The following is a 109,236-nucleotide window of genomic DNA, read 5'->3' on the forward strand; positions in this document are numbered from 1 at the left end:
TATATCTGGGGCGTGACCGCCGGAATCATCCGGGCGATGTATGAAAGGCTCTACTCGTGAGTGACAGGACGATCGACGCCGACTGGCTGCGCGGCGAGGCGCTCCAGGGAATTCTTTCCGCGCTGTCGGAGGGCGGCGAGGAGGCCCGCGTTGTCGGGGGCGCGGTGCGCAATCACCTGCTGGGACAGGAGATCGGCGACATCGACATCGCGACGACGTGCCTGCCCGAGGAGACCGTGCGTCGCGCCGAGGCCGCAGGCTACAGGACGGTGCCATCCGGCATCGAGCACGGGACCGTCATCATCGTCGCCGACCACCGCGGCTACGAGACGACGACGCTGCGCCAGGACGTGGAGACCGACGGGCGGCGCGCGAAGGTGCAATTCGGCCGCGACTGGGAGGCGGACGCAAGGCGGCGCGACTTCACCGTCAACGCGCTGTATTGCGAGGCCGACGGGCGGATCGTCGATCCCGTCGGCGGGCTGGCCGACATCGAGACGCGGACCATACGGTTCATAGGCGATCCGGAACACAGGATCCGCGAGGACTATCTGCGCATATTGCGGTTCTTCCGCTTCTTCGCCTGGTATGGCGACGGGCGGCCGGACGCCAAGGGGTTGCTGGCCTGCGCGCGGCTGAAGGACGGGCTGGCCGGGTTGTCGGCGGAACGGGTGTGGGCCGAGATGCGCCGCCTGCTGGAAGCGCCGGATCCGGGCAGGGCGCTCCTGTGGATGCGGCAGACCGGCGTGCTGTCGGCAGTGCTGCCGGAATCCGAGAAATGGGGCATCGACGCCATCGCGCCGCTGGTGGCTGCGGAAAAGGCTTTCCGCTGGCCGCCCCGGGCCATGCTCAGGCTGGCTGCGATGATCCCCCGCACCGAGGAACACGCGCGGGCCGTCGCAGGGCGCTGGAAACTGTCGAATGCGGAACGCGACAGGCTGATCGACTGGGCACAGGCCCCGGAGGTGACGGCGGAGACGAGCGAGGCCGCACTGGCGAAACTGCTCTACCGGTCGAAATCGCACGCGGTCGCCGACCGGCTCCGGCTGGCGCTTGCATCCGCCCGGGCAAAGGCGGAGAGCAATCCCGAATGGCTCGAGACCGTGGCCGCCCTCGTCCGGCTGGTGCGTTTCGCGGAGGAATGGAAGCGGCCCAAATTTCCCCTCACGGGCGCGGACATGATCGCAGCCGGACACCGGAGCGGCCCGGCGGTGGGCGAGACCCTGCGCGCGCTCGAGGAGAGCTGGATCGACAGCGGCTTCACGCTGACGCGCGAGGCGCTGCTCGAAAGGATTCCCGACCCGGCGAAATCAGGATGAGGCCTTGTCCGCCTCGCAGATGCGGGCCTTGATCTGCTCGACCATGCTAGGCCGGATCGTCGTCTCCTGGTGCGCGACGCGCATGTGTTCCGACGCGCGGCGAACGATCTCGGCTTCGTCGTCTGCATGGGTTTTCCAGCTGCAGCCGGGAACAAAACATTCGTACTGTTTCATGGTGTCAAACCCTCCGTTGCCGATGACCGGATCATCGCCCGGAAAGTTGACCTCAATGTGCCGGGCCGGCGCATTGACGCATGTCAAGGCCACTTAACGGCCGGTGGCATGGAGGAGAGTATGGAATCGACATTGCCTCCGGTCTTCAGGCCGAAAAGCGTGCCGCGGTCGTAGAGCAGGTTGAATTCCACGTAGCGGCCGCGCCGCACGAGCTGTTCCTCGCGCTCGGCGTCCGACCAGGGCGTGTTGAAGTTCCGGCGCACGAGGTGCGGATAGACGATCATGAAGGCGCGGCCGACATCCTTGGTGAAGGCAAAATCGGCATCCCAGCCGCCGGCCTCGTCCGACGAATGCTGCCAGTCGTAGAAGATACCGCCGATGCCGCGCGGCTCGTTGCGGTGCGGCAGGAAGAAATAGTCGTCGCACCATTTCCTGTATTTCGCGTAGTCGGCGACCGGATGCTTGGAGCAAACCAGTTCCATGGACTTGTGGAAGGAAACCGCGTCCGGATCCTCCTGTGTGCGCCGGCTGTCGAGAACCGGGGTGAGGTCGGCGCCGCCGCCGAACCACCAGCTGGTGGTGACCACCATGCGGGTGTTCATGTGGACGGCCGGCACGTTGGGGTTCTGCGGGTGGGCGATCAGCGAGATGCCCGAGGCCCAGAAGCGCGGATCCTCCTCGGCGCCGGGAATGCTGGACCGGAATTCCGGCGAGAACTCGCCATAGACGGTCGAGGTGTGGACGCCGACCTTCTCGAACACGCGGCCGTAGAGCATCGACATGACGCCGCCGCCGCCCTTGCCGCCGTCGCGCTGCCAGGGCGTGCGCTCGAACCGACCGGGCGCATAGTCGGCGAAGGGGCCGGTGACGTCGTCCTCCAGCTTCTCGAAGGCGGCGCAGATCTGGTCGCGCAACGTCTCGAACCACCGACTCGCGGCGGCTTTCTTGTCCTCGATGTCCGGCGGCAGACCGGCGGGCAGGTTCGGGCGCTGTTGCATGACGGCAAATTTCTCCGGCAAAAAGACGGTGTTAACTAGCGGTTAACGCTTCGCGCGCGGGATTCCAAGCCCGTCCTGCGTCATCCACGGCCCGATTGACACGGCGAGTGCACGATCTAAACTCGTCCGCACTGCGGGGGTAAAGAATCATGCTTCCACCCAAGCCGCCACGGTCGACCGTCGGTCGACAGCTCCAGAAGAGCCGCCAGATCGCGAAATTGCGAACCGACAGCTTCGTGCGCGAAACCTACCGGCTCGAGCGGCGGGACGCGCGCAGGAAGGCGCGCGAGTGGTTCGACCGCTATCCAAAAGCCGCCTACTGGACCCAGGTGGAAAGCTGGCGGGTCCTCGACGGCGACGTTATCGAGTTCACCATGCGGCGATTGCCCACAGCCGACTGAAAGTTCTTCCATGCCCTTTGAAACGCCTGTTTGCCGGCGCGTCGCGACGCGCGAGGAAATGGATGCCTGTTTCGCGATCCGCGAAACGGTGTTCATCGCGGAGCAGAATGTCGATCCGGCCATCGAGCGCGACGGGCTGGACGAGCAGTGCATCCATTACATCGCGGAGAGCGGCGGTCTGCCGGTGGCAACGGCGCGGGCGCGCTTTCTCGGCGACAAGATCAAGATCGAGCGCGTCGCCGTGCTGAAAGAGGCGCGGGGCACCGGGACGGGGGCGGCGCTGATGCGTTTCCTGATGGTCGATCTCGCCGCGGACGAGGGGGCGGCGGGACGGAACTTCTTCCTGTCCAGCCAGAGCCCGGCGATCCGGTTCTACGAGCGGCTGGGCTTTTCCGTCTGCTCGGAGGAATACATGGAAGCCGGCATCCCGCATCGCGACATGCGGGCGGAGATCTCGGACTAGCCGCCCGGCGCGCCCATGGGGTCGTCGCGAAGCCGAACCGCGGGGATCACATCGAGTTCGGCAGGAACAGCACCAGTCCGGGCAGCAGGATCAGGATCGCCAGCCGCAGGAGGTCGGTCACCACGAAGGGCAGGACGCCGCGGAAAATGCTGCCGAGGCTGACATCGCGCGCAATCGTGTTGATGACGAAGACATTCATGCCGATCGGCGGCGTGATCAGCCCCAGTTCCACCGTCATCACGATGATGACGCCGAACCAGATCGGGTCGAAACCAAGCTCCAAAATGACCGGAAAGACGATGGGCACCATCAGGATGATCATCGCCATCGCGTCAAGGAAGCATCCCATCACGATGAACAGGCCCATGATGAGGAACAGGGTACCGTAGCTGCCGAAACCGAGATCGATCAGGAACTTCGTCAGGTTCTGCGGTACCTGGGTGACGGCGAGGAAGTAGCCGAACAGGATTGCCCCGATGAGGATGGTGTAGATCGCAACGGAAGTCCTGAGCGCCTCGACGAGGCTGTCGAGCAGCGAGACCAGGCCGAGCCGCCGGCGTGCCAGCCCGATCAGCGCGGTCAACACGGCGCCGACGGCGGCTGCCTCGGTCGCGGTGGCGATGCCGAAATAAATCGTCACGATAACCGCCACGAAGAGCAGGGCAACGGCCCAGACGCCGCGCAACGCCGAAAACGCCTCGCGCAGGCTGAAGGGCGCGCCGGCCGGAAGCTTCGAGCCGAACCACAGCCGAACCGTCGCCATGTACATGAGGACGGCGAGAATGCCGGGAACGATGCCGGCGATGAACAGCGTGCCGATATCCTGCTCGGTGATGTAGCCGTAGACGGCGAGCACCACCGACGGAGGAATGAGGATGCCCAGCGTCCCGCCGGCGGCGATCACGCCGGTCGCGACCTCGTCGCGGTAGCCGGCGCGCTTCATTTCCGGATAGGCTATGTCGGTCATGGTGGCGGCGGTTGCCACGGAGGAGCCGCAAATCGCCGAAAAGCCGGCGCAGGCGCCGACGGTGGCGATGCCCAGCCCGCCCCTGAAGGAGCCCAGCGTGGCGTCGGCGGCCCTGAACAGTTCCCGGCTCATGCCCGAGCGCGTGGCCAGCACACCCATCAGGATGAAGAACGGAATCAGCGTCAGGTTGAAGTCGGTCACGGTGCGAATCGGCGAGGTTGCCAGCAGGTTGAGCGCCGGCGTCCAGCCGACGACCATGCCGAAACCGCCGACGCCGACAATGCCCATCGCGATGCCGATCGGCACGCGTATCAGCATGAGAAGAAACAGCACGACGAAACCGCCTGCCGCGATCAGGTCTCGCTCACTCATTCGGCGTGTCCTCGGGCGGGAGTGCATCGAAGGATTCGAGATCCTCGCGGTGACGCCAGATGCGCCAGATGCGGATCGATGTCATTGCAAGCGCGGCGACCAGGCCCAGCACGATGGCGCCGAGAAACGGCCAGTGCGGCAGGCGAAGATCCATCGTCACCTCGCCGCCGGGAAACTGCGCCAGTACCCGTTCGCCGATCTTCCAGACCAGACCGGCGGTGAACAGCAGCAGCACCGTCCATGCGGCCAGGTCCATCCAGCGCCGCAACTCCGGGCGGACGGCATGGGCAAGCAGGTCCACCTTGATATGGCTGCCGCGGTAGGCAACGGAGGCAAAGCCCCAGATGATGGCGACCGCGAGTGTCAGCCGCGATATGTCGAAGGCATCGGGCAGGGGGGCGGCGAAGAGATAACGGCCGATTGCCGAGACGAAAATGACTACCGTCACAAGTCCGAGCATGACGGCCGCGATCCGTTCGATCCACAGTGCCGCACGGCCGGGCGGCTTCGGGCGCCTTGTTTGCATGATACCACAGTCCCCGTTGCGGTGAGGGAGGGGCTGTCGCCCCTCCCAACCCATGCTTACTGGTAGAGCGTGCCGTTTGCCTCGAAGGAGGAAAGCAGCCCCTCGAGCACGGCCTCCGGATCGTAGCCCGCAGCCTTCGCGTCGGCCTTCCAGGCGTCGAGCGTCGGCTTGGCGGCTTCGCGCCACATCGCCACTTCTTCCTCGCTCGGCGTGTAGACGGTGTGTTCCGGGTCATTCATGATCTCTTCCCGGACGCCGGTGTCGTATTCCGTCCAGCCGGCGGAGAAGCGCTTGGACCAATCCGGCGTGCAGTGATCGTCGATCACCTTGCGCTGGTCGTCGCTCATTCCCTCGTAGCGGGCCTTGTTGAAGAGCAGGACCTGCGCCGAGAGATAGAGCGGCATGTCGTTGTGGAACTTGGTTTCCTCGCCGATGGAGAAAATCTTCATCGCCTCGTAGGGGAAGGTCACCGCATCGGCGTTGCCGCGGGCGAGCGCCTCGCGCGCCTCGGGTGCTGCAACCTGCACCGACGAGCCGCCGAGCGAGTTGACGAAACGCGCCATGGTCGAATGGGCAGGGCGCACGCTCAGGCCCTTCACGTCTGCCGGGACCTTGATCTCGGTCTTGCCGTGAAACCGTCCCGGCTCATGCGGATTGACCAGGCAGAAATAGACGTCGCTCATCTCCTTGTCCGCGTAGTCGAGATACCACTCGTGGATGGCTTTCGACGCGTTGAGGCCATCCTTGGCGAGGAACGGAACGCCGATGAGTTCGAATATCGGGAAGCGACCGGCGGTGTAGCCGGGATTGACATATCCGATATCGGCGATGCCGTCCCGGGTCATGTCGTAGTGGTCGGGTGCGGCGCCGAGCTGCTGGGCCGGGAACACCTCGAAGGTGATCGATCCGCCGGAAGCCTCGGTGATGGATTCCATCCACTCCTTCATGCCGGTTTGCGGCACGGCGTGCTGCGGGGGCAGCCAGTGCGCCAGGCGCAGCGTGACGTCCTGCGCTTGTGCCGCGCTCGTGCCGAGAGCCAGAGCAGCCAGAATGCACAGCGATCTTTTCATTTTTCACTCCTCCCTAGGATTATCCGGGTAGCCGGATATGGCATTTGTATACATATTCCGCCCTTTGCAAAGGGGGCATCCCGATAAAGGGCTTGCAGGAGATCGTGCCGCGAAGGGATAATCTCCAGCGATTGCTCCGGCAGATGCAGCCCATGACGCGGTTCGCGGATTTCACCGGGTATCGGAGACAACAGCCCGGCCCAAGCCACATCGCGGCGTCAGCATCGCTGAGCGTCGCATCGTTTTGGGCCAGCATCAACGACCAATCACAATCGACCGCATCGGAACAGCCATGACAAACATCCTGCCGGAACCGAAACTCGAACATGTATGCGATCTCACCGTCGAGCTCGATCCGATCCGTGAAATGGGCGCGGGACGCGCCGGCAAACGCCGCATCATCCCGATTGTCGGCGGAACGGTTCGCGGGCCGCTGCTGAACGGCCGCATTCTCGATCTCGGTGCCGACTGGCAGACCATCTTCGCCGACGGACTCGCCGAACTCGATACACGCTATGCCGTCGAAACCGACGACGGCGCGACGATCGAGATCATAAACTACGGCTATCGGCACGGTCCGCCGGAGGTGATCGCGGCGATCGCAAGGGGCGAGGCGGTTGACGCGGGAGCCTACTACATGCGGACCCATGCGCGCCTAGAGACGGGCGATCCGCGCTACGAATGGGTCAACCGGACCTTGTTCGTCGGATCGGGGGCCCGGTTCGCGGAGAAGGTGGTCGTCAGCCTGTTTGCGATCCGTTGACCGCATGAGCCGGTCGTTGCCGCGGGAACCTAGCGCCAGGCGAGCTGCCGCATGGCCTCTCCGGCGACCATGGCCACGGACATCGCGAGGTTGATCGAGCGGGCGCCTTCGGCCATCGGGATCGCAAGGCGCGCATCCGCAGCCTCGTGGACATGGTCCGGCACGCCGGCACTCTCGCGGCCGAACAGCAGGATGTCGTCAGCCGCGAAGTCATGGGCGACATAGGGCATGTCGGCCTTCGTCGTCAGGAGGACGAGACGTTTCCGCTCCGCCGCCCGCCAGGCATCGAATTCGGTCCAGTTCACGTGCCGGTGCAGGACCGCCATTTCCAGGTAGTCCATGCCGGCACGCTTCAGGGCGCGGTCGGAGAGATCGAAGCCCTCCGGTCCGATGACATGCACCGCCGCGCCGAGGCAGGCAGCGAGACGCAGGATCGTGCCGGTATTGCCGGGAATGTCGGGCTGGAAGAGGGCAATATGGATCGTCGGGGCAATGGTCATCGGGTGTCGGTTTCTGGCAGGAGAGATCGACTGTGGCCATTCGGCACTAGTCCTGACGGCCCGGTCGGTATAAGAAGCCATCGTCAACCGCAAGCCAAGGAGGCGACAATGGATATCATTTGCATTCCGATGCGCGTCGCGCTCCCCGCGGGAAAATTGCTGCGCCTCCGGGCCAACAGCGCCTCCCGCGCCTGATCAGCCAGCGGTTCGAATACAGCCAAGAGATTTCGTCGTGACCGCCGGTTTTGGTTTCACCAGAACGGATTTCGGTCATGACCCATTGCTCTGAGCTTCCTGTTTCCGCCTCCGCACATACGGCCTTGCCGGATGTGCGAACGCCACGCCCTTTTGCGCTTCGCGGCGCGCCATCCTCTCGCCGATCCCGAATCGGACACCATATTGCCCCCCAAGAGGTCCGCCATGTTCTCGTGGTTTGAAAAACGCATCGATCCCTTTCCCGCCGAGCCGCCGGAGCAGCCGCCGGCGACCCTGCTTGCGTTCTGCTGGCACTACACCAAGGGAATCTGGCCGTGGCTGGCGGTGACGTCGGTGCTGATCGCCCTGATTTCGGGACTGCAGGTCACCCTGTTCGGCTTCCTGGGCAATGTCGTCGACTGGCTGGCCAATGCCGACCGGGCGACGTTCCTGCGCGACGAGGGCTGGACGCTGGCAGGCATGGGCGCAGTGATCCTTGTCCTGCTGCCGGGGCTGAGCCTCCTGCACACGATGGTCATGCACCAGACAATCTTCGGAAACTATCCGATGATCATCCGCTGGAAGGCACATCGTTACCTGCTCGGCCAGAGCTTCGCCTTCTACCAGGACGAGTTCGCCGGGCGCGTCGCGACCAAGATGATGCAGGCGGCGCTCGGCGTGCGCGAGAGTGTGGTCAAGATCCTCGACGTCTTCATCTATGTCTCGGTCTATTTTGCGGGCACGCTGATCCTCGTCGGCTCGCTCGACCTGTGGATGATGCTGCCCTTCGTCGTCTGGCTGGTCTTCTATGTCGGCCTGCTGCGCTACTTCCTGCCGAAGATGCGGAAGATTTCCGAGGTGCAGTCGAACGCGCGCTCGACCATGACCGGCCGCGTCGTCGACAGCTACACCAACATCATGACGGTGAAGCTGTTTGCCCATTCCGGCCGCGAGGAAATCTATGCGCGCGAGGCGATGGACGACTTCCTGCAGACCGTGCATCCGCAGATGCGCTACGTCACCATGCTGAACACCGGTCTCGACATGTCGAACTCGCTGCTGCTGTTCGCCGTCGGCGCGGTCGGTATTGCCTCGTGGCTTGCCGGGGCGGCCTCGGTCGGCGCGCTTGCCGTCGGTGTCGGCCTCGTGCTTCGGCTGGAAGGCATGTCCCACTGGGTGATGTGGGAACTGGCCGGACTGTTCGAGAATATCGGCATGGCCGAGGACGGAATGGGCACCATCGCGCAGCCGCGCGCCGTGCAGGACAAGCCGGACGCGAAAGTGCTGACCGTCAGCGAAGGGCGGATCGAGTTCGATCACATACGCTTCCACTACGGCAAGGATGACGGCGTGATCGAGGATCTGAGCCTGGCGGTGGCGCCGGGCGAGAAGGTCGGCCTCGTCGGCCGTTCGGGTGCCGGCAAGTCGACGCTGATGAACCTGCTGCTGCGGCTTTACGACCTGGAGGGCGGGCAAATCCTGATCGACGGCCAGAACATCGCCGACGTGACGCAGGACTCGCTGCGCTCGCAGATCGGCGTCGTCACGCAGGACACCTCGCTGTTGCACCGCTCGGTGCGCGACAACATCGCCTATGGCAAGCCGGATGCGACCGAAGAGGAGATCATCGCGGCCGCAAAGAGGGCCAATGCGCATGACTACATCGTCGACCTGGTCGATATGCAGGGGCGCACCGGCTATGATGCGCATGTCGGCGAGCGCGGCGTGAAGCTGTCCGGCGGCCAGCGCCAGCGTATCGCGATCGCGCGCGTGTTCCTCAAGAATGCCCCGATCCTGGTGCTGGACGAGGCGACATCGGCACTGGACTCGGAGGTCGAGTCGGCGATCCAGGAGAACCTGTACGCGCTGATGGAAGGCAAGACGGTGATCGCCATAGCGCACCGGCTTTCCACCATTTCCAGCCTGGACCGACTGGTGGTGCTCGACAAGGGCAGGATCGTGGAGGAAGGAACGCATGAGGAACTGGCGCAGTCGGACGGCCTCTATGCCCAGTTGTGGGCACGTCAGTCCGGCGGTTTCATCGACACCGGGGAGACGGTAGCCGCAGAATGAGCAGACGCTTCAAGCCGGGCCAGGAACCGGAATCGCGATTTCGCAACATGGACCACCCGGTGTGGAACCGGGTGGAACGCTTCGTCGACCCGTTCCACGACACCGGGCGGGAATTGCTGCCGCAGACCGCATGGGGTTTCATACTCTATTTTGCCAACCAGGCGCGCTGGCCCTTCATCGTACTGCTTGTCGTCGGCGGGCTGGTCGGCGGCGTGGACGCGGCGCTCTACTGGTCGGTCGGCTGGCTGATCGACATTCTCGACAACTCCTCGCCGGAGACGTTGTGGCGCGATCACTGGCACCAGCTGGTCGGTCTCGCGTTTCTGCTGCTGGTGGTGCGGGCGGTGGTGATGATTGGGGCGGCGATCATCGAGCAGCAGGTCATCGTGCCGCGCTTCTACACGATGATCCGCTGGCAGGCCTTCCGCCGCGTGATCCAGCAGCCCTATGCCTTCTACCAGAACGATTTCGCCGGGCGCATAGCCACAAAGATCATGCAGGCGGGCGAATCGACGGGCGACTTCATCGTCACCTCGCTGCAGGCGCTGTGGTCGTTTCTGACCTTCGTTATCCTGGCCGGGACGATCCTGACGACGCTGGACTGGCGCATGGGCGTCGTGGTGGCTACGTGGGGCTGCGGCTATGTGGCGATCATCCGCTTCCTGCTGCCGCGGCTGCGCAGGGCAGGACGCGAGAATGCCAACGAGCGCGCCGTTCTCAACGGGCGCATGGTGGACATCTTCACCAACATCCTCTCGGTGAAGCTGTTCGACAGCGGCCAACGCGAACATGGCGGCATCCGCCAGGCGCTGACGAACTACCTGAGCGCGGTCACGCACCTGACGCGGATGATCACGACCGTGCGCGCTTCCGTCGCCCTGCTCAACGGCATCCTGATGACGGCCGTGGGCACGCTGGCCGTGCTGTCCTGGATGGACGGGGCGATTTCGACCGGCTCCATCGCGGCGACTATGGGGCTCATCTTCCGCCTCAACCAGATGTCGGGCTGGATGATGTTCAACATCAACGGCCTGATCCGGGCATATTCGACCGTTCAGGATGCCACCGAGACGATCTCCGTCGTGCCGGCGATCCGCGACAAGCCCGGCGCGATCGAGATGCCGAGATCGTCCGGCCACATCCGTTTCGACAAGGTCGTGTTCCATTACGGCAAGGAGCATGGCGGGCTCTTCGACGGCCTCGACGTGGAGATCCGGCCCGGCGAGAAGGTCGGACTGGTCGGACCATCGGGCGCGGGCAAGTCCACCTTCGTCAACCTGCTCCTGCGGCTGTTCGACGTCGAGGGCGGGCGCATCCTGCTCGACGGCCACGACATCCGCGACGTGACCCAGGCATCGTTGCGCGACCAGTTCGGGGTTGTCAGCCAGGAGCCGTCGCTGATGCACCGCTCGCTGCGCGACAACATCGCCTATGGCCGCCCGGGCGCGACGGAAGAGCAGGTGATCGAGGCCGCGAGGCAGGCGCATGCCCACGATTTCATAGTCGGCGTGGAGGACCAGAAGCGACGGCGCGGATACGACGCCCATGTAGGCGAGCGCGGCATCAAGCTTTCCGGCGGCCAGCGCCAGCGCGTCGCGATTGCCCGCGTCATGCTGAAGGATGCGCCGATCCTGATCCTCGACGAGGCGACCTCCGCTCTCGACTCCGACATCGAGGCGGCGATCCAGGAAAACCTGCAGACGCTCATGGCCGGCAAGACGGTGGTGGCCATCGCGCACAGGCTTTCGACCATCGCCGCGATGGATCGGCTGATCGTGATGGAGAATGGCCGGATCGTCGAGACGGGCACACATGCGGAGCTGATCAAGAAACAGGACGGGCTCTATGCCCGGTTGTGGGCACGGCAGTCCGGCGGTTTCATCGCGCTGGGCGAGGCGGCGGAATAAATCCGGGGATGCTCTGCGACAGATCGCCGCGCCGGGCCGGGAACATTCAACGGTCTAGGCTGGACAAGCGCCGGCATCCGAAATAATGGATCGCGGGGACGCGGCTACGGCCAACGGCGATTCATGCGCTCGCCGACCGTTTGCCGTCACAGTGACTGTACCTGAAAGGAAGGCTCCTGTGAGCGAAGAAGCAATCACCTCCGACGAACCGACGCGCCGCGATTTCATCTATATCGCCACAGGCATGCTCGGCGTTGTCGGCGCGGCCGGCCTGGCCTGGCCCTTCATCGACCAGATGCGTCCGGACGCCGCTGTCCGTGCCGCCGGCGAGCCGGTCGAGATCGACATTTCCAGCATCGAGCCCGGCGGCGTGATCATCGTGACCTGGCGCGGGAAACCCTATTTCGTCCGTCGCCTGACCGAGGACGAGATCGCCGCCGCAGGCGAACTCGGCGAAGGTGACATGAAGGACTGGCAGCCGGCCGATGAGCGCATCGACTCCGTCGAGGGCGCCGACGATGCCGGCTGGATCGTCGTTTCGGCCAACTGCACCCACCTGGGCTGCATTCCCAAGACCGTTGAGAATGCGCCGGAAGGCTGGGCCTGCCCGTGCCACGGCTCGGTGTTCGACATGACCGGTCGAATCCTGCGCGGTCCGGCCGCGATCAACCTGCCTCGTCCGCCGCACGTGTTCGCCAACGAGACAACCCTAATCATCGGCACCGATACCGCAGAGGCCTGAGCATGAGCAAAATGGAACACCACGGCACCTACACGCCGACCTCCGGAATCGGCAAATGGATCGACGCGCGCATGCCGCTGCCGCGGCTGATGTACGATTCATTCGTCGCCTATCCGGTGCCGCGCAACCTGAACTACGCCTACACCTTCGGCGGCATCCTCACCTTGATGCTCGTCGCCCAGATCCTGACGGGCGTCGTTCTGGCCATGCATTACGTCTCTTCCACGGAACTCGCCTTCGGCGCCGTGGAAAGCATCATGCGCGACGTGAATTCCGGCTGGCTGCTGCGCTACATGCACGCCAACGGCGCGTCCTTCTTCTTCATCGCGGTCTACCTGCATATCTTCCGCGGCATGTATTACGGCTCCTACAAGGCGCCGCGCGAGCTGCTGTGGATCCTCGGCTGCATCATCTACCTGCTCATGATGGCCACCGGCTTCATGGGTTACGTGCTTCCCTGGGGGCAGATGTCATACTGGGGCGCCCAGGTGATCACCGGCTTCTTCACCGCTTTCCCGCTGGTCGGCGAGTGGATCCAGCAGTTCCTGCTGGGCGGCTATGCCGTCGGCGAGCCGACGCTGAACCGGTTCTTCTCGCTGCACTACCTGCTGCCCTTCATGATCGCGGGCGTCGTTGTCCTGCACGTCTGGGCGCTGCACGTGACCGGCCAGACGAACCCGACCGGCATCGAGGTGAAGTCGAAGACCGACACGGTGGCCTTCACGCCCTACGCGACCATCAAGGACGCGTTCGCGATGATGGTGTTCTTCCTCGTCTTCGCCTACTTCATCTTCTACATCCCGAACTATCTCGGCCATCCGGACAACTACACCGAGGCCAACCCGCTGGTGACGCCGGCCCATATCGTGCCCGAATGGTACTTCCTGCCGTTCTACGCGATCCTGCGCGCCATCACCTTCAACATCGGCCCGATCGACTCCAAGCTCGGCGGCGTGCTCGCCATGTTCGGCTCGATCGCGGTGCTGTTCGTGATGCCCTGGCTGGATACATCGAAGGTCCGCTCGGCGGTCTACCGTCCCTGGTACAAGCTGTTCTTCTGGATCTTCGTCGCGAACGCGATCCTGCTCGGCTGGCTCGGCTCCAAGCCGGCGGAAGGCGTCTACACGACGCTGGCACAGATCGGAACGGCCTACTACTTTGCCTTCTTCCTCATCATCCTGCCGCTTCTCGGCCTGATCGAGAAACCGCGCCGGATGCCGAACTCGATCACCGAGGCGGTCCTGGAGAAGAACGGGGCGCAGCAGGTGGCCGGCACCGCGGCGGCTTCGCCGGAAACAAGGGGTTGAGGCGTTACGCCCAAACACACGGGAAACAAACAATGAGAAACATCATTGCCAAGATCGGTGCCGCGGCCCTCGCCCTGACGCTCGCCGTGCCGGCGGCGTCCGCCGCGGAGGAAGAGGCGGAACACACGGTCCACTATCCGATCAACAAGCCGGTCGAGCAGGACTGGAGCTTCGCCGGGCCGTTCGGCACCTATGACAAGGCGCAGCTGCAACGCGGCCTGAAAGTCTACGTGAACGTGTGCTCAGCCTGCCATTCGCTGAAGCGCGTGGCCTTTCGCAACCTCGAGGACCTCGGCTACTCGGAAGAGCAGATCAAGGCATTCGCGGCCAACTACGAGGTCGAGGACGGCCCGAACCAGGACGGCGACATGTTCACCCGTCCGGCGATCGCTTCGGATTACTTCCCGAGCCCCTACGAGAACGCGAACCAGGCGGCAGCCTCCAACAACGGCGCGGTGCCGCCGGACCTGTCGCTGATCGCCAAGGCGCGCGGCGTCGAACGCGGCTTCCCGCAGTTCATCTTCGACATCTTCACCCAGTACGCGGAAGGCGGCCCCGATTACATCTACTCGCTGCTGACCGGCTACACGGATGACGTTCCGGACCATATCGAGGTCCAGGACGGGCTCTACTACAACCCGTATTTCGCCAATGGCGCGGCACTCGCGATGGCGCCGCCGCTCTATGGCGACGACGTCGAATTCGACGACGGCACCCCCGCCACCATCGAGCAGGAGGCGCGCGACGTTGCCGCCTTCCTGATGTGGGCTGCGGAGCCGCACCTCGTCGAGCGCAAGGAAATGGGCTTCCGGGTCATGATCTTCCTGGTGCTGTTCTCGGCATTGCTCTACATCGCCAAGAAGCAGGTGTGGTCGCGCGTCGAGCACTGACCCGCACCGAGAATACCCAACGAACACTGAAAGGGCGCGTCGGCGCCCTTTTCTTTTGAAGCGCGCGGGGACATGATCCGCGGCGTTTGCTGTACGGCAAGGAAAACACTGATGACATTGCGCGAAAACCTAGAAGCCGCGATCCGCACGATCCCCGACTATCCGAAACCGGGCGTCATGTTCCGCGACATAACCACGCTGCTCGGCGACGCGCGCGCCTTCCGGCGCTCGATCGACGAGCTGGTGCATCCCTATGCCGGCACCAAGATCGACAAGATCGCCGGCGTGGAGGCGCGCGGCTTCATCCTCGGCGGGGCCATGTCCCACCAGCTGTCCGCCGGCTTCGTGCCGATCCGCAAGAAGGGCAAGCTGCCGCACGAGACGGTACGCATCGCCTACAGCCTGGAATATGGCGTCGACGAGATGGAGATGCACAAGGACGCGGTGAAGAAGGGCGAGCGGGTCATCCTGGTCGACGATCTCATCGCCACCGGCGGCACCGCGGAGGGGGCCGTGAGGCTGCTGCACCAGATGGGCGCGGAGGTGGTCGCCGCCTGCTTCGTCATCGACCTGCCGGATCTCGGCGGCCGGAAGAAGATCGAGGCTCTCGGCGTCCCGGTGCGCACGCTCGTAGAATTCCCGGGCGACTGACGGACCGTGCCGATGAGCTGGATCCTTTCCATTATCGGCCCGAGCGACATGGCGGCCCTGGCCTTCTTCGTTTGCGCCTGGCTCATGTTCGAGGCGGTGGTCGACTATTCGCCGCTACGGTTCCGCAGCCTCTCCGGCCTGATGGCCGAGCGCCGCCGCGAATGGATGCTGACGCTCGCTGACCGCGACCTGCGCATGATCGACACGGGCATCGTGGCCGGGCTGCAGCAGGGATCGGCCTATTTCGGCTCGGCATCGATTCTTGCCATCGGCGGCTGTTTCGCGCTGTTCGGTTCCACGGACGCGGTGCTGCAGATCTATCGCGACATCCCGTTCATCGAGCCGGTGCCGCGCGGCGCCTACGAGCTCAAGGTGTTCGGCCTGACGACGATCTGCGTCTACGGATTCTTCAAGTTCGGCTGGGCCTACCGGCTGTTCAACTACTGCTCGATCCTGATCGGAGGTGTGAGCCACACGCAGGACGCGCCCCCGGAGGAACGCCGGGCCGCGGCATTGCGGGCCGCCGAGATGAACATCGTCGCCAGCCGGCACTTCACCGCCGGCATGCGGGCCATCTTCTTCTCGCTGGCCTATATCGGCTGGTTCGTCGGACCCTGGGTGCTGATCGGCTCCACGGTATTCGTGGTCCTCGTGCTGGCGAGGCGGCAGTTCTTCTCGCGGGCGCGCAGTATCCTGATCGCGTGATGGCGGGCAACAGGGGAGGAGCGGCGTATTGACCTCGTGGATTGCCGGTACACCCTATGCGAACGTCCTCGACGCGTCTGCCCGAATGGCGCTGGAGCCGCTGAAACCGCAACTGATCCGCGAGGGCACGGTGCTGTTCCGCCCGGGCGACATGCCGGCGGGTTTCGTGCTCACCGTGTCGGGCAGGGTCAATGTCTATCTCAACAGCCGCACCGGTCGCGAATTGCTGCTCTACTCGATAGAGCCGGGCGAGACCTGCGTACAGACGACGCTCGGGATGCTGGGCGCGCAGCCCTATAGCGGCGAGGCGATCGCCGAGACCGACGTCGTCGCGGTGACCGTGCCGCCCGCGATATTCGACCGGTTGCTGACAGGCTCCGAAACCTTCCGGCGTTTCGTATTCAGGGCCTTTGCCGACAGGCTGGGCGAGATGACCCATCTGCTCGAGATGGTCGCCTTTGTGAAGGTGGAGCGGCGGCTGGCGCAGTGGCTGCTTGCACAGGCCGGCGAGGACGGTGCCGTGAGGGCGACGCACGCGGAAATCGCCTCGGCCATCGGCTCGGCGCGGGAAGTCGTCTCGCGCCGGCTGGAGGCGCTTGCCGGGCGCGGCATCGTCAGGCTGGAGCGCGGCGTCGTACGGATAGAGTCGGCAAGAGGCCTGCGGCAGATAGCCGGGGAGGAGGCCACCTGAGAATCCTTATCCTTGTGTGACATGGTCACCGACAACGGCGTCGAAATGCTGTTTGATGCCGCCATCGACCGAAACCAATGAGGAAAGGAACGGACATGTTCAAGACCAATGAAGGCATGATCGACAGGGCGATCCGGGTCATCGTCGGCTTGGTGCTTCTTGCCGCCTTCTTCATGTATCCGGATGCGTCATGGCGCTACTGGACGCTGGTCGGCATCATTCCACTGGTGACGGGGCTCGTCGGGACGTGCCCGGTCTACTCGGTCTTCGGCATCTCCACCTGTCCGACCAGGAAAGCCTGACCCGGAATCGAAAAAGGCGGCGAAACTCGCCGCCTTTCCATTCGCGTGCGGTCGGCGTCAGACGTTGAACTTGAACAGCATCACGTCGCCGTCCTGGACGATGTATTCCTTGCCCTCGTCGCGCGCCTTGCCGGCCTCCTTGGCTGCAACCTCGCCGCCCAGCGTGACGAAGTCGTCATAGGCGATGGTCTGGGCACGGATGAAGCCCTTCTCGAAATCGGTGTGGATTTCTCCGGCCGCCTGAGGCGCCTTGGCGCCCTTCTTCACGGTCCATGCCCGTGTCTCCTTCGGGCCGGCGGTGAAGAAGGTGATGAGGTCGAGCAGGCGGTAGCCCTCGCGGATCAGCCGGTCGAGGCCCGGTTCCTCCAGCCCCATGGCTTCCAGGTACTCCTCGGCCTCGGCATCTTCCAGCTGGGCCAGTTCGGCCTCGATTGCCGCCGAGATGACGACGGTGCGTGCGCCCTGTTCTGCCGCCATCTTCTCGACAGCCTGCGAATGGGCATTGCCGGTCGCCGCGTCGCCCTCGGCGACGTTGCAGACATAGAGGACCGGCTTGGAGGTCAGCAGGTTCAGGCTCTTCAGGATGGCAAGATCCTCGGTCGCGATGCCATCGAGCATCAGGCGGACGGGCTTCGAATCCTGCAGCAGGGCAAGGGCCTGCTCCATGACCGGGAGGATGGTCACGGCTTCCTTGTCCTTGCCGGTGGCGCGCTTGCGGATCTGCACGATGCGGCGCTCGAGGCTCTCGAGATCAGCCAGCATCAGCTCGGTCTCGACGGTCTCTGCATCCGAAACGGGATCGATGCGTCCCTCGACATGGGTGATGTCGTCATCCTCGAAGCAGCGCAGAACGTGGACAATGGCATCGACCTCGCGGATGTTGGCGAGGAACTGGTTGCCGAGGCCCTCGCCCTTCGAGGCGCCGCGCACGAGGCCGGCAATGTCGACGAAATTGATGCGGGTCGGGATGATCTCCTTGGAGCCGGCCGCCGCGGCGATTTTCGCCAGGCGCGGATCGGGCACCGCGACCTCGCCGGTGTTCGGCTCGATGGTGCAGAAGGGGTAGTTCGCCGCCTGCGCGGCCGCGGTCTTTGTCAGCGCGTTGAAGAGCGTCGACTTGCCGACATTGGGCAGGCCGACGATGCCGCATTTGAAACCCATCAGGTCAGTCCTTCTTTCCGAATAGCTTGTTCAGCATGTCCGCCATGGGGCCGGTCGGCTTGACCTCCGGGGCATGTTGGCGCGCCTGGCGAACATGGCTCTGTTTCTTCGCGCCGGCGGGCTTCGCCGGTGCCGGTTTTTTCCTAGCGGTCGCCATGTCCGTTTCCCCCATCGCAAGCGCGATCCTGTTCATGAACCCCGAGTCGTCTCCCTTGACCAGCAACTCGGCATTGTCCGCGATCTCCGTCAGCAGGCGATCGATCCAGCCCCGGTCGGCCTTCGCGAAATCGCCAAGGACATGGGCGTGCACGCGCTCCTTGGCGCCGGGATGCCCGATGCCGATGCGGACGCGCCGGTAGTCCTTGCCGCAATGGGCGTCGATCGACTTGATGCCGTTGTGGCCACCGGAACCTCCGCCGGTCTTGATGCGCAGCTTTCCGGGCGGCAGGTCGAGCTCGTCATAGAGGACAATCAGCGAATCCGGTCCGAGCTTGTAGAAGCGCAACGCCTCGCCGACGGCCTGCCCGGAATTGTTCATGAAGGTCTGGGGCTTGATGACCAGAACCTTCTCCCCGCCGATGCGCCCCTCGGCAATCTCGGCGTTGAACTTCTTCTGCCAGGGACCGAAAGACGAATGGCGGCGAACGATCTCGTCCGCCGCCATGAAGCCGATATTGTGCCGGTTGTTGGCATATTTGGTGCCGGGATTGCCGAGGCCAGCGACAATGAGCATGGCAATAACCCCACAATCTGTGCAACCGGCAGGCCGGGATTACTCCTCGGCGGTGACTGCTTCCTCTTCCGTCTCGACGACTTCTTCCGCCTCTTCCTTGGCGCCGCCACCCGGCGCGGAGATCGTGGCGATGGTGAAGTCGCGATCGGTGATGGTCGGCACTACGCCCTTCGGCAGCTCGATGCGCGAGATCTTGAGCGCGTCGCCGAGCTCGGCGTCGGCCAAGTCCAGCTCGAAGTAGTCCGGGATCGCGTCGGCTGGGCAGTGAACCTCGACCTCGTGGCGGACGACGTTGAGCGTGCCGCCCTTCTTGAGGCCCGGGCAGGTCTCTTCGTTGAGGAAGTGGACCGGGATGTTCACCGTCACTTCGGTCTTTGCCGAGACGCGCAGGAAATCGACATGCATGACGATGTCCTTGACCGGGTCGAGGTCGTAGGCCTTCGGCAGAACGCGGTGCTTCTTGCCGTCCAGCTCGATCTCCGCAACCGTGGTCATGAAGCCGCCGGCATGGATGCGCTTGGTCACTTCGTTGAGCGGAAGCGTGATGGAAAGCGGGGGCTTGTTGTCACCATAGATGACAGCGGGAATGTTGCCGTTGCGGCGAATAGCCCGGGCGGACCCCTTACCGACCCGTTCGCGCGCCTCGGCCTTGAGCACGTATGTCTCGCTCATGGCATTTCCTTTCGAGGACGTAATATGGAGTGTTTTACTGTTTCCAGAAAAACCAAAGCCGGTCGCCCGGCCTTGCCGCGCTGCCTCCAAGGGTGTCTGCGCGGATGCGCGTGCCTATAGCGCACCGGGCACGTCGGTGCAAGTTTCCACGGGAGAAGATAGTGCGGGAAGGCGAAGGGCGTTAAAAGACAGGCGAAGCCGGGGCCGCGCCCCCGTTTTCCGCGAATGACCTTTCCGGATAGGGGGCGGGTCGGCGCCAGACCGATCAGTCGAAAAGGGAGGAGACGGACTGCTCGTGCGAGGTGCGGGCAATGGCCTCGCCGATCAGGTCGGTGATCGAAAGCACGCGGATATTGGGCGCGGATTCGACGGCCGCCGTCGGCTGGATGGAGTCGGTGATGACCAGCTCGGTCAGCTTGGAATCCATGATGCGGTTGACCGCGCCGCCGGATAGCACGCCATGCGTGATGTAGGCGGTCACGCTGTTCGCGCCCTTTTCCAGCAGGGCCTCGGCGGCGTTGCACAGCGTTCCGCCGGAATCGATGATGTCGTCGATCAGAAAGCAATCCTTGCCCTTGATCTCGCCGATCACGTTCATCACCTCGGATTCGCCGGGCTTCTCGCGTCGCTTGTCGACAATGGCCAGCAGGGTGTCGTTGAGCCGCTTGGACAGGGCGCGGGCGCGCACCACGCCGCCGACATCGGGGGACACGACGATCACGCTCGACAGATCCTTGTAGCGGGCGCGGATGTCGCGCGCCATGACAGGAACGGCGTAGAGGTTGTCGGTCGGAATGTCGAAGAAGCCCTGGATCTGGCCGGCATGGAGGTCGAGCGTGAGCACGCGGTCGGCGCCGGCACGGGTGATCAGGTTGGCGACCAGCTTGGCCGAGATCGGCGTGCGGCCGGAGGTGCGCCGGTCCTGGCGGGCATAGCCGAAATAGGGGATCACGGCCGTGATGCGTCGCGCCGAGGAGCGGCGGAACGCATCGATCATGATGAGCAGTTCCATCAGGTGATCGTTGGCCGGGTAGGAGGTCGACTGGAGAATGAAAACATCCTCGCCGCGGACATTTTCCTGGATCTCGACGAAGATTTCCTCGTCAGCGAATCGGCGGACGCTTGCCCGTCCGACACTCACTCCCAGATACTTGGCAACGGATTCCGCGAGTTGGCGATTGGAATTGCCAGCGAAGAGTTTCATTGCGCCCTGCCGGTGCGTGCTGTGGATAACTGGCGCGGGTTTTACAGCCCCCACCACTCATTGCAAGGCGCAAAGCCGGTTTCACACCCGATTCTTCACACCACGGGTCATGCCCCGCTTTTCAGCCATGCCGTATAGGCGAGCATGAAGCTGTCGGCAATCGCCTCCATTGTCGCAGGCGGCACGGATGCCCAAGGGTCCGGCGTCGCGCCGGGGACGGTCTCCTGACCCTGTATCCGGTGCACGCGCTGCCCGCTCGGGGTGATGACGTCCCATACATGGACGACGGTGGTCGATCCGCTCTCCGTGAAGGCGGAGAAGTAGCCCTTGATCTCATGGGTGTAGCCGCCGGCTTCGGCGGGAACGAGACGGACGCCGCTGGCGCTGCCCACGCTGCCCAGGCGCTTCGACAGCGGTTCCACCTTGTCCACGGAGACTCCCACCACCGGTGCGAAATAGACGCGGGCGATCTCGGGAGCGTCGGTAGGCGTATTCGCGGCGGTTACCGCGCCCTGCGCCGCCGCATCGCCCGCGATCGCGGGAAAGCGGGCCTCGGCCGCGGCCTCGTCCGGGTCCTGCGGCTGGCCGATGCCGAGTCCGCTGTCGGTGCCGGTGCATGCGGAGACGAGAAGAAGCGCACACGCCAGGCTGGCGAGCCGAAGCATTGTTCCCGTCATCCAGCCGTCATCCCCATTTCCGTCATGCAGCCGCCATACCCGTACCTGTCATGCAGCAGTCATCCCCGTTCGCGTCATGCAGCAGTCATCCCGCTGTTGTTGTTGTGATGGTGGAGCGCCCAAACCCTTACCTCAACCCACAATCAAATCAAGGCCGTGACGCGACAGGCATTCGGGCTCGCCGTCCGTCGTCAGATAGGTCTGGCCCAAGGTCATTGCAGTGCCGCTATCGGAATCGGCAATGATCATGTGTGCGAACAGCGTCATGTTCGGTTCCACGGGTTCTTCATTGCCGGCGTGGAACATGGGCATGTCCATCCAGCAGGGCGTGAAATGGGCGCCGAGCGAATAGCCGCAGGCATTCAGGCGATGGCGCGTCAGATCGGCTTCGGCCATTGCCCGTGCATGGGCATCGAACACGTCGCCGAAGGTATAGCCGGGGCGCATCACGGTCTCGCAGGCGGCGAGCGCGGCTTTTGCGGCCTCGTAAAGCTCCAGGTGACGCGACGATGGCTTGCCGGTCAGCACGGTACGCATCATTGCGGCATGGTAGCGGCGATAGGCACCTGCCCATTCGAGCGTCAGCTGGTCGTTCTTCCCGAGCGTGCGGCGTCCGGACTTGTACCTGCAAAGCAGAGCATCCTCACCCGAACCGATGATGAATTCGTTGCCTGCATAGTCGCCACCACCTTCGAGGATGGCTCCCTGCATGGCGGCGAGGATCCTGCTTTCGTCCGTGCCGGCCCTGATCAGCGGAATCGCCGCGTCGAGGGCGTCATCCGCCAGTTCCGCGGCCTTCCTGGCACAGGCGATCTCTGCCGGCGACTTGATCGACCGCAGTCGCGGAACGATCGCCGAGGCATCCTCCAGTTCCGCGAAGGTGCTCAGGGCGGTATCCACGCGCCGCCCGTTGGCGGCCGTCAGGCCGTGGGTTTCGTATTCGATGCCGATGCGCTTTCCGAGCAGGTCGCGGTCGGAAAGGAGTTCCTTCAGGTCGCGCGCCGGGTTGGCTCCGGCGCGGTCCTCCCAGATCACGATCGTTTCAACGTTGGAAGTATGTCGCGCCTGGCGCAGGTCTGCCGATCGCGTCAACAATGCGATTTCGCCGTTTGCCTCGACGATCATGCACTGGAAGAAACAGAAGCCGAAGGTATCGTAGCCGGTGAGCCAGTACATGCTCTCCTGCGCGAAGAGAAGCATGGCATCCAGCCTCGCATCCTTCATTTCCGCTAGCAGGCGCGCCTTGCGCTCCTCGAACTCGCTGGCTTCGAAATGCAGGGCCATGAATGGTCTCCTCGTCCAGTACGAAAAAGGCAGATCAGTCGGACAGCACGATTGCGGACACCTGTCGTCCGTAGTCGGGCTCGCCGCGATGGGTGGTGCGCCGGTAGGAATAGAACAAGGCCTCGTCAGCGTAGGTGCAGTGACCGGTATGGCTTGCGCCGATACCGGCGGCGGCGAGTCGGGAGAGGATATAGGCCGGGAGGTCGAACAGGAAGTGGCCGTCACGCCGCGACGGACGGAAGAAACGGGCATTCCCGGATTCGGACGCGCAGAAACGGGCCTCGAATTCCGGGCCGACCTCGTAGTTGTCCGGGCCGATCGTGGGACCCAGTACCGCGTGGATGCTCTCGCGCCGCGCGCCTGCGGAAATCATGGCTTCCACGGTGTTTTCCAGGATACCCGATACCGCACCCTTCCAGCCGGAATGTGCGGCCGCGACGACGCCATTCTCCGGGTCTGCAAAAAGGACGGGGCCGCAGTCGGCGGTCAGCACGCCGATCAAAACGCCGGGCGTCGCCGTGACGAGGGCGTCGGCCTTCGGGCGGTTCGTTTCTTCCAACGGGCGGTCGATCACGACGGCACAGTCCGAATGGACCTGGTGCGGCGTCGATATGGCGCCGTCCGGTCGGCCCAGCCAGGAAGCGATCCGTGCTCGGTTTTCGCGCACCCTTTCCGGTTCGTCCGCGGATCCCAGACCCGCGTTCAGCCCGGCATAGATACCGGTAGAGACACCGCCCTCGCGGGTGAAGAAACCATGCCGGACGTTGCCCATGCCGGACAACGCTTGCGATCGGATCGGGCGCAGGATGTCCTGCGGGTTATAGGTCATGTTCTGCATCTGCTCCGCCGGTACGGCACCCTGTTGCAGTGCGTCGATCCTGTCAACATGGCTGCTTCTGGGCATTCAGCGAAAGGGGGGCAGCGCCATCGGCTTGCCTGTCAGGCAGAGCACCTTGAACAGTTCGCCCATGCCCTTCTCTCCCACGCCGGCGAGACGCTCGGCGGCCATCCGGATATCCTGTCGGGATGCTTCGTCCTTTCCGCGTCCCAGCGCGCCGGCTCGCTCGGCGAGGCCCAGGGAGAGCAGGAACTCGCCTTGGGAAATCACGGGAAGGGGATGTGCTCCTGCGGCGCGGGCTGCGCTGGCCAGGGACTCGAAATCCACGTGGCTGGTCAGGTCGGCGGAGCCCGGCTGGTCGAATACGGAGACGTAGCGGTGAGCGCGCACGGCCTGCAGCGTGTCCGCATAGCCGGATCGTGCATGGCCGTAGTCGATCAGCAGTGCCGCGCCGCCGGATTCCGCGAGGCGCACGCCGAGCCGTGCGGCGATTGCTTCGCGGGCCGGAGCATATTCGAAGATCGCGCCTTCCGCCTGGTCGTCCGCGCGGGGCGGCAGGAGGGATGGATCTCCGAGCGGCGGGCCGGCGAAGAAGCGGAGCGCGCCGTCGTCGCCGATGCCGACATGGCGCTCGCACCAGCCACGGGCCGTCTTCACGAACTGCCGGACAGGCACGGCATCGAACAACTCGTTGGCGACAAACAGCAGCGGTCCTTCCGGCAGGCCGTCGATATCCTGCGTCCATGTGCATTCGAGCGGCGCGTCGGCCAATGTTTCGCGCTGAACGGATGCGAGGCGGTCGCTCGTCTCGACTAGATGGACCCGGGCAGCCGACAGGAATGCGGGGTCGATCGCGGCCGTGCGCAGGATGTCGCGCATGAGCGTTCCGCGTCCGGGGCCCATCTCGGCCAGGACGAAGGGCGCCGGGCGGCCGAGCTGCCGCCATGTATGGACGAGCCAGGCTCCGACGATCTCGCCGAACATCTGGCTGATTTCCGGTGCGGTGATGAAGTCCCCGTCCACACCGAACGGTTCGCGGGTGGTGTAGTATCCGCCGTCGGGATCGAACAGGCACAGGGCCATGTAGTCGGAGACCGGCAGCGGACCTGCCGCCTTGATCAGGCGCCTTATCTTCTCTTCGACGATGCCGGTCATTCTTCGGTAGCGGGAGAAAGCCGGGCAGAGAGGGCAAGGGCGATGCCGAGGATCACCATCGGCAGCGACAGGATCATGCCCATGGTCATCCAGCCGCCAAGGAGATAGCCGAGATGCTGGTCGGGTTCGCGGAAGAACTCCACGAAGATGCGCGCCGCGCCGTAGCCGCCGATGAAAACACCGGTCACAAAACGCGGGTAACGCAGCTTCAGCCGGCCATGGGTGCAGAAGCGCAATACAAGCCACAGGACGATACCCTCCAGCGCGGCCTCGTATAGCTGGCTCGGATGGCGCGGAAAGGGACCGGCGCCGGGAAAGGCCACGGCCCATGGTACGTCGGCGATGCGGCCCCAGAGTTCGCCATTGATGAAGTTGGCAATGCGGCCAAAGAACAGGCCGATCGGTACGACGGCGGAGACGATGTCGATCAGGCTCCACATCGGAATGCCGCGTTTCCGTGCGAAGGCGATCATGGCGATGGCCATGCCGACCAGGCCACCGTGAAAGGACATGCCGCCGTGCCAGGTGGCAAGGATCGCCGCGGGATCGGAGAGATAGTAGGCGAGGTCGTAGAACAGCACGTAGCCGAGCCGTCCGCCGACGACGATGGCGATGGTCGCCCACAACAGGAAGTCGTCGAGGTCGGCGGCGGTGACAGGCGCGGCGCGTCCACCCCACAGTCGTTCATTGCGCACCAGCCGGCGGGTATAGAGCCAGCCGAGCACGATGCCTACTATGTAGGCCAGCGAATACCAGCGGATGGCAAGCGGCCCGACCTGGAAGATGACCGGGTCGATGTCCGGGAACGGAATTGCCAGAAGCGGCGCGCTGAAGGGCGTCATGTTCGTCCTCTTGATTTCCCGCATCCCGACCGTCCTCGCGGCGTTTCAGCGGCTTCCGTCTTGCAATGATCGGGACACGGCAATACCTAGTGTCTTGAACACAGGAGCAGCCGCCATGACAACAGGGCCCAACAAGATTCTGGACGATTTCGCCCGCCTGATGACCGACATGGCGGGTACGGCGCAGGGCGTGCGCCGGGAAGCCGAAGCGGCCTTTCAGCACCAGATCGAAAAGCTCCTGGCCGGCATGGATCTCGTGAAGCGAGACGAGTTCGAAGCCGTGCGCGAAATGGCAGTCCGGGCGCGCGAGGAAAACGATGCGCTTTCGAAGCGGGTCGCCGAGCTGGAAGAGAAGCTCGAAAAGGCTTCCGACAAGTAACCGCAGAACGCATTTCACAGAAAGTTCACAGCTTCTTTTCGGCGAATCAAAGGGCCGAAAAAGCAAGCGTTAAGAGTCGCTTACCTAGTGCGGAGCGGCTCCCCGCCCGCATGTCCTCGCATCGTTATCCGGCGCTTTTTCATTTCAGGGGCTTTTCCGCGTCTCATGGATCAATAGACTGAAATTATTGAGTGATTCGATTTTTTGCGAATGAAAGTTTAGCGCAGCCGCGTCAGTCCGTTGCAGCACTCGTTCGCCTTCATCGTAACCGTGTCGCGTACATCAACCCGGTTTTGAAAGCGCTGCCCTCAGGGGCTGAGAAAACGGAGCAGACCAGGCAATGAGCCTAATTGAGCTTGACTATTATCGTGCCGCGCATCCCGTCGACGTCATCGAGCAGGTCGCCCATATCAACGATTGGAACTTCGAGCGGACCGGTGACGACGAGATCGCCGTCGCCGTGCAGGGGCATTGGACCAACTACCACGTGTCTTACGCGTGGATGGAGGATTTCGAGTCGCTGCACTTCGCCTGCGGCTTTGACGTGAAGGTGCACGACAGCCGTTTCGCCGAACTGATGCGGCTGATTTCGCTCATCAACGAGCAATTGCTGATGGGCCATTTCGATCTGTGGGAGCAGGAAGGCGCGGTGATGTTCCGCCACTCCCTGCTGCTCGCCGGCGGCGCGGAGCCGACGGAGGCGCAGGTCGAGGTGATGCTGTCCAGTGCCATCGAGACATGCGAATCCTACTACCAGGCTTTCCAGTACGTGCTGTGGTCTGGCGCCACCGCCAAGGAGGCGCTGGAAAGCACCATGTTCGAGACCATGGGCGAAGCATAGGGAACGCGCGATGGCAGATGAATCCGGGGGCGTCGCGCCCGAGATCAGCTTCGACGATTTCCTGCGGGTCGATATCCGTACCGGCACGATCATCGAGGCGGAGGCGTTTCCGGAGGCGCGCAAGCCGGCGATCAGGATGAAAATCGACTTCGGGCCGGAAATCGGCGTGAAAAAGTCTTCGGCGCAAATCACCGTGCACTATAGACCGGAGGAACTGGTGGGCCGGCAGGTGATGGCCGTGGTCAATTTCCCGCCGCGCCAGATCGGGCCCATGCGCTCCGAGGTGCTGACGCTGGGCTTCGAAGACGAGGAGGGCGCGATTGTCCTTGCTGCCGTGGACAGGCCCGTCCCGAACGGGCGGCGCCTGCTCTAGACCGGCAGGCGCAATTCCGCCCGGAGGCCGCCCATCGGGCTGTCCTCAAGAGTGACGTCCCCACCGTGGCTGCGCGCGATGTCGCGGGCGATAGCAAGCCCCAGTCCGGTGCCGCTTTCGTCCAGATTGCGGGCCTCGTCCAGCCTGTAGAAGGGCCGGAACACGTCCTCTCGCTGTTCAGGCGGGATGCCGGGGCCGTCATCGTCCACGGTCAGCGTCAGCCAGCCCTTGGCGTTGCGCGCGACGATCTCGACACGGTCGGCATAGCGGAACGCGTTGGAGGTGAGATTGGTAACGAGGCGCCGGAAGGCGCCGGGTCTCACCACGATGTCGGACCGGCCTATGAGGCTTGTCCGTACCTTCTTGCCTGCCAGCCTTCCGTCCGCCCGGATCTGGTCCAGCAATTCGTCAAGATCGAGCTCCCCTGTCTCCTCCTTTGCATCGCCGCGCGCGAAGGAAAGATAACCCTCGAGCATCGACTGCATGTCGGACACATCCTTTTCCATCGCCTCGCTCAGCGCCTTGTCCTTCGACAGGGCAAGCTGGAGCTTGAAGCGGGTGAGGATGGTGCGCAGGTCGTGACTGACGCCGCTCAGCATGGCCGTGCGCTGCTCGATCTGCTTTTCGATTCGCTCGCGCATCTGGATGAAGGCAAGGCCGGCGCGCCGGACCTCGATGGCGCCGCGGGGCCGGAAATCGGGCGGGAGCGGTCGGCCCTTGCCGAAACTTTCGGCCGCTTCGGCAAGCTTCTGGATCGGGCGAATCTGATTGCGCAGGAACAGGATCGCGATGAACAGCAGGACCAGAGAGGTGCCGACCATCCACAGGAGGAAGATGTGGGTGTTGGATGCATAGGCCTGGCTGCGCCGTGCGATTACACGAAGCACCTTGCCTTCGAGCTGGATGCGAATCTCCACCAGGCTGGAATTGCCGACGGTATCGATCCAGAACGGGCGGCCGATCTGTTTCGTGATCTCCTCCGACAGGATGCGGTCGAGGATCGAGAAAAACGGTTTCGGCGCGGGGGCGGGAAGGGGATCGGGCGGCAGGACCGCGACGTTGAGGGCAAGCCGTTCACGCGCCATCCGGATCACTTCCTCGTACTCCGGATCCTGGGGATAGGTCTCGATGACATCAATGATGGCGGCGATGTCGCGCGTTACCGCCGTCGAGAGGCGCTGTGTGACGGTCTGCCAGTGACGCTCCATGAACACGAAGGCGATGACCGACTGGAGCAGCACCATCGGCGCGATGATGATGATGAGCGAGCGTGCATAAAGGCCGCGCGGCATGAACTGCGAGAAGCGCCCGAGTATCCGGCGCAGCACCAGATTTGCCGCGCGCAACATGGCACGCAAGCGTTTCCACCAGGGACGCCGGGTTGCCCGTTTCGCCCGATTTTCCCGGATATCTGCCGTGGCCATCCTGCCCGCCTGCCGCCCGCCCGGGGCGCCGTTCCGCGCCCGTTCGCTATTCAATGGACAGACGGTAGCCTATTCCCCGCACGGTTTGAAGGTAACGCGGGTTGGCCGGATCTGCCTCGATCTTGCGGCGCAGTCGGTTGATCTGGACGTCGATCGTGCGTTCGCCGATGCCGGACTTTTCGGCGAACATTTCATGGCGCGGTATCGTCTCGCCGGCATTCTCGGCGAAGCGAACCATGATCTCCTGCTCGCGGTCGGTCAGATGCACGGGTTCGCCGTTGCGCTTGAGTTCGCGCCGCGCGATCACGAAAGTGTAGGGGCCGAACACGATCTGCTCGATCTTCGGCTGGGCTGGCGCCGCGCCGCGCTTGACGATATTGCCCACGCGCAGCAGCAGTTCCCGGGGATCGAACGGTTTCGGAAGATAGTCGTCCGCGCCGGCTTCCAGCCCCTCTATGCGCTGCTCGGTTTCCGAGCGGGCGGTCAGCATGAGGATCGGCACATCGCGCTGGCTGGCGCGCAGGCTGCGCGCGAGCGATACGCCGTTCTCGCCCGGCATCATCACGTCGAGGACCAGCAAATCGAATTCGAGGCCTTCGATCTTGCGGCGTGCCTCCTCGGCGGTCGCTGCGCCGGTAACGCGGTAACCGTTGGTGCCGAGATATTCGGACAAGAGGGTGCGGATGCGCGTATCGTCGTCGACGATCAGTATGTGCGGCGCGTCATCCGCAATCACGGTTTCGGTGGCGGCTTCGCTTGTTTCGCTCATCGATCCTCACCCGGTTCCGTTTCGCCGTTTCCACCGGCATTGAGCATCGAAATCTGCTGCCGGGATTCGTCGGTCATCATGGCGAACAGGAACCTTGCAATATCCTCCTCCGCGCAGCCCGTTTGCTGCAATGCAGACACTATGCGGCGAGACTGTGGCTCGCGCAGGTCGCGGATGAGCGTCTGTCCGCTCTCCGTCAGGTAGAGCTCGCGCTGGCGCCGGTCGACCGGGCCCGGCTTCTGGCAGACATATCCGCCGTCCACAAGCTGCTTGAGAACGCGCGCGAGGCTCTGCTTGGTGATCTTCAGCAGGTCAAGCAGCTCGGCGACGGTCAGTCCTGGCTTGCGATCGATGAAATGGAGAACGCGGTGATGCGCGCGGCCGAAGCCGAATTGCGCGAGGATGGTGTCGGGATCGCCGGTGAAATCGCGATAGGCGAAAAACAGGTGCTCGATCAACGTGGACGCGGGAAGAGCTTCGGTTTTGTTGTTCATCAAACGGGCTGGTTCCATGGGGGGAGGACTACCGGATTTTATGTCAGGTATGTTGACATATTTTGGCACTTTAAGTAATTTCCATCAAGGGTCAGGCCCGCGCTACGCAGCATTCTTAAAGATACCGGTCCGCTAAATTCCTGGTTGTTGCGCCGCTTCGGGTACATACTGCTCCTCACAAAAATACAGCGACAAGACAATATCACGGCGGAAGAACGGAGTTTCCAACATGGCTGAAGTCCCATTCGATCAGCTAGATGGCCATATATGGATGAATGGCGAGTTCGTGCCGTGGAAGGATGCGAAGGTTCACGTGCTGACCCACGGTCTGCATTATGCGAGCGCGGTTTTCGAGGGTGAACGTGCCTATGGCGGCGAAATCTTCAAGCTGACCGAACATACGGAACGCCTGCACGAGTCGGCCGACATTCTCGGATTCAAGATACCCTATTCCGTCGGAGAGATCGACGCGGCCTGCATGGAGCTCCTTCACAAGCAGGGTTTCGCGGATGCCTATGTGCGCCCCATTGCCTGGCGCGGCTCCGAGATGATGGGCGTTTCGGCGCAGAAGAACCGCATCAACCTCGCCATCGCGATCTGGCAGTGGCCGAGCTACTTCGACCCGGAGCAGCGGATGAAGGGTATCCGCCTCGATCTGGCCGCGTATCGCCGACCCGATCCGCGTACCGCGCCGTCCAAATCCAAGGCGGCGGGGCTTTACATGATCTGCACGCTGTCGAAACACGCTGCCGAGGCCAAGGGCTATGCCGATGCGCTTATGCTCGACTGGCGTGGCAGGGTCGCCGAGGCGACGGGCGCCAATGTGTTCTTTGTCAAGGACGGCGTCATCCACACGCCGACGCCGGACTGTTTCCTCGACGGCATTACCCGGCGCACGGTTATCGAACTGGCGGGAAAGCGCGGCTACGAGGTGGTGGAACGGACGATCATGCCGGAGGAAATGGAAGGCTTCGAACAGTGCTTCCTGACCGGCACGGCGGCAGAGGTGACACCGGTATCCGAGGTCGGTCCATACAGTTTCGAGGTTGGCGATATCACCCGGACCTTGATGGACGATTACACGGCCACCGTATATCCGGCACGAGCAGCCGCAGCGGAATAATCGCCCGGGCAACGGTCTGGCGCGCATGCCAAGACTTGGCAATTCGAACCCGTGAAGAGAATCGTGTAGGTTCCTTACGTTGCGGCATCCTGTTCGGGGATAGTCCGCGGCGACAACACAGGCGGGAGAAAAGCCATGGAAGCACTGATTCCAATCATCATTCAGGCCATTTCGGGTGCCGTGGGAGGAGGAGTCGTCGGGAAGTTCGTACAGTCCGCGGCGATGAACATGCTGCCGAAAATTCTGGCCGGCGTTGTCGGCGGAGTCGGCGGCGGAACGGCGATTGGCGGAATCATTGCCGGACTCCTGGGCGGCAATCCCGCAGGCGGCATGGATATCGGCAACATTCTCGGTGACGTGATCGGCGGCGCTGCCGGCGGCGGAGTCCTGACCGGGATTGTCGGCGCGATCATGGCCAAGCGGTGATTTCGTGAAGGAATGAAATGACATTTCGGGGCGGCTCCTGTTTGTCCGCCCCGATACTACAAGCCTTGCGGTGACGGTGGATAAGCTGGCAGGAAGCATGCCGACGATCCGACAAACGCAAGGGGAGCCTCATGGCCGCCAAGCTCAACGCGCTCATCATCCCGGTCACCGCATTCCAGCAGAACTGCACGGTTCTCTTCGACACCGAGTCGAAGCACGGCGTGGTGGTCGATCCCGGCGGTGACATCGACCACATACAAGAGGCACTGGAGAAAAACGGCATTGTCGTCGACGCCATTTGGTTGACGCATGGCCATATCGACCATGCCGGCGGCGCGATGGAACTCAAGGAGACGCTCGGGGTCGAGATCATCGGGCCGCACGAGGCCGACAAGATGCTGCTCGACGGCCTCGAAGACCAGGCACGCATGTTCGGCCTTCCCGCGGGAACGGTTCGCAACGCGGCGCCCGACCGCTGGCTGGAAGAAGGCGATGTCCTGTCCTTCGCGGGGCACGAATTCGAGGTGCTGCACTGTCCCGGGCATGCGCCCGGCCATGTCGTCTTCTACAACCGGGCAGCGGGCTTCGCCCATGTCGGCGACGTGCTGTTTCGCGGCTCTATCGGACGCACCGACCTGCCCGGCGGGGACCACGCGGCACTCATTGCCTCGATCAAGGAGAAGCTGCTTCCGCTCGGCGACAATATCGGCTTCATCTGCGGCCACGGACCAGGCGGTCAGCTCGGCGAGGAGCGCAGGACAAATCCGTTCCTGGTACAGGCCTCGGCTTGATGGCGCCGGCGGCGGTTCGTTCTCCCGGGGCAAGATCCCCGCACGGCGGACCGTCCGGGGATTCACGGCAAGCTGCCTGAACCCTATTTCGGCACACAGAAATGATCGAGGCCGTCATAGCCGCGATAGGTGCCGGTCTGCGGATTGAAGGACCGGTAGCGGGCGTCGCACCAGCGATACCATTCCGGCGACCAGGGTTGCAGACGGCTCTCATAGGTAATCACGCGCGGCCCGGAGGGCGCAGGCGGATATGCATTCGGCGCGGTCCGGTACTCTCGAACCGGCCGATTGGCGCTGGACAGTGCACCGGCGATGATCGCGACGCCCGCCAGGCCGAGGATGGCCGCTGCCGCCGCTTCGCCACCGTCCAGGTGGCGGTCGACGTGCGAATGACGCGGACCGGGCGCCGGTGCGACACGCCCGGTGCAGAAGCGCCGGCCATCGCGCCGGAAGCAGTCGCTGCCGCGGTGGAAGTTGCGGGCGCCATCGTGGCGTTTCCAGCCATCGGCGGCGGCCGGTGACGCGGCCAGCGGCGACATGGCGGTCGCGGTGACGGCACACGCGGCAACGAGGGATTTCAGCGCGGATGACGCAAACAGCTTGCTCATGACGTTTCTCCAATCGCGTCTTGTTCGGCAAAGGGACGGCTGCGCCGCCCGAACGCGTGGGAGCAAACTAGGAAGGCCAAGCTGAACGCAGCCTGAACGGCCAATCACACCGTCTTTCATGCGTTCACGCATGTGCGCGGACAAGAAAAAGGCGCGCGGCAATTGCGGCCGCGCGCCTACATGTCCAATCGGCAGCAGCGTCGCCGCCGCAGATCATTCCTACTCGGCGATGGCGAGGTTTACCGCTTTCGGTCCCTTGCCGCGACGGTCCGGCTCGGTCTCGAACGAGACCTTCTGGTTCTCCATCAGGCCGTCGAGGCCGGACGCCTGCAGGGCGGAGATGTGGACGAAGATGTCCGCGCCGCCGTCATCCGGCTTGATGAAGCCGAAGCCCTTGTCGGTGTTGAAGAATTTAACCGTACCAGTCTGTGACATATTTCCGGATCCTTTTCCGTGTCGATGCGCGGCCGCCCCATTCTGCCGCATGATTTTCCACGAGCACCATCGCGCGCGGAGAGGCAGGCAGTTCTCGAATGCAAGGAAAGGAACCAGTTCTCGCGCCGTTTCGGTGAACGACGCCCGGCTTGTTTTCTCACGTGCCGGTGCGCGGTATTTCCGACTTCCAATTCGTTCGCAAATTGCCCGAACGGGAAAAATAACTGCTCTAGCCAAGTCAAAATGTAAAGAAAAACTTTTTTGAAACCCGCGCGAAACTTTCTGTGCCAGAAGAAAATGCGACATTCCTGCCGCGTGACAGTGCTCGACATGCGGCATAGGGTTGTTGCGGAAAGGGAGATCGCGATGAAGGCATTGACGGGCAGGCGGATCGCGGCGCTGGGGATCGCCCTGGCGATGGCGCCGGCACTCGCAGCCTGCGAGAGGACCATCTCGCCGCCGCCGGCCAATTCCGCCTTCTGCCCCGAAGTCTACCAGCCTGTCTGCGCCCGTACGCCGAGCGGCCGGCGAACCTTCCCCAATGCCTGCACCGCCGAGACCGAGGGCTTTCGCGCCTACGCGCCGGGCGAGTGCCAGCCTGGAGGGTCCGAACGCATATGCCCGATGATCCTGGCGCCGGTCTGCGCGGAACGGGCCGGACAGCTCGCGACCTATCCGAACGACTGCACGGCCGCCTCCCAGGGCGCGCGGGTGGTCCGGCAGGGTCCGTGCTGACCATAATGGCGCCCGACAACAGATGGAGAAACGCATGATCCGGACGCTCATATTCGCCGCTCTCGCCATGCTGGCGGGCCTTACCGCAACCGGCCAGGCCGACGACCTGAAGGTCGGCATCGCCCGCGACATGCCGAGCGTCACGGTGGACACGCCGGACGGGCCGCGGGAGATCCGCCGCATCCAGGACGAGACGCACGAGATCACCGGGGAATTCGCGCGGACGTCGCGCGCCTGCCCGCCCTTCTGCATCCAGCCGATGAGCCCGGCGGAGGGAGTGACGACGATCGGCGAGCTGGAGCTGATCGAGATGCTCAAGGACCCGGACGCGCTGGTGGTCGACAGCCGCACGGTCGACTGGTTCCGGGGCGGCTCGATTCCCGGCGCGATCAACCTGCCATACACCGAGGTCGGCGACCGGCTCACGGAGCTGGGTTGCGAACCGGATTTCGACGGCTGGGACTGCGAGAACGCCAGGCGGGTGGCGCTGTTCTGCAACGGGCTGTGGTGCGGCCAGTCGCCGACGGCCATCCGCGCCATGATCGCCGCGGGCTACCCGGCGGACCGCATCTTCTACTATCGCGGCGGCATGCAGAGCTGGCGGGTGCTGGGCCTGACGGTGACCGGCGAATAGCTCGCGCGGCGCGGCCGGGGAGCGGTCCCCGTCTCACCTGAGCACCAGGACCCAGGCCAGCATGGCGCCGAGGCCGAGCGCGAAGCCGCCCGCGCAGCCCGCCGCCGCCCCGGCAAGGCGATGGCCGCGCCGCAGCCACGCGCCGAGCGGTGCGCCGACGACCGCGCCGGGCGCCCCGGCGATCAGCGCCAGCAGGAAGAGATCGAAACCGGACAGGATGCCGATGTCCGACATGGCGTCATCCCCCTTTCGCCGCCGCGGCCGCCTTCGCCGCGCCTGCCTGCCGCCCGTTCACCGGACCAGCTCCAGGACCCGCCGGCGGATCGGGCCGCCGGGCGCCATCTCGGACGCCTCGAAGGCGGCGTTCCTCTCCCGGTAGCGGGCATAGGCCGCCTTGAGCGGCGCCTGGATCGCCTCGCGGATCGCCGTGCAGCCGGGATCGTTCTCCTGCCGGAAGCCGACCGTGGCGTCGTATATCTCCCGCGCCATCTCCTCGACGTAGCGGCCGTGCACCTCCTCGTGGGAGCGGATGGCGGCGGCGAAGCGCGCCCAGCGGGCGGCGGTCTCCGGCGGCAGGGGGCCGGACGGCTCCGGCAGGGTGTAGGTGACGGTGAGGAAGGGCCGGGCGGCGGCGAGCACGCAATCCCTGCCGTCGCGCACGTAATCGCGGCCCCATCTGAGGTCGAAATCGGTGCGCGCGATGGCCCGCCTGCCGCCGACCAGCGGGCCGCCGCCGCCGATGGCGGCATAGAGCGCCGCCCCCGTCTCGCCGGAGACCGGGTAGGTCTTCACCACGACGCGGGCGCGGATCTCCGCCGCCGCGGCCGGCGCGGCGAGAAGCAGGAGGGCGATGGCGGGGAGACTGGGCAGGGCGCGCATGCGGGCTTCCGGCGTGGCTGTTTGCATCGGCCCAGACTAGCGGGCCTCGCGCCGGGGCGAAAGACGCGTCGCCCCGTCGCACGCCGCGCCCACGAATTCCCACCCTGTGCCGCTTTCCGTGATAGGGTGCGGGCCGTGCGCGCAATCTTGTGCGCCCGTTTTCAGAGATTGGACATTCCATGCAGATTCCCGAATGGGTGAAACCCGCAGCCACCGGCGCGGCGGGGGGCGCGGTCGCGCTCGCGATCGTCGGCTTCGGCTTCGCCGGCTGGGTGACCGGCGGCACGGCGCAGGAGATGAGCAGCAAGGCGGCGGACGAGGCCAGCGTGAAGGTGATCGCGGCGATCTGCATCAACCAGTTCGCCGCCGGCCCGAACGCCAAGGTGGAACTGGCCCGGCTGAAGGAAGCCAAGGCCTGGGAGCGTGACGATTTCATCGAGGCCGGCGGCTGGTCGACCGTCGCCGGGGTCGAGAACGGCACCCGCAAGGTGGCGGACGAATGCGCCCGGCAACTGGCCGCGATGGACGAACTGCCGGTCATGATGCCCAAGGTCCCGACCGCCGACAACGGCTGACGGACACGCGAACCGACAGGGGCCGTCCGGCAATCGCCGGGCGGCCTTTTTCGTGGGCGCGCGCGGGATCGGCCCCGCGCCCCCGCTCGCGAGGCCGGGTTCTCGGGCGCGAATTGCCTTCCGCCGCTCACGACGTGTTCCAGGCGTCGAGGGCCAGCGCGTGGCATTCCCTGAGCACCTCCCCGATCTCGGTCCTGGGCCGCCTTCGCCAGCCCGGCGGCAGGCCAGGACGGAACGGGCGGAAACGCCAGGGGGAGGGCCGCCGCACCGCGTCGGGCGAAAGGCCCTCGATCTTCCCGGCGTCCGCCAGTTGCATGCGCTCGATGGCGTGGCCGAAGCGCGCCTTCCAGCGGGCGAGGCGGGCGGCCTGGCCGTCGAGATCGTCCAGCGCCAGGGCCAGGGCACGGATGCGTCGGGAAATCGCGCGGGCGTCCACCAGCTCGTCGGGGTCGAGGCCCGGGGCGGGCCAGTCTTCGTCGCCCTCGTATTCGAGGAAGACGTGGCCGAAAGGGCCGTCCAGCCCGGTGACGTCGAAGAGAAAGGGCGCGTAGCGCTTCCACGGGTCGAACAGCGCGAATGACGGCCGGTCGCGGTACAGGTCCAAAAGTTCGGCGTCGGTGGGGTCGGCGTCCGGCCGCGTTTCCGGCCCGCCCGCGGGCGCGGTGCCCGGATGCCCGTCCGGGCCATCGTCGCGGAGGACGACCGTGAGCGGGTTGTTCTTCGATTCCGGCGGGGTCGCGGCATTCAGGGAACGGGGCCTCGGGGCATCCCCGGTCCCCGGATCGGTGCCGGGGATGGCCGGGAGCTGCTTGCCGTGCGGTTCCGCCCTGCGCGTGACGACCGTCACCAGCTTGCAGGCGGCCATGGCGACCAGGCGGCGGGCGGCGAATTCGGCGGGGCGCAGGACAGACAGGATGCGGGTGCGAAGCCCGCGGGGCAGGAAGACCAGCGAGCGGCCCGTCCTGATCCCCGCGAGGACGAAAAGCCGCGCGACGATCCTCAACAACTCGTCCAGGTTCCGCTCCACCGCTCGTTCCCAGTCGAACTTCATCGCCTTCTCCGTCAAGACGTCACGGGGATTATCGGCCAGGTGGCGGGGCGGTGGATTACATTTTCATTTTGAAAGCGTTTCGGGCCGGTTCTCCGGCCTGGAATGAATGAAGCATCAGGGCGGCCACCCTGATGCTTCGGGCTGCAGGCGGGACAGTGGTGGATGGGCCTCTTGCGACGGCCGTAACTTATCTTATCCCCCTGCAGCATCCATTCCGGCCATCCGAACGGTAGAGAGGCCTTTGCGGCCGCATGTAATCCAGGACGAACGGACAACCGCCATGACAATGTGCAATTCCAATCCTCTCGGCAAGCCAGAAGCCGAACACACCATTATCGCCTTCGATGTCGCCAAGGAGACCCTCGCCATCCATGTGCTGCCCGACGACAGCGCCCATGCGATCGCAAACAGGCCGGCGGCTGTACGCGCCTTCCTGCGGCGCGCTGCCGTCAAGGCAAGGACGCCTGTGCTCGTCGTCTGCGAGGCGACTGGCGGCTACGAGCGCCATGTCGTCGATGCGGCGCACGCTCTCGGCCTCGCGCTGCATCGCGCCCATGGCCAGCGCACCCGCCTGTTCGCCCTCTATCGCGGCCTGGCGGCCAAGACCGACCCGCTCGACGCGCGCATGCTGGCGCTTTACGGCCGCGATACGCCGGACCTGCGCCTGCATGCTCCCGACGATCCCGACCAGACCACCTTGCGCGCCCTGCGCAAGCGTCGCGACGACCTGGCGATGATGATTGGCATGGAACAGCGCCGGCTTCACCATGCCGGCTACAAGCGCATCGAACGATCGATCACGCGCCATATCACGGCCATGCGGAAGGAGCTCGCCGAGCTCGACGCCGAGATTGAGACGCTGATCGAGACGTCTCCCCAGCTTGCCCGCAAGGCCGCCCTCATCCGCTCCATCAAGGGGGTCGGGCCGATGACCGCCCAAGCCTGTCTCGCCTACATGCCGGAACTGGGAACGCTCACCAAGGGGCAGGCCGCGAGCCTGGCCGGCCTCGCCCCCGTAGCGCGCGATTCCGGCAAGCTGTCCGCCCCGCGCCGTATCAGCGCCGGCCGGAAAACCCTGCGCTCATGCCTCTACATGGCTGCCGTCGTCGCAGCCTCGCACAATCCGGTCTTCAAACAATATGCCGCCGAAATGCGCCAGCGCGGCAAGCCTGCAAAGGTCATCATCACCGCCATCATGAGACGCCTCGTCGTCATCATCAACGCCATCCTAAAGGAGGGCAAACCATGCCGACAAAGCATCCCTGCTTGACAACCAGAGACGGTAGATAAGTTTGGGCGGGAGTGGGGGGGATAAGGGGTGTGGGTTATAAAACGGGGGGGCACCCTACGACGGTCCTCCTCGTTCCTTGGATAGTACTCGGGTTTAATCCGATGGCCATGGATGACGAATGGTAGGATGGTCTTAACGGCTGACCGCCAGCATCGGGCGAAATCGGTCCTTCTAGGTGCAGCAATAGTGAAATGCCGGCGAAGGCCCCGGTTACCCTGGAGACGCGAAGTTTGCGGAGCGTTTCGATGATCTCGATGCATAGATGCGAAGCTTAACTAAGAAGGGCAAATAAGTAATGACGCACCGTAGCTTATGGGGAGGCTGGATAGCTGTGAACCTAGGCTTTATGTTTGCGTTGTCTGATGAGAATGCTAAGAGGCCGGGGCTTTGCAAGTCCGTTCAAAGCGATTTGTAATTATGTCTCGGTTCTGCAATATCTAATCAGGCGAGTTTTTATCCAGTAGGTTGAAGAGGGTAAAAATGGAACTAGATGAAGCAATATCACAGATCAAATTTGGAAACTGTGTACTTTTTACAGGTTCTGGTTTCTCGTTAGGTGCTAAAAGTATTTCTGGTGGAGATATTCTAAATGTATCGGGTTTAATAGAGCGCTTTCTTGATATTTCTGGTGTTGATGAAAATAGGAGTGAATATGATTTAGAAACGGCTGCACAAGTCGCGTGTGGTGCCGATAAACAAAGAGTATTTAGTGAACTAATGCACTCTATGCGGTGTAGAGAGGTATCTTATGACCATCGTCACATCGCTCGCATTAATTGGAGACGAGTTTATACATCGAACTATGATAATGTTTTTGAGGTAGCATCTACATCTGAAAGAAAGGTGTACAGAAGCTTTACCGTCCTTGATCGAGCGCATTCCCCCGAGCCGGGCGGTAATGAAGTAGTCCATATTCATGGATATATTGAAAGACTCAGTTCCGATAATTTCGATCAGGAGTTCTACCTGACTGATGATCAATCAAGGAATATCAGGTTTATTAATAGTTCATGGAACCGAAAGTTTCTTGATGATCTAACGTTTTCGGATGCTGTGTTCTTTATAGGATTTTCGAATAGTGATTTTCATATACGGAAGCTTTTGGATAGTGTTACAAATCTCAAAAATAAGATATTCTTTATTGTTCAACAAAATCCGAGTAGGCCGTCTATTATAAGACTTCAGCCGTATGGCGAGGTTTGTCCGATAGGGTTGACGGAATTTGCTAATCGGGTCGCGTCAATACGACCGCAACGCCGATCTGCCGATAGTCTTGTGCACGACTGCTTTCGTAAGAAGGTCTATGAGCGTGTAAATAGCGAAGATCATGCCTCTCGAGAACAGGTTCAGCAAGAGGTCATGCTGGGGACTATTGATGAGGCGTTTTTTACGAAATCTATATTATACGATAAAAATCGCGGTGTTTATATTGATAGAGTATCCAGAAGGTTTTCCGATGTGCTTAATTTAAACCCAAAATGTATTGTTTTCTATTCAGATATTGGTAATGGAAAGACCGTCATCGCAAATCACTTTTGTTCTCTGTATCAAGGTCGGTATGCGAATGTTTTTGAGTACAATGGAAGAAGCTATTCGACAAGCGATGTTAGAAGATTTTGCGAATCCGTTGAGTCCTCAATCTTCTTAATTGAGAATGTTTCAAAGAATATAAATCTTCTTCGGATTATATCTGATACAAATAATGGTCATATTATCGTGGCTACAGATAGAACAAAGCGCTTAGAAATTGATTGGCACAACGTAAGAGACGCAGTACCGTCAGCTATCAAATTCGATGTAAATATACTTACATCTAATGAGATGGAACTAATGGTCGATTTTCTAGACTCAAATATCCTATGGGGTGATTATACAAATTTGTCATCAAAGCAACAAAAAGTGGACTTCATTCGTAACAGGTGTGGGGCAGAGATTCGAGGTATCCTTTTTGCTCTATTTGATGGGGGATCGGTCAGAAATAGGGTGGATACATTATTCTCTGAATTAGACTCCCTGCCAAAAGATTATCGTGATCTGTTGATAATCGTCTGTGTGCTGAATTTTGCGTACACAAGAAACAATCTTGATGGATATCTTTATGAATATGAGGATCTATTGGACCTGCGAGTCAGCCTGTCGGACTTTTCGGAGAAAATCAATAATAGCTCTATAGGTGAACTTCTAGATCGCGATAGAGGCTGTTTTAAGTTCAAATCTTCTGTATTTGCAAAATATATGCTAAACTCGAAGGTTGACATTTCTTATGTTCTTGATCTTGTGTATAGAGCGCTGCTGAATCTTGAGCGTACCTATCGTCATGATGACGTATACTTTTATCGAGATATGTCTAAAGCGTTGATGCAATACAATTTGTACCGGGAGATATATACTAGGAACAGTGCCAAGGATGGGCGGCTAAAGATTGCCAAAAAGCTTTTTGAAAAAGAAATACATAGCTTTTATGATAGGTGCCGGCACTTAAAGATCGCTCATAATGACCCTTTGTTTGTCATTCAAATATCGATGGCGCAACTGGATGGTGAGCATTTTGAAGAGTGCGAGCGTTTGATTGAATCTGCCGAAGCAATGTGTGACAGCAACTATGATCGTTATCAAATCGAAACTCATAAGGCTGAGGTTATCGCCAAGCGATCGCTTGTTCGCGGGATCAGTCCTGGGCTCGTGTCTGAGCTAGAGGCTTTTTCATTGTTAAAGTCCGTTGTGGAGCGGCGGAACGAAAGATATCACCCCTTTGGCGTTATGGATGTTCTGTTGCACGTATTTGACAAGAATATAAATGCGATAATGGTAGGCGACGATTGTGATAAGGCTGCAGAAATGATGGTATCAATGATAGACCTTACGAATAGATTCCCTAACGAGTTATCGGAGCGATATCATATAATTCGTATTGTCAATCGTCATGCGAATGGAATACTGAAGAAAATTGGGTATGAGTTATAAAAGGGCGAATTCCGCCCTTTCAATAGCCTGTTCGCGCTGCACGCATCGCAAATGCAGGAAATGGCCAAGGCGGGACCGCTACCTGCGCGTTCGTCGCCCGAAACGATTCACCGGGTCGTCGGCTTGCCGCTGGGGCGGCAACCGGCTCCTCATCCTCCGCATGGGGGGATAGGGCCGCTACCGCCCCGGCTTCCCTGTCTTGCCCGGCCTGCGCTTCCGCGCGCGTTCGTCGGCCGGGTCTTCATATGAACCTGCGCCGATCTTGCCGCGCTTGACGGGCTTGGCGTCCGAACCCAGCGGCTTCTCCGTCCGGCCCACCGTCCTCTCGTCCAGGGTGTTCTTGCGGAACAGCGACTTGCCCAGCGGCTTGGCCATGTCCGTACCCGGTCCCATGTCATCGAGGCCCGGTTTCCTGAAACCGGATTTGACCGGCTTGCCCTGCGCGGCACGCTTGCGTGATTCCCTGGTGTTCTCCACCCCGGTGTCGCGGGCCAGGGCGTCATCCATGACGGCCAGTTCTGTCTCGCGCAGGCGCCTGATCTCGTCCCTGAGCCGGGCGGCGGTCTCGAAGTCGAGATCGGCGGCGGCGTCGCGCATCTGGCCCTCCAGCGCCTTGATGTGCGCCTCCAGGTTGTTGCCGATCAGCGCGCCCTCGTCGGCGGCAAGGCCCTTCGCGCCCGCGATGTCGGCGCGGACGTGGTCGCGCTCGTAGACCGAGTCGAGAATGTCGGCGATGTTGGCCTTGACCGATTGCGGCGTGATGCCGTGCTGCTCGTTCCACGCAAGCTGCTTCTCGCGGCGGCGGCCGGTCTCCTCCATCGCCCGCTGCATGGAGCCGGTGACGTGGTCGGCATAGAGGATCACCTTGCCGTCGACATTGCGCGCGGCGCGGCCGATGGTCTGGATCAGCGAGGTCTCGGAGCGCAGGAAGCCCTCCTTGTCGGCATCGAGAATGGCGACGAAGCCGCATTCGGGAATGTCGAGGCCCTCGCGCAGCAGGTTGATGCCCACCAGCACGTCGAAGGCGCCGAGACGGAGATCGCGGATGATCTCGATGCGCTCCAGCGTGTCGATGTCGGAGTGCATGTAGCGGACCTTCACGCCCTGCTCGTGCAAATATTCCGTGAGATCCTCGGCCATGCGCTTGGTCAGCACGGTGACAAGGGTGCGGTAGCCCGCCGCCGTGACCTTGCGGATCTCGTCCAGCACGTCGTCGACCTGGCTGCGGGCGGGGCGGACCTCGACCGGCGGATCGACCAGGCCGGTCGGGCGGATGACCTGCTCGGCGAAGACGCCGCCGGACTGCTCCAGCTCCCACGCGCCGGGGGTGGCCGAGACGGCGACGGTCTGCGGGCGCATGGCGTCCCACTCCTCGAAGCGCAGGGGCCGGTTGTCCATGCAGGAGGGCAGGCGGAAGCCGTACTCGGCCAGCGTCGCCTTGCGGCGGAAGTCGCCGCGATACATGCCGCCGATCTGCGGGATGGTGACGTGGGACTCGTCGATGAAGACGATGGCGTTGTCGGGGACGTATTCGAACAGGGTGGGCGGCGGCTCGCCGGGCTTGCGGCCGGTGAGGTAGCGCGAATAGTTCTCGATGCCGGCGCACGACCCGGTGGCCTCCAGCATCTCCAGGTCGAACTGGGTGCGCTGTTCCAGCCGCTGCGCCTCCAGCAGGCGGCCGGCGCGGTTCAGCTCGTCGAGGCGGTGGCGCAGCTCCTCCTTGATCGACTTGATGGCCTGGTTGAGCGTCGGGCGCGGGGTGACATAGTGCGAGTTGGCGTAGATCTTGACGCTCCTGAGCGCGTCGGTCTTGCGGCCGGTCAGCGGGTCGAACTCGTCGATGGACTCGATCTCGTCGCCGAACAGCGAGATGCGCCAGGCGCGGTCCTCCAGGTGGGCCGGGAAGATGTCGATGGTGTCGCCCTTCACGCGGAAGGTGCCGCGCACGAAGTTGACCTCGGCGCGCTTGTATTGCTGGGCGACGAGATCGGCGAGAAGCTGGCGCTGGTCGATGCGGTCTCCCACAGTCATCTGGAAGGTCATGGCCGTGTAGGTCTCGACCGAGCCGATGCCGTAGATGCAGGAGACGGAGGCGACGATGATGACGTCGTCGCGCTCGAGCAGGGCGCGCGTGGCCGAGTGGCGCATGCGGTCGATCTGCTCGTTGATGGAGGATTCCTTCTCGATATAGGTGTCGGTGCGCGGGACGTAGGCCTCCGGCTGGTAGTAGTCGTAGTAGGAGACGAAATATTCCACCGCGTTGTCGGGGAAGAAGTTCCTGAACTCGCCGTAGAGCTGGGCGGCCAGCGTCTTGTTGGGGGCGAGGATCAGCGCCGGGCGCTGCGTCTCCTCGATCACCTTGGCCATGGTGAAGGTTTTTCCACTGCCGGTGACGCCGAGCAGGACCTGGGTGCGGTCGCCGTCCTCCAGGCCCGAGACGAGGTCGCGGATCGCCGCCGGCTGGTCGCCCGCCGGCTCGAAGGGCGACTTCATGCGGATCGGGATGCCGCCCTCGGACTTCTCCGGCCGGGCCGGGCGGTGCGGAACCCACAGCTCGCCGTTCTTGTGCAGCGGGTTGCCGGAATCGATCAGCGCCTTCAGCGCCTCGACCGTGGCCGTCACCCCGGCGGTGGAGGCGAGCTGGTCGGCCTCCTCCAGCGACACGTCGAGGCCGGCGACGGGGTTGAGGCCCGCCGCGGCGCGCTCGCGCGGATCGTTGGTGCCGCCGATGGAGACGCCGCCGCCGGTGCGCTTGTCGCCCACGGTGTATGTGCGGTCCGGTTTTTCGGCCTTCTTCTCCGCCTTCTTCTCAGCCTTCCGGCGGTGTTTCCCCGCCTTCGAGCGGATCTCGCGCGTCTCCGCGGCGCGGGCCTCGCGCGCGGCCTCGTCCTCGAGCTGCCTCACCCAGTCCTCGACGCTGCCGGACAGGGGCGCGGCGTCGAAATCCTGCTGGGGCTGCTCTTCAAAACCGGAGGGCTTGCCGGTCTTCTTCTCGGGGGACTTGGCCATGCGGCCAATATGGGAAAGGACGCGCGCGAAGGAAAGGGGAAAGGCACGGGGAATGCATCATCACCCACCGCTCCTGACAGGAGGCTGTCAGGAGAAGACGGCGGACCGCGCCGGGACCGTGCGGCGTCGGGCTATTCCCTCTCCGGGCGCAGCAATCCCGACAGTTCCTCGGGGAAGCGGGCCGGATTCACGCGGGTGAGATAGTAGTCGATATTTCCCACCGGCTGCGGCAGGGCGACGGTCATGCTGAGACTGTCGGCGCCGCACGAATAGGTGATCTGCGGGATGAAGGTCGGCGCGCCGCCCGGCACCGGAATGGTCGCGGACTTCCTGCCGTCGGGTGTCGTCAGGGTCGCCCCGAGCAGCGCGCCGCCGCCATTGGAGCAGAATTTCAGCTGGTTGCCGGCGGTCCACATGTGGCCGGTCTCGGTGTTCACGCGCAGGTCGAACTGGGCGATGTGGAGGTCGCCGGTGCTTTCCTGCACCTCCTGCGCCTCGATGTTCCGGTTGAAGGGTATGGTGGCGTAGAAGCCGTCCTCGTAGATGCGAATGGCGAGGATGTGCGCCATGTCCAGGGTCAGGTCGTAGAAGTAGTCGGCCATGCCCATCCGCGTGAAGGCGGCCCTGAGCTGGTCGATCGCGTTGTTGCTTCCGATCCACGCCCCGGCAAGGCAGGAATCCATGGCGGTGCCGGGCGGCGGCGGACACGGAACCTGCGCGGCCGCAGGCGAAACGAGGAAACACGAAGCCGCCAGAACGCCGTTGCGGAGAAGCCGCGCGAGCGAACCGAATGGCGATCCTTCAACGAATTTCACGGACATGTGCGATTGCTCCTTCCCGATCAAAAGACATTCGACAAGCCATATGCCCGGCCCCGCATTTCATGGGGCACATCCCCGCGCGAGCCCGGGCAATGCGCGCGCACATTAGCAAAAGACCGCGGTTGCGGGCAAAAGACGGCGGTCGCGTCTTCCGCAGGCCGGCGCCGGGCGCGGGGACCCGCGTTTCAGAGATCCTTCGGCTTCAGGAAATCAAGCAGGCGCGCGCCGCGGGAACCGAGCGCGGACCAGGGGCCTTCGAAGGCGAAGCGGGCCAGCGCGGCGGTGGGAAACTTCCGACGCATGCGGGCGAGCGCCCGCGGATCGGAGCCGGGGGCGGCAAGCAGGGCGGCGCATTCCTCCAGCCCCGGATTGTGGCCGATGACGAGGACGGTCTCCGGTGTCGTGTCGAGCGCGCGCAGCAGGGCGAGGATCTCCTCCGGGGCGGCCATGTAGAGCGACGGTTCGAGGCGGGGCTCGACCGGCGCGGGCAGGGCGGCGGCAAGCAGCGCCCAGGTTTCGCGGGCACGCGCGGCAGGCGAGACGAGGGCAAGGTCCGGCAGCCAGCCGCGCTCCGCCATGAGGCGGCCCATGGCCGGGGCGGCCTCGCGGCCGCGCCTGGCCAGCGGCCGGTCGAAATCCTCAAGCAACGGATCGTCCCAGGACGACTTGGCGTGGCGGAGGAGAAGGAGCGTGTTCATGGAACCGCTGTCTTTATCGCCGGTACGCCTTCCGCCCGCAAGGGGGCGGCATGGCGGCGTCAGGCGGCCGCGGCGGACCGCCCGGCATTCGCCTGCAGGTTCTTGCGGATGCGGTAGGCCTCCAGCAGGGCGAGCGGAACGAAGTGAATCAGCGCCGGGGCGAAGTCGTTGTGCACGAAGATCCAGTGGAGCAGGGTCAGCACGGCAGCCGGATAGACCCAGCGCTGCAGCGGCTTCCACCATTTCATCAAGGCGCGCACCGAGGCGTCGTTGCTGGTGACCGCCAACGGTACGAAGATCGCGAAGGCGGCCCATCCGGTCCAGATGCCGAGCTCGAAAAACTCGCGGGCCATGGCGGAGAGCGATCCGGTGTCGACGATGTAGAGCAGGGTGTGGAGTGCGGCATAGCCGAAGGCCGCGACGCCGAACCAGCGGCGCTTGCGCACCATCCAGAAAGCCCACCTGGCCTTCGGAAACAGCATGCGAAGCGGCGTCGCCAGCATGGCAACGATCATGAAGCGGGCGGCGAATTCGCCGGTGGGATGGAGCAATTCCTCCAGCTCGCCGCCGGATACGAGCCCGGACATCATGGGAACGGCGGGAAGGGCCAGCAGCGCCCAGACGAACCAAGGGGATCCCGCGATGCGGGTGACGGCGGACATTGACGCTCTCCAATGGGTTATGCTGCTCCGCAAATAAGGATGCGGCACCAAAGATCAAATTAAATCGCGGTAACCTGCGAGCGCCGACAGTCCATTATACCGGCGCGCGGCGCGGGAACCTCACCCCGGAGATCATCAGCACGGCGAGGGTCGCCAGCACGAGGCCCGCCAGCTGCGGCAGCGTCAGCGTCTCGCCGAACATGAGGAAGGCGATGACCGAGGTGCAGGCGGGCACGAGATAGAACAGGCCAGAAACGCTGGACACCGCGTTCTGGCGGATCAGCAGCATCAGCAGGAAGATCGCGCCGATCGACAGGACGAGGACCAGCCAGCCGAGCGCGAAGACGAATTTCGGCGTCCAGTCGATTACCCTTGTCTCGAATGCGAGCGACCCGGCGCCGATCAGGGCGAGCGCGCCGACATATTGCCAGATCGTGCCGGCGAGCAGGTCGGTGCCGGTGGCGAAGCGCTTCTGCCAGAGCGTTCCGGCGGTGATGCCCAGCAATGCGCAGACCGTCGCGGCGACGGTCGCGACGGTGATGCCGCTTCCGATGGCGAGTGCGCCGCGCAGGCCCGGCTCGAGGACCAGCAACGCGCCGGCGAGGCCGAGGAAAAGCCCCAGCCAGTGGCGGGTCGTCAGCCGTTCGCCGAGCAGCGGGCCCGCGAAAAGGGAGGTGAGCACCGGCTGCAGCGAGACGATCAGCGCGGCGACGCCCGCCGGCATGCCGTGGCGGATCGCCCAGAAGACGCCGCCGAGATAGGCGCCGTGGATGAGCATGCCCGCGACCATGGCGTGGCCGCGCTCGGCCCAGCCGCGCGTGCGCCGCCCGGCGACAAGCGCGACGGGCCACAGCAGTGCCAGGACGATCAGGAAACGCAGGGCGAGGAAGGTGAACGGCTCGGCATCGTCGGCGCCGAGCTTGGACCCGATGAACCCGGTCGACCAGAGCAGGACGAAAACGACGGGGGCTGCGCGTTGAAGCATGGGCGGGTTTCCGGGATCTCTGGCGTGCCGGGAACCCGGCAGCGGCTCACTTGGCAGGCGCGGGGGAGGGTGTCAATCGGGGGATGCCATCGGGCCAGCGAACCATTGGCCTAGTGATGACTGCTGATTGGGCGACCAACAATTGTCGAAAGTCGCCATTCAACCCTTAAAAATATTTGTGCGATGCCAGCCGAGGTATTCTGGATGAGGCTGAAGTCGAGGGTCTGATGGTACGCGGGCCTTTAGATCCTTGTTTAAAAGATGCGAGACATCGTGGTTTAGCTGCCGTGAACGAAGAATCGTAAAATCGTCTGCTAGAGAGAGCAGGCCTCGGTCGAACATCCAATGGACGGTTCCAGAAAGAGCGATGCCATTTCGTACCCAATCATTGCCACCTTTTTCTACAGGGCGGATATGAGCAGCTTCAACTTCCGGACGTCCCCGCCCGTTGATTAGGCGCAATCCGGTAAATGCGCATGTTCGATCATAGGCTATGCGCACATGCTTTCTGAATTTACGATCACGCCATTTGCGCCGAGTAATTTGCTCTAGGATTGGGCGGTCATATGGCTCCCCCGCTAAAGCGGATTGCGGTGGCTCTTGAAATATGTCGTCTGAATAGGGCTCGCTGCCATCTTCATCCATGTTGTCATAACGATCAGGCCATTCATCAGGCTCCGAGAGGCCGGCTCGCACGATCGCTGCAAACTCGGATTCTTCTAGGCTTCTGACTGCTTGTACTTTGTAACCGTTGTTAATTACACCGTCAGGTTGCACGAGGCGCTTTTCGAAGCCACCTCCTTCCTTGTATTCTACCGGCCTGTCAAAATCTAAGTAGTTTTCCAATAGAGCATAATAGTGCCGTTCGCGTGCGGGATCTGGGGTGACGTGGCTAACTTTAGCGATCCCTGTGTAGAAGCGACCGGGCATTCCTTGCTCGGGCCCGTAGTAGACCATCCAGTCGCCAATGACGCGTTTAACTCGTGACAAGTAGATGTGAGGGAAGTGATACCGCTCTCCTTGAACGTCATCGTAGCGGCTGTCCGGCTTGTGATAGAAAACTGCTTTCACCAAGATGCACTCGTTGTATTTGTATTGCTCAGATTAAATCAATTGTGAAAACCATCCCCGCCGATATGCGTCCCGAAAGCGGCTGATCAATTCGGCTGATGTGCACTCGGACTCACCCTCGTCGGTCGCAACGAATTTTGTGAATTCATGCAGCCAATGGTCATCTTCGGTCATGGGCAAGTCAAGCAGGTGGGGAAGTCCAACCTCGGTCGGTACGAACCATTCTCCGTCGAAAAGGAAGGGCTTCAAATCCTCTTTCCGCAGCTTCCCTTCCACGATGAACTCGCCCCATCGCTTGTAGTTCGACGCATCGCGATAGAGATACTCGACACGTGTACGGGTTGGCATCGATCTCTCCCAAGCAGAGGTCTCAGGAAGGGTAGGCTTCAGAATTCATAATTGCATATCGCGCCGATTTCCAGCGTGCCGAATGGGGCGGTGTCCGTTTCTCGATCCGCCAAACTTCCGAGGCATTTTGGCAATCGATCGACGTAATTTCGCCGCCATTGCGGAGCGCCGGAACAGATCGAACGTTTCCCCTCAGAACGCCTGTCTCCCCGCCTCCCGTTTCCCCCCGGTTAAGGTTAACAAAATTCGGTTCCCGAAACGGGTGACGTTGCGTCATCGGTTAACCCCATCGCAAGCCGCAAGGGGGATGGTCGGAGTTCCTAGCGAGGTGGGTTATGAACGCTATCGTCATCTTTTCGGCCTTCCTGCAAGGCCTCGGCATCGTCGCGGTCGTGGTGCGTCTGCACGAGATCATCGTCACGCGCTGCGGCGGCGCATTTTGCGAAAGGTGTGCCGTTTCGGCGACCTTCATCGCAGGCGTGCTGGTCACGATGGCGTTTCCGCTGCAATTCGCGACGGGGATCGTCATAGACCTGCGTCACGTGTTCCTGATTCTCGCCGCCTCCTATGGCGGCTGGCCGGCCGCGCTGCTGACCGCGGCGGCGGCCGCGGGCTTCCGGATATGGGAAGGCGGCGTGGGGTTGGAGGCCGGACTGGCAGGCATCCTCATCTCGACGGCAATCGGGCTCGGCATCGCGCAGGTCAACAAGACACGCGACATCTCGTTCGCCTGGCTCGGCGTGCTCGGACTCGCCTCCTCCGTTTCGCTTGCGAGCGTATTCCTCCTGCCGATGGACGTGGCCATGTCCGTGCTCGGCACGATCGGCCTGCCCCTGGTTCTCATCAACCTGATCGGTGTCATGATCGCCGGCGGGTCTCTCAACAAGTATCGCAGCCGGGTCGTTCGCGAGGAAGAACTGGTGCGCGACACGGCGACGGACCCGCTGACAGGGCTTGCCAACCGGCGCGCCTTCGACGTGAAAGGCCCGGAAATGGCCGCCGCGGGGCTGGAGAAAAACGGCCGCTACGCGCTGGTCGTGGTCGACATCGACAACTTCAAGGGCATCAACGACGCCTTCGGCCATGCCAGCGGCGACAAGGTGCTGCGGCAGGTCTGCGACATCATCGCGGCCAATGCACGTGCCGACGACCTGGTCGCGCGCTACGGGGGCGAGGAGATGGCCCTCGTGCTGCCGGGCTGCGACCTGACACGCGCCCGAAACCTGTCGGACCGCATCCGCGCAAGCGTGGAGGCGGCGGTGGTGGAAATCAAGGGTATAAGGATGACGGTCACGGTCAGCGTCGGCTTCACGGTCAATGACGATCCGGACAAGAAATTCCTGAAGGTCTTCGAGGAGGCCGACGCGGCGCTATACCGCGCCAAGGATGCGGGCCGCAACCGCGTCGAGATGGCGCTCGCCGCCTGACGGCGACACCTGCCTTCCTGCCTCCATCCGGCGCCACGGCGCGATCCTGTGACGGAACGCACACCCTGCCTTTGCCGTTATGCCTAGCATGACGGAAAAGGAGGCAGCGGAGTGAACCCGCTGCAGGGCTGATGACCAGACACGATCCGAACCGGAATTTTCGCACAGTGGCGCGCTTCCGTACCGAATGCAGGGCCGAGGCACGCGACCTGCGCCATGCGCTCTTCCTGACGGTTCTCGCCGCCACCATGGTTGCCATCGCAGCGCTGGCCGGTGCCGGGAAAGCGGCGGCAATGCAGCTCAACGGGGCGGCAGCGAAGGCGCCGCGCGTGCTCGCCTATGCCGAGCCGATGCCGCAGCGTTTCGGACACGCGGCGGAAATCCTGCTCCACGACGAGGAACACGAACTCAACGATGCCTGGATGGGCATGACCGCGGTTTCCGCCGACGGTGTCGTGCTGGGCTATGTCAGCGACGCCTTCGTGGCCGGCGACGGCTCGCTTGTCGAGCTGGTCATCGAGCCGTCCGGCGAGGCAGGTGCCCCGGCGACGGCTGTCCATCTGCCGGCGCAGTTCGCCGAACTGGGTGCGCTGGCCGTGGCGGTGTCGCTCGATGCCGGCGCGGTGGCGCTTCTGGAGCCGGCGACCGAACTCGCCGCGCTCGGCGAGTAAGGCGGAATTAACCCGCCGTTAACGGTGTTTGCCAACCGGGCATTTACCCTGATCGCATAGGCTTCCGTCCGGGGACGTGACCGGATGGAAGATACCATGAAGCGCAAGCCGCTGGCGGCACTTGCCGCCCTTATCGCCGGCGCGACGGCCGTCGCGTCCTGCACGCTGGACGATCTCGCACCCGTGCCGATGGCCGAAGTGCCGCAGCCCTTGCCGACATACGCGCAGGTTGCCGCCGCGTCAGCGCAACCCACCACGATGGGCGTTTACTCCGAACCCGGGCCGTTGCCGGCCGGCGCCGTGCCGGTGCCGAGTGTCGCCGAACCGGTGCAGGAGGCACCGCAGACGGCGGCCATAAGGCCGGAACCGGTGACGCTGGGCTTTCCCTCCGTCTCGCTGCCGCGCCTGGATGGCGGCAATTCCGGCGGCGGGATGCCGGCCGAGGAAGTGGCGTGCCGCAAGCGCCTGAAGCGGATGGGCGTGTCCTTCACGGACCTGCCGCGAATCCGCGACTCCGCATCATGCGGCATCGACTGGCCGGTCAAGGTGACGACGCTCGGCCGCTCGATCAAGCTGACGCCAGCGGCGACGCTCAATTGCGCCATGGCCGAGGAGGCCGCGCGCTGGGCGCAGAAGGACCTCGCGCCGGCCGCGCGCACGCGCTACCTTTCCGGCGTTGCCGAGATCCGGCAGATGTCGTCCTACTCGTGCCGGCGCATCGCGGGATCGCGCACATTCTCCGAACACTCCAAGGGCAACGCGCTGGACATCGGCGCGATCCGGCTGAAGAACGGCCGCGTCATCGTGGTGCACAAGCCCGGTCTGCTCGCGTTCCGGGAGCGATCCTTCCTGCGCAGCATTCGCGGCCAGGCCTGCGACCGGTTCGGAACGGTGCTCGGGCCGGGCTACAACCGCGACCATGCCGACCATCTCCACCTCGACCTGAAGGAACGCAGCCGTACCGCCTGCCACTGAAGAGGGCAGCGCGGGAAGCAAGCCGGATCGTGACCGTTGGACAGCCAAGCAGAAATCCGGAGCGACACCGCACGCGGCAATGCCGCGAAAGTAGCCGGGATTCTTCCGTCGATGCGCTGGCTGTTCGCGATGCTGGTGCCGCTGGCGGCGTTCAAGGGCGCCCAGGTCTTCATCGCTCCGCCGACCGCCGACGAAGCCTATTACTGGCTGTGGGGCCAGCACCTCGCGCTGTCCTACTACGATCATCCGCCGCTGGCCGCATGGCTGCAGCGGCTTTCGGCGGAGCTGTTCGGCTGGAACCTCTTCGCCCTGCGTGCGGCGCCATTGGCCAGTTTCGCGGGCTGCCTGTGGATCCTGTGGTTCTGGGCGAAACGCCTGGCCGGACAGGAACACGCGATGCGGGCCTTCCTGGCGGGAACCGTCGCCTGGCTGTCGATGCCGATGCTGATGCGGTTCCAGTCGATCGCCCACCAGGACCATCTGCTGGTATTCTTCGGTATCGCAACGGCCCATTTCTGGGCGCTGTTTCTCTCCGGACATGAGGCGGGGCGGCGCGCATGGCGGTACTATTACGCGGGCTGCATCGCCCTCGGGCTGGCCGGCCTTTCGAAATACAACGCCGTCTTCATCGGGCTCGGCTTCGCGGCATGGGCGCTGTTCTCTGCCAGGGGGCGTCGTCTGCTGGCCTCGCCGCATCCGTGGATCGGCGCGGCAATCGCCGTGGCCATGCAGGCGCCGGTGATAGCCTGGAACGTGGAGCAGGGCTGGCCCAGCTTCCGGTACAATCTCGACGAAAGGATCGGGTACTCCAACTTCGACAGTCCGGCAGGCAATCTGGGGATATTCCTCTACTCGTCCCTGCTGATGTTGTCGCCGGTGATGGCGGTCGGGCTCGCCCGTTTCGTCACAGGAGGGGGGCTGATACGGACCTCGTTCGAGTCCGTCGGGCGTGCGGTGTTCACGGTCTCCACGCTGATAACAATTGCGCTGTGCTTGTCGAACACGGTTCTGCACTACTGGAACCTGCCGGCCTACCTGTTCCTGCTGCCGGCAGCGGTATTCTACCTGCGCAGCCGCATGGAGTTCACCCTGCATGCGCTGTACGGGATACTGATGGCGATATGGTTTGTCGGGATGCACGCGATCTATCCGGTCTACAAGGTCAATGGCGGAGACCTGCGTGACAACGACATTTCCTTCGGGCTCGACGAAATCGCGGCGATCGTCGAAGAGGAGGAAGCGCGACTCGGTGCCGACATGGTGATGACAACGGATTACCGGACTGCCTCGTTGCTGTCGTTTGCCGCAAAACGGCTCGATATCGAGAAGATCGGCCGACGTCGCGACCAGTTCGACTTCTGGTTCGATCCCTCCGCCCACAAGGGGCAGAATGCGCTGGTGCTGGTCGACGACTACCTGCCGGAACAGGAACTCGTTACGGAGGTGTTCGAGAAGGTGACACCGATCCGTGAATTCACGATCCGGCGCCATGGCCTGGACATTCACACCTACCGGCTGGTCTGGGCCGAGAACTACTCCGGTTCGGGGCCCCACTAGCAGCACGGCGGAACCGCAGGAAAGGCGGGGCTGGCTAAACGCTGCCATTCGGGGCATGCTGGGGAGGGGGAACGTCATTTGCCGAAGGGAGGTAGGCCAATGCGTTGCTTTTCCATTCTCGGTCCGTCGCAGTCGGGCAAGTCCACGCTGGCGAACAGGCTTGCCGCGCTGGAAGGCGGCGGGGAAAGCCTGACCACGCCGAACGGGCTGGGCGTCACAGAATTTTCCTTTCTCGGCGAGACATGGTGCGCGCTTGACACGCCGGGCTCGGTGGAGGCGATCGCGCAGACGCTGGATGCTCTCCTTGCCAGCGACGCCTGCATATTGTGCGTTTCGCCCGACCCCAACGAGGCGGTGCTGGCCGCACCCCATCTGAGGGCCATCGAGGCCTCGGGCACGCCGTGCACCCTGTTCATCAACCGGATCGACGAGCCGAAGGGGCGCGTGCGCGATATCATCGCCGCGCTGCAGGACTACAGCAACCATCCGCTGGTGATGCGGCAGGTGCCGATCCGAGAGGGCGAGCGGATCGTCGGCGCGGTCGACCTGATCTCCGAACGCGCATGGCGCTACCGCGAGGGTCGGCCCTCGACGCTGGTGCAGATCCCCGAAGAGATGGCGGAGCGCGAGCACGAGGCGCGGGCGGAACTGCTGGAACACCTTTCGGAGTATGACGACCGGCTGCTCGAGGAACTGATCGAGGACCAGGAGCCGGCCAGCGAGGAGGTCTACGCGATCTCGGCGCGGGTGCTGGCGGAGAACAGGGTGATCCCGGTGATGGTGGGGGCGGCCGGCAACAACAACGGCATGATGCGACTGATGAAGGCGCTGCGCCACGAGGCGCCGCCCGTCGACGTGCTGCGCCGGCGCCTTGCCGGGCAGACGGGCAGCGGGGACAGGGCGCCGGCGGCGGCCTGCCTGCATGCCTTCCACCGGACGGGCATCGGCAAGACCGTGCTGCTGCGCGCGCTGGAAGACGGGGTGAAACAGGGCACGCAGGCAGGCGGCTACGCGCTCGGCGCGCTGCGGGGCGCGGCGTCCGACAAGACGCTGGCCGGGGCCATGCAGAAGGCGGGGCAGGTGGTCGCAGCGGTCAAGTCCGACCACCTGACGGTGCCGTCGCTGGTGACCGCGGACGATGCCATTGCGGCGCCGGACTGGGCCGAGGCGCCCGCGCCGATGCTGGAGCGGATTCTCGTGCCCGAAAACGAACGCGACGAGACCAAGCTGTCCGGCACGCTGCAGAAGATCGCCGAGACGGACCAGGGGCTGGCCGTGCGCCAGGAGGAGGGCACCGGCGCACAACTGGTGGCCGCGCAGGGACCGCTGCACATGCGCCAGATCGTCCGCACGCTGGCGGAGGTGTTCAACGTCCCGGTGTCGGAGCGGCCGCCCAGCCCGGCCTATCGCGAGACGATCACGCGGACGGCCGAAGTGCATTACCGCCACCGCAAGCAGACCGGCGGGGCGGGGCAGTTCGCGGACGTGAAGCTGACCGTGCGTCCGAATGCGCGCGGCGAGGGGTTCACCTTCGCCGAAACGGTCAAGGGCGGCGCGGTGCCGCGCAACTTCATCCCGGCCGTCGAGGCCGGGGCGCGGGAGGCACTGGCCAGGGGCCCGCTCGGATTCCAGGTCGTCGATGTCGCCGTGACGCTGACGGATGGCCAGCACCATTCGGTCGATTCAAGCGATTTCGCCTTCCGCGCAGCGGGGCGGATGGGCGTTGCACAGGCGCTGGCCGACGCGGGGGCGGTGCTGATGCAGCCGATCTACCGGGTGGAAATTCGCGTGCCGTCCGTGTTCTCGGGAAGCCTGGTGCCGATCGTTTCCGCGCTCAAGGGGCAGGTGCTCGGCTTCGACCGCGACGAGGACGCCAGGGGATGGGACATCTTTCGCGCGCTTATGCCCGGCCACGCGCTGGACGAGCTGGCGCATTCGCTGCGCTCGGCGACGCAGGGTATCGGCTGGTTCTCGAAATGCTTCGACCATTTCGAGGAACTCTACGGCAGGGAAGCCGACGCCATCGTGCGGGCGCACGGCGCGGGAAAGGCGGCCTAGTTGCTATCCCAGGCCGGCGGCCTTGCGCAGCGCGGCATTCATTCGGCCCTGCCAGCCGGGCCCCTCGTCCTGGAAAAAGGCCAGAACATCACTGTCGATCCGCAGCGTGACGGATTCGCGGGCGGGCGGTGGCGCGGTGCGCGCGGTCGGGGCGGGTACGTCGGAGGGTTTTGTCGTTGCGGCCTTGAACAGGGATTCCGCCCTGTCGCGGGCGCTCGCCGTTCGGCGTGGCGGGTAGGCCATGATGGATTTTCCTCGAGATTGCTTGCCCGAACATAACATTTCAAACGTTAAGGTTTCTCCGGGGACGCGAAATGTCGGGCATCTTCCTGCCAAGCGTGGCCGAACATGATGTCGATTTTGCGGTCGGGATACCCCGTCAGCGGCGGACCGGAGTCGGCTTGCCGTCGGCATCGAGCGCAACCATGACGAAGCGGGCGTCGGTGACCTTCTCCATGACGTGACTGAGATAGCGCTGCGCCCAGGCCTCGACCAGAAGCACCATGGAGGTGCGGCCGATACGCTCGACATCGGTATAGATGCACAACGTGTCGCCGACCTTGACCGGCATGGCAAATGACATCTCGTTGACGGCGGCCGTGACGACGCGACCGCCGGCAATCTCGGCGCCGCGAATGCCGGAGGCGAGATCCATCTGCGCCATCACCCAGCCGCCGAAAATGTCGCCCGCTGCATTGGTGTCGCCGGGCATGGCGAGGGTGCGGAGCGTCAGTTCACCTTTCGGGGTATCGGCGGCGGTGGCTTTGGTCATGGGCGGTGCGCTTCTTTCGGGATGGCCTGATCGGACGGCGCCCATCATGTCCATTTCCGGCCGCCGCGCAACAGGCTCATCGTGCCGATCGGGGGCGGATGTCCACGAAGAGTCCGAATTCGGGGTCGATCCCGTGTTCGAGCATAAAGGCTCGCGGGTCGAAGCCGGTCTCGGCGTAGAAGGCCTTCGCCCTGGTGCGGGCGTTTTCCATGGCGGCGCGGTCGCTCCATTCGACGATGGTCATGATCGTGATGAACCCGTCCTCGCGATGCGATTCCGCGATGCGGTTGAACAGGCATCCCGATTGCTTCGCGAGAAAGTCTCGAATGACTGCGAGGCGCTGGAGAAACGCTTCGCGCGCGATTTCGGGCACGACGAAGCGGTCGACGCGGTAAAGGCTGTCGGCGGGTTTCGTTTCGGTAGGTTTGAGGGGCATCGGGTCACCTTTCGATCCAGTCGGTGACGCGAAAACTAGAACCTCAAGCATGGTTGAGGTCAAGAGGGAAACTCTCCGCCGAACACCACAAAGCCGACAGGTCATGTCGCCGAACAAGCGGACGAAGAAAGGCGGGCTGCCATAGCCTTCGTGCCACTTTCAACGGGGTAGCGCATTCCATGCCCGAGACAATCCGCGCGGCGGTATGCCGCGAATTCGACAAGCCGCTGGCGATCGAGACCGTGACGCTGGCCGATCCCGGCCCCGGCGAGGTGAAGGTGGCGGTGAAGGCCTGCGCCATCTGCCATTCCGACATCATCTTCGCCGAGGGCGGCTGGGGCGGCGAGCTGCCGATGGTGCTCGGCCACGAGGCGGCCGGCGTCGTCGAGACGGTCGGGCCGGGGGTGACGGGCATCGCGCCCGGCGACCACGCGGTGGTGACGCTGATCCGCTCCTGCGGGAACTGCCACTACTGCTCTGGCGGGCACCAGGTGCTGTGCGAGGAGGTCTTCCCGCTCGACCGGCAGTCGCCGATCTCGAACCGAACGGGCGAGACGGTGGGACACGGGTTGCGAACGGGGGCATTCGCGGAAAAGGTCGTGGTGGAAAAGAGCCAGGTCGCCGTCATCCCGAAGGATATCGCCTTCGAGGCGGCATCCCTGCTGGCCTGCGGCGTGATAACGGGTTTCGGTGCGGTGACCAACACGGCGCAGGTGCCCGCCGGCGCCCACGTGGCGGTGATCGGCTGCGGCGGCGTCGGGCTGAACGCGGTGCAGGGGGCGCTGGCCGCCGGTGCGAAGACCATTATCGCGATCGATCTTTCCAGTGACAAGTTAAGGGTGGCGGAACGGTTCGGCGCGACGCTGACGCTCGATCCGGTCGATCCCGGCCACCGCGACGCGCTGCTGGCGGCGACGGACGGGCGGGGCGTCGATTACTGCTTCGTCACTGTGGGAGCGAAGCCGGCCATCGACGGGGCTTCGCAATACATCACCAGGAACGGCGCCGTCGTCATCGTCGGCATGCCGCCTTCGGGGGTGAGGGGCGAATACGACCCCGGCACGCTGGCCGGCTGGGGCCAGCGCATCATCGGCTCGAAGATGGGCTCGGCACAGGTGGCGCGCGACATTCCCGAACTCGTGGCGCTCTACCAGGCGGGCCGGCTGAAGCTGGACGAACTGGTGACGGGGCGGTTCACGCTGGAGAGGATCAACGACGCGATCGCGAGCACGAAGCGCGGCGAGGCGTTGCGCAACGTGGTGGTTTTCGATTGAGTCGGGGCGCGGGAGGCAGAGCATGAAGATCGCGGACGTCGAAACCTTCATCGTCGGCACGCCGGAGGGCGCGCCGGGCGGGCGCTATTTCATCTTCGTCAAGCTGACGACGGATGGCGGCGTGACCGGCTGGGGCGAGGCCTACGGCGCGAGTTTCGGGCCGAAGGTGATGGCGGCGGCGATCGAGGACGCGGCGGCCCGCCATCTCGCCGGGCACGACCCGCACGACATCGAGGCGTTCTTCCGGCGTTGTTATTCCTCGGGCTTCACGCAGCGGCCGGACCTGTCGATGATGGCCTGCTACTCGGCGCTGGAAATGGCCTGCTGGGACATCGTCGGCAAGGAGGCCGGCAAGCCGGTCTGGAAGCTGATCGGCGGGCGGGTGCACGAGGCGCTCCGGTCCTACACCTATCTCTATCCCGCGAAGGGCTCGATCTATCCCGACGAGACCAGCGGCAGGTCCGTCTACAACGACCCGGAGCTGGCGGCGGAAAACGCCGTCCACTGGGTGGAGCAGGGCTTTACGGCGGTGAAGTTCGACCCGGCGGGGCCCTACACGATCTTCGACCCGCACCAGCCGCTGCTGACCGACATCGAGCGGTCGGCGGCGATGGTGAAGGCGGTGCGCGAGGCGGTCGGCACGCGGGCCGACATCCTGTTCGGCACGCACGGGCAGTTCACGCCGTCCGGCGCGGCGCGGATGGCGAAGGCGATCGAGCCCTACGATCCGCTGTGGTTCGAGGAGCCGGTGCCGCCGGACATGCCGGAGGCGATGGCGGAGTTCGCGAGGAAGACCTCGATCCCGGTGGCGACAGGCGAGCGGCTGACGACGAAATACGAGTTCGCCCGGCTGCTGGCGCTGGGCGCGGCGCAGATCATCCAGCCGGATCTCGGGCGCTCCGGCGGCATCTGGGAGACCAGGAAGATCGCCGCGATCGCGGAGGTGCACCACGCGCTGGTCGCGCCGCATTGCTATTGCGGGCCGGTGGCGGCGGCGGCGAATATCCAGCTTGCCGCCTCGACGCCGAATTTCCTGATCCTGGAGGCGATCAAGGACTGGGGCGGTTTCCACGCGGAACTTCTGAAGGTGCCGCTGAAGGTCGACAACGGTTACACGATCATCCCGGAGGCGCCGGGGCTCGGCGTGGAACCGGACGAGGCGGTGCTGCGGGCGCACCCCCATGACGGGCCGCATCTGCATCTGGGGATGGCGGAAAAGCCGGTGTTGCCGGGATAAGAAATCCGGCGCGACCGGCACGACGCCCTTCAGGCGGCGCCCAGCACCTCCAGCAGAAGGTCGATGAACGCCCGAAGACGGGCGGTTACCGACGAGCGAGCGCCATAGACGATATACATCGCCTTTTCGGGCCCGGTCCAATCCGGCAAAAGCCGCACGAGCCTGCCGGCCTCGATTTCCGGGCGGGCAAGAATTCGAGGCAGCATGGTCACGCCGGCGCCGGCTACGGCGGCATCACGGGCTGCCAGCATGGAGGGGAAGGAAAGGGCGGGCTCGAAGCGAATTGTGACGCTCTCGGCATTCGACCGGAACTGCCATGCGTGGGTCCATGGAGGAGAGACATGGATGACCGGCAAGCCGGATATGTCTTCGGGACGTTTGACCCGGTCAATCCCGGGCAGGTCGGGCGACGCGACCAGACGCACCGCCCCGGACAGGAGTTTGCGGGCGATTTGCGTGCTGTCTTCCATCGGTCCGAACCGGATCAGGGCATCGAACCGCTCCTCGATGAGATCCGGTGGAGCATCGGCAAAGACAAACTCCAGCGTGATCTCGGGAAACCGTTGCCGGCAAAGCGCCGCGACCTTGCCGATAACGAGGTTCCCCAACAGTTGCGGCACGGCGATACGCAGATGGCCGCGCGGCAACTGGCCGGAATCGCTCAATGCTCGCCTGACCTCATCGGCGTCGGCCAGCAAACGGGCAGCCCGATTTGCCAGCGCCTCGCCCTCGGCCGTCACCCGCATCTGACGGGTGGTCCGTTCGATCAGACGTATGCCCAGATCGGTTTCGAGATCGCGTATCCGTTTTGACACCGTGGAAAGCGGAGCGTCGATGCGCCGCGCGCCGGCGGCAAAGGAACCTTCGCTCACGACCGAATGGAATGCGCGCAGGGCGGCGAGATCGAGTTCATTTTTCATAATTATGAATAATCAATCCACTTTTACCTGTATTGCCCAATTATATGCATGATGCAAGTTTCCCGGCAAGACAAGTCCACACGTCGCCAAGGAACATCCCCACATGCAAAAACACATAGCGCGGGACAGCTACGCTCCCGGAGGTGCCGTCACGGCCGTCATCCTGTCAGCCTCGGCGTTGACGGTCATGGCAAATGCAACAATCGCCCCTTCCTTGCCGGAATTGCGGGCCGCCTTTTCAACCGTGCCGCATATCGACACGCTCGCGGGCCTGGTGCTGACGATGCCATCGCTGTTCGTCATCCTGTCCGCAGCCGCGCTCGGCTGGGCCGCGGACAGGATGAACCGCAAGCTCGTTCTTGCGGCATGCATGATCGTTTACGCCGCGGGCGGCGCATCAGGATTTCTCGCCGACAATCTCGAAACGATTCTTGGCGGCCGCGCGGTCCTGGGCATCGGCGTGGCGGGGACAATGACTATCGCCAGCGCCTATGTCGCGGACTTCTGGCAGGGGGCGGAGCGCGAGCGTTTCATGGGTATCCAGGCTGCCGCAACGAATTTCGGGGGCATTATCTTCGTCCTGATCGGCGGGTTCCTGACCGGTATCGAATGGCGCATGCCTTTCCTGCTCTACCTGGTCGGTATTCCGCTGGCAGTGACCGCACTTGCCGTTCTTCCCGGGCGCGCAGAACCGACATCGGCCGATTTCGCCGCCGAACAGGAGCAAGACGGGGCAGGGTTTCCGTGGGCCGTTGCAGCGCGGGTCATTCCGCTCGCCCTTGGCCTGATGACCATCTTCTATATCCTGCCCACCCGCCTTCCGTTCCTGATGACATCGATAGGCCTGACGCGGCCGGCCGTCGCGGGGGTCGCGCTGGCATTGGTTACGCTTTTCAGCCTTCCCGGCTCGCTCGGATATGGATGGTTGCGCCGGCGGCTTTCGTCCGAGATCATTCTCGCCGCCGCATTCGCGCTCCTCGGTCTTGGGCTTGTCCTTATCTCAAGGGCACAGGACACCGTCATGTTGTTTGCCGGAGTGATACTGTGCGGTGCCGGCTTCGGTCCGATGATCCCGAATTTCATGTCCCGTTTCCTGTCGGCGGTTCCCGCGAGACAGCGGGCGCGGGGCGCGGGCCTGATGACGGCCACGCTGTTTGGCGGGCAATTCCTCTCGCCGCTGGTATCCGGCCTGGTCCTCCAGCACTTCCCGCTAGGCGACTGCTTTGCCTTGTTCGGCGCAATGAGCCTGGCGGTCGGCGCAGTCGTCGGGGCGGGAACGGTGTTGTCTCGTTGACGAGCCTGCTTCCGTGACCGGTTCAGGCCGTGCCGGTACAGCCCTGACACCTCGCCGCGCCGCGACCTGGCTTGTCCAGACGCTGGCAAAGACGATGGCTACGCCGGCCATCTGGACCGGGGTCAACGCCTGTCCGAGCGCCGCCCAGCCGAGGATGACGGCCGTCATGGGGCTGAAGAAACCCAGCGTGGAGACGGCGGAGGGCTCGATGCGCGCGACGCCGCGAAACCACAGGAAATAGGTCAGCGCCGCGCCGATCAGGCCGAGCCAGGCGATACCGGCGAGGTTGCCGGCGTCGAGGGCGGGCAGCGGCGGCTCGAACAACAGCGCGACGGGCACGAGCAGCAGCCCGCCGGCGGTGAGCTGCCATGCGGTGAAGGTGAGCTGCGAGACCGGCGGCTGACACTTGCGCGTCAGCACCGTTCCGCCGGCCATGGATGCCGCCGCGCCCATGCCGGCGGCGATGCCGAGCGGATCGAGCGCCGCCGCAGGGCCGAGGATGAGCATGGCGACTCCGCCGACGCCGGCGATGGCGGCGGCGACCGAGAGGGCGACAATCGGGGTTCCCAGAAGGAGGCGCGACAGGAAGATGACCAGAAGCGCCTGGATCGCGCCGACCGTGGCGGCAACGCCGCCCGGCAGCCGGTAGGCGGAAACGAAGAGCAGCGCCCAGAAGACCGCGAAATTGAGCGCGCCGAGCACGAAGACGCGTCCCATCCAGTCCACGGGCGGCAGCTTGCGCACGAAGACGAGCAGAAGCAGGCCGGCCGGCAGCGCCCGCAGCACAGCGAGGGTGAGCGGATAGCCCTGCGGCAGGAACTCGGTCGTCACGTAATAGGTGCTGCCCCAGACAGCCGGGGCGAGCGCGGTGAGGAGAATGTCCGACAGGCGAGTCATCTGATGGTCCGATCCTTTTGCAGGGTACGATATCCGGCTTCGGGCCGGGAGTCGGCGGCGCGGATAGTGCCGCGCCGCGGCTTGCTTTTGCGGCGGCTACCTGCCGCGCCTTGCCGGCCTCGCGTCGCGCAGGCCGATATCGTAGAGCAGGTGCGGATCCAGCCCGGCGCGAAGCTCTGCCGCGTGGCGGCGGCGGAACAGAACGAGGGGCCAGTCGCGGTCCATGCGCAGAAAGCGTTGCATCGCGGCCTCCTCACGCGACGAGCCGCAGATTGGCGAGCAACTGGGCGCGAAGATCCTCCAGCGGGCCGTTGACGAAACGGTGGCCGGTGTCGCGGACGAGGATGGTCGGCACTGTACGCACCTGCAGGCGGCGCGCCTCGGCCCGGTCCGCCTCGACCAGCGCGCGCGTTTCGGCGCTGGCCATGTCGGCGGCGAGACGGTCCGCATCGAGGCCGATGGCGGCGGCGATGTCATGCAGCACTGCGGCGTCGGCGATGTTTCGGGCCTCGGAGATGTGCGCCTTCTGGATCGCGTCGAACATGGCCCAGTGGGCTTGCTGCCCGCCCCGGATCTCGGCCGCCTTGCAGGCCAGCGCGGCTGGCATGCCGGAGGGATACTCGAAATCCGCTTCGCGCATGGCCTCGATGTTGAAGGCTTCCGGCGTGTCGGACGCCGCGCGGCTGGCCGCCCAGTGGCGGAGGATCTCGGCCTTCGCGCCGTCCATCGAGCCGAAGCGGGCGATCATCTCGTCGCGGTTGGCCTGCAGGACATAGGTGCGGTGGCGGATGTCGAGGTCGAATTCCTCCGCGAGGGTGCGAAGGCGCGGCGAGATGTTGAAGCACCAGCTGCAGACGACGTCGTGGAAGAAGTCGATTGTCAGTCGTTTCCCGTTCATGGTCAGGCCGCCTCCATCGCCTGCTGCAGGGAGGCGCCCATGGCAATGCGCTTCGCCATCTCGGCGACGAAGCGGCCCTGGAAGCGGGCGCCCTCGAGATCGGTGGGCGTCGGCTGCAGCGAACCGTCGCCGCCTGCGACCGTGCCGGCGCCGTAGGGGGAACCGCCGACGATCTCGTCGGTGCGCATCTGGTCGGCAAAGGTGTAGGGCATGCCGGCGACCAGCATGCCGAAATGCAGCAGCGGCACGTGGAAGGTGAGGGCGGCCGCCTCGTGGCCGCCATGCTGCGAGCCGGTGGAGGTGAAGACCGCGCCGACCTTGCCGACCAGCGCGTTGGAGGCCCACAGGCCGCCGGCCTGGTCGAGGAACTGCTTCATCTGGCCGGCCATGTTGCCGAAGCGTGTCGGCGTGCCGAAGATGATCGCGTCGTATTCCGCCAGATCCGACACCTGCGCGACGGGCGTGTCGAAATCCTGCTTGTAGCCGGCCTTGTCGCGCACTGCCTGGGGCACGGTTTCGGGCACGCGCTTGATGTCGACCGTGACGCCGGCGATCTCGCGCGCGCCTTCCGCCTCGGCCCGGGCGAGCGCGTCTATGTGTCCGTAGCTGGAGTAGTAGAGTACAAGAACCCTGGTCATTTTCCGCCTCATGCGTTGTGCATCGATGGCGGCGAAGATCGTGCAAGGCGGGAGCGGGAAAAAGCCGTCCGGGGAGAGGTCTTTATTCACGCCATGTTGATAATGGGCGGCTAGCCGGCGAGATTCTGCCGCAGGAAATCGAGAAAGACGCGCGTCCTGGCATCAATCCCGCGTCGTGTCGGCGTGACCGCGAAAATGCGCCGGTCGGGAAGGCGGTAGTCCTCGAGGACCGGGCGCAGGCTGCCGTCGGCGAAGCAGGGGGAGGCGATGAAGGAGGGCAGCGAGCCGATTCCGGCGCCATGCCGGAGCATGTCGCGCAGGAACAGGCTGTTGCCGACCGTCAGGCGCGGCCGCGGCGAGAAGGTCTCGGTGCCGCCCGGACCGTCGAAGGTCCAGCTGGCGGCGGCATCGGCGAGGCCGTAGCCCACGATGTTGTGCTCCGCGAGGTCGGCAGGCACCGCCGGTTCGCCCCGGCGAGCAATGTAGTCCGGCGAGGCGCAGACATGCTGCCGGATCTCGCCGAGCGGTCGCACGACCAGCGAGGAATCGGGCAGCTCGGCCCGGACGCGAATGGAGATGTCATAGCCTTCCTCGACAACGTTGAGGACCCTGTCGTCGAGATCCAGGACCAGCTCGATGTCGGGGAAGGCTTCCATGAAGCGCGGCAGAAGCGGGGCGAGGACGACGAGGCTGTAGGATAGCGGGGCATTGACGCGCAGGCGCCCCTTCGGCGCGGCGATCTCCTCGCGCATGGCGTTGTCGAGCGCGTCGATCTCGCCCAGAAGCCGGCGGCACTCGTCGTAATAGTGGCGGCCATGCTCCGTCAGCGACATGCTGCGGGTGGTGCGCGCCAGAAGGACGCAGCCGAGACCGTTCTCGAGCAGTTTTATGTGCTTGCTGACAAGGGCGGGCGAAAGGCCCATGTCGTCCGCCGCCTTCGTGATGCTCATGCGCTCCACGACGCGGCAATATGCGCGCATGACGTCCAGCCGGTCCATCGTCGTTCCCCCGTTCTCCCGATGCCGGCCCATGAATGCGAAAATCGGGAGCGAATGCAATGCGCCGTAACGCAAGCGGCCGGGCTCGGAGGTCCGGCCGCGATGGCCGCGGTCGTGCCGCAAGCGGGCCTGCCGCGGCACCGGAACAAAGGGGACGCGGACCGGGGGAAGCCGTCCGTCATCCCGCGAGCGGGCGCATGGCGCCCGGTGCTGGTTACACTTTCTCTACCGCCGTGGCGTTGGTCGTGCCGTCGTCGTAGGTCAGCTTGACCTTGTCGCCCTCGGCGATGCCATCGATCTCGATATCCTCGGCAAGCGTGTAGCTGTTGCCGTTCTCGAGAACGATCTTGCGTGCATCCATGTCGATTTCCTTGACGACGCCCTCGACTTCACCGGAGAAGGCAGAAACGGTCGCAAGGAACGTAGCGGCCAAAGCAATGAGAAGCTTTCTCATTTCCGTTTTCCCTCCTGTTCGGTTTTCGAGAAAGGTTTTGCCCGCTTGCGGGAGCCGTGCCGTCAGCCGGCAATCGCAGCCCCGCGGGCAGGGAAATAGCTAGCGTCTTCCATGCCGCGTTTCAAGGTATTTTATCGTTTTAAAACAATGACTTGGTTTTGCCGCAGATTTGCCGGGATTTTGCCGGAATCCGCTGTCGCAAGAAAAAATGGCGGGCCCGGAAACCGGGCGCCGCCTTCCCTCTCCGAAAGGGTTCGACCGCTACATGTCGGCCTTTTCGACCGATGTCAGGGTCGTGGTGCCGTCGTCATAGGTCACCTTGATCGCGTCGCCGGCGGCAAGGGCGTCGAGGTCTATGCCCTCGGCCACGGTCCAGGCGGAACCGTCTTCCAGCATGATGGTGCGGGTCGCCGGATCGACACTGGCAACGACGCCTTCGCCCTCGCCGGCGAAAGCGGCAAATGCGGAGCCGGCAAGCATGGCGCCGGCAAGAGCGGCGGAAACGATCTTTTTCATGTTCAGGATCCTCTTCCTGTTTGCGGTTGTGCCGCCGGCGTTGCATCCGGGCTGCGGGGAGCGGGGCATGGAAGCACTGCCGGCGACGGGGCGAACTAGGCGCTTTCCGGCGGAATCCTCAAATCACGTTGCGTGTAAAAAATAAAACGAAAACAATGACATAATGTGTAGAATCCGCCACGATCCGGTCACAATCCCGACACGTCCGGCCCGGTGGCCCGCATATCGGGCACCGGAGGCGGCACAATTGTGGCGGGGCGTCCGGGCGCCGCCGGAACGCGCCCAGGCCCGCGATCACGAACGGTGCAGGGCGCGTGCGATTTGATCGCGGTTACAGTCCGTGAGGTGGTGCGTCAGCCCCGGCGGGCGGGCCGGATGCGCAGTGCGGGCAGCAGTTCGACGGCGAGAATGGCACAGAAGATCAGCGCGCAGCCGAGCAGGCCGGCCATTCCGATTCGCTCTCCGAGAAAGATCGCGCCGAACATGGCGGCGAACAGTGCCTCGGAGGACATGAAGATCGCCGCCTGCGGGGCAGTGGTGTGACGCTGGGCGACCGCCTGGAGGGTAAAGGCCACGCCACCGGATATGACGCCGGCGAACAGGATCTCGGTTCTCGCTGCGGCGATCATCTGCCAGGCGACAGGCTCCACCAGCGGGGCGATGGCGAGGCCGAGCAGGCCGCAGACGAGAAACTGCGAGAAGGCGAGCTGGAGGGGGCGCGCGCCGGCCACGATGCGGCCCAGTACCTGGACATGCAGGGCCCAGAGCACGGCGCAGAGCAGGGTCCACCAATCGCCCGGCTGCATGCCGCCGAGCCGGCCTCCCGACAGGAAGAATATCCCCGTCAGCGCCATCAGTCCCGACGGCCAGACAACCGGGTGCGGCCAGACGCGCCACAGGACGATCCCGATGACCGGCGTCAGGACGATGTAGATCCCCGTCAGGAAGCCGGAATTGGTGACCGTCGTGGTGAGCAGGCCGATCTGCTGGGCGGTCAGCGACGCGAACAGCAGCGTGCCGAGCAGCGCGAACCGGCTCCATTGATGCATGGTGGGGAGCACGCGCATCCCGGACATGCGTGCCTCGATGACCGCGAAGGGCAGGACCGCGGCTGCGGCTGCCAGGAACCGCACCCCGGTGAACAGAACCGGCCCGATGGCATCCATGGCCGTCGACTGGGCGACGAAACCACCGCCCCAGATCGCGCCGGTGACAAGCAAGAGCAGATTGGCTGTGGCGCGGTTCATGGCACTCCGGCGGGAAATCAATATGTAGGGAAGATTACCTAACGGCATTTAGGCATTGGTAAGCGTCGAAATGGTAACGCCCCCTCCATGGCGGGGCAATCGCTACCAAAAATATCCAGAAGAATAGCGACCATCGTTCTGACGGCCGCCCTGACTGCGCTGTTCGTTGCAGGGGCGGATCAACTGGATCGCCGCCTGACGATGGCGTTCAAGCGGCAGAGCGTTGCCGATCTTGCGCACAATGCGCTGACCCGCGCCGAAATCGCGACCGACTACGCGGTGATCCGGCTGGGCATGCTGTACGAGAACGGACATACCGACTGCAGCCCGGATGCGATGGAGGCAATAAACTACGCGGTCTTTCGCTCCGGCACGATCAAGGACATCCTGACGGCCCAGGGCGAGAATGTCTGTTCGGTCGCCATGCACAGCGAGACCCTGCTGGAGAACCACCGCCATCCGGTGGATACCGTGCAGGCGCGCAATTCGAGCATCGCCCTAAACCCGGTTCGCCTGGACAACACACCAGCCATGGCCGTGACGTGGCTGTTCGAGGAGGACGTGCTTGCAACGGCGCTGGTCAATACCGAATCCCTCGTGTTCGACCTGCTGCCGGCGGACCTGCGGGAGACGAGCGCCATCCGCCTTTCCCTGTCCAACGGCCGGACCGTCGGGCGCTTCACGGGCGCGGAATGGCAAATCGGCGGCGAGACGGAAATGTTCGAGGCCGCCTCGGAACGTTATCCCTTGCGGGTGCGCATCCACGTTCCTACCGCGGTGCTCAGCCAGGTGCCCATGAACCGCAGCGCAGGCACGATAATCGTGGTCGGCGCGCTGGCCGGGCTGCTGGCTTTCCTCGTGGCGCGCGGCCTGATCCCGGCTCCCAATGCGGCGAGCCGGATACGCGCGGCGCTTCGACGGGGAGAAATCGTCCCGAATTTCCAGCCGGTCTATGCGGTGCGCACCGGCGAGCTGACCGGTTTCGAGGTCCTGGCGCGCTGGCCGGGCGAAACCGGCCCGATGGCCTCGCCGGCCTTTTTCGTGCCGTTGATCGAGGCCAACGGATGGTCGGACGACCTGCTGGAAACGGTGATCCTGCAGACGGCGCAGACGATGCGCTCGGTCATAGACAACGTGCCGGCCGTGAGCTTCGCCTTCAATGCCTCGCCGGCCCAACTCGTGGAGCCGGGGTTCGCGGCCTGGCTGGAGCGCGTGCTGAATCGAGCGGAACTCGATGCGCGCCGCGTCATCATCGAGATCACGGAACGCGAGGAAATCCGCGACGTCGAGAAGGCGCGGAGCAGCATCGAGGCGCTCAAGGCGATGGGAATCGACGTCGCCATCGACGATGCGGGGACCGGGCACAACGGCCTGGCCTCGGTGCAGCGACTGGGTGCATCCATCCTGAAAATCGACAAGCTCTTTGTCGACGGCATCGTGCAGGACGAGCGCGCCGGCGCGCTGGTGCAGATGTTGGTGGACGTGGCGCGGCAATTCGGCATGAAGACGATCGCTGAAGGCGTGGAAGACGAGATACAGCTCAACGCCCTCAAGCGGCTGGGCGTCGACGAGGTGCAGGGCTTCTTCCTGTGCACGCCGCTGGCTCCGGAACCGGCCACGCTGGAACTGGCGCGCCACCAGGCCATCCTGACCCGCAACAGGTTGCAGGCACGTCCGCCCGAAGACAAGGCAATGCCGCTCGACCACGACGCGGGCGCCGTGGCGGTGAACGCCTAGGGGCTTCAGTGCGCCGCGAAGCGAAGGCAATGGCCCGAACGTCCGGTTTGTCCTTCCGCGACGGGCAGGCCTGCGATAGGCTCCGCTCAGCGGTTCAACAGGGATCAAACTTGCCAATGCGACCTACTCCGTCGGGATCGTCATCATTCCGTCTGCTGTCCGTGACTCTCGCGCTTCTGATTTCCCTGTTTTCCCCGGAATCGGAAGCGCGCGAGTTCAAGCGCATTCGCGACATCAGCGTCGATTGTTCCGACGCGCTGTCATGCGACCTGTCGACCTACAATGCGCAGTCGGAGCTCTACACGGTGATCTTCAGGCGACGGGCCAGCAGGGATGCGCCGGTCGAGCTGGTGCTCGGCGTGCGCGAGACGCTGGCACCGGGCTCCGAGGTCACGATGCGCATCGACGGCGCGGAAGTGGTGCGCCTGCCGGTTTCCGAACTTTCCTACCGGGCAGCGGTCTACGAGTACATATTCCGCGGCGAGGCCGAGATCAGCAAGCTGATCGAATACGCCAAGACCGGAATGGACCTGCGCGTCTCTTACCGGACGCGGGGAACAGAGACGGTTTCGGCATTCTCCCTGTCGGGCTTCATTGCCGGGCTGATTTTCATGGACGAGGTGCAGGGCCGAGTCGGGCGTGAGGACGCGCTGTACGCCGCAGCGGGTACGCCCGACCGGGACGCGGCCCCGGTGCGGGAGATAACTTCCTTTTCGGAAATCCCGTTCCAGATTCGCGGCCATTTCTCGGACATGCCATCGGCGCGATGCGGCGGGATGGACGAGGACCGGTTCGCGGATCTGGGCGGTTTCGAGGCGCGAACCGGGGACTCGGTGTATCTTGTCGGCCTGCCATGCGGACCGGGCGGCGCCTACAACCAGCCCTTCGCGTTCTGGGAACGGACCGGTTCGAGTTTCAGGGCCGTGGCGCTTCCGGTCATGTCCGCCGAGGGACCGACAACGAGCGAGCTGGCTTGGAATATCAGCTGGGACCAGGAACGCCGCGAGCTGACCGGATTCTTCAAGGGACGCGGTCTCGGCGATTGCGGCTCGTTCGACCGCTGGATCTGGACGGAGCGGGACGAAGGGTTCGCATTCGTGCTTGTCGAGTCCCGCGTCAAGGCCGAATGCGACGGCGACCCGGGCGGTGGACCGGACAACTGGCCCTCGCTGTGGCCCCCGGAGTGACCGTCAGCCGGCGTTCAAGACGGACACTATCCCTTCCAGCCGGCGGCGATTGACGCCGCCATCCGAATAGCCGATCTGGGCGCGGCCATAGGCCACAAGGCCGACGCGACCGTTTTCCAGTGGCACGGCCTCGAAGGAAGCGGTGTCCGGAAAACGCATCAGCGGCGTCCATGTCACGAAACGGGCGCGTGTCGGATTCGAGGTGTCGTCGACGCGGCGAACGGGTTCGCCGGACGTCCGCATGGCGGCATCGATCTCGTCGATAAGGCGTTCCGGTGGTCCCGCGAAATCGGGAAGCTCGGCGTCGATCACGGCGCCCTCGCAAAGCCCGGGCGTGCACAGAAGCGCATCGTTCGGCCGTCTTGCCCGCTGTGGCTCCGTGCGGTCGAACGGACCGAGATCCGGGTTGCCGAAGACCAGGTTCCACGTCTCGGCGCGGCCATAGGCGAAAAAGAAGAAGACGGCCGCGGCGAGCGCGACGAGAATGGCAGTGAATATGGTTGTCATGGGCTGTCGCCTATCAGTTGCCGGTGACGCGCACAATCGCGCCGGGCGCATTGCGTGGCTCCGGCGAGGAGGGGCGGCCGGATCCGAGTTCATCGCCGCCCTGTCCGGCCGGTCGAACTGCCGCGCCGTACACGCAGCCGGTCAATGACGGTTCCGCCTGCGATCCGTCCTGGAGATTTCGCGTGCAAGGTTGCGGAACATGGCCATGCTCACGGCGGCCATGGCGCCGAGGGCGAGGGTCATGAAACCGATCAGCAGGTAGCGGCGGGGGCCGTCCACCCCGGAGCCGAGAGCGGGGGCCGGCACTTCCGAAAAGCGCCGTTCGGTTGCACCGGTCGTGACCGGATCGAGAGCGTCGCGCGTCACGGTAGCGGGCGTTTCGGCGCGGGCGGCCTCAGCTGTCCGCGTGCCTTCTTCGGGAGGGAGCTTCGGAAGCGGCGCCATCTTCTCCCAGCTCAGAGGCGCATAGCGGAGCGGTTCGGGCAAACCGCCTGCCTGCGCCGCCGTTGCCAGGCCGAGCAGCGCGGTCGCGTTGGCAAGAAGCAGCGCGGCGGCGATCAACGCGACCGTGCGCCTGTTGTGTCCCGTTGTGTCGGTGCGGATGCGTCGTGATGCCGTGAACATGTCTTCCCACTCCGGTCGCTGGCCGACCATGATTTCGTTGCGGCGCAACAATGCGCACGACCGCACAATCCGGCGCGAATTCGGCCAGTTCGCGGAGACAACAAGGCAACCGCCGGGAAAATTTGTGGCAATTTGAAGAAATTCGTTACCGCGGCGTTTACGAATTGCGCCGTGCCGGTCCGGGGATGCGCGTGCGGCCTCCGCCCGGGCCCGACCGGTCAGCGGACGGAACGAGCCAGCCGGATGTCGTCGCCACCGCGCGCCGGCCTGTACTGGGCGATCCATGCGGCGAGGTCCGGCCCCGCCAGGCGCGGCGCGGCAAGCACGAAGCCCTGCACCATGGTTGCGCCCGTCGATTCGGCGAGACCGATTTCCCACAGCGCTTCCAGCCCTTCCAGAACGCACTGGATGCCGTCGCGCCGGAAGCGCTCGACCAGCACCCGCAATGTGCCGACGCCGCTATCGGTGCTCATCAGCCGCTTGACCAGGCGGTTGTCGAACTTGACGATGTCGGGGGTGAGCATGCGTACCCGTTCCATGCGCGACGCGCGTGCTCCGAAATCGTCAACCGCGACGAGATAGCCGCGCGCCCGCAATTCCCAGACGAAGCGCTTCAACGCTTCGTTGTCCACCGTCTCGGCCTCGGTGATCTCGCAGACAATGTCGGCGGGGGACAGGCCGGTGGCGCGCAGTTCTTCGCCCAGTTCGCGAAGATCCGGTTCGAAACGGCTCGCATTCTCAGCGATGCGCGGATCGAAATTGAGAAAGAGGCGACGCTGGCCGGAGGGCAGGTTGCGGGCATTGCGCACATGCAGGGTGCGCAACTGCGGCTCCAGCGCCAGGAAATCGTCCGCGCCAAGGCCGGAGAAAAATGCATCGTTAACGATCGGCACGTCGTCGCGCGTGACGCGCAGAAGGGCTTCGCAGGCGACAGGGACAAGGCGCCCCTTCTCGAAACGGAATACCGGCTGAAAGGCCGTTTGCAGGACGAAGCCCGCATGTCGGGCAACGAATGCGCCGCCATCTCGCCGTTCGATCTGCAGGTTGGGCACACGCGTCAAGGTCAATTCTCCTTCGCCCGCCATGCCCGAGAATGCGCCGCAAGCGGTGAATTTATGGTTAATCAACGGTTAGCGCGAATGAAGCTGGTCCGCAACGCTTGCGCATCGCCTGTGAATGGAGCAATTAGCACGCGCCGTTTTGGCCGGACATTGCAATATCTCATCAGGAGAAACCGACATGGCCTTCCTTGCCGACATCCTTTCCCGCGTGCAACCTTCCGCCACCATTGCCGTGGCCCAGAAGGCCCGGGAACTGAAGGCCGCAGGCCGCGACGTCATCAGCCTCGGCGCGGGCGAGCCCGACTTCGACACGCCGGACAACATCAAGCAGGCCGCCATCGACGCCATAAATCGCGGCGAAACCAAGTACACGCCTGTCGCCGGCATTCCGGAACTGCGCAAGGCGATCGCCGACAAGTTCAAGCGTGAGAACGATCTGGACTACGACTGGACGCAGACGATCGTCGGGACCGGCGGCAAGCAGATCCTGTTCAACGCGCTGATGGCGACGCTGAACCCGGGCGACGAGGTTGTCATTCCGGCTCCCTACTGGGTGTCCTACCCGGAAATGGTGCTGCTGTGCGGGGGAACGCCGGTGCCGGCGCCGACAACGCTCGAAAACAAGTTCAAGCTGACCGCGGACGCCCTGGAGGCAGCAATCACGCCGAAGACGAAATGGCTGATCTTCAACTCGCCGTCGAACCCGTCCGGCGCGGCCTACAACCGCGACGAGATGAAGGCGATCACCGACGTGCTGATGCGCCATCCGCATGTCTGGCTGCTGACGGACGACATGTACGAGCATCTCGTCTACGACAGTTTCGAGTTCGTGACGCCGGTGCAGGTCGAGCCCGGCCTGAAGGACCGTACGCTGACCATGAACGGCGTGTCGAAGGCCTATGCGATGACAGGCTGGCGCATCGGTTACGCGGCCGGCCCGGTCGAGCTCATCAAGGCGATGGACATGATCCAGAGCCAGCAGACCTCGGGCGCCTGCTCGATTGCGCAGTGGGCGTCGGTCGAGGCGCTTAACGGGCCGCAGGACTTCATCGCGAAAAACAAGGCGGTCTTCCAGGGGCGGCGCGATCTCGTCGTCTCCATGCTCAACCAGGCCCAGGGCATCGACTGCCCGACGCCGGAGGGCGCGTTCTATGTCTATCCCTCGGTGGCCGGGCTGATCGGCAAGACGGCACCGTCGGGCAAGACGATCGAAAACGACAAGGATTTCGTAACCGAACTGCTGGAGGAAGAGGGCGTCGCCGCGGTGCATGGCGAACCGTTCGGCCTGGGGCCGAATTTCCGCATTTCCTACGCGACGTCCGAGGAACTGCTGGAAGAGGCCTGCAACCGCATCCAGCGCTTCTGCGCGAACTGCCGCTGAATCACTCGAATCCGGCGTCTCCCGAAAGCCGGATTCCTTCCCCGACGCAAACAAGGGCGCAGGTGTGGCGCAAATGCACTGGAATCGCAGTGTTCTTGCGCGTTATAAGCCTTTCGGGGCAGGGAACGAAGTGATCTAGGGGGATACGTCGAGATGAGACGTTCCGGAGGATATTGCCGCCTGCCCGGTTGCGGACTTTTCGCGCTGGCCGCGGCGGTCATGCCGGTTTCCCTGCCGGCCGAGGCCGGTTCAGCCAGCTACGAGGACGCGTTCGAACGTCGCGTCAGCAACGCGGGCGATCGCGACGCGCTTGATGCGTTCGTTGCCGAGGCGGCAGGGCGCGGGCAGTACGACCAGGCGCTTTCTACACTTGAAGAAGTGCTGTTGCGCGATCCCGACGATCTCCGGGCGCGGCTGGCGCTCGCGCGTATCTATTTCCAGATCGGCTCGTTCGACATGGCGGCAGCGCATGTGGAACAGGCCGAACTCACCGCCGGAGCCGAGCAGTTCGCGAGGCAGATCGCCGAGCTGCGCGGGCGAATCGAACGCGCCCTGGCCGGTTACGAGGTCGGCCTGGCGATCACTTCGGGCGTGGAATACAACAGCCAGACCGTGACCATGCCGGCGCTGGCCTCGAAAGACGGGGCATCGGGCTTCGGACCCTATGCGATGATCGAAGGGCACCTCATTCGCCATCTCGACACGGCATCGCGCGACGAATTGCGGTTCGGCGGCTTCGCGAAATACAACCGCGTCCTGGGCGACACCGATTACGACGGTGTGCTCGACGAGTTCGACCAGTATGCGCTGCGTGCAGAGGCGACCTATTCGAAGGGGCTGCCCGACATCATTGACACGCTGAGGCTGGATCTTTCGGTCTACGGGCAGGCGAAGAACTACGGGGACGAGCGAGACCTGCGGGAATACGGCACCGAGGCTCGACTTTCCTTCCAGCCGACGGTGGAAAGCCGGCTGGGTGTTCATGCGGGCTATGGCTGGCTCGGCAAATCCAACGGGATCTACGGCGAACGGCGGGTCAATTACGGCCTGAACGGCGAGATACGCGTCGCGCCCGGGGTGGCCATCGGCGCCCATGTCACGGGATACACGGAATGGGGAACGGCTCCCTACATGTTCGTCGGCGGCGGGCAGGACTACACGGAGAACGGATACGAGGTCGGCGCATCGGTCGCGCACTTGCTGCACGTCTTCGATGACGGACGCAGCTGGGTGCAGGAGGCGGGCGGCAGCTATTCGCATGCGCGGATCCTCGATCATGGCGCGCTTACCGGCTTCTTCGCGGCGATGGCCAACCAGGACCGGTGGGACATCTTCTGGAATCACACTGTGCAGATCGCCACACACGCGGATTTCAGTTTCGGCGTAAGCTACGGCCACGAGGAGATATCCGACACGGTCGCCCCCATCGACGGCCGCGTCGGCGACAGCTGGTCGGTCAGGACAGGCCTGACCTTCCGGTTCAACTGAGGACGTGACGATGCGCGCAGGAAACACGATCGCCCTTTTCGCCGCAGCGGTGCTGGCCGCGACAGCGCTTCCGCAGACCGCCTACGCCCGGAATGTCGGGGTCATGACGGCGGAGAAGGCAATGATCACGCGCGGCGACGCGCGGGTGACGGAAGGAACGCCGATCGCGCTCGGCGACCGGCTGGCGGCCAACGCCACCGGCTCCGGCGTCATCGTCTTCGATGATGAATCCAGCGCGCGGATGGGACCGAACGCGGTGCTGACCGTGGACGAGTTCGTCTACGACCCGGCGCGGCGCAACGGCGCGATCCGCCTGCGCCAGACCAGCGGACTGGCGCGCATCTTCGGCGGCCAGATTTCCAAGCGCGGCAAGTCCGAGGTGCGGACACCGCACATTGTGCTCGGCGTGCGTGGCGGGATCGTCGATGTTGCCGTGGAGAACGGGCGGTCTATCGCGACGCTGCGCGGCGGGCTGATGGTGTGCCGCGCCGGCGGCAAGAAGCGCACCGTCACCAATCCCGGCATGTCCTGCGTATCCGACGGCAGGGAGCTGTCGATCCTGCGCATTGCCGGGAACGGCAGGCAGCTCGTCACGCCGGCGTCCCGCGGAGGCGGGACCAGCCCGGGCAGCGGCCGGGAATTCGACGGTGCCCATTGCGCCAGCGGCGCGGCCAGCGTGTTCTGCAGGTCTCGCGATGGCGGATTGCCGCGGCCCGGCACCTCGACCGGCAGCGGAATCCAGACGAGCGGTCCGTCCGGTGGCAACAACTACTATCGCCAATAGAAGGGCAACGGGCGGAGCGGGACCGTGAGGGCTGCGTCGAAGGCAGCGCGCGGACTTCCGGGCGCGCGGGGTCTGGCTGTCCTGTTCGCTCTGCTGGCGATCATCCTGCCAGGTGGCCACGCGGTCTTCGACGACCTGTCCGGCAGGCTGCGCGAGAAAACCTTCGACAGCTACCAGTCCGTATCCCCGCGCGATCTCGACATGAGCCGGATGGCGGTGGTTGCCATCGACGAGGTAAGCCTCGCCCGCTTCGGACGCTGGCCCTGGCCTCGCGAGCGGGTGGCCGCGCTGGTCGACGCGGTGACGCGGAGCGGTGCGTCCGCGGTCGGGCTGGACGTGTTCTTCTCCGAACCCGACGACGGTCCTGGCGGTGCGCAAGGCGACGCTTCGCTGGCCGGGGCGCTGGCGCGCGCGCCGTCGGTGCTTGCCATGTCCCTCGATCCGGATGCCGGGCCGCTCGGCCTCGAGGAAAAGGCCGGGTGGACGGTCGTGGGGCTCGATCCCGGATCGGCGGAGGCCGTGCCGGGCGGTATCGCGCCGCTGCCCATGCTGGCCGATGCCGTGGCAGGTCTCGGCATCGTGCGCGTGCTGCCGGACCGGGATGGCGTGATTCGAAAGGTGCCGCTGATATGGGCGGAAGGGCAAGAGGGGCAATCGCGTCTCTGGCCGGCACTGTCGATGGAAATGTTGCGGGTGGCGCAGGACGCACCCGGCTACACGCTGCGGCTGGAGGGACTGCCGACCGACGCCGTGCGCGTCGGCGGCCTGACCGTGCCGCTGGGCGAGGACGGGCGTATTCGCATCATCGACACGCCGGCCGCCGTGCCGCATGTCTCGGCGGCCTCGCTGCTGGAGGAGGGACAGGCCGACGGACTGGACGGGAGGATCGCATTGATAGCGGTGGATGCGGCGGGAATCGACCAGTACCACCTGACGGCCCGCGGCGGGCACAGGCTCGGCGCCGACATTCACGCGATCCTGATGGCGCAGATGCTGGAAGGACGCTACCTGTTCGAGGCACCGCATGCACGGGCGATCGAGCGGGGGATGTTCCTGGGCGGTAGCGCGATGCTTCTGCTCATCCTGAGCGTTCTTGCCCGGCGGCCGTTGCTGGCGGGCCTGCTTTCCGTGCCGGTGATCCTCGCGCCGCTTGCCATTGGCGCATTCGCCTATGCGTCGAGAGACATGCTCCTGGACGGCGTGCAGCCGGCGGCCGGCCTGCTGGTGGCGGGAGCGGCGGGCGGATACATGCTCTATCGCGAGGCGGAGCGTCGGCGCAGCATGCTGCAGAAACAGTTCTCGCAATTCCTGTCGCCGGAGGTCGTGAAGCACCTGGCCGCGACCGATGCCGTGGCGGCGCTGAGGGTGGAGGATCGGGAGATTTCGGCGATGCTGGTCGATGTACGCGGCTTTACTGCCATGTCTTCGTCGCTGGGCTCCGACAAGACTGTAACTGTGGTCAACCATTTCCTGGAGATCGCGAACCGCGAGATCTTCGCGCGGGGCGGCACGATCGACAAGTATATGGGCGACGCGGTGCTGGCCATCTGGAACGCGCCACTGGAGGTGGCCGACCATGCCGACCGCGCGATAGACTGCGCCAGGGCGATCATCTCCGCCGTCTCCTCGGGCAACGCGCAGCTGCAAGCGAGCGGGCTGCCGGGAATCGATGTGGTTGCGACGGTGGAAAGCGGTGTCTGCTCGGTCGGCAACATGGGCACCGAGCAGCGCATCGACTACACGGCCATCGGACCCGCCATCAACATGGTGGCCCGGCTGGAGGTGGAGACGAAGAAGCGTGGCGAGCCGGTGTTGATAGGTCCCGGTGCGGCCGCGCGAACACGCTTTGCACTCGAACCGCTCGGTGAGGTACACCTGCGCGGCATGGAAGCCCCCTGCACGGTGTTCCGACCGGCTTGACCGGTCAGCCCGTTGCCCGGATCACGAGGACGCGGCGTGCAAGAGATTTCATCGCCTCGACATAGTCCGACTGCGACCAGTTGCAGTCGATGACCAGGTGTTCCCAGTTTTCGATGGAAACCAATGTCCAGAGCAGGTCCGTTGCCTGTTTCGGCGTGTAGTCGGGGGACAGGACGCCGTCGCGATCGAGGGCGCCGACCGCAGCCTCGAAACCTTCCCGTACCGCCCGCAACCTGTCCGCCCAGGCAATGCGCGCTGCATCGTCCTCGTCCTGCATCGATATCAGCGCCCTCGCGACGCCGTGGATCAACGGGATGTAATCGCCCCACGCCTCGATGAAGGCGTCGAGGCGCTCAATCCCGGATGCCGCCGAACGGCTGGGTGCAAGACGGGTGTCGATGTCGTTCACCGCATCGATATGGCGGGTGGTCGCGATCAGCAGCTCCGCCCGCGTGGGGAAGTGCAGATAGAGCGCCTGCCGGCTGATTCCTGCCTCGCGGGCGATGTCCGACATGCGTATCTCGTTGCCATTGCCCTTTTCCAGCAGTTTCCATGCCGATTGAAGGATGCGGGTTCGGGTGTCCGTGATTTTGCTTGACATGGTGTCAAGATGCACGTACTTGACGCCATGTCAACTTGACACCGTGTCAAGTTCGGCAATGCGGACATGAAAGGAGCCCCACATGAAAGCGATCGTATTCGGTGCAACCGGAAATGTCGGCAGGCTTGCCGTCGCGCGAATGCTCAGGGACGGACACGCGGTTACGGCTTTCGCGCGCCGGCCCGGGAAAATAGGCATCGAGCATCCGGCTCTTGCCCTCAAGGCCGGCGACGCGATGGATCCAGGGCAGGTCGCCGATGCCGTCAAGGGACATGACGCGGTAGTCATAGCCCTCGGATCGGGCATGAAGCGCAAGAGCAGGATTCGCTCGACGGGCACCATGAACGTGATCGAGGCGATGCACCGGCACGGCGTTCGCCGGCTGGTCTGCCAGTCGACACTGGGCGCACACGAGAGCTGGAGCAACCTGAATTTCTTCTGGAAACGGATCATGTTTGGCCTCTTGCTGCGGCCGGTCTTCCTCGACCACGAACTGCAGGAGAAGCTGGTCAGGGCCAGCGGTCTCGACTGGACCATCGTGCGTCCTAGCGCGTTCGCCGACGGCCCGGCGACGGGTTCGTTCAAGGAGAATTTCGGACCGGGCGAGCGAGAGCTGAAGCTGACGATCGCGCGCGAGGACATCGCCGCCTTCCTGAGCCGGCAGCTGAACGATCTTACCTATCTGCGACGCGCTGTCGCCATCTCCAACTGACGGTCGCGGGACAAGGAGCCGGACGATGTTCGATCAATGGTTGCCATGGGGGCTTGCGGGGGCGGCGATAGCCTCCGCGCTCGTGGCGGGAGTGTTCCTGGCCTTTTCCGATTTCATAATGCGGTCGCTCGGCGCGGCGCGACCGGCTGCGGGAATGGAGGCGATGCAGGAAATCAATCGCAAGGTCTACCGGTCCGGCTTCATTGTCTTGCTGATAGCCATGGTGCCGGTGTCGCTGGCGATCGTGGCCTGTACGCCGGTGTTTGCGGGCGCAATGGCGGCTTCCTGGTCGATTGCCGGCGCGGTACTCTACATCCTCGGGGTTTTCGCGGTGACGGCAGCGGGCAACGTGCCGATGAACAAGCGGCTCGATGTGCTCGACCCGGCGGATGGCGATACGCGCAGATACTGGCGCCAATACGCGCGGCGCTGGACATGGTTGAACCATGTGCGCATGGCCGCTTCCGCAGGCTCCGCCATCTGCTATCTCGCCGCGGCAATGCTTGCGGGACAAGCCGCATGACCCTGCCGGAGATACCTTATTTCGGCGTGCTCCTCCGATCGGAGACGCTTTCTCATCCGTCCGGGGCGTGTCAGCGCAGATACATGGTCGTGCCCTCGACCTTCGATATCTTCGGGCGGTAGTTCTGCGTGTCGTACATGCCGGCGACATCGACACGATGTTCGCCGCGGGTGGAGATGTCGGCGGGCTTCGTCACATAGCGTCCGTCGCTGATCGAGACCATCAGGCCGGTCCTGCCTTCCTCGATCAGCTGCACGACCTGGGTGCCGAAATTCTTCGCCACGATCAGGTCCACGGCATCCGGCGGCCCGGAACGCAAGAGATAGCCGAGATTCTGGATCATCATGTTGGTGCCGGTCAGCTCCTTCAGCCCGACGCCGACCCGTTCCCCGATGCCGCCCAGCTTCCGGTGGCCATAGGCATCGGCTTCGCCCTTCTCGATGATACCTTCGCCGGAAACCATGGCGCCTTCCGAAACCACGCAAACCGCGTAGTTGGACGGATTGGTGTCGCGGTCCCGCGTCATCAGTTCGGCGAGCCGTTCCAGCTCGAAGGGAACCTCGGCGATCAGCGTGCGATCGGCGTCGGCCAGATAGCCGGCGGCCAGTGCCGACATGCCGCAGTTGCGGCCGAACATCTCGACGATGAGAAAGCGTTCATGCGAACCGGCAGTGGTACGCAGCCGGTTGATCATCTCCACGGAACGGGTGACGCAGGTGGAAAAGCCGATGCAGTAGTCGGTGCCGAATACGTCGTTGTCCATGGTTTTCGGAATGCACATGGTGGGTGCGCCGGCCTCGTGCAGTTCTGCCGCATAGGACAGCGTGTCGTCGCCGCCGATGGCGATCAGAACGTCGATCTTCAGAGCCTCGATCACTGACAGGACATGGCCCGTGGCGTCGACATAGCCCGCGTCGGCATGGGGTTCCCTTTTCGTGACATGGGGAGGTACGTCGGATGCCTTCATGCGCGACGGTCGGGTGCGCGACGAATGCAGGATGGTGCCGCCGGACCGGTTGATCGAGCGGACGAAATCCGGCGTCAGCGGGAAATGGTGGTCGGCTGTCGCCTCGAGATTGTCCGGGTCCGTCTGAACCGGGCCGGCCCAGCCGCGGCGAAAGCCGGTGACGGTCCACCCGTTCCGGCAGGCCTCGTTGACCACCGCCTTGATCGCCGCATTGAGGCCCGGCACGTCGCCGCCGCCGGTCAGAATTCCAAGATGCATGGCTCTCTCCTTTTCGCCGCGTGCCGCCGGCAAAGGACGCGAGCGGCCGGTCAGGGAAGGATAGAACAGGATCTCTCGGGGTTAAATCGATTTGTTCCCCGAAAACCGGCGGTCTCCGCCATTTGCACGCGGCAATGGAGGAATTCTGTAGGCCGGTTCGGCAATGCACCCTTGAAACGGCGCACAATATCAGGGCACGATGCATTTTTGTGCAGCGCAGCGACGAGGTGTCCAGGCAGGCATGATTTCGGTCAATTCCCAACTCCGTACCAAACTCATGGGTCTGGTGAAGGAAATCTATCCGGACGAGGATGCGGCCCACCTGTCGAGGCGTATTCTAGAGGCCTTCTGGCCGGACGGAAGGTCACCGCGCCAGCGGTCACGCCAGCTCGGAAATTCGCTGTGGTCGCAAAAGGATGCCATCGTCATTGCCTATGGCAATGCGGTAATCGATGGCCAGCACAAGCCGCTCGATCTCCTTCACGACCTGCTGAAACGGTATTTTGCCGACGCCATCACCGGCGTGCACATCCTGCCGTTCTTTCCCTTCACTTCGGATGACGGCTTCGCGGTGACGGACTACGAACAGGTCAATTCACGGCTCGGCGACTGGGCCGACATCAACCGTATCGGCGACGAATTCCAGCTGATGTCGGATCTCGTTCTGAACCACATGTCCAGCCAGTCGAAATGGTTCAACGAGTACCTGCAGGGGCATGAACCCTATGACAAATACTTCTTCGAGGCATCGCCTTCGGACGACCTGTCGGCGGTCGTGCGTCCGCGGGCGCATCCCCTCCTGCGGGAAGTCGAAACCGCGAACGGGACGCGCCACGTGTGGTGCACCTTCTCCCACGACCAGGTCGACCTGAACTATGCCAATCCCGACGTTCTGGTCGACATGATCCGCGTCATGCGGCTGCATGTCGCCAATGGCGTGCGGATCATCCGGCTCGATGCGGTGGCCTTCATCTGGAAGGAAATCGGCACTTCCTGCATCCACCTGCCGCAGACGCACGCGATCGTGCGCCTGATGAGGTTGCTATGCGACTATGCCGAGGAGCGGGTGGTCCTGCTGACCGAGACCAACGTGCCCAACGCGGAAAACCTTTCCTATTTCGGCAATCGCAACGAGGCGCACGCGATCTACAACTTCTCGCTGCCGCCGCTGATCCTTCATGCAATGCTGACCGGCACCTCGCGATATCTGAATGCCTGGCAGATGGCGATGCCGCCGGCACCGTTGGGCTGCGCCTATCTCAACTTCACCGCCTCGCATGACGGCATCGGCCTGCGCCCTGCCGAGGGGCTGCTCGACGAGGCGGAAATCGGCCGGATGATCGACACGGTAAAGGCCTTCGGGGGCAGGGTGAACATGCGCTCGCTGCCGGACGGGAGCCAGCGACCCTACGAACTGAACACGACCTTCTACGAAGCCATGAAGGGAACCGTGGAGGGGCCGGACGAATGGCAGTTCGAGCGCTTCCTTGCCAGCCAGACCATACAGATGGCGCTGGAGGGCATTCCCGCATTCTACATCCACTCGCTCATCGGGACGGGAAACGACTACGCGGCGGTCGAGCGAACGGGGCAGAACCGCAGCATCAACCGCAAGCGCTGGGATTATCCGGAACTGCGCGGTTTGCTGGACGATCCGTCGACCGTTCATGCGCGCATCCTGGAGGCAATGAAGGCGCGTATCCGGATCCGTGCCCGCCAGCCGGCCTTTCACCCGAACGCGACGCAGTTCACCCTGCATCTTGGCGACAAGCTGTTCGGTTTCTGGCGACAGAGCATGGACCGGGACCAGTCGATTTTCGCCATGCACAACGTGTCGAAGGAGGAGGTCTCCATTCCGGCGATGTCGCTCAATCTCATCACCGGGATGAAATGGAAAGACCTGCTCTCCGGAGAGGAAATCGATCCCTCGCACGGAGACATCAAGTTCGCGCCGTACCAGTGTCGGTGGATATCCAACCGGGAATAAATGACGGTAGCGCTAGCGGCCGTATTCCGCCTCGTCGGCCTTCACGGCCTCGTGGAGTTCGCGCATCAGGTCCGGATCCGCGGCCTGGACCCGGCTCCAGTTCGGTATGAATGGCGTCTCCATCGGATTGTCGAGGAAGGTGTGTCCGGCCTCGACGATATTCGAGGCGAAAAGCTCGACGGCGCGTTCCTCGACATGGCGGTCGATATGGAGGCCGTTCATGCGTGCGTCATTGTGATAGGCCTCGATCATGTCCAGTGCCTCGCGGTAATAGGTCGCCTTTATCGTTCGGAAGGTCTCTTGGCTGAACACGGTGCCATCCGTGGCAAGCTTGCGGTAGACCGCCTTGCAGATGTCGATGGACATGCGTGAAAGCCCGGCCTGCGGATCCTCTTCCGACAGCGGCTGGTGCTTGTGATCGTAGGCGTCCGCGATTTCCACCTGGCAGACAAGGCGGGTCGACAGATTGCGCCAGACTTCGGAAAGAACGCCGATCTCCAGGCCCCAGTCGGACGGAATGCGGATGTCGGGCAGGATTGCCGTGCGCATGGCGAACTCGCCTGCCAAGGGATAGCGGAAGGCAGCGAGATAGGTCAGGTAGTCGCGATGGCCGATCGTCTTCTCGAGCGCGCGCAGGAGCGGGCTGACCAGTAGCCGGTTTACGCGACCGTTCATCTTTCCGCCGGCATAGCGGGCGTAGTAGCCCTTGCAGAAGAGATACGAGAACGCGGGATTGGCGACAGGATAGACAAGCCGGGCGAGCATCTCGCGCGAATAGGTGACAATGTCGCAGTCGTGCAGCGCGACAACATCCGCGTCGCGGCGAGCCAGCGTGTAACCGATGCAGAACCAGACATTTCTGCCCTTGCCGGGTTCCTCGGGCGAAAGGCCGGCTTCCTTCAGCCGGGCATCGATCGCCTGCAGGCGGGGACCGTCATTCCACAGGATGGAGTGCTCCTGCGGCAGGACGGAGAAGAACTCCCGCGCGCGGCGGTACTCGTCCTCGCTGGCGCGATCGAGGCCGATGACGACGTGGTTGATGAAGCGGGCGCCTGCAAGCTGCTCCACGATATTGGCGAGCGCCGGGCCCTCCAGCTCGGAATAGAGCGACGGAAGGATCAGCGTGATCTTGCGGTGGGCGGACAGCACCTCCAGCTCGCGTTCCAGGGTGTCGGCCTTGTCTACGCGCAGGTTGTGCAGCGTGGCCACGTGACCGTTCTGGTGAAAATCCGCCATGGGAAGGTGTCTCCTAGCTGCCGTCCAGTTCTTCAATAATCCCCAGAACGGATTCGTTCCAACCTTCGGGGCCGGGTTTTTCCGTGCGAACGATGCGTCCGGCGTTTTCCCCGTCGAGTTCGGGCAAGGGGGGGGCGTGCGGATTCGCAACGACGACCCCCAGATCGGCGGCCTCCAGCATCTCGACGTCGTTCGCGGCATCGCCGAGCGCGAGGACGACCGGCCGTTTGCGACCGGACACGTATCGCGAGGTGATCTCGCGCATGCGATCGGCCTTGGTCGCGCCGAAGGAAAGCGTCAGGTAGCGGCCGCCCTGGCGGGCCGTGATCCCGCGTTCCGCGAGCAGCGCAATGAACTCCTCGCGCTCCGCCTCGTCGCCCCACCACAGGCCAGGCTCGGAATGGCGCCGCGCGGCGGCCCGGACAGCATCCGTCCTCGACAGGCCCGTCCGTTCGGCCACCTCGTCTAGCGTCCAGTCGGAAAAGCCCGAGAAGTGCTCGCGCAGGCGCAGCGGCAGCGCGTCCAGGGTGGCGATCAGCCGGTCATGCACGGACGCGTCCTCCTCCCGGTCGCCGACGCCGTCAGCCGGCTCGAGGATTCCCGCCCCGTTCTCCACGATGGAAGGGCAGTCGGCAAAGCCCAGCTTTCCGCGCAGATCGGCGATCTCCGCGGCCGTCTTGGAACTGGCCAGTATCAGCGGAACGCCGCGCGTCTTCAGCGCGTCAAGCGCCGGTTGCGCCGGTTCAAACGAGTAGGTCTCATGGTCAAGAAGCGTTCCGTCCAGGTCGGAAAAGACGACAAGCGGCGGCACGTTCTTCCCTGTCACGGCAGCGCGCCTCGCAGGACGGTTGCGTTCCGGGAAGGGCATGAAACCGGCACGAGCGACCCCGCTGCGTCAAACGATGCTTGCGGCGGAGCTGCGTACGTTCGGGTCATGTCCCATTGATAGCGCGTTGCGCATGCAGAGCAAGCATCAAGATTTTGTCGTGCCGTCGCGGGTGCGGCCTGCCGGGGGCCTCGGGAATGGCGACAAGGATTCGCCGACGAAAAATCTTGCGCCGTTATACGGGCGTCACATAGAACCCCTATACAGGGTTTGCACACGTGTGCAATCCTGTTTAAGCTTCCTGTCTCCAAGGGGGGATACCATGACCATATTGAAGAAAACGACAGTGCTAGCCGTGGCGGGCGCGTTGCTTTCCGGCGCAGCATCGGCCGCAATCGCAGAAGACTACACGATTTCCGTCTGGGCCGGCGGCTCGGGCGACGAATCCGACTACCGGGTCAAGGCGATCGAGATCGCCGCCGACCTGTACGAACGTGAAGCCGCCATCCGCGGCGAAGAGGTGAACATCACCGTCGAGACACAGCTTTTCTCGGGCTGGGACGATTTCAAGCAGGCCGTGACGCTTGCCGCGGAATCGGGCACGGCGCCGAACATCATCGTTTCCGGCCACGAGGATATCGGTCCCTGGGTGCAGGCCGGCATCCTGCGGCCGGTCGAGGACTATGTCGATTTCGATGCATGGCCGCTCAACCAGCTCTACGAGAACCTCATCCAGGTCTCGTCCTATGACGGCAAGATCTGGGGCATTCCGCAGGACGCGGAGTCGCGTGTGTTCTTCTTCTGGCGCGAGCACCTGGAAGCCGTGGGCTACAGCAAGGAAGAGATCGACGCCCTGCCCAAGAAGGTGCTCGATGGCGAGTACACGCTCTACAGCATGCTCGACGACGTCAAGAAAATGCAGGACGCCGGTCTCGTCGAGGAAGCGAAGGGTTTCATGCCGCGCATCTCCAACGGTCCGGACTATTGGCAGTTCTACCAGAGCTTCGGCGGAGAGATGGTCGACGAGGAAAGCGGCAAGCTCGTCTTCGACAAGCAGGCACTGACAGACATGTACCAGTTCTTCGTCGACGCGGTCGACAAGGGCGTCGTGCCCGCGACCTATCTCGGCGGCGACTGGGACACGTGGCACGGTGCCGTTTCCTCCGGCAAGGCCGGCGCGTGGCATGGCGGCACCTGGCACTATGCCCAGTGGACGCAGAAGAACGGCCTTGACGATTTCTTCGGCAAGATCGTCTATACGCTGATCCCGGCCGGCAACGAGCGCGGTCGCGCCAACGCGATCACCCATCCGCTGGTCTACCTGCTGTCCAACACGGGTACCGACGACGACGCGGCGCTCGCGGCCGAACTTGTCTCGATCGCTTCCGAGCCCCGTATCAACGCCCTGCATGCGGTCAAGTCGAGCCATCTGGCCATAGGCCGGGAAGAGATCAATGTTCCGCTCTATGCCGAAAGCCGCTGGGCCACGGAAGCGACCGAAAACCTGCTTCCCCACGCCAATGCGCTGCCCAACGATGCGGATTTCGGCGTCGTCTGGACAGCGATGTACAAGGGGCTCGAAGCATCCTGGACCGGCGTTTCGTCCGTGGCCGATGCCGTCGAGGCGGCAGAACAGTCGGTCGTGTCGGCGCTGGGCGACAAGGTGATCGTACGCGACGGCGGCATGTAAGAGGGGCGTGCTGCCGACCGCCGGCCGGGACCTGTCCCGGTCGGCTTTCATGAAGCTTTTACCGGACGACGGCCATGCGCTCCCATACCAGCAAGCTCGGACTGCTGCTTGTCAGTCCCGCCATCATTCTTCTTGCCATCTTCTTTCTTACGCCCGCGCTTCTGACCGGGGTGTTCTCGTTCACCAACATGAGCAGTTCCACCGGAATCAGCGGGGGCGCATGGGTAATCACGCCGAATCTGCTGAGAGAGCTTTCGGATGACGGCATATCTCCGGCCACGATCGAGGCTCTAAGGGACGAGAGCTACAGTGTCGACGAGGGCAGCCTTGCCGCCGCGCGGGCGGCGGGCGTTGCCGCGGAATTCGCCGACGAGATCGCCAGCAAGCTCTCCGGACAGCGATTTGCTTCCGATTCCGAGTTCATGTCCGCGCTCAAGACGCTGCGCACAAGGCCACGGCGGGTGCGCGACCTGAAACTGGCGATGGAGCCGTTCACCCGGTCCGTTCTCAACATCCGTTTCGAAACCGAGGCTGCGGCGCGTTTGGCGATAGAGCAGGTCGTGCCCGATATCGATGCCGGGGAATTGGAAAGGATAGTCGAGCGAAGCTACACCGGCTGGAAGTGGACGTCGGAAAACTATTCCAAGCTGTTCAGCAGCCCGGAAACCCTGCGCATCGTGTTCAATACAGTTTTCTACGTGGCGATGACGCTGGCCTTCAACGTGTTGGTGGGCCTGTTTCTGGCGATCACAACCTTCTATCTTCCCAGGAGAACGGGAGGCTTCTTTTCCCTGATCTGGCTGCTCCCGCGCATCACGCCGGTCGTGCTTTACGCGATCATGTGGAAGTGGTTCACCTGGGATGACGGATTTGTCGCGGCGCTCGCCGGTCAGCTCGGCCTGCCGTCCTTCAACTACATGAAGGGGTCGGTGCCGAGTGCCTGGACAATCGTCATCCTGGTCAACGGCTTCATCGGCGCGTCGTTTGGCATGATCCTGTTCTCCGGCGCGCTCAGGGCGATACCGGTGCAGCAATTGTGGGCGAGCGAGGTGGACGGAGCCACCCGGTGGCAACAGGTGCGCCACATCATCCTTCCGCAGCTTCGCTGGCCGATCCTGTTTGTCACGAGCTACCAGACGCTCTCGCTCCTGACCTCCTACCAGGAGATATGGCTGACCACGAATGGCGGGCCGGGCAACACCACCGCCGTGTGGGCGCTGGAAGCCTTCCGTACAGCGCTGTTCAACTATTCCGGTTCGCTGCAGTACGGACTCGGCGCGGCGATGGCGCTGGTTCTGGTCGCTGTGGGGATGGTGCTCTCGATCATCTATCTGCGGCTGTTCCGGTTCGACGAACTGGTCTCGAAGCCGAAAATCGAGTTCTAGGGGGCAGGGATGACACGCAACTTCCCGGTCTGGCCTGTTCTTCTGATACTGCTGGTCATCAGCCTGCCGCTTGTAATCATGTATGGCTACCTGGCGCTGGGCACGGTCACGACAACCGAGCCCGGCGAGCTGCTGCCCTCGGGCGTCACGCTGGAAAACTGGCGGTTCCTGTTCGACAGCTCGACCGCGGCGGGCAATATATGGGCGGCGACGTTCAACACCTTCGTCTTCGCCGGCTCCATCACCTTGATCGTGCTGACGGTCTCGGCTACCGGCGGTTACGCCGTGTCGCGGCTCAACCTGCCATTCAGGCGATTCTTCCTGGCGAGCATCCTCGTGATGCACGCCTTTCCGTCGGTGACGCTGATCATCGGCGTGTTCCTGGTCCTGCAGTTCACGGGGCTTTACGACACCATGATCGGCGTCATCGCGGTGAAGGCGTCGCTGATGCTTCCCTTCGGCATCTGGATCATGAAGGGATTCTACGACACCGTGCCGTGGGAAATAGAGATGGCCGGCGTGCAGGACGGGGCCAGTCGGCTCACCGTCTGGTGGCGGCTGCTCCTTCCGCAGGTGCGGCCCGGACTGGTGGCGCTCGGCCTGTTCGCGTTTCTCGACGGATGGGGCGAATATGTGCTGCCGCGCATCCTTGCGCCGACCAACGACTTCCGGGTGCTGTCGATCGTACTCGATCTTGTCGGCAACCCGGACCGGGCGAACTACGACTTCAACCTGTTCAAGACAGTCGGTGTGTTCTACACGCTGCCGGTCCTCGTGATCTTCGCGTTCTTCCAGCATCGGCTCATGGACATTTTTGGCGGAGGCACCAAAGGCTGATGCGTATCTTACTGGAAGGCTTTACCAAGCGATTCGACAAGGTCACCGTGGTCGACAACATGAACCTGGAGATCCGGGATGGCGAGATGCTTGCGCTGCTCGGACCCTCCGGCTGCGGAAAATCGACGACATTGTTCGCCATTTGCGGAATTCACCGGATCGACTCCGGACGGATACTGTTCGGTGAGCGGGATGTAACGAACCTGCCCAGTCAGAAGCGCAATGTCGGCGTGGTATTCCAGTCCTATGCACTCTATCCGCATATGAGTGTATTCGAGAACATCGCGTTTCCGTTGAAGGTCCGCAAGTTTGAGGCCGCGGACATTGATCGCGAGGTTCGGGCGATCGCCGATCTGACCCATATCGGTCCGCTGCTCGAACGCAAGCCGGCCCAATTGTCGGGCGGCCAACAGCAGAGGGTGGCACTGGCCAGGGCGCTGGTTCGCAAGCCTGACGTGCTGCTGCTCGACGAGCCGCTGGCGAACCTCGATGCGAAACTCAGGCTGGAGATGCGCTCCGAGATTCGCCGCATCCAGCTTGAGACGGGGATAACGGCGGTTCTTGTGACGCACGATCAGGTCGAGGCCATGTCGATGTCGGACCGGATCGCTATCATGGGACAGGGCGAGATCCTGCAAATTGCAACGCCGGACGAGATGTATCACCGGCCATGCAACACCTTTGTTGCGGGCTTCCTGGGCAATCCCCCGATCGCGTTTCTGGAGGGCACGGTCACCGAGGCCGGACGGTTCCGTTCGCGGGGCGGGGTCGGCATTCCGCTGCCTGATCGGCTCGCGAGCCTTCCGGAGGGCAAGGCGATACAGCTTGGCATCCGGCCGGAATTCTTCGGCAACGAAGGTGATTTCCGGCTTGCCGGCAAGGTTTCGTTCGTCGAGCTGCAGGGCCGTGAAACACACTACGACGTGGTGGTCGCGGAGGGCGAATTGCTGCGTTCCATACAGCCCGCGGGCATGTGCGCCGGACTAGGCGAGGCCATCGAATGGCCGCTCGATACTGAAAAGTTACTGATATTCGATGAGGATGGCGTCGCGCTCTGACGTGGATGATGTGCCAAGGGATAGCGAAAAATGGAAAACAAGCTGGCGTGGCCCGCGCGGGCCGACGGAAAGCCGCTTTGCATTGCACATCGCGGGGCCTCGGCGCACGCGACGGAGAACACCGCGCGGGCATTCGCCGTGGCGGCCGAGCTCGGCGCCGACATGTGGGAGATCGATGTCTATCTCACGCGCGATGGCGTGGCTGTAGTCAGTCACGACGACAAGCTGGAGCGCATCTTCGGCGCCGAAGGCCGTATCGCCGATCTTGATCTGGCCGAAATCCGCGCGCGCGCGCCGGACTTGCCGACACTCGACGAGACGATCGAGCTGGCGAAGCGGTTCGACCAGGGGCTCTATGTCGAAGTCAAGGTACGCGGGGCCGGAAGGGTGACAGAGCGCCGCCTGGCGGATGCCGGATTCACACGTGCGGTGATCAGCAGTTTCATCGTCGAGGAAATTCGCGATCTCTCGGAGGGGGAACGCCGTTACCCGCTGGCGATCCTCGTGCCACTCGGCGTCGATCCGTTCGGTTGGGCGGAACTGTCGCGGGCCGATATCATCCATCTTTGCTGGGAAGATGGTGGCGATGGCCGGCCGCAGGACCTTGTGACGCCGGAATTGCTGTCCCGTGCGAAGGAGCGCGGTCTGGGGGTCGTGTTGTGGCACGAGGAGAGGCGTGCGGTTCTCGACGAGATCGAGAAATTGCCGGTGAACGGAATCTGCACCAACAATCCGGAGATGATGGCACGGCTCGATGCCGCCGAGGCGCTGGGAATTTCCGTGGTCTGTCATCGCGGCGCCAACCGTTTCGCGCCCGAGAACACGCTGGCGGCTGCGCAGCTCGCTTTCCAGCAGGGCGCGCATTATGTCGAGATCGACGTGCGCGAAAGCGCCGATGGCGAACTGGTCGTAATTCACGATCCGACGGTCGACCGGACGACGAACGGCACGGGCCGCGTCGACGAGATGACCGCCGCGGAACTGCGTTCGCTCGATGCGGGTTCCTGGTTCTCCCCACATTTCTCCGGCGAACGCATTCCGCTGCTTTCCGAGGCAATCGATGTCGCGCGGTCGCATGGTCGGAAGCTCTATGTCGAGAACAAGTCTGTCGATGCCGAACGGCTCGTCCGTTTCATCGAGGACGCGGGATTTCTAGGTGAATGCTTCTTCTGGTCGGGAAACGCGGCGTTGCAGGAGGGCATGCGGGCCGTCTCGAACAAGGCGCGGATAAAGTCGTCGCTGTGCGACTATTCCGGCGTGGAGCCGATGCGGGCGCATCTGGCACCCGAGATCGCCGAAATACTTTTTGAGGATTACCGCAATTTCGCCCCCGCCTGCATTGAAGCGGGCATGGTTCCAATGCTGCAGTATTTTGGCGACGATCCGGCCGTTTTCGAGGAAATCGTGTCGCTTCGTCCACCGATGATCAATCTCGACCGGGCCGACCTGTTGCTACGTGCATGCCGTGCCGGCAATCATGTGTCCGGACAGACTTGAGGGCAGGATTCGCAGTGGAAGACCGGCACAAACCGGCAAGGCAGGTCACATCGATAGATGTCGCACGACTGGCAGGCGTTTCGCGCTCGGCCGTGTCGCGGACCTTTACAGCCGGCGCGAGTGTCGCGCCGGAAACGCGAGAACGCGTCATGGCGGCGGCGAATGAACTCGGCTATCGGGTCAACATGCTGGCGCGGGGCCTTACGCAGAAGCGCACGAATCTCGTGGGCCTCGTCGTCTCCGACATGGACAACCCGTTTCGCGCCGAACTGGTCGACCATCTGGCGCGCAGGTTGGTTGCGCTCGACTATCGGCCGTTCATGTTGCCGACCGATCCCGGCATGGATGTCGTTCCGCTGGTCGACATGATGCTGGACTACAACGTGTCGGGAGCGATCGTCACCTCCGATACCCCGCCGGCGAAAATCTCGGAGGAATGCGCCATGCATGGCGTTCCGCTGGTGCTGGTGAACAAGGAGGCCATGGATGGCGTGGCCAACGTGACGCTCGATTCCGAGAAGGTGGGGCGGCTTGCCGCCGAGGCGCTCCGGAAGGCGGGGTGCCGGCGCGTGGGCATTGCCAGCCAGCGGCGACCTTCGCACACCATCAGCGAACGCAAGGCGGCATTTCTGCGCGCCTGTGGTGCCCTCGGGCTGCAGACCGCGGGCGACTACCAGGGTGCGGTGCAGAACTATGCCGGCGGCATCGAGGCCGCCGGGGCCTTTCTGGCGGCGGGCGGGGACGCGGACGGTGTGTTCTGCGCCAACGACTATCTCGCCCTCGGGTTTCTCGACGGGCTGCGCAGCCGGTGTTCACTTCGTGTGCCAGAAGATCTGTGCGTTATCGGATGCGACGACATCGCGGAGGCGGCCTGGCTCGCTTATGACCTGACCACGATCCGTCAGGACACGATGTCGCTCGCGGAGGCGGCCGCCGCCGCCCTCGTCTCGCGGATCGAAACGCCCGAGACGGAGGTTGCAAATACAACAATCGACGTTCAACTGGTGGAGCGCGGATCGACGGCGCGCCCGCCCTTCAATCCAACCTGACAGGCTCAACACGATGCACAATGCCGAGGACGGGCGCGCATGCGCCCAACGAATCGATGCCGCGATGTCGATCATCCGCGATGCCGGACGCATGGCGCTGGACTATTTCGAGCGCTATCGCTCGCTTGCCGTCGAGGAAAAGTCGGGCGGACAGGACATCGTGTCCATTGCGGACAGGGCCGTTGAGAGCCTTATCCGAGAGGCGATCCTCGATCGCTTCGGCGAGGATGGCATCGTCGGCGAGGAGCACGGAAACGTGAGCGGCAGTTCCGGGTTCCAGTGGCTGGTCGATCCGATCGACGGAACCGGGAGCTTCCTGCACGGACTGCAGACCTGGAGCGTCGTGATCGCCATCCTGCGGGACGGCGAACCGGTCGCCGGGCTCGTCCTGGAACCATGCACCGGCAGGCTATACCGGGCCCGCTGCGGGGAGGGGGCCTTCTGCGACGACGCGCCGATCGCGGTCGATACCGCGACGCCCTTTACCGGCGGATTGTTCGCGATCGGTGCCAGCCGGCCGGAGGCGAGCGCCCATATCGGGGCGGTTGTCACAGGAGTGCTGGCGGCCGGCGGCGGTTACATGCGCAACGGCTCGGCAGCCCTGTCGCTCGCCCATGTGGCGGCCGGGCACTATCTCGGGTTCTACGAGCCGCAGCTCAATGCCTGGGATTGCGTCGCCGGCCTGCTGATCGTGTCGGAGGCCGGCGGAACGGCGGACGACTTTCTCGGTGACGACGGCGTTTTTGCGCGCAAACCGTGCTTTGCTGCCGCGCCTCAGGCCGCCCCCCTCTTCCGCCAAATCGTCAACGGCGAAGTCGAACCCTTAGAGGGGACTCGCTGACGGGAAGCGGTTCTGCCCGCGAGGGTTGGTCTTGCGTGGTATTTTACCAAGTGTTTGTTTTTATTATATTTTGTATGATTTTTCTATCCGGTTCTGTGATTTCGTAACGTGCACCATACCGGTCGCGAAATCGGTGGATAATCGACGGTCGTGAAAGCCATCCAGCCTGCGCAGCGATCTGCACAAAGCAGTGTGCCGGCACGGCCGGTATTGAAGGCATCGCAACGATTACGCGATTGCTGCTCTCTTTTCGAATCCTCCATGCGCTGACAAGGCGCAACTTGCGTGCCGAACTTTCTTGGGCGACGATCGGTACATTGTTGCATGTCCGTTGCGGTAGAGCTGCTGATGGCAGCGTGGACGGAATTCCACACGGACATGCGTTCGGGGATTGTCATGACGTCTTTCTGGTTTGCCCTTTTCATTGTCTTTGCCGGGGGCATCGCTCTCGGCATGCAAGCTCCGGTGAATGCCGCACTGTCGCGCGCCATCGGTGACAACGTGTCGGCGACGATGATTTCGTTCGGCATCGGTTTCATCGTCCTTACTCTCCTGGCTGCCTTTCGTGGCACATTGCCAGCTATCGGCACATTGCGGACGGCGCCGCCGTGGATGTTCGCCGGGGGGCTGCTCGGCGCGTTCTACGTGTGGGCCGTGGTGTCGGGCGTGTCGCGTCTCGGGGTGGTGACAATGACCGCTGCGTTGATCCTTGGCCAAATGATTGCGGCCGCGGTGATCGATGGCACCGGTGCATTCGGGATTCCCGTGAACGCGATCAGCTGGCAGCGTGTGGTAGCCATAGTCCTCGTCGGAGCGGGCCTGGTCATTTCGCGCCTGTAAGATTTTGTTGCCACTTGCCGTTTTTTTGAACTCGATTTACCATCTGATCAAAAAAGCGGCGGGTTCATGAAATTCCACCCAGACAGGAGAGCGCTCAATGTCCAACAATTCCTTCACCACAACCCGTCGCAGTCTGCTGAAGGCAGGCGCTGCAGGTGCATCGTTTCTCGCCATGCCGGGGCTGATCGGTCGCGCGAGCGCGCAGGAAATGCTCAAGGTCGCCGCGATCTATACCGTCCCGGTCGAACAACAATGGGTCAGCCGGATTCACAAGGCGGCCAATGCCGCCGTTGAGCGGGGCGAGATCGAATATGTTTTTTCGGAAAACACCTCCAATTCAGACTACGAGCGCGTCATGCGCGAATACTCGGAAGCAGGCCATGACCTGATCATCGGCGAGGTCTTCGCGGTCGAGGATGCGGCGCGCCAGGTCGCCCGCGATTACCCGGACAAGGCTTACCTGATGGGGTCAAGCTTCATGCCGCAGGACGACACGCCGAATTTCGCGGTTTTCGACAACTACATCCAGGATGCGTCCTATCTCTCCGGCATCATCGCGGGGGCAATGACCAAGTCCAAGAACATCGGCATGGTCGGCGGGTTTCCGATTCCCGAGGTGAACCGGCTGATGCATGCCTTCATGGCCGGCGTGCGCGAGACGGCGCCCGACACGACGTTCCAGGTCGCCTTCATCGGTTCCTGGTTCGACCCGCCCAAGGCAAAGGAAACCGCCTTCGCGCAGATCGATGCAGGGGCGGACATCATGTATGCGGAGCGCTTCGGTGTCTCGGATGCGGCCAAGGAGAGGGGCGTTCTGGCCATCGGCAATGTTATCGATACGCAGGCGGATTATCCCGAAACGGTCGTTGCATCGGCACTGTGGCATTTCGAGCCGACACTCGATGCCGCCGTCGCGAAGGTGAAGGCCGGTGAGTTCAAAGCCGAGAATTACGGCTTGTATTCCTACATGAAGGAAGGCGGATGCTCCCTGGCACCACTCGGCACTTTTGAAGGCAAGGTCCCGCAGGAAGCGCTTGACCTGGTTGCCGAGAAGGAAGCCGCGATCAAGGCCGGCAGCTTCACTGTCGAGATCAACGACGAAGAGCCGAAATCGAGCTGATGGCGGGGGCGGGGGGCGGAGAGGCGGAGACCGTTCTCCGCCTTTCCAATATCACGAAGCGCTTCGGCCCGCTGACGGCAAACGATTCCGTTTCGTTCGAACTTAAGCGGGGCGAGGTGATCGCCCTTCTCGGCGAGAACGGAGCCGGCAAGACGACGCTGATGAACATCCTGTTCGGCCACTACGTGGCCGACGAGGGGACGGTCGAGGCTTTCGGCAAGGTGTTGCCGGCCGGCGAGCCGTATGCGGCGCTTGCCGCCGGCATCGGCATGGTCCATCAGCATTTCACCCTGGCCGACCAGATGACCGTTCTGGAGAACATCGCGCTCGGCACGCAGAGTCTCTTTTCGCCGCGCTTCGACAGGGGCAAGGCGCTGGCGCGCGTCGACAAGTTGTCCCGTGATTTCGGCCTCGAGGTGCGGGTGAACGCATTGGTCGCCGACCTGTCCGTGGGCGAGCGACAGCGCGTGGAGATACTCAAGGCGCTTTACCGTGATGCGCGGATTCTCATTCTCGACGAGCCGACGGCGGTGCTGACGCCGATCGAGACGGAAGCATTGTTCGCGACGCTCAGGAAGCTGGTCGCGAACGGGCTTTCGATCATTTTCATCTCGCACAAGCTGCACGAGGTTATGGTTGTCAGCGATCGGGTGCTGGTTCTGCGTTCGGGCAGGATCTCGGGTGAACGCCGCACGGCGGACACGAACCGCGGTGAGTTGGCCTCGCTGATGGTCGGGGAGGCAATCAAGGAACCGGAAGTGACCGAGCACACCCCGGGAAGCACCGTGATCGAACTTGTCGGCATTTCGACGTCCGGGCGTGCCGGCGGCGCTCCGCTCGACGGGATTGACCTGAGCTTGCGCGAGGGCGAGATCACCGGGCTTGCCGGCGTTTCCGGCAACGGGCAGGCGGCCCTCGCCGCGTTGATTGCAGGCACAATGAAACCGGAAAGGGGCGAAATTCGCATTCGCGGGAAAGTGATCGGCGATTGGTCCGCGCGTGCCGCGCTGGCACACGGGATCGGCCGCATTCCGGAGGACCGGCATGCCACCGGCATGATTGGAGACATGAGCGTGACCGAGAACGTGATCTCCGAATCCTATCGGTCGCCGCGTTTCAGCCGGATGGGATTTCTGGACTGGAAGGCGGCTGAAACATTCGCGGAGACGATCATCCGCGCCTACGACGTGAAATGCCCTTCACCGAACGCACGGGTGCGGCTCCTGTCGGGCGGCAACATGCAGAAGCTGATTCTCGGACGCGCGCTCGACGGAGAGCCGCAGGTCATCCTCGCCAACCAGCCGACGCGCGGTCTCGATGTCGGTGCTGTGGCGTATGTGCATTCGAGGCTCATTGCGGCGCGTGATCGAGGTGCCGCGATCCTGCTGATCTCGGAAGACCTGGATGAGGTATTGGCGCTTGCCGACCGGATTGTGGTGATCTCCAAGGGGCGTTTGTCGCCCCCGTCGAAACGCGGCGAGCTGTCGGTCCGCGAAATCGGAGAACTCATGGCAGGACACGGGTTCAGCGACGGGGGGGGCAATGCGGCTTGAGCCAAAACCGGCGCCCGGTCTTGCAGTGGCGCTGCTCTATCCGGTCGGTGCCATAGTCGCCACGATTGTCATCGCATCGTTCCTGGTGGTGGTCGCGGGCGCATCGCCTTTCAGCGTGTTCTGGCTCGTCGTCAAAGGAGCGGCCGGGTCGCAATTCGCGCTTCTGGAAACCCTGACGCGGGCCACCCCCCTGATCTTCACCGGCCTTGCGGTCGCGGTTGCCTTCCGGGCAAAGCTCTGGAACATCGGGGCCGAGGCGCAGCTCTATATTGGCGCGGTTGTGACGGTCGTACTGGGTACGGGTGCGGTCGCGATGCCGTCACCGGCCCTGATTCCGCTCATCATGATCTGTGCCATGCTGGCCGGCGCCTTGTTGCTGCTCGGACCGGCGGTGCTGAAAGTGCGTTTCGGTGTCGACGAGGTGGTGACGACGCTGCTGCTCAATTTCATCGTCATACTTTTCGTATCGATGCTGTTGGAGGGCGCGCTGAAGGATCCGATGGGCCTCGGCTGGCCCCAGTCGAAACGAGTTATTGCAGATGCCCAATTGCCTCGATTGATTCAGGGCAAGCGGCTGCATCTCGGTTTCGTCATCGCCGTTGCCAGCGCCGTAGTCGTGTGGGTGATCATGAAAAAATCGACGCTCGGCTACGAGATGCGCGCCGTCGGCAACAATGCGGAAGCGGCGCGCTTTGCCGGTATTCCGGTCAATCGTGTGCTCATGAAGACGGCTCTTCTCTCGGGAGGGCTGGCTGCACTTGCCGGTTTTTCCGAGGTCGCAGGCCTGAAGGGCAACCTGACGCTCGATCTCTCGCCCGGCTTCGGATACACGGGCATCGTCGTGGCGATGCTGGCGATGCTCAACCCGCTTGGCGTTATTGCGTCCGCGATCTTCGTGGCCGGCATATTCGTCGGTGCCGATGCAATGAGCCGGTCCGCAGGCGTGCCGAGCTATATCGCGCAGGTAATGGTCGCGACCGCGCTCCTGACCATGGTCACGGCGATCATGCTGACACGCTACCGGATCAGGTGGAGGTAGCCGTGGAAGCCTTTGATATCCTGCTGACCACAAGTTTCTGGGTTGCAGCCATACGCATCGCGTCTCCGCTGATCTTCGCCACGATGGGCGAACTGATCTGTGAGCGGGCGGGCGTGCTCAATCTCGGGATCGAGGGGATCATGACCGCCGGCGCCTTCGCCGGCTGGCTCACCGTTTATCTCGGCGGCGATCTGTGGACCGGTGTTGCCGTAGCCGCGTTGGCAGGCATGGTGTTCGGCCTGCTGCACGGATTCATGACCGTGCCGCTCGGTCTCTCCCAGCATGTCACCGGCATCGGCATCACGTTGCTGGCCACGAGCCTGACTTACTTCGTATACCGGATCGCACTGCCCGAAGTGACGTCGCCGCCGAAGATCGAGCCGTTCCAGCCTTATGCCGTCCCCGGACTTTCGGACATACCCCTGCTCGGGCCGGCGTTGTTCAACCAGACGCCGCTCACCTACCTGGCGTATGTCGTTGTCGCCGTTGTCGCCTGGGTCCTCTACCGGACGCCCGTAGGTATCGCGATACGCGCAGTCGGTGAAAACCCTGCGGCGGTCGAGGCGCAGGGGATCAGCGTGACGGGGATGCGCATGGGCGCAGTCGCCGCCGGCTCGGCACTGATGGCCGTCGGTGGTGCATTCCTGACAATGAGTGCCTTCAATTCCTTTTTCTTCGAGATGATCAACGGGCGGGGATGGGTCTGCATCGCCCTTGTCGTGTTTGGCTCGTGGCGCCCGGGCAAGGCGCTGATCGGTGCGATCCTGTTCGCGGCGTTCGATGCCTACCAGGTGCGGTTGCAGCAGGTTGCAGGTGGCGTGATCCCCTACCAGATATTCCTGATGCTGCCCTACGTGCTGTCGATCCTGGCGCTGATCGTCGTGGCACGGCGGGCGACTTATCCGAAGGCCCTCATGGTGCCTTACCAGAAAGGTGAACGATGAATATCGACCTGCTCCTGAAGGGCGGCGTCCTGCCTGACGGAACCATCGCCGACATCGCAATTGCCGGCGACACCATTGTCGCGATCGAGCCCGGAATTCCGGCAGCAGCAGGCGAGGCGATCGACATATCGGGCAATCTCGTTTCGCCGCCCTTCATCGATCCGCATTTCCACATGGACGCGACGCTGTCCTACGGCCTGCCGCGCATCAATTCCTCGGGCACGTTGCTGGAAGGCATCGCGCTGTGGGGCGAGCTGAAACCGCTCCTGACCGAGGAGGCGGTGATCGAGCGGGCGCTCGCCTATTGCGACTGGGCGGTTTCGATGGGGCTGCTCGCCATCCGCAGTCATGTCGACACCTCGGACGAACATGCGATGACCGGGGTGCGGGGGGTGCTCGCGGTGCGCGATATCGTCAGGCCCTATCTCGACCTGCAGATCGTCGCATTCCCGCAGGACGGTTTCTACCGCGCGCCAAGGGCCCGGGAATTCACCATCCAGGCACTGGACATGGGGGTCGACATTGTCGGTGGCATTCCGCATTTCGAACGGACGATGGAGGACGGGCGGCGATCGGTGACCGAATTGTGCGAAATCGCGGCAGAACGCGGGTTGCGGGTCGACATGCACTGCGACGAAACCGACGACCCGATGTCGCGCCATATCGAACAGCTCGCCTACGAGACGCAGCGCCTCGGCCTGCAGGGGCGCGTGAACGGCTCGCACCTGACCTCGATGCACTCGATGGACAACTACTACGTCTCGAAACTCCTGCCGTTGATGGCGGAGGCAGAGGTGTCGGCGGTTCCCAACCCGCTGATCAACATCACCATCCAGGGGCGACATGACACCTATCCGAAGCGTCGGGGGCTGACCCGCGTGCCGGAGATGCTGGAACACGGCATCACCGTCGCCTGGGGACAGGACTGCGTGCTCGATCCCTGGTATCCGCTGGGCACGGCGGACATGCTGGATGTCGCCTTCATGGGATTGCACGTGGCACAGATGACAAGCCCGGACGACATGCGTCGCTGCTTCGACATGGTGACGACGGAAACCGCCAAGATCATGGGCATGGAGGATTACGGGCTGGAAAAGGGCAAGCGTGCCAGCCTCGTCGTCCTCGATGCCGGCGATCCGATCGAGGCGATCCGCCTCAGGCCGGACCGGCTGCTTGTCGTCTCGAAGGGCAAGGTCGTCGCCAGACGCGACAAGCAGGACACGGCTCTCGCGCTTCCCGGGCGTCCTTCCGCTGTCAGCAGGCGATTCAGGCGCTGATTCCGTCCGGCGGGCAGCAGCAACGATCGGCGAGGACCACTAGTCGAGAGCCGAGGAAATCCAGGATTGAAGGGGAATGGTGCTGCTGGCGAGGATTGAACTCGCGGCCTCTCCCTTACCAAGGGAGTGCTCTACCACTGAGCTACAGCAGCATCGTGGCAAATCGTGAGCGGCTTCTGCCACAAGCAAATTCAGAGCGCAAGGCTCAATCATCGTCAAATCGCAACTGCTTGCAGGGCAATGCGACAATGCGCGGGGCTTTGCTGCGGAGGCGATTTGCGGCATATCAGCGCCATGGCTGAAAAATCCCGGGATGACGATCGAAGGAAGAGACTCGCCAAGCAACTGCGCGCCAATCTGGCGCGCCGCAAGGCACAGGCGCGCGCCAGGCGCGCGGGTGACGCGGATGCGCGACCCGAAGGTCTTCCGGCGGCGGACAAGGCGAGCAATTCCCCGAACAAGGATGGTGGGGGAGATTGAGGAAACGGGAGAGGTTTGCATAAAAAACAGGCAAATCATGCACAATCTTTCCACTTGATCAATTTTTCGCCATCGGCTTCGATGTGCACTGCAGCATCATGGCGGTGCACAGGGAGATCGAGTTGATCAAGAAGCTTTTGGTATCGGCCGCAATACTCGCGGCAGCAGTCACGCAGGGCGCGGCGGAAACGGCGATCCAGTTTGCGCTCGACTGGAAGTTCGAGGGGCCGTCGGCCCCCTATTTCGTCGCCATCGACAAGGGACACTTCGAGGCGGAAGGTCTTGCGGTGGAAATAGCCGAGGGCGCGGGATCGTTGGACGCCATTCCCAAGGTCGCGACCGGGGCCTTCCCGCTGGGCTTTGCGGATATCAATTCGCTGATGCGATTCCTCGACCAGAACCCCGACGCTCCCGTCACGGCGATCATGATGGTCTACGACAAGCCGCCGTTCGCCGTGGTCGGCCGGAAGTCGCTCGGGGTCGAGACCCCGAAGGATCTCGAAGGCAAGGTGCTGGGCGCACCTCCGCCTGACGGCGCCTGGGCGCAGTTCCCGATTTTTGCGACCGAGAACGGCCTCGACACGGACAAGATCACGGTCGAGCCGGTCGGCTTCCCCACGCGTGAACCGATGCTGGCGGAAGGCAAGGTGGCCGCGGTGACGGGCTTCTCGTTCTCCTCGACCCTCAATCTGAAACGCCTTGGGGTGCCGATGGACGACCAGTCGGTGCTGCTCATGGCCGACTACGGCGTGTCGCTCTATGGCAACGCGATCATCGTGAACACGGACTTCGCTGCGAACAATCCGGAGGTGGTGAAGGGCTTCGTCAAGGCCGTGGCGATGGGCTGGAAGGACGCGATTGCCGATCCCGCGGCCGCGATCGAGAGCCTTGTCGAGCGGAATCCGGCCGCGGATGCTGCGCTCGAAACCGAACGATTGCAGATGGCTATCGATGCCAACGTGCTTACCGACTACGTCATGAAAAACGGTTTTGGCGGAATCGACGACCAGCGCATGGCCAAGGCGATCGAACAGACGAAATCGGTCTACGAGTTCCAGTCGGAACCCGATGGTTCGCGCTATTTCGATGCGTCCTACCTGCCCGGCGGGGGCTTCAAGCTGCAGTAACAGGAACGGTTCACCCGCCCCGGCGGGTGAACCTCCATCCGGGAACCGGTATGGCCAATCTGATCGACATTCGGGGCGTTTCCCACGCCTACGGCACTCCGGAAGGGCGACTTCCGGTTCTGAGCAACCTCGACATCTCCGTGCCGGAAGGCGAGTTCTGCGCCGTGGTCGGGCCCTCCGGTTGCGGCAAGTCCACGCTGACACGACTGATCGCGGGCCTGATGAAGCCGGATATCGGAGAGGTCTGGCTGCACGGCGAACTGGTGAAAGGGCCACGCAGGACCGTGGGGATGGCATTCCAGAACCCCGTGCTGCTGGAATGGCGCACCATTCTTCAGAACGTAATGCTTCCGCTGGAGATCGTCTCCCCGACGATGCCGCGCGCCAAGAAGGAAGCGAGAGCGCTCGAACTCCTCGAGCTGGTCGGCCTGGCCGGGTTCGAGAACAAGCGGCCGTCGGAACTGTCCGGAGGCATGCGCCAGCGGGCATCGCTTTGCCGGGCAATCGTGCACAAGCCGGATGTGCTGATCATGGACGAGCCTTTCGGTGCGCTCGACGCCTTCACGCGCGAGGATCTGTGGCTGACCATGCACGACTTGCGGGAAAAGGAGCCGTTTACCTGCGTGCTGATTACGCACGACCTGCGAGAAAGCGTGTTCCTCGGTGACCAGGTGATCGTGCTTTCCGGCAGGCCGGCGACGACACAGTATGTCCTCGACGTTCATTTTCCCGGGCCGCGCGTGATCGACGGGCTCTACAAGCCCGAATGCTCGGAGATGCTGTACACCCTGCGCGAGCAGATACGCATCGCCCAGGGGCGCGGAAGCAAGGAACAGGCGGCATGAACGCATCACTGCGCCGAACCGCCGTCCCGGTGGCCGCAATTGTCGCGTTTTTCGTCCTGTGGGAATTGCTCGTGCAGGCAAATGGCTGGCCCGACTACGTGATGGCCTCGCCATCGGACTTGCCGGATGCCTATGCGCGGTTTTGGAAGCTGTTCCTGGTCGGTGCCTGGCAGACCCTTTGGCGGACGGTCGCCGGACTGTTGATCGCGGTCGTTGTCGGTACGCTATTCGGCATGATCATGGGGTTTTCGCGGATCGCGCGCGACGCCCTCTATCCGCTTCTTGTCGGGTTCAACGCTATCCCGAAGGCGACACTCGTGCCGGTGCTGGCGCTGCTTTTTGTCGGCCAGCACAATTTCAACACCGTTACCATGGCCTTCATGATCTCCTTCTTTCCGATCGCGGTTTCCGTGAGCATCGGACTTTCGACACTGGAGCCGGAATACCGGGACATCCTGCGCTCACTCGGTGCGAGCCGATTCACGATCTTTACCAAGATCGCCTTGCCGAAAACGCTTCCCGAGTTCTTCGGTGCGCTGAAGGTGGCGGTGACGCTGGCTTTCATCGGAACCAACCTGGTCGAAATCGTATCCCCGCACGGGCGCGGGCTGGGCGCACTGTTCCTTTCCGGGCAGACAAATTCGAACTATCCGCTGATGTTCGCCGTCCTGATCGTCCTCGCCTTTCTCGGTATCGTGCTGTACTACGCCGTGGTGTTCCTGGAACGCATTTTCGCCGGATGGGCAGAGCGATCCGAGCGCTGACGTTAGCCATAGGCGCGTCCATTGCCTTGAACCGGCCATAAGCATGCGGTAAACGCGCGAATTCACGAACAATGGCCGCAGAGGCGCGGGTCTCGCGGTCTCGGGCCGCCCGAGGGGTTGGGAACAGCATATATGGACCAGATCAAGATCAAGGGCGGCAACGCGCTCAACGGCATCATTCCGATCTCCGGCGCGAAAAATGCCAGCCTGCCGCTGATGATCGCCAGCCTGCTCACCGATGATACGCTGACGCTGGAGAACGTGCCGCATCTGGCCGACGTGGAATCCCTCATCCGTATCCTGTCCAACCATGGCGTCGACTACTCTGTGACCGGCCGGCGGCAATCGGAGGACTCGAACTACGCGCGCACGGTGCATTTCACCGCGCGCAACATCGTAGACATCACCGCTCCCTACGAACTCGTTTCGAAGATGCGGGCCAGCTTCTGGGTGATCGGACCGCTGCTTGCCCGCATGGGCGAGGCGCGGGTGTCGCTGCCGGGAGGATGCGCCATCGGCACGCGGCCCGTCGACCTGTTCATCAGTTCCCTGGAAGCGCTCGGTGCCGAGATCGAGATCGAGAACGGATATGTACATGCCACGGCCAAGAACGGACTGGTCGGCGCGCACTACAGGTTTCCCAAGGTCTCGGTAGGCGCGACGCATGTCGCGCTGATGGCCGCCGTCCTGGCGAAGGGCGACACGATCCTGGAAAACACGGCACGCGAACCGGAAGTCGTCAATCTTGCCGAGTGCCTCAACGCGATGGGCGCCAAGATTGAGGGCGCGGGAACCGACGAAATCCGCATTGCCGGCGTTACCTCCCTTTCCGGTGCGCGCCATCGCGTAATCCCGGACCGCATCGAGACAGGCACATATGCCATGGCGGTCGGCATGACCGGCGGCGACGTGCTGCTGAAGGGCGCGCGGGCGGACCTGCTGGAAAGCGCCCTTGACGTCTTGCGTGAAGCGGGTATCGACATCACCGAAGTCGATGACGGCATCCGCGTCTATCGCAACGGAAACGGCCTGATGCCGGTGGATGTGCGAACTGCCCCCTATCCCGGTTTCCCGACGGACCTGCAGGCACAGCTCATGGGTCTGATGACCATGGCGAACGGCACCTCGCAGATCACCGAAACGATCTTCGAAAACCGTTTCATGCATGTGCAGGAACTGGCGCGCCTTGGCGCGGATATCTCGCTGTCCGGCCAGACCGCCACCGTTCGCGGCGTACCCAAACTGAAGGGCGCGCCTGTCATGGCAACCGACCTTCGTGCATCGGTGTCACTGGTGATCGCCGGCCTTGCGGCCGAGGGGGAGACGACCGTCAACCGTGTCTACCACCTCGACCGCGGCTTCGAGCGGCTCGAAGCGAAACTGCAAGCCTGTGGCGCGGAGATCGGACGATATTCGGACTGAGAGCCCGTATAGGGCATTCGGCAGCCGCGGTCCGGTTGCGTCGCAGCATGGAAAGCCGTATCAGCACAGCAGCGGGCAGGCGAGTGTTCGCCCGCGGCTAACTAGGTATCGGGGACGATGGATCGGCTCAAACTGATGGCGCTTGATGCGGATGACCTCGCCGTGATCTCGGCGCAGGTCCAGGATGCCGTGACCAAGCCGGAAGCTGCAGACTACAGGCCGCGCGAGAAGCGTTTCACAATGGTGATTAACCGCTTCGCCTGGGATGCGGCGGAAGGTGCGCGACGTTCCCGCAAGGGGTTCGAGCGGCGGCAGGCTGTCCTTTCTTTCGCGCGTGTGATGAAGGTCCGCAGCACGGGCATTCGCCGCGACGGCGACGGCCAGGTTCTCTCGTTGCTTGCCATACGATTTGCCGAAACCGATGCGCCGGCGGGCACGATCGAACTGGTATTCGCCGACGGGCCGCTTATTCACCTGGACGTGGAATGCATCGAAGCGCAACTGGAAGACCTGGGCGGAGCCTGGGAAACGCGCTTCAAGCCGCGCCATCCCGTCAACTGATCCGGGCGGAGACACGACATTGCCGCAATTCCTGAACGCCAGTGCCGACGAATTCGAGGCCCGCTTCAGCGCATTTCTCGGTACCAAGCGCGAGGTGTCCGCCGATGTCGATGCGACCGTACGCGCAATCCTGGCGGATGTGCGCGGACGCGGTGATGCTGCCGTTGCCGAGTACACGAAGAGATTCGACCGGCTGGATCTCTCTCAAACGCCGATGCGGGTGTCTGCCGACGAGATCGAGCGCGCGTTCGAGGCCGCCGACCCATCCATCGTCGAGGCGCTCAGGCTGGCGCGCGACCGCATTCGTTCCCACCACGAGCGCCAGATGCCGGCGGACGACCTCTATACCGATGCCGCGGGCGTCACGCTGGGATCGCGCTGGACGGCCGTGGAGGCCGTCGGCCTCTACGTGCCCGGCGGGCTCGCCTCCTATCCCAGCTCGGTGCTGATGAACGCGTTGCCGGCGATCGTTGCCGGGGTGGAGCGCATCGTCATGGTGGTGCCGGCCCAGGAAGGCGTTCTCAATCCGCTCGTGCTGGTGGCGGCGCGGCTGGCCGGCGTGACGGAAGTCTACCGGATCGGCGGGGCGCAGGCGATCGCCGCGCTGGCCTATGGGACGCAGACGATACGGCCGGTTGCCAAGATCGTCGGGCCGGGCAATGCCTATGTGGCGGCCGCGAAGCGGCAGGTGTTCGGCACCGTCGGCATCGACATGATTGCCGGTCCTTCGGAAGTGCTGGTGATGGCCGACGGCAAGAACGATCCCGACTGGATTGCCGCCGACCTGCTGGCGCAGGCGGAGCACGATACCGCGGCGCAATCGATCCTGATCACCGACGACGCGGCCTTCGGGCAGCGCGTGGCCGAGGCGGTCGACACGCAGCTGAAGACGCTGCCGCGCGCCGAGACCGCGTCGGCGAGCTGGCGCGACTACGGCGCGATCATCGAGGTGCCGGCAATCGACGGCGAGCTCGCCGTTTCCATTGCCAACCGGATCGCCGCCGAACACCTTGAGCTGGCCTGCGAAAACGCGGAGGCGCTATCGAAGCGGATTCGCAACGCGGGTGCGATCTTCATCGGCCGTTACACGCCGGAAGTGATCGGCGACTATGTCGGCGGGTCCAACCATGTCCTGCCGACGGCGCGCTCGGCGCGGTTTTCATCGGGATTGTCGGTGCTGGATTTCGTCAAGAGGACCTCGCTTCTGCAACTGGGGCCGGAGCAGTTGCGCGCCCTGGGGCCGGCTGCGATCGCCATAGCGGAAGCGGAAGGGCTCGATGCGCATGCCAAATCGGTTTCCATCCGGCTCAATCTCTGAGGTTGGGGACCGGAGATGGCAAGCGAGGAGACATTCGGACCCGATGCGCGACTGGTCGACGTCGTTCTCGACGAGACGATCGGCCGGTCCACGCCCGATGTCGAGCACGAGCGCGCCGTCGCGATCTTCGACCTGCTGGAGGAAAACAGGTTCAAGGTGGTCGGCGACGGGAAGGGCGGTCCCTACAAGCTGACGCTTTCGATCGTGGAAGGCCGACTGGTCTTCGACGTGACGCGCGAGGATGGCGAAAAGGTCGCCACGCACATTCTCGCCCTCGGCCCCTTCAGGCGGATCATCAAGGACTACTACATGATCTGCGACAGCTATTACGAGGCGATCAAGATGTCGACGCCGGGGCAGATCGAGACGATCGACATGGCGCGGCGCGGCGTTCACAATGACGGCTCGCGGACACTCATGGAACGTCTCGAAGGCAAGCTGGCGATGGATTTCGACACGGCGCGGCGGCTGTTCACGCTGGTTTGCGTGCTGCACTGGCGCGGCTAGGGGCGGATCCGCGGGGTTCAAATCCGATTACACTATTGTCGGTTTCGGTCCGACAGGTTAAGAGATGGCCGAACAACAGGCTGCAACTGTCAGGCAGCCTTTTTGCATTGGACAGAAAAGAGACCGGATGGCGAAAGAAGAAGTACTTGAGTTTCCCGGCGTGGTGACGGAATTGCTGCCGAATGCCACCTTCCGGGTGAAGCTTGAAAACGATCACGAAATCATAGCCCATACTGCCGGCAAGATGCGCAAGAACCGCATCCGCGTGCTGGCGGGCGACAAGGTGCTTGTCGAGATGACGCCCTACGACCTGACCAAGGGCCGCATCACCTACCGATTCAAATAGTCCCCTTCGAGGGCGGGGCGCTCGCGGCCGACAGACCGCGAATGCGTCGAACAGGGTCTCTTCATGAGCGCGCTTCAGAAACTTGTGCTGGCATCCGGATCGCCGAGGCGCGTGGAACTGCTGGCACAGGCCGGAATCGAGCCGGACAGGCTGATGCCCGCCAATATCGACGAGACTCCGCACAAATCGGAACATCCGCGCTCCCTGGCGCGGCGGCTGAGCCGCGAGAAGGCCGAGAAATCCTGGGCGGATCTGCGCGAGCAGGGCGATACCGACGACACCTATGTGCTTGCTGCCGACACGGTTGTTGCCGTGGGGCGGCAGATCATGCCGAAAGCCGAGCTGCTCGACGAGGCATCGCAGTGCCTGCGCATGCTGTCGGGGCGCAACCACAAGGTGTTTTCCGGCGTCTGCCTGATCACGCCGAAGGGCAAGGTGCGCCAGAAGATCTGCGAGACGAGGGTGCGTTTCAAGCGGATCACGACGGAGGAGATGGAAAGCTATCTCGCCTCGGGTGAATGGCGGGGCAAGGCCGGGGGGTATGCCATCCAGGGACTGGCCGGCACCTTCGTGGTGCGGCTTGTCGGATCCTATTCCAATGTCGTCGGGCTGCCTCTCTACGAGACCGTCTCGCTGTTGACCGGCGAGGGATTCAAGGTCCATTTCAACTGGCTGCGGGGCGTTTGAGCCGGCGATGGGTGCGAAAGTGGAACCGCTTAGGCCGAAGCTCAAGTGCCCGGAATGCGGCAAGGAGAGCAAGCGCGAGTTCTTTCCGTTCTGCTGCCAGCGCTGCAAGGACATCGATCTCAACCGGTGGCTGTCCGGCGCCTATGCGATACCGGTGACCGAAGCCGAGGAAAACCTCGACGAGGAGTGAGCCGCTCCCCGGATGGCATATTCAGGCGTGCCGGTTCACGGCGATCGTGCGAAAAGTGCCGTAAACGCGGATTTCTTGCGCGCGATTTAAGGAAGTTTTCGTCATTCCCTGCAAGATTGCCGGCGCATGAACACCGGATGACATGACGTTGCCGGCCCGTGCACCTTTTGGCTCTCGATGCCATGATCGGTGTCGATATCCAGCACCCCCCTCCCACCACATAACCACGAGAGTTTCCCGGTGTTCGCATATCGTCAGATATCCCGACCGCATGGTTTCGAGAAAGTTCCCGGTTACCTGGAGACCTTCCGCAAGGAGCGTCGTCTTCTCGCCGCGCTTACCCTGATCCCCGCACTCGTCTTCCTGTTCTTCGCCGCGATCACCTCCGGGGCGATTGGGGCGTGGCCGTGGCCCGAGCTGACATCATCGTTCGCACTGGCGATGACCGTCGCCTCCGTCATCACCGGCTACGAAATCCGCCGTTCGATGACGAACAAGCTGAACACGCTTTACGGCAGCCATTCGGACACCAGCCGCCTGAACCGCATCGATCCGCTTACCGGCGTGCTGTCCCGCGGCTTCTTCCTTCAGGCTTTCGAGGATGCGCTGGAAAGGCACTCCGAGCACGGCTCCGTCGCGCTGATCCTCATCGATGTGGACCATTTCAAGCAGATCAATGACAGCTTCGGCCACCCGGCCGGCGACGCGGTGCTGGAGTTCTTCGCTCAATCGGCTGCCCGGACATTCCATAACGCGACCGTCGGCCGCATCGGCGGGGACGAGTTCGCGGTGTTCCTGGCCCACGAAGAGGAAATATCCGAAG

General features: G+C 63.6%; 116 protein-coding genes, 1 tRNA gene and 1 pseudogene (2 of these 118 only partly in view). 68 read left to right on the forward strand and 50 right to left on the reverse strand.

Annotation, left to right across the window (positions count from 1 at the left end):
- A protein-coding gene (locus HTY61_RS00710) for a CoA pyrophosphatase (RefSeq protein WP_246272875.1) crosses the window boundary here: on the forward strand, positions 1-60 show its 3' portion. The gene continues 582 nt to the left of window position 1, outside the view; the window shows 60 of its 642 coding nt (coding positions 583-642); its start codon lies beyond the left edge, outside the window; it ends in the stop codon at positions 58-60.
- Entirely contained in the window at positions 57-1,319 is a 1,263-nt protein-coding gene (locus tag HTY61_RS00715) for a CCA tRNA nucleotidyltransferase (RefSeq protein WP_175274983.1), read from the forward strand. The genes HTY61_RS00710 and HTY61_RS00715 overlap by 4 nt, the downstream gene beginning before the upstream one ends.
- Here HTY61_RS00715 and HTY61_RS00720 read toward each other — a convergent pair.
- Both HTY61_RS00720 and hemF read right to left on the reverse strand, forming a co-directional pair.
- Positions 1,311-1,493 carry a DUF1059 domain-containing protein gene (locus HTY61_RS00720; protein WP_175274984.1) on the reverse strand — a complete coding sequence of 61 codons (183 nt, stop codon included), beginning with the start codon at positions 1,491-1,493 and terminating at the stop codon, positions 1,311-1,313. The two genes, HTY61_RS00715 and HTY61_RS00720, sit on opposite strands and share 9 nt — an antisense overlap.
- An 83-nt stretch (positions 1,494-1,576) precedes the next feature.
- Positions 1,577-2,491, reverse strand: coding sequence for an oxygen-dependent coproporphyrinogen oxidase (gene hemF / locus HTY61_RS00725; protein ID WP_175274985.1), 915 nt, complete (start codon positions 2,489-2,491; stop codon positions 1,577-1,579).
- Positions 2,492-2,640: 149 nt separating this feature from the next.
- Between hemF and HTY61_RS00730 the strand changes: the two genes are divergently transcribed.
- Together HTY61_RS00730 and HTY61_RS00735 are read left to right on the forward strand one after the other, a co-directional pair.
- Positions 2,641-2,892: a hypothetical protein gene (locus HTY61_RS00730; protein WP_175274986.1), complete on the forward strand. Its 252-nt coding sequence runs from the start codon at positions 2,641-2,643 to the stop codon at positions 2,890-2,892.
- Between the two features lie 10 nt (positions 2,893-2,902).
- Positions 2,903-3,355 carry a GNAT family N-acetyltransferase gene (locus HTY61_RS00735; RefSeq protein WP_175274987.1) on the forward strand — a complete coding sequence of 151 codons (453 nt, stop codon included), beginning with the start codon at positions 2,903-2,905 and terminating at the stop codon, positions 3,353-3,355.
- Between the two features lie 46 nt (positions 3,356-3,401).
- On the opposite strand, the gene HTY61_RS00740 is transcribed toward HTY61_RS00735, so the two are convergent.
- From HTY61_RS00740 to HTY61_RS00750, 3 genes are read right to left on the reverse strand one after another with little or no spacing between them, the layout of a single operon-like run.
- Complete coding sequence (locus tag HTY61_RS00740) at positions 3,402-4,694, reverse strand: TRAP transporter large permease (protein ID WP_175274988.1); 1,293 nt, start codon at positions 4,692-4,694, stop codon at positions 3,402-3,404.
- Entirely contained in the window at positions 4,687-5,220 is a 534-nt protein-coding gene (locus HTY61_RS00745) for a TRAP transporter small permease (protein ID WP_175274989.1), read from the reverse strand. The genes HTY61_RS00740 and HTY61_RS00745 overlap by 8 nt, the downstream gene beginning before the upstream one ends.
- A gap of 56 nt (positions 5,221-5,276) precedes the next feature.
- On the reverse strand, positions 5,277-6,290 hold the full coding sequence (locus HTY61_RS00750; RefSeq protein WP_175274990.1) for a TRAP transporter substrate-binding protein: 1,014 nt from the start codon (positions 6,288-6,290) through the stop codon (positions 5,277-5,279).
- Positions 6,291-6,582: 292 nt separating this feature from the next.
- On the opposite strand from HTY61_RS00750, the gene HTY61_RS00755 reads away from it, so the two are divergent.
- On the forward strand, positions 6,583-7,053 hold the full coding sequence (locus tag HTY61_RS00755) for a DUF3237 domain-containing protein (RefSeq protein ID WP_175274991.1): 471 nt from the start codon (positions 6,583-6,585) through the stop codon (positions 7,051-7,053).
- 29 nt (positions 7,054-7,082) lie between these two features.
- On the opposite strand, the gene HTY61_RS00760 is transcribed toward HTY61_RS00755, so the two are convergent.
- Positions 7,083-7,553 (reverse strand): tRNA (cytidine(34)-2'-O)-methyltransferase, encoded by a 471-nt coding sequence (locus tag HTY61_RS00760; RefSeq protein WP_175274992.1) that lies wholly within the window; start codon positions 7,551-7,553, stop codon positions 7,083-7,085.
- Between the two features lie 420 nt (positions 7,554-7,973).
- On the opposite strand from HTY61_RS00760, the gene HTY61_RS00765 reads away from it, so the two are divergent.
- The 9 genes from HTY61_RS00765 to HTY61_RS00805 all read left to right on the forward strand — a co-directional run bounded on the left by HTY61_RS00765 (position 7,974) and on the right by HTY61_RS00805 (position 17,016).
- Positions 7,974-9,821: an ABC transporter ATP-binding protein gene (locus tag HTY61_RS00765; RefSeq protein ID WP_175274993.1), complete on the forward strand. Its 1,848-nt coding sequence runs from the start codon at positions 7,974-7,976 to the stop codon at positions 9,819-9,821.
- Positions 9,818-11,728, forward strand: a complete 1,911-nt coding sequence (locus HTY61_RS00770; protein WP_175274994.1) for an ABC transporter ATP-binding protein — start codon at positions 9,818-9,820, stop codon at positions 11,726-11,728. Before HTY61_RS00765 ends, HTY61_RS00770 begins: the two co-directional genes overlap by 4 nt.
- A 178-nt stretch (positions 11,729-11,906) precedes the next feature.
- On the forward strand, positions 11,907-12,470 hold the full coding sequence (gene petA / locus HTY61_RS00775) for a ubiquinol-cytochrome c reductase iron-sulfur subunit (RefSeq protein ID WP_246272876.1): 564 nt from the start codon (positions 11,907-11,909) through the stop codon (positions 12,468-12,470).
- 11 nt (positions 12,471-12,481) lie between these two features.
- Positions 12,482-13,777, forward strand: coding sequence for a cytochrome b (locus tag HTY61_RS00780; protein ID WP_281367594.1), 1,296 nt, complete (start codon positions 12,482-12,484; stop codon positions 13,775-13,777).
- 32 nt (positions 13,778-13,809) lie between these two features.
- Positions 13,810-14,667, forward strand: coding sequence for a cytochrome c1 (locus HTY61_RS00785; RefSeq protein ID WP_175274997.1), 858 nt, complete (start codon positions 13,810-13,812; stop codon positions 14,665-14,667).
- 111 nt (positions 14,668-14,778) lie between these two features.
- A complete protein-coding gene (locus tag HTY61_RS00790; RefSeq protein WP_246272877.1) occupies positions 14,779-15,318 on the forward strand; it encodes an adenine phosphoribosyltransferase in 540 nt (179 codons plus the stop codon).
- 12 nt (positions 15,319-15,330) lie between these two features.
- Positions 15,331-16,023: a DUF599 domain-containing protein gene (locus HTY61_RS00795; RefSeq protein WP_197945340.1), complete on the forward strand. Its 693-nt coding sequence runs from the start codon at positions 15,331-15,333 to the stop codon at positions 16,021-16,023.
- A 28-nt stretch (positions 16,024-16,051) separates the two neighbouring features.
- Complete coding sequence (locus HTY61_RS00800; RefSeq protein WP_246272878.1) at positions 16,052-16,714, forward strand: Crp/Fnr family transcriptional regulator; 663 nt, start codon at positions 16,052-16,054, stop codon at positions 16,712-16,714.
- Between the two features lie 95 nt (positions 16,715-16,809).
- A complete protein-coding gene (locus HTY61_RS00805; RefSeq protein WP_175274999.1) occupies positions 16,810-17,016 on the forward strand; it encodes a YgaP family membrane protein in 207 nt (68 codons plus the stop codon).
- A gap of 57 nt (positions 17,017-17,073) precedes the next feature.
- Here the strand turns inward: HTY61_RS00805 and ychF are convergent, their stop codons facing one another.
- The 9 genes from ychF to lgt form a co-directional block, all read right to left on the reverse strand.
- Entirely contained in the window at positions 17,074-18,177 is a 1,104-nt protein-coding gene (ychF, locus tag HTY61_RS00810) for a redox-regulated ATPase YchF (RefSeq protein WP_175275000.1), read from the reverse strand.
- Positions 18,178-18,181: 4 nt separating this feature from the next.
- Positions 18,182-18,910, reverse strand: a complete 729-nt coding sequence (gene pth, locus HTY61_RS00815; RefSeq protein ID WP_175275001.1) for an aminoacyl-tRNA hydrolase — start codon at positions 18,908-18,910, stop codon at positions 18,182-18,184.
- Between the two features lie 39 nt (positions 18,911-18,949).
- Entirely contained in the window at positions 18,950-19,582 is a 633-nt protein-coding gene (locus tag HTY61_RS00820) for a 50S ribosomal protein L25/general stress protein Ctc (protein WP_175275002.1), read from the reverse strand.
- A gap of 265 nt (positions 19,583-19,847) precedes the next feature.
- Complete coding sequence (locus HTY61_RS00825; protein ID WP_175275003.1) at positions 19,848-20,786, reverse strand: ribose-phosphate pyrophosphokinase; 939 nt, start codon at positions 20,784-20,786, stop codon at positions 19,848-19,850.
- 107 nt (positions 20,787-20,893) lie between these two features.
- Positions 20,894-21,463: a hypothetical protein gene (locus HTY61_RS00830; RefSeq protein ID WP_175275004.1), complete on the reverse strand. Its 570-nt coding sequence runs from the start codon at positions 21,461-21,463 to the stop codon at positions 20,894-20,896.
- A gap of 132 nt (positions 21,464-21,595) precedes the next feature.
- Complete coding sequence (locus HTY61_RS00835; protein WP_175275005.1) at positions 21,596-22,747, reverse strand: M24 family metallopeptidase; 1,152 nt, start codon at positions 22,745-22,747, stop codon at positions 21,596-21,598.
- Between the two features lie 34 nt (positions 22,748-22,781).
- Positions 22,782-23,585 (reverse strand): peptidoglycan editing factor PgeF, encoded by an 804-nt coding sequence (gene pgeF / locus HTY61_RS00840; protein ID WP_175275006.1) that lies wholly within the window; start codon positions 23,583-23,585, stop codon positions 22,782-22,784.
- A 66-nt stretch (positions 23,586-23,651) separates the two neighbouring features.
- Complete coding sequence (locus HTY61_RS00845; RefSeq protein ID WP_175275007.1) at positions 23,652-24,740, reverse strand: class I SAM-dependent methyltransferase; 1,089 nt, start codon at positions 24,738-24,740, stop codon at positions 23,652-23,654.
- Complete coding sequence (gene lgt, locus HTY61_RS00850; protein ID WP_175275008.1) at positions 24,737-25,582, reverse strand: prolipoprotein diacylglyceryl transferase; 846 nt, start codon at positions 25,580-25,582, stop codon at positions 24,737-24,739. The genes HTY61_RS00845 and lgt overlap by 4 nt, the downstream gene beginning before the upstream one ends.
- A 115-nt stretch (positions 25,583-25,697) precedes the next feature.
- On the opposite strand from lgt, the gene HTY61_RS00855 reads away from it, so the two are divergent.
- The 3 genes from HTY61_RS00855 to HTY61_RS00865 all read left to right on the forward strand — a co-directional run bounded on the left by HTY61_RS00855 (position 25,698) and on the right by HTY61_RS00865 (position 27,175).
- Positions 25,698-25,961: an accessory factor UbiK family protein gene (locus tag HTY61_RS00855; protein WP_175275009.1), complete on the forward strand. Its 264-nt coding sequence runs from the start codon at positions 25,698-25,700 to the stop codon at positions 25,959-25,961.
- A gap of 340 nt (positions 25,962-26,301) precedes the next feature.
- The gene (locus HTY61_RS00860; RefSeq protein ID WP_175275010.1) at positions 26,302-26,802 is read left to right on the forward strand and encodes a type III secretion system chaperone family protein; all 501 of its coding nucleotides are present in this window, start codon (positions 26,302-26,304) and stop codon (positions 26,800-26,802) included.
- A gap of 10 nt (positions 26,803-26,812) precedes the next feature.
- On the forward strand, positions 26,813-27,175 hold the full coding sequence (locus HTY61_RS00865; RefSeq protein ID WP_175275011.1) for a tRNA-binding protein: 363 nt from the start codon (positions 26,813-26,815) through the stop codon (positions 27,173-27,175).
- Here the strand turns inward: HTY61_RS00865 and HTY61_RS00870 are convergent.
- From HTY61_RS00870 to HTY61_RS00880, 3 genes are read right to left on the reverse strand one after another with little or no spacing between them, the layout of a single operon-like run.
- Complete coding sequence (locus tag HTY61_RS00870) at positions 27,172-28,599, reverse strand: ATP-binding protein (RefSeq protein ID WP_175275012.1); 1,428 nt, start codon at positions 28,597-28,599, stop codon at positions 27,172-27,174. The genes HTY61_RS00865 and HTY61_RS00870 overlap by 4 nt on opposite strands.
- A 46-nt stretch (positions 28,600-28,645) precedes the next feature.
- Positions 28,646-29,368 (reverse strand): response regulator, encoded by a 723-nt coding sequence (locus HTY61_RS00875; protein ID WP_175275013.1) that lies wholly within the window; start codon positions 29,366-29,368, stop codon positions 28,646-28,648.
- Entirely contained in the window at positions 29,365-29,862 is a 498-nt protein-coding gene (locus HTY61_RS00880) for a MarR family winged helix-turn-helix transcriptional regulator (RefSeq protein ID WP_246272880.1), read from the reverse strand. The genes HTY61_RS00875 and HTY61_RS00880 overlap by 4 nt, the downstream gene beginning before the upstream one ends.
- Before the next feature lie 229 nt (positions 29,863-30,091).
- Between HTY61_RS00880 and HTY61_RS00885 the strand changes: the two genes are divergently transcribed.
- The 3 genes from HTY61_RS00885 (at position 30,092) to HTY61_RS00895 (ending at position 32,202) form a co-directional block, all read left to right on the forward strand.
- Positions 30,092-30,985 (forward strand): branched-chain amino acid aminotransferase, encoded by an 894-nt coding sequence (locus HTY61_RS00885; protein ID WP_175275015.1) that lies wholly within the window; start codon positions 30,092-30,094, stop codon positions 30,983-30,985.
- A gap of 135 nt (positions 30,986-31,120) precedes the next feature.
- Positions 31,121-31,411 (forward strand): hypothetical protein, encoded by a 291-nt coding sequence (locus HTY61_RS00890; RefSeq protein WP_175275016.1) that lies wholly within the window; start codon positions 31,121-31,123, stop codon positions 31,409-31,411.
- Between the two features lie 131 nt (positions 31,412-31,542).
- On the forward strand, positions 31,543-32,202 hold the full coding sequence (locus HTY61_RS00895) for an MBL fold metallo-hydrolase (RefSeq protein ID WP_175275017.1): 660 nt from the start codon (positions 31,543-31,545) through the stop codon (positions 32,200-32,202).
- Between the two features lie 83 nt (positions 32,203-32,285).
- Here HTY61_RS00895 and HTY61_RS00900 read toward each other — a convergent pair whose 3' ends face one another.
- Both HTY61_RS00900 and HTY61_RS00905 read right to left on the reverse strand, forming a co-directional pair.
- Positions 32,286-32,810, reverse strand: coding sequence for a BA14K family protein (locus HTY61_RS00900; RefSeq protein WP_246272881.1), 525 nt, complete (start codon positions 32,808-32,810; stop codon positions 32,286-32,288).
- A gap of 219 nt (positions 32,811-33,029) precedes the next feature.
- Complete coding sequence (locus tag HTY61_RS00905; RefSeq protein ID WP_175275018.1) at positions 33,030-33,245, reverse strand: cold-shock protein; 216 nt, start codon at positions 33,243-33,245, stop codon at positions 33,030-33,032.
- 366 nt (positions 33,246-33,611) lie between these two features.
- On the opposite strand from HTY61_RS00905, the gene HTY61_RS00910 reads away from it, so the two are divergent.
- Positions 33,612-33,980: a Kazal-type serine protease inhibitor domain-containing protein gene (locus HTY61_RS00910; RefSeq protein ID WP_175275019.1), complete on the forward strand. Its 369-nt coding sequence runs from the start codon at positions 33,612-33,614 to the stop codon at positions 33,978-33,980.
- Between the two features lie 34 nt (positions 33,981-34,014).
- Positions 34,015-34,614, forward strand: a complete 600-nt coding sequence (locus HTY61_RS00915) for a rhodanese-like domain-containing protein (protein ID WP_175275020.1) — start codon at positions 34,015-34,017, stop codon at positions 34,612-34,614.
- Positions 34,615-34,647: 33 nt separating this feature from the next.
- Here HTY61_RS00915 and HTY61_RS00920 read toward each other — a convergent pair whose 3' ends face one another.
- Both HTY61_RS00920 and HTY61_RS00925 read right to left on the reverse strand, forming a co-directional pair.
- Positions 34,648-34,848, reverse strand: a complete 201-nt coding sequence (locus tag HTY61_RS00920; protein ID WP_175275021.1) for a hypothetical protein — start codon at positions 34,846-34,848, stop codon at positions 34,648-34,650.
- Between the two features lie 57 nt (positions 34,849-34,905).
- A complete protein-coding gene (locus HTY61_RS00925; RefSeq protein ID WP_175275022.1) occupies positions 34,906-35,493 on the reverse strand; it encodes a DUF922 domain-containing protein in 588 nt (195 codons plus the stop codon).
- Between the two features lie 179 nt (positions 35,494-35,672).
- On the opposite strand from HTY61_RS00925, the gene HTY61_RS00930 reads away from it, so the two are divergent.
- Entirely contained in the window at positions 35,673-36,068 is a 396-nt protein-coding gene (locus tag HTY61_RS00930; RefSeq protein WP_175275023.1) for a hypothetical protein, read from the forward strand.
- Positions 36,069-36,195: 127 nt separating this feature from the next.
- On the opposite strand, the gene HTY61_RS00935 is transcribed toward HTY61_RS00930, so the two are convergent.
- Positions 36,196-37,119 carry a hypothetical protein gene (locus HTY61_RS00935; protein ID WP_175275024.1) on the reverse strand — a complete coding sequence of 308 codons (924 nt, stop codon included), beginning with the start codon at positions 37,117-37,119 and terminating at the stop codon, positions 36,196-36,198.
- Positions 37,120-37,399: 280 nt separating this feature from the next.
- Between HTY61_RS00935 and HTY61_RS00940 the strand changes: the two genes are divergently transcribed.
- Positions 37,400-38,389, forward strand: a complete 990-nt coding sequence (locus HTY61_RS00940; protein WP_175275025.1) for an IS110 family RNA-guided transposase — start codon at positions 37,400-37,402, stop codon at positions 38,387-38,389.
- A gap of 501 nt (positions 38,390-38,890) precedes the next feature.
- Entirely contained in the window at positions 38,891-41,374 is a 2,484-nt protein-coding gene (locus HTY61_RS00945) for an SIR2 family protein (RefSeq protein ID WP_175275026.1), read from the forward strand.
- 177 nt (positions 41,375-41,551) lie between these two features.
- On the opposite strand, the gene uvrB is transcribed toward HTY61_RS00945, so the two are convergent.
- From uvrB to HTY61_RS00980, 7 genes are all read right to left on the reverse strand, one after another.
- Positions 41,552-44,383: an excinuclease ABC subunit UvrB gene (uvrB, locus tag HTY61_RS00950; RefSeq protein WP_175275027.1), complete on the reverse strand. Its 2,832-nt coding sequence runs from the start codon at positions 44,381-44,383 to the stop codon at positions 41,552-41,554.
- A 131-nt stretch (positions 44,384-44,514) separates the two neighbouring features.
- Positions 44,515-45,204 carry a hypothetical protein gene (locus HTY61_RS00955; RefSeq protein ID WP_175275028.1) on the reverse strand — a complete coding sequence of 230 codons (690 nt, stop codon included), beginning with the start codon at positions 45,202-45,204 and terminating at the stop codon, positions 44,515-44,517.
- 185 nt (positions 45,205-45,389) lie between these two features.
- Entirely contained in the window at positions 45,390-45,902 is a 513-nt protein-coding gene (locus HTY61_RS00960; RefSeq protein WP_175275029.1) for a SixA phosphatase family protein, read from the reverse strand.
- A 59-nt stretch (positions 45,903-45,961) separates the two neighbouring features.
- Complete coding sequence (locus tag HTY61_RS00965) at positions 45,962-46,564, reverse strand: protein-methionine-sulfoxide reductase heme-binding subunit MsrQ (RefSeq protein WP_175275030.1); 603 nt, start codon at positions 46,562-46,564, stop codon at positions 45,962-45,964.
- A gap of 94 nt (positions 46,565-46,658) precedes the next feature.
- Positions 46,659-47,549 carry a DMT family transporter gene (locus tag HTY61_RS00970; protein WP_175275031.1) on the reverse strand — a complete coding sequence of 297 codons (891 nt, stop codon included), beginning with the start codon at positions 47,547-47,549 and terminating at the stop codon, positions 46,659-46,661.
- A 159-nt stretch (positions 47,550-47,708) separates the two neighbouring features.
- On the reverse strand, positions 47,709-48,620 hold the full coding sequence (locus tag HTY61_RS00975; protein WP_246273083.1) for an HNH endonuclease: 912 nt from the start codon (positions 48,618-48,620) through the stop codon (positions 47,709-47,711).
- A 33-nt stretch (positions 48,621-48,653) separates the two neighbouring features.
- Positions 48,654-48,968, reverse strand: a complete 315-nt coding sequence (locus tag HTY61_RS00980) for a hypothetical protein (protein WP_175275033.1) — start codon at positions 48,966-48,968, stop codon at positions 48,654-48,656.
- A 335-nt stretch (positions 48,969-49,303) separates the two neighbouring features.
- Here HTY61_RS00980 and HTY61_RS00985 point away from each other — a divergent pair, with 335 nt between their 5' ends.
- The 5 genes from HTY61_RS00985 (at position 49,304) to HTY61_RS01005 (ending at position 55,656) form a co-directional block, all read left to right on the forward strand.
- The gene (locus HTY61_RS00985; protein WP_175275034.1) at positions 49,304-50,395 is read left to right on the forward strand and encodes a GGDEF domain-containing protein; all 1,092 of its coding nucleotides are present in this window, start codon (positions 49,304-49,306) and stop codon (positions 50,393-50,395) included.
- A gap of 131 nt (positions 50,396-50,526) precedes the next feature.
- The gene (locus tag HTY61_RS00990) at positions 50,527-51,066 is read left to right on the forward strand and encodes a hypothetical protein (RefSeq protein ID WP_175275035.1); all 540 of its coding nucleotides are present in this window, start codon (positions 50,527-50,529) and stop codon (positions 51,064-51,066) included.
- Between the two features lie 96 nt (positions 51,067-51,162).
- Positions 51,163-52,041 carry an extensin-like domain-containing protein gene (locus HTY61_RS00995; RefSeq protein WP_246272882.1) on the forward strand — a complete coding sequence of 293 codons (879 nt, stop codon included), beginning with the start codon at positions 51,163-51,165 and terminating at the stop codon, positions 52,039-52,041.
- A 36-nt stretch (positions 52,042-52,077) separates the two neighbouring features.
- On the forward strand, positions 52,078-53,598 hold the full coding sequence (locus HTY61_RS01000; RefSeq protein ID WP_175275036.1) for an ArnT family glycosyltransferase: 1,521 nt from the start codon (positions 52,078-52,080) through the stop codon (positions 53,596-53,598).
- A 99-nt stretch (positions 53,599-53,697) separates the two neighbouring features.
- Positions 53,698-55,656, forward strand: coding sequence for an elongation factor G (locus tag HTY61_RS01005; protein ID WP_175275037.1), 1,959 nt, complete (start codon positions 53,698-53,700; stop codon positions 55,654-55,656).
- A gap of 3 nt (positions 55,657-55,659) precedes the next feature.
- Here HTY61_RS01005 and HTY61_RS01010 read toward each other — a convergent pair whose 3' ends face one another.
- The 3 genes from HTY61_RS01010 to HTY61_RS01020 form a co-directional block, all read right to left on the reverse strand.
- Entirely contained in the window at positions 55,660-55,899 is a 240-nt protein-coding gene (locus HTY61_RS01010; protein WP_175275038.1) for a BrnA antitoxin family protein, read from the reverse strand.
- Between the two features lie 136 nt (positions 55,900-56,035).
- Complete coding sequence (locus HTY61_RS01015; RefSeq protein WP_175275039.1) at positions 56,036-56,428, reverse strand: acyl-CoA thioesterase; 393 nt, start codon at positions 56,426-56,428, stop codon at positions 56,036-56,038.
- Between the two features lie 76 nt (positions 56,429-56,504).
- Complete coding sequence (locus HTY61_RS01020; RefSeq protein ID WP_175275040.1) at positions 56,505-56,864, reverse strand: antibiotic biosynthesis monooxygenase family protein; 360 nt, start codon at positions 56,862-56,864, stop codon at positions 56,505-56,507.
- Between the two features lie 179 nt (positions 56,865-57,043).
- Here HTY61_RS01020 and HTY61_RS01025 point away from each other — a divergent pair, with 179 nt between their 5' ends.
- Entirely contained in the window at positions 57,044-58,138 is a 1,095-nt protein-coding gene (locus HTY61_RS01025) for a Zn-dependent alcohol dehydrogenase (RefSeq protein ID WP_175275041.1), read from the forward strand.
- 22 nt (positions 58,139-58,160) lie between these two features.
- Complete coding sequence (locus HTY61_RS01030) at positions 58,161-59,375, forward strand: mandelate racemase/muconate lactonizing enzyme family protein (RefSeq protein ID WP_175275042.1); 1,215 nt, start codon at positions 58,161-58,163, stop codon at positions 59,373-59,375.
- Between the two features lie 29 nt (positions 59,376-59,404).
- Here the strand turns inward: HTY61_RS01030 and HTY61_RS01035 are convergent, their stop codons facing one another.
- The gene (locus HTY61_RS01035; protein WP_175275043.1) at positions 59,405-60,295 is read right to left on the reverse strand and encodes a LysR family transcriptional regulator; all 891 of its coding nucleotides are present in this window, start codon (positions 60,293-60,295) and stop codon (positions 59,405-59,407) included.
- Between the two features lie 103 nt (positions 60,296-60,398).
- Here HTY61_RS01035 and HTY61_RS01040 point away from each other — a divergent pair, with 103 nt between their 5' ends.
- Positions 60,399-61,589 (forward strand): MFS transporter, encoded by a 1,191-nt coding sequence (locus HTY61_RS01040; RefSeq protein ID WP_175275044.1) that lies wholly within the window; start codon positions 60,399-60,401, stop codon positions 61,587-61,589.
- Here the strand turns inward: HTY61_RS01040 and HTY61_RS01045 are convergent.
- From HTY61_RS01045 to HTY61_RS01080, 8 genes are all read right to left on the reverse strand, one after another.
- Positions 61,506-62,486, reverse strand: a complete 981-nt coding sequence (locus HTY61_RS01045; protein WP_175275045.1) for an EamA family transporter — start codon at positions 62,484-62,486, stop codon at positions 61,506-61,508. The two genes, HTY61_RS01040 and HTY61_RS01045, sit on opposite strands and share 84 nt — an antisense overlap.
- A 96-nt stretch (positions 62,487-62,582) precedes the next feature.
- The gene (locus HTY61_RS01050) at positions 62,583-62,729 is read right to left on the reverse strand and encodes a hypothetical protein (RefSeq protein ID WP_175275046.1); all 147 of its coding nucleotides are present in this window, start codon (positions 62,727-62,729) and stop codon (positions 62,583-62,585) included.
- Positions 62,730-62,739: 10 nt separating this feature from the next.
- Positions 62,740-63,384, reverse strand: coding sequence for a DsbA family oxidoreductase (locus HTY61_RS01055; protein ID WP_175275047.1), 645 nt, complete (start codon positions 63,382-63,384; stop codon positions 62,740-62,742).
- Between the two features lie 2 nt (positions 63,385-63,386).
- A complete protein-coding gene (gene wrbA, locus HTY61_RS01060; protein ID WP_175275048.1) occupies positions 63,387-64,022 on the reverse strand; it encodes an NAD(P)H:quinone oxidoreductase in 636 nt (211 codons plus the stop codon).
- Between the two features lie 110 nt (positions 64,023-64,132).
- Entirely contained in the window at positions 64,133-65,020 is an 888-nt protein-coding gene (locus HTY61_RS01065) for a LysR family transcriptional regulator (protein ID WP_175275049.1), read from the reverse strand.
- Positions 65,021-65,234: 214 nt separating this feature from the next.
- Entirely contained in the window at positions 65,235-65,474 is a 240-nt protein-coding gene (locus HTY61_RS01070) for a DUF1344 domain-containing protein (RefSeq protein ID WP_175275050.1), read from the reverse strand.
- A 261-nt stretch (positions 65,475-65,735) separates the two neighbouring features.
- The gene (locus HTY61_RS01075; RefSeq protein ID WP_175275051.1) at positions 65,736-65,990 is read right to left on the reverse strand and encodes a DUF1344 domain-containing protein; all 255 of its coding nucleotides are present in this window, start codon (positions 65,988-65,990) and stop codon (positions 65,736-65,738) included.
- Positions 65,991-66,343: 353 nt separating this feature from the next.
- Positions 66,344-67,237, reverse strand: a complete 894-nt coding sequence (locus HTY61_RS01080) for a DMT family transporter (RefSeq protein WP_175275052.1) — start codon at positions 67,235-67,237, stop codon at positions 66,344-66,346.
- 87 nt (positions 67,238-67,324) lie between these two features.
- On the opposite strand from HTY61_RS01080, the gene HTY61_RS01085 reads away from it, so the two are divergent.
- Positions 67,325-68,974 (forward strand): EAL domain-containing protein, encoded by a 1,650-nt coding sequence (locus HTY61_RS01085; RefSeq protein ID WP_175275053.1) that lies wholly within the window; start codon positions 67,325-67,327, stop codon positions 68,972-68,974.
- 116 nt (positions 68,975-69,090) lie between these two features.
- Complete coding sequence (locus HTY61_RS01090) at positions 69,091-70,161, forward strand: DUF1176 domain-containing protein (RefSeq protein WP_175275054.1); 1,071 nt, start codon at positions 69,091-69,093, stop codon at positions 70,159-70,161.
- Between the two features lie 3 nt (positions 70,162-70,164).
- On the opposite strand, the gene HTY61_RS01095 is transcribed toward HTY61_RS01090, so the two are convergent.
- The 3 genes from HTY61_RS01095 to HTY61_RS01105 form a co-directional block, all read right to left on the reverse strand.
- Positions 70,165-70,668: a DUF1499 domain-containing protein gene (locus HTY61_RS01095; protein ID WP_175275055.1), complete on the reverse strand. Its 504-nt coding sequence runs from the start codon at positions 70,666-70,668 to the stop codon at positions 70,165-70,167.
- 141 nt (positions 70,669-70,809) lie between these two features.
- On the reverse strand, positions 70,810-71,292 hold the full coding sequence (locus HTY61_RS01100) for a hypothetical protein (RefSeq protein WP_175275056.1): 483 nt from the start codon (positions 71,290-71,292) through the stop codon (positions 70,810-70,812).
- Between the two features lie 218 nt (positions 71,293-71,510).
- Positions 71,511-72,344, reverse strand: coding sequence for an EAL domain-containing protein (locus HTY61_RS01105; RefSeq protein WP_246273084.1), 834 nt, complete (start codon positions 72,342-72,344; stop codon positions 71,511-71,513).
- A 187-nt stretch (positions 72,345-72,531) separates the two neighbouring features.
- Here HTY61_RS01105 and HTY61_RS01110 point away from each other — a divergent pair, with 187 nt between their 5' ends.
- From HTY61_RS01110 to HTY61_RS01125, 4 genes are all read left to right on the forward strand, one after another.
- Positions 72,532-73,734, forward strand: a complete 1,203-nt coding sequence (locus HTY61_RS01110) for a pyridoxal phosphate-dependent aminotransferase (RefSeq protein WP_175275058.1) — start codon at positions 72,532-72,534, stop codon at positions 73,732-73,734.
- 153 nt (positions 73,735-73,887) lie between these two features.
- Positions 73,888-75,222, forward strand: coding sequence for a tetratricopeptide repeat protein (locus HTY61_RS01115; RefSeq protein WP_175275059.1), 1,335 nt, complete (start codon positions 73,888-73,890; stop codon positions 75,220-75,222).
- Between the two features lie 10 nt (positions 75,223-75,232).
- A complete protein-coding gene (locus HTY61_RS01120) occupies positions 75,233-76,006 on the forward strand; it encodes a FecR family protein (protein ID WP_175275060.1) in 774 nt (257 codons plus the stop codon).
- Between the two features lie 24 nt (positions 76,007-76,030).
- On the forward strand, positions 76,031-77,926 hold the full coding sequence (locus HTY61_RS01125; RefSeq protein WP_175275061.1) for a CHASE2 domain-containing protein: 1,896 nt from the start codon (positions 76,031-76,033) through the stop codon (positions 77,924-77,926).
- Positions 77,927-77,930: 4 nt separating this feature from the next.
- Here HTY61_RS01125 and HTY61_RS01130 read toward each other — a convergent pair whose 3' ends face one another.
- Positions 77,931-78,527 (reverse strand): TetR/AcrR family transcriptional regulator, encoded by a 597-nt coding sequence (locus tag HTY61_RS01130; protein WP_175275062.1) that lies wholly within the window; start codon positions 78,525-78,527, stop codon positions 77,931-77,933.
- An 82-nt stretch (positions 78,528-78,609) separates the two neighbouring features.
- Here HTY61_RS01130 and HTY61_RS01135 point away from each other — a divergent pair, with 82 nt between their 5' ends.
- Both HTY61_RS01135 and HTY61_RS01140 read left to right on the forward strand, forming a co-directional pair.
- A complete protein-coding gene (locus tag HTY61_RS01135; RefSeq protein WP_175275063.1) occupies positions 78,610-79,239 on the forward strand; it encodes an NAD(P)-dependent oxidoreductase in 630 nt (209 codons plus the stop codon).
- A 25-nt stretch (positions 79,240-79,264) separates the two neighbouring features.
- Positions 79,265-79,762, forward strand: a complete 498-nt coding sequence (locus HTY61_RS01140) for an anthrone oxygenase family protein (protein WP_175275064.1) — start codon at positions 79,265-79,267, stop codon at positions 79,760-79,762.
- Positions 79,763-79,832: 70 nt separating this feature from the next.
- Here HTY61_RS01140 and HTY61_RS01145 read toward each other — a convergent pair whose 3' ends face one another.
- Entirely contained in the window at positions 79,833-80,987 is a 1,155-nt protein-coding gene (locus HTY61_RS01145) for a 6-phosphofructokinase (RefSeq protein WP_175275065.1), read from the reverse strand.
- Positions 80,988-81,264: 277 nt separating this feature from the next.
- On the opposite strand from HTY61_RS01145, the gene HTY61_RS01150 reads away from it, so the two are divergent.
- Entirely contained in the window at positions 81,265-82,974 is a 1,710-nt protein-coding gene (locus HTY61_RS01150) for a sugar phosphorylase (protein ID WP_246272883.1), read from the forward strand.
- Positions 82,975-82,986: 12 nt separating this feature from the next.
- Here HTY61_RS01150 and HTY61_RS01155 read toward each other — a convergent pair whose 3' ends face one another.
- Positions 82,987-84,210, reverse strand: coding sequence for a glycosyltransferase family protein (locus HTY61_RS01155; RefSeq protein ID WP_175275067.1), 1,224 nt, complete (start codon positions 84,208-84,210; stop codon positions 82,987-82,989).
- 13 nt (positions 84,211-84,223) lie between these two features.
- Positions 84,224-85,036, reverse strand: a complete 813-nt coding sequence (locus HTY61_RS01160) for an HAD-IIB family hydrolase (RefSeq protein WP_246272884.1) — start codon at positions 85,034-85,036, stop codon at positions 84,224-84,226.
- A gap of 322 nt (positions 85,037-85,358) precedes the next feature.
- Between HTY61_RS01160 and HTY61_RS01165 the strand changes: the two genes are divergently transcribed.
- The 14 genes and pseudogenes from HTY61_RS01165 (at position 85,359) to HTY61_RS01225 (ending at position 100,166) form a co-directional block, all read left to right on the forward strand.
- Positions 85,359-86,726, forward strand: coding sequence for an extracellular solute-binding protein (locus HTY61_RS01165; RefSeq protein ID WP_175275069.1), 1,368 nt, complete (start codon positions 85,359-85,361; stop codon positions 86,724-86,726).
- A 74-nt stretch (positions 86,727-86,800) separates the two neighbouring features.
- Positions 86,801-88,111, forward strand: coding sequence for a carbohydrate ABC transporter permease (locus HTY61_RS01170; protein ID WP_175275070.1), 1,311 nt, complete (start codon positions 86,801-86,803; stop codon positions 88,109-88,111).
- Between the two features lie 9 nt (positions 88,112-88,120).
- Positions 88,121-88,948 (forward strand): carbohydrate ABC transporter permease, encoded by an 828-nt coding sequence (locus HTY61_RS01175; RefSeq protein WP_175275071.1) that lies wholly within the window; start codon positions 88,121-88,123, stop codon positions 88,946-88,948.
- Positions 88,948-90,006, forward strand: coding sequence for an ABC transporter ATP-binding protein (locus tag HTY61_RS01180; RefSeq protein WP_175275072.1), 1,059 nt, complete (start codon positions 88,948-88,950; stop codon positions 90,004-90,006). Before HTY61_RS01175 ends, HTY61_RS01180 begins: the two co-directional genes overlap by 1 nt.
- 30 nt (positions 90,007-90,036) lie before the next feature.
- The gene (locus tag HTY61_RS01185) at positions 90,037-91,503 is read left to right on the forward strand and encodes a glycerophosphodiester phosphodiesterase family protein (protein WP_175275073.1); all 1,467 of its coding nucleotides are present in this window, start codon (positions 90,037-90,039) and stop codon (positions 91,501-91,503) included.
- A pseudogene (locus tag HTY61_RS19650) lies at positions 91,467-91,628 on the forward strand (hypothetical protein); the annotation flags it as partial. The gene HTY61_RS01185 and the pseudogene HTY61_RS19650, both read left to right, overlap by 37 nt.
- Before the next feature lie 24 nt (positions 91,629-91,652).
- Positions 91,653-92,552 (forward strand): substrate-binding domain-containing protein, encoded by a 900-nt coding sequence (locus tag HTY61_RS01190; RefSeq protein WP_246272885.1) that lies wholly within the window; start codon positions 91,653-91,655, stop codon positions 92,550-92,552.
- A 13-nt stretch (positions 92,553-92,565) separates the two neighbouring features.
- Entirely contained in the window at positions 92,566-93,393 is an 828-nt protein-coding gene (locus HTY61_RS01195; RefSeq protein WP_175275075.1) for an inositol monophosphatase family protein, read from the forward strand.
- Between the two features lie 324 nt (positions 93,394-93,717).
- A complete protein-coding gene (locus HTY61_RS01200) occupies positions 93,718-94,233 on the forward strand; it encodes a DMT family transporter (protein WP_246272886.1) in 516 nt (171 codons plus the stop codon).
- 97 nt (positions 94,234-94,330) lie between these two features.
- A complete protein-coding gene (locus HTY61_RS01205; RefSeq protein WP_175275076.1) occupies positions 94,331-95,353 on the forward strand; it encodes a BMP family protein in 1,023 nt (340 codons plus the stop codon).
- The gene (locus tag HTY61_RS01210) at positions 95,353-96,906 is read left to right on the forward strand and encodes an ABC transporter ATP-binding protein (protein WP_175275077.1); all 1,554 of its coding nucleotides are present in this window, start codon (positions 95,353-95,355) and stop codon (positions 96,904-96,906) included. The genes HTY61_RS01205 and HTY61_RS01210 overlap by 1 nt, the downstream gene beginning before the upstream one ends.
- Positions 96,896-97,945, forward strand: a complete 1,050-nt coding sequence (locus HTY61_RS01215) for an ABC transporter permease (protein WP_175275078.1) — start codon at positions 96,896-96,898, stop codon at positions 97,943-97,945. The genes HTY61_RS01210 and HTY61_RS01215 overlap by 11 nt, the downstream gene beginning before the upstream one ends.
- A 2-nt stretch (positions 97,946-97,947) precedes the next feature.
- A complete protein-coding gene (locus HTY61_RS01220) occupies positions 97,948-98,889 on the forward strand; it encodes an ABC transporter permease (protein WP_175275079.1) in 942 nt (313 codons plus the stop codon).
- Positions 98,886-100,166: an amidohydrolase family protein gene (locus HTY61_RS01225; RefSeq protein WP_175275080.1), complete on the forward strand. Its 1,281-nt coding sequence runs from the start codon at positions 98,886-98,888 to the stop codon at positions 100,164-100,166. The genes HTY61_RS01220 and HTY61_RS01225 overlap by 4 nt, the downstream gene beginning before the upstream one ends.
- Before the next feature lie 77 nt (positions 100,167-100,243).
- Here HTY61_RS01225 and HTY61_RS01230 read toward each other — a convergent pair.
- A tRNA-Thr gene (locus HTY61_RS01230) sits at positions 100,244-100,318 on the reverse strand.
- A gap of 142 nt (positions 100,319-100,460) precedes the next feature.
- On the opposite strand from HTY61_RS01230, the gene HTY61_RS01235 reads away from it, so the two are divergent.
- From HTY61_RS01235 to HTY61_RS01285, 12 genes are all read left to right on the forward strand, one after another.
- Entirely contained in the window at positions 100,461-100,646 is a 186-nt protein-coding gene (locus tag HTY61_RS01235; protein WP_175275081.1) for a hypothetical protein, read from the forward strand.
- A gap of 122 nt (positions 100,647-100,768) precedes the next feature.
- The gene (locus HTY61_RS01240) at positions 100,769-101,773 is read left to right on the forward strand and encodes an ABC transporter substrate-binding protein (protein ID WP_246272887.1); all 1,005 of its coding nucleotides are present in this window, start codon (positions 100,769-100,771) and stop codon (positions 101,771-101,773) included.
- Between the two features lie 50 nt (positions 101,774-101,823).
- Positions 101,824-102,618 carry an ABC transporter ATP-binding protein gene (locus tag HTY61_RS01245; protein ID WP_175275083.1) on the forward strand — a complete coding sequence of 265 codons (795 nt, stop codon included), beginning with the start codon at positions 101,824-101,826 and terminating at the stop codon, positions 102,616-102,618.
- Positions 102,615-103,382, forward strand: a complete 768-nt coding sequence (locus tag HTY61_RS01250; protein ID WP_175275084.1) for an ABC transporter permease — start codon at positions 102,615-102,617, stop codon at positions 103,380-103,382. Before HTY61_RS01245 ends, HTY61_RS01250 begins: the two co-directional genes overlap by 4 nt.
- A gap of 132 nt (positions 103,383-103,514) precedes the next feature.
- A complete protein-coding gene (gene murA, locus HTY61_RS01255) occupies positions 103,515-104,804 on the forward strand; it encodes a UDP-N-acetylglucosamine 1-carboxyvinyltransferase (RefSeq protein WP_175275085.1) in 1,290 nt (429 codons plus the stop codon).
- 117 nt (positions 104,805-104,921) lie between these two features.
- Positions 104,922-105,365, forward strand: coding sequence for a DUF2948 family protein (locus HTY61_RS19415; protein ID WP_246272888.1), 444 nt, complete (start codon positions 104,922-104,924; stop codon positions 105,363-105,365).
- Positions 105,366-105,384: 19 nt separating this feature from the next.
- Entirely contained in the window at positions 105,385-106,683 is a 1,299-nt protein-coding gene (hisD, locus tag HTY61_RS01260) for a histidinol dehydrogenase (RefSeq protein WP_246272889.1), read from the forward strand.
- A gap of 15 nt (positions 106,684-106,698) precedes the next feature.
- On the forward strand, positions 106,699-107,190 hold the full coding sequence (locus HTY61_RS01265) for a UPF0262 family protein (RefSeq protein WP_175275087.1): 492 nt from the start codon (positions 106,699-106,701) through the stop codon (positions 107,188-107,190).
- Positions 107,191-107,317: 127 nt separating this feature from the next.
- A complete protein-coding gene (gene infA / locus HTY61_RS01270) occupies positions 107,318-107,536 on the forward strand; it encodes a translation initiation factor IF-1 (protein WP_175275088.1) in 219 nt (72 codons plus the stop codon).
- A 63-nt stretch (positions 107,537-107,599) separates the two neighbouring features.
- Positions 107,600-108,223, forward strand: a complete 624-nt coding sequence (locus HTY61_RS01275; protein ID WP_175275089.1) for a Maf-like protein — start codon at positions 107,600-107,602, stop codon at positions 108,221-108,223.
- 7 nt (positions 108,224-108,230) lie between these two features.
- Positions 108,231-108,413, forward strand: coding sequence for a DNA gyrase inhibitor YacG (gene yacG, locus HTY61_RS01280; protein WP_175275090.1), 183 nt, complete (start codon positions 108,231-108,233; stop codon positions 108,411-108,413).
- A 240-nt stretch (positions 108,414-108,653) separates the two neighbouring features.
- On the forward strand, positions 108,654-109,236 hold the start of the coding sequence (locus HTY61_RS01285; protein WP_175275091.1) for a putative bifunctional diguanylate cyclase/phosphodiesterase. It continues 998 nt past the right edge of the window; only the first 583 of its 1,581 coding nucleotides appear in the window; the start codon lies at positions 108,654-108,656; its stop codon lies beyond the right edge, outside the window.

Origin of the sequence: Oricola thermophila (genome assembly GCF_013358405.1) — a bacterium.
Classification (GTDB): Bacteria; Pseudomonadota; Alphaproteobacteria; order Rhizobiales; family Rhizobiaceae; genus Oricola; species Oricola thermophila.

What these genes read in the sequence shown, in the direction of transcription:
- HTY61_RS00930 (WP_175275023.1), top strand. Translation starts at nt 35,673, where the DNA reads ATGCAGATTCCCGAATGGGTGAAACCCGCAGCCACCGGCGCGGCGGGG.
- HTY61_RS00790 (WP_246272877.1), top strand. Translation starts at nt 14,779, where the DNA reads ATGACATTGCGCGAAAACCTAGAAGCCGCGATCCGCACGATCCCCGAC.
- HTY61_RS01185 (WP_175275073.1), top strand. Translation starts at nt 90,037, where the DNA reads ATGGAAAACAAGCTGGCGTGGCCCGCGCGGGCCGACGGAAAGCCGCTT.
- HTY61_RS00885 (WP_175275015.1), top strand. Translation starts at nt 30,092, where the DNA reads ATGGCTGAAGTCCCATTCGATCAGCTAGATGGCCATATATGGATGAAT.
- HTY61_RS01025 (WP_175275041.1), top strand. Translation starts at nt 57,044, where the DNA reads ATGCCCGAGACAATCCGCGCGGCGGTATGCCGCGAATTCGACAAGCCG.
- HTY61_RS00820 (WP_175275002.1), bottom strand. Translation starts at nt 19,582, where the DNA reads ATGAGCGAGACATACGTGCTCAAGGCCGAGGCGCGCGAACGGGTCGGT.
- HTY61_RS00875 (WP_175275013.1), bottom strand. Translation starts at nt 29,368, where the DNA reads ATGAGCGAAACAAGCGAAGCCGCCACCGAAACCGTGATTGCGGATGAC.
- HTY61_RS01235 (WP_175275081.1), top strand. Translation starts at nt 100,461, where the DNA reads ATGGCTGAAAAATCCCGGGATGACGATCGAAGGAAGAGACTCGCCAAG.
- HTY61_RS01040 (WP_175275044.1), top strand. Translation starts at nt 60,399, where the DNA reads ATGCAAAAACACATAGCGCGGGACAGCTACGCTCCCGGAGGTGCCGTC.
- HTY61_RS01210 (WP_175275077.1), top strand. Translation starts at nt 95,353, where the DNA reads ATGGCGGGGGCGGGGGGCGGAGAGGCGGAGACCGTTCTCCGCCTTTCC.
- HTY61_RS01070 (WP_175275050.1), bottom strand. Translation starts at nt 65,474, where the DNA reads ATGAGAAAGCTTCTCATTGCTTTGGCCGCTACGTTCCTTGCGACCGTT.
- HTY61_RS00845 (WP_175275007.1), bottom strand. Translation starts at nt 24,740, where the DNA reads ATGACCGGCATCGTCGAAGAGAAGATAAGGCGCCTGATCAAGGCGGCA.
- HTY61_RS01165 (WP_175275069.1), top strand. Translation starts at nt 85,359, where the DNA reads ATGACCATATTGAAGAAAACGACAGTGCTAGCCGTGGCGGGCGCGTTG.
- hemF (WP_175274985.1), bottom strand. Translation starts at nt 2,491, where the DNA reads ATGCAACAGCGCCCGAACCTGCCCGCCGGTCTGCCGCCGGACATCGAG.
- HTY61_RS01195 (WP_175275075.1), top strand. Translation starts at nt 92,566, where the DNA reads ATGCACAATGCCGAGGACGGGCGCGCATGCGCCCAACGAATCGATGCC.
- uvrB (WP_175275027.1), bottom strand. Translation starts at nt 44,383, where the DNA reads ATGGCCAAGTCCCCCGAGAAGAAGACCGGCAAGCCCTCCGGTTTTGAA.
- HTY61_RS00955 (WP_175275028.1), bottom strand. Translation starts at nt 45,204, where the DNA reads ATGTCCGTGAAATTCGTTGAAGGATCGCCATTCGGTTCGCTCGCGCGG.
- HTY61_RS00970 (WP_175275031.1), bottom strand. Translation starts at nt 47,549, where the DNA reads ATGCTTCAACGCGCAGCCCCCGTCGTTTTCGTCCTGCTCTGGTCGACC.
- HTY61_RS01050 (WP_175275046.1), bottom strand. Translation starts at nt 62,729, where the DNA reads ATGCAACGCTTTCTGCGCATGGACCGCGACTGGCCCCTCGTTCTGTTC.
- HTY61_RS00905 (WP_175275018.1), bottom strand. Translation starts at nt 33,245, where the DNA reads ATGTCACAGACTGGTACGGTTAAATTCTTCAACACCGACAAGGGCTTC.
- murA (WP_175275085.1), top strand. Translation starts at nt 103,515, where the DNA reads ATGGACCAGATCAAGATCAAGGGCGGCAACGCGCTCAACGGCATCATT.
- HTY61_RS01265 (WP_175275087.1), top strand. Translation starts at nt 106,699, where the DNA reads ATGGCAAGCGAGGAGACATTCGGACCCGATGCGCGACTGGTCGACGTC.
- HTY61_RS00940 (WP_175275025.1), top strand. Translation starts at nt 37,400, where the DNA reads ATGACAATGTGCAATTCCAATCCTCTCGGCAAGCCAGAAGCCGAACAC.
- HTY61_RS01225 (WP_175275080.1), top strand. Translation starts at nt 98,886, where the DNA reads ATGAATATCGACCTGCTCCTGAAGGGCGGCGTCCTGCCTGACGGAACC.
- HTY61_RS00990 (WP_175275035.1), top strand. Translation starts at nt 50,527, where the DNA reads ATGACCAGACACGATCCGAACCGGAATTTTCGCACAGTGGCGCGCTTC.
- HTY61_RS01055 (WP_175275047.1), bottom strand. Translation starts at nt 63,384, where the DNA reads ATGAACGGGAAACGACTGACAATCGACTTCTTCCACGACGTCGTCTGC.
- HTY61_RS01155 (WP_175275067.1), bottom strand. Translation starts at nt 84,210, where the DNA reads ATGGCGGATTTTCACCAGAACGGTCACGTGGCCACGCTGCACAACCTG.
- HTY61_RS01020 (WP_175275040.1), bottom strand. Translation starts at nt 56,864, where the DNA reads ATGCCCCTCAAACCTACCGAAACGAAACCCGCCGACAGCCTTTACCGC.
- HTY61_RS00855 (WP_175275009.1), top strand. Translation starts at nt 25,698, where the DNA reads ATGACAACAGGGCCCAACAAGATTCTGGACGATTTCGCCCGCCTGATG.
- HTY61_RS00985 (WP_175275034.1), top strand. Translation starts at nt 49,304, where the DNA reads ATGAACGCTATCGTCATCTTTTCGGCCTTCCTGCAAGGCCTCGGCATC.
- HTY61_RS00860 (WP_175275010.1), top strand. Translation starts at nt 26,302, where the DNA reads ATGAGCCTAATTGAGCTTGACTATTATCGTGCCGCGCATCCCGTCGAC.
- HTY61_RS00770 (WP_175274994.1), top strand. Translation starts at nt 9,818, where the DNA reads ATGAGCAGACGCTTCAAGCCGGGCCAGGAACCGGAATCGCGATTTCGC.
- HTY61_RS00745 (WP_175274989.1), bottom strand. Translation starts at nt 5,220, where the DNA reads ATGCAAACAAGGCGCCCGAAGCCGCCCGGCCGTGCGGCACTGTGGATC.
- HTY61_RS01245 (WP_175275083.1), top strand. Translation starts at nt 101,824, where the DNA reads ATGGCCAATCTGATCGACATTCGGGGCGTTTCCCACGCCTACGGCACT.
- HTY61_RS00865 (WP_175275011.1), top strand. Translation starts at nt 26,813, where the DNA reads ATGGCAGATGAATCCGGGGGCGTCGCGCCCGAGATCAGCTTCGACGAT.
- HTY61_RS01120 (WP_175275060.1), top strand. Translation starts at nt 75,233, where the DNA reads ATGCGCGCAGGAAACACGATCGCCCTTTTCGCCGCAGCGGTGCTGGCC.
- HTY61_RS00870 (WP_175275012.1), bottom strand. Translation starts at nt 28,599, where the DNA reads ATGGCCACGGCAGATATCCGGGAAAATCGGGCGAAACGGGCAACCCGG.
- HTY61_RS00750 (WP_175274990.1), bottom strand. Translation starts at nt 6,290, where the DNA reads ATGAAAAGATCGCTGTGCATTCTGGCTGCTCTGGCTCTCGGCACGAGC.
- HTY61_RS00735 (WP_175274987.1), top strand. Translation starts at nt 2,903, where the DNA reads ATGCCCTTTGAAACGCCTGTTTGCCGGCGCGTCGCGACGCGCGAGGAA.
- HTY61_RS01045 (WP_175275045.1), bottom strand. Translation starts at nt 62,486, where the DNA reads ATGACTCGCCTGTCGGACATTCTCCTCACCGCGCTCGCCCCGGCTGTC.
- HTY61_RS00760 (WP_175274992.1), bottom strand. Translation starts at nt 7,553, where the DNA reads ATGACCATTGCCCCGACGATCCATATTGCCCTCTTCCAGCCCGACATT.
- HTY61_RS00720 (WP_175274984.1), bottom strand. Translation starts at nt 1,493, where the DNA reads ATGAAACAGTACGAATGTTTTGTTCCCGGCTGCAGCTGGAAAACCCAT.
- HTY61_RS01135 (WP_175275063.1), top strand. Translation starts at nt 78,610, where the DNA reads ATGAAAGCGATCGTATTCGGTGCAACCGGAAATGTCGGCAGGCTTGCC.
- pth (WP_175275001.1), bottom strand. Translation starts at nt 18,910, where the DNA reads ATGCTCATTGTCGCTGGCCTCGGCAATCCCGGCACCAAATATGCCAAC.
- ychF (WP_175275000.1), bottom strand. Translation starts at nt 18,177, where the DNA reads ATGGGTTTCAAATGCGGCATCGTCGGCCTGCCCAATGTCGGCAAGTCG.
- HTY61_RS00755 (WP_175274991.1), top strand. Translation starts at nt 6,583, where the DNA reads ATGACAAACATCCTGCCGGAACCGAAACTCGAACATGTATGCGATCTC.
- HTY61_RS00960 (WP_175275029.1), bottom strand. Translation starts at nt 45,902, where the DNA reads ATGAACACGCTCCTTCTCCTCCGCCACGCCAAGTCGTCCTGGGACGAT.
- HTY61_RS00805 (WP_175274999.1), top strand. Translation starts at nt 16,810, where the DNA reads ATGTTCAAGACCAATGAAGGCATGATCGACAGGGCGATCCGGGTCATC.
- HTY61_RS01085 (WP_175275053.1), top strand. Translation starts at nt 67,325, where the DNA reads ATGGCGGGGCAATCGCTACCAAAAATATCCAGAAGAATAGCGACCATC.
- HTY61_RS01015 (WP_175275039.1), bottom strand. Translation starts at nt 56,428, where the DNA reads ATGACCAAAGCCACCGCCGCCGATACCCCGAAAGGTGAACTGACGCTC.
- HTY61_RS01010 (WP_175275038.1), bottom strand. Translation starts at nt 55,899, where the DNA reads ATGGCCTACCCGCCACGCCGAACGGCGAGCGCCCGCGACAGGGCGGAA.
- HTY61_RS00765 (WP_175274993.1), top strand. Translation starts at nt 7,974, where the DNA reads ATGTTCTCGTGGTTTGAAAAACGCATCGATCCCTTTCCCGCCGAGCCG.
- HTY61_RS01200 (WP_246272886.1), top strand. Translation starts at nt 93,718, where the DNA reads ATGTCCGTTGCGGTAGAGCTGCTGATGGCAGCGTGGACGGAATTCCAC.
- HTY61_RS00890 (WP_175275016.1), top strand. Translation starts at nt 31,121, where the DNA reads ATGGAAGCACTGATTCCAATCATCATTCAGGCCATTTCGGGTGCCGTG.
- HTY61_RS01080 (WP_175275052.1), bottom strand. Translation starts at nt 67,237, where the DNA reads ATGAACCGCGCCACAGCCAATCTGCTCTTGCTTGTCACCGGCGCGATC.
- HTY61_RS00965 (WP_175275030.1), bottom strand. Translation starts at nt 46,564, where the DNA reads ATGTCCGCCGTCACCCGCATCGCGGGATCCCCTTGGTTCGTCTGGGCG.
- HTY61_RS00925 (WP_175275022.1), bottom strand. Translation starts at nt 35,493, where the DNA reads ATGCGCGCCCTGCCCAGTCTCCCCGCCATCGCCCTCCTGCTTCTCGCC.
- HTY61_RS01275 (WP_175275089.1), top strand. Translation starts at nt 107,600, where the DNA reads ATGAGCGCGCTTCAGAAACTTGTGCTGGCATCCGGATCGCCGAGGCGC.
- HTY61_RS00825 (WP_175275003.1), bottom strand. Translation starts at nt 20,786, where the DNA reads ATGAAACTCTTCGCTGGCAATTCCAATCGCCAACTCGCGGAATCCGTT.
- pgeF (WP_175275006.1), bottom strand. Translation starts at nt 23,585, where the DNA reads ATGCAGAACATGACCTATAACCCGCAGGACATCCTGCGCCCGATCCGA.
- yacG (WP_175275090.1), top strand. Translation starts at nt 108,231, where the DNA reads ATGGGTGCGAAAGTGGAACCGCTTAGGCCGAAGCTCAAGTGCCCGGAA.
- HTY61_RS00920 (WP_175275021.1), bottom strand. Translation starts at nt 34,848, where the DNA reads ATGTCGGACATCGGCATCCTGTCCGGTTTCGATCTCTTCCTGCTGGCG.
- HTY61_RS01190 (WP_246272885.1), top strand. Translation starts at nt 91,653, where the DNA reads ATGGCGGCGGCGAATGAACTCGGCTATCGGGTCAACATGCTGGCGCGG.
- HTY61_RS01145 (WP_175275065.1), bottom strand. Translation starts at nt 80,987, where the DNA reads ATGCATCTTGGAATTCTGACCGGCGGCGGCGACGTGCCGGGCCTCAAT.
- HTY61_RS01005 (WP_175275037.1), top strand. Translation starts at nt 53,698, where the DNA reads ATGCGTTGCTTTTCCATTCTCGGTCCGTCGCAGTCGGGCAAGTCCACG.
- infA (WP_175275088.1), top strand. Translation starts at nt 107,318, where the DNA reads ATGGCGAAAGAAGAAGTACTTGAGTTTCCCGGCGTGGTGACGGAATTG.
- HTY61_RS00880 (WP_246272880.1), bottom strand. Translation starts at nt 29,862, where the DNA reads ATGAACAACAAAACCGAAGCTCTTCCCGCGTCCACGTTGATCGAGCAC.
- HTY61_RS00995 (WP_246272882.1), top strand. Translation starts at nt 51,163, where the DNA reads ATGAAGCGCAAGCCGCTGGCGGCACTTGCCGCCCTTATCGCCGGCGCG.
- HTY61_RS01215 (WP_175275078.1), top strand. Translation starts at nt 96,896, where the DNA reads ATGCGGCTTGAGCCAAAACCGGCGCCCGGTCTTGCAGTGGCGCTGCTC.
- HTY61_RS01250 (WP_175275084.1), top strand. Translation starts at nt 102,615, where the DNA reads ATGAACGCATCACTGCGCCGAACCGCCGTCCCGGTGGCCGCAATTGTC.
- HTY61_RS00900 (WP_246272881.1), bottom strand. Translation starts at nt 32,810, where the DNA reads ATGAGCAAGCTGTTTGCGTCATCCGCGCTGAAATCCCTCGTTGCCGCG.
- HTY61_RS00935 (WP_175275024.1), bottom strand. Translation starts at nt 37,119, where the DNA reads ATGAAGTTCGACTGGGAACGAGCGGTGGAGCGGAACCTGGACGAGTTG.
- HTY61_RS00785 (WP_175274997.1), top strand. Translation starts at nt 13,810, where the DNA reads ATGAGAAACATCATTGCCAAGATCGGTGCCGCGGCCCTCGCCCTGACG.
- HTY61_RS00835 (WP_175275005.1), bottom strand. Translation starts at nt 22,747, where the DNA reads ATGGCCCTGCATTTCGAAGCCAGCGAGTTCGAGGAGCGCAAGGCGCGC.
- HTY61_RS00730 (WP_175274986.1), top strand. Translation starts at nt 2,641, where the DNA reads ATGCTTCCACCCAAGCCGCCACGGTCGACCGTCGGTCGACAGCTCCAG.
- lgt (WP_175275008.1), bottom strand. Translation starts at nt 25,582, where the DNA reads ATGACGCCCTTCAGCGCGCCGCTTCTGGCAATTCCGTTCCCGGACATC.
- HTY61_RS01095 (WP_175275055.1), bottom strand. Translation starts at nt 70,668, where the DNA reads ATGACAACCATATTCACTGCCATTCTCGTCGCGCTCGCCGCGGCCGTC.
- HTY61_RS01030 (WP_175275042.1), top strand. Translation starts at nt 58,161, where the DNA reads ATGAAGATCGCGGACGTCGAAACCTTCATCGTCGGCACGCCGGAGGGC.
- HTY61_RS01090 (WP_175275054.1), top strand. Translation starts at nt 69,091, where the DNA reads ATGCGACCTACTCCGTCGGGATCGTCATCATTCCGTCTGCTGTCCGTG.
- HTY61_RS00915 (WP_175275020.1), top strand. Translation starts at nt 34,015, where the DNA reads ATGATCCGGACGCTCATATTCGCCGCTCTCGCCATGCTGGCGGGCCTT.
- HTY61_RS01130 (WP_175275062.1), bottom strand. Translation starts at nt 78,527, where the DNA reads ATGTCAAGCAAAATCACGGACACCCGAACCCGCATCCTTCAATCGGCA.
- HTY61_RS01035 (WP_175275043.1), bottom strand. Translation starts at nt 60,295, where the DNA reads ATGAAAAATGAACTCGATCTCGCCGCCCTGCGCGCATTCCATTCGGTC.
- wrbA (WP_175275048.1), bottom strand. Translation starts at nt 64,022, where the DNA reads ATGACCAGGGTTCTTGTACTCTACTACTCCAGCTACGGACACATAGAC.
- HTY61_RS01140 (WP_175275064.1), top strand. Translation starts at nt 79,265, where the DNA reads ATGTTCGATCAATGGTTGCCATGGGGGCTTGCGGGGGCGGCGATAGCC.
- HTY61_RS19415 (WP_246272888.1), top strand. Translation starts at nt 104,922, where the DNA reads ATGGATCGGCTCAAACTGATGGCGCTTGATGCGGATGACCTCGCCGTG.
- HTY61_RS00780 (WP_281367594.1), top strand. Translation starts at nt 12,482, where the DNA reads ATGGAACACCACGGCACCTACACGCCGACCTCCGGAATCGGCAAATGG.
- HTY61_RS01180 (WP_175275072.1), top strand. Translation starts at nt 88,948, where the DNA reads ATGCGTATCTTACTGGAAGGCTTTACCAAGCGATTCGACAAGGTCACC.
- HTY61_RS01115 (WP_175275059.1), top strand. Translation starts at nt 73,888, where the DNA reads ATGAGACGTTCCGGAGGATATTGCCGCCTGCCCGGTTGCGGACTTTTC.
- HTY61_RS01175 (WP_175275071.1), top strand. Translation starts at nt 88,121, where the DNA reads ATGACACGCAACTTCCCGGTCTGGCCTGTTCTTCTGATACTGCTGGTC.
- HTY61_RS01100 (WP_175275056.1), bottom strand. Translation starts at nt 71,292, where the DNA reads ATGTTCACGGCATCACGACGCATCCGCACCGACACAACGGGACACAAC.
- HTY61_RS00830 (WP_175275004.1), bottom strand. Translation starts at nt 21,463, where the DNA reads ATGACGGGAACAATGCTTCGGCTCGCCAGCCTGGCGTGTGCGCTTCTT.
- HTY61_RS01065 (WP_175275049.1), bottom strand. Translation starts at nt 65,020, where the DNA reads ATGGACCGGCTGGACGTCATGCGCGCATATTGCCGCGTCGTGGAGCGC.
- HTY61_RS01110 (WP_175275058.1), top strand. Translation starts at nt 72,532, where the DNA reads ATGGCCTTCCTTGCCGACATCCTTTCCCGCGTGCAACCTTCCGCCACC.
- HTY61_RS00910 (WP_175275019.1), top strand. Translation starts at nt 33,612, where the DNA reads ATGAAGGCATTGACGGGCAGGCGGATCGCGGCGCTGGGGATCGCCCTG.
- HTY61_RS00740 (WP_175274988.1), bottom strand. Translation starts at nt 4,694, where the DNA reads ATGAGTGAGCGAGACCTGATCGCGGCAGGCGGTTTCGTCGTGCTGTTT.
- HTY61_RS00795 (WP_197945340.1), top strand. Translation starts at nt 15,331, where the DNA reads ATGAGCTGGATCCTTTCCATTATCGGCCCGAGCGACATGGCGGCCCTG.
- HTY61_RS00945 (WP_175275026.1), top strand. Translation starts at nt 38,891, where the DNA reads ATGGAACTAGATGAAGCAATATCACAGATCAAATTTGGAAACTGTGTA.
- HTY61_RS00895 (WP_175275017.1), top strand. Translation starts at nt 31,543, where the DNA reads ATGGCCGCCAAGCTCAACGCGCTCATCATCCCGGTCACCGCATTCCAG.
- HTY61_RS01170 (WP_175275070.1), top strand. Translation starts at nt 86,801, where the DNA reads ATGCGCTCCCATACCAGCAAGCTCGGACTGCTGCTTGTCAGTCCCGCC.
- HTY61_RS01075 (WP_175275051.1), bottom strand. Translation starts at nt 65,990, where the DNA reads ATGAAAAAGATCGTTTCCGCCGCTCTTGCCGGCGCCATGCTTGCCGGC.
- HTY61_RS01205 (WP_175275076.1), top strand. Translation starts at nt 94,331, where the DNA reads ATGTCCAACAATTCCTTCACCACAACCCGTCGCAGTCTGCTGAAGGCA.
- HTY61_RS00980 (WP_175275033.1), bottom strand. Translation starts at nt 48,968, where the DNA reads ATGCCAACCCGTACACGTGTCGAGTATCTCTATCGCGATGCGTCGAAC.
- HTY61_RS01150 (WP_246272883.1), top strand. Translation starts at nt 81,265, where the DNA reads ATGGGTCTGGTGAAGGAAATCTATCCGGACGAGGATGCGGCCCACCTG.